Source organism: Alphaproteobacteria bacterium (genome assembly GCA_041396705.1).
Taxonomy (GTDB): Bacteria; Pseudomonadota; Alphaproteobacteria; order CALKHQ01; family CALKHQ01; genus CALKHQ01.
The window spans coordinates 1-86,096 of record JAWKYB010000021.1; the positions used below are offsets into that span (position 1 = coordinate 1).

82 protein-coding genes are annotated in these 86,096 nt (G+C 71.1%); 54 read left to right on the plus strand and 28 right to left on the minus strand.

Annotation, left to right across the window (positions count from 1 at the left end; all coding sequences use genetic code 11):
* Positions 1-651: branched-chain amino acid aminotransferase (locus R3F55_23300; GenBank protein MEZ5670300.1), on the minus strand; the 651-nt coding region annotated here is incomplete at its 3' end.
* A 168-nt stretch (positions 652-819) separates the two neighbouring features.
* On the opposite strand from R3F55_23300, the gene R3F55_23305 reads away from it, so the two are divergent.
* The 6 genes from R3F55_23305 to R3F55_23330 all read left to right on the plus strand — a co-directional run bounded on the left by R3F55_23305 (position 820) and on the right by R3F55_23330 (position 5,240).
* Positions 820-1,581 carry a hypothetical protein gene (locus tag R3F55_23305; GenBank protein MEZ5670301.1) on the plus strand — a complete coding sequence of 254 codons (762 nt, stop codon included), beginning with the start codon at positions 820-822 and terminating at the stop codon, positions 1,579-1,581.
* Positions 1,582-1,611: 30 nt separating this feature from the next.
* Entirely contained in the window at positions 1,612-2,523 is a 912-nt protein-coding gene (locus tag R3F55_23310) for an ROK family protein (protein MEZ5670302.1), read from the plus strand.
* An 83-nt stretch (positions 2,524-2,606) separates the two neighbouring features.
* Positions 2,607-3,005, plus strand: coding sequence for a hypothetical protein (locus R3F55_23315; GenBank protein MEZ5670303.1), 399 nt, complete (start codon positions 2,607-2,609; stop codon positions 3,003-3,005).
* A 279-nt stretch (positions 3,006-3,284) separates the two neighbouring features.
* Complete coding sequence (locus R3F55_23320) at positions 3,285-3,626, plus strand: hypothetical protein (protein ID MEZ5670304.1); 342 nt, start codon at positions 3,285-3,287, stop codon at positions 3,624-3,626.
* Between the two features lie 95 nt (positions 3,627-3,721).
* A complete protein-coding gene (locus R3F55_23325) occupies positions 3,722-4,633 on the plus strand; it encodes an Hsp33 family molecular chaperone HslO (protein ID MEZ5670305.1) in 912 nt (303 codons plus the stop codon).
* 4 nt (positions 4,634-4,637) lie between these two features.
* Positions 4,638-5,240: a hypothetical protein gene (locus tag R3F55_23330; protein MEZ5670306.1), complete on the plus strand. Its 603-nt coding sequence runs from the start codon at positions 4,638-4,640 to the stop codon at positions 5,238-5,240.
* A 39-nt stretch (positions 5,241-5,279) separates the two neighbouring features.
* Here the strand turns inward: R3F55_23330 and R3F55_23335 are convergent, their stop codons facing one another.
* Together R3F55_23335 and R3F55_23340 are read right to left on the minus strand one after the other, a co-directional pair.
* Positions 5,280-6,230: a methylated-DNA--[protein]-cysteine S-methyltransferase gene (locus tag R3F55_23335; protein MEZ5670307.1), complete on the minus strand. Its 951-nt coding sequence runs from the start codon at positions 6,228-6,230 to the stop codon at positions 5,280-5,282.
* 1 nt (position 6,231) lies between these two features.
* On the minus strand, positions 6,232-6,462 hold the full coding sequence (locus R3F55_23340; protein ID MEZ5670308.1) for a DUF1127 domain-containing protein: 231 nt from the start codon (positions 6,460-6,462) through the stop codon (positions 6,232-6,234).
* Between the two features lie 241 nt (positions 6,463-6,703).
* Here R3F55_23340 and R3F55_23345 point away from each other — a divergent pair, with 241 nt between their 5' ends.
* On the plus strand, positions 6,704-8,203 hold the full coding sequence (locus R3F55_23345; protein MEZ5670309.1) for a PLP-dependent aminotransferase family protein: 1,500 nt from the start codon (positions 6,704-6,706) through the stop codon (positions 8,201-8,203).
* A 22-nt stretch (positions 8,204-8,225) separates the two neighbouring features.
* On the opposite strand, the gene R3F55_23350 is transcribed toward R3F55_23345, so the two are convergent.
* Positions 8,226-8,552: an accessory factor UbiK family protein gene (locus R3F55_23350; protein MEZ5670310.1), complete on the minus strand. Its 327-nt coding sequence runs from the start codon at positions 8,550-8,552 to the stop codon at positions 8,226-8,228.
* A 221-nt stretch (positions 8,553-8,773) separates the two neighbouring features.
* On the opposite strand from R3F55_23350, the gene rfaD reads away from it, so the two are divergent.
* The 7 genes from rfaD to R3F55_23385 all read left to right on the plus strand — a co-directional run bounded on the left by rfaD (position 8,774) and on the right by R3F55_23385 (position 16,811).
* On the plus strand, positions 8,774-9,760 hold the full coding sequence (gene rfaD / locus R3F55_23355; GenBank protein MEZ5670311.1) for an ADP-glyceromanno-heptose 6-epimerase: 987 nt from the start codon (positions 8,774-8,776) through the stop codon (positions 9,758-9,760).
* Between the two features lie 33 nt (positions 9,761-9,793).
* Positions 9,794-10,606, plus strand: coding sequence for a prolipoprotein diacylglyceryl transferase (gene lgt, locus R3F55_23360; GenBank protein MEZ5670312.1), 813 nt, complete (start codon positions 9,794-9,796; stop codon positions 10,604-10,606).
* A 12-nt stretch (positions 10,607-10,618) separates the two neighbouring features.
* Positions 10,619-11,707, plus strand: coding sequence for an SAM-dependent methyltransferase (locus R3F55_23365; protein ID MEZ5670313.1), 1,089 nt, complete (start codon positions 10,619-10,621; stop codon positions 11,705-11,707).
* Between the two features lie 13 nt (positions 11,708-11,720).
* The gene (gene pgeF, locus R3F55_23370) at positions 11,721-12,509 is read left to right on the plus strand and encodes a peptidoglycan editing factor PgeF (GenBank protein ID MEZ5670314.1); all 789 of its coding nucleotides are present in this window, start codon (positions 11,721-11,723) and stop codon (positions 12,507-12,509) included.
* A 13-nt stretch (positions 12,510-12,522) separates the two neighbouring features.
* Positions 12,523-13,707 carry a Xaa-Pro peptidase family protein gene (locus tag R3F55_23375; protein ID MEZ5670315.1) on the plus strand — a complete coding sequence of 395 codons (1,185 nt, stop codon included), beginning with the start codon at positions 12,523-12,525 and terminating at the stop codon, positions 13,705-13,707.
* 126 nt (positions 13,708-13,833) lie between these two features.
* The gene (locus tag R3F55_23380; protein MEZ5670316.1) at positions 13,834-15,189 is read left to right on the plus strand and encodes a hypothetical protein; all 1,356 of its coding nucleotides are present in this window, start codon (positions 13,834-13,836) and stop codon (positions 15,187-15,189) included.
* A 116-nt stretch (positions 15,190-15,305) separates the two neighbouring features.
* On the plus strand, positions 15,306-16,811 hold the full coding sequence (locus tag R3F55_23385; protein MEZ5670317.1) for an aldehyde dehydrogenase family protein: 1,506 nt from the start codon (positions 15,306-15,308) through the stop codon (positions 16,809-16,811).
* Between the two features lie 48 nt (positions 16,812-16,859).
* Here R3F55_23385 and R3F55_23390 read toward each other — a convergent pair whose 3' ends face one another.
* Positions 16,860-17,147, minus strand: a complete 288-nt coding sequence (locus R3F55_23390; GenBank protein ID MEZ5670318.1) for a GIY-YIG nuclease family protein — start codon at positions 17,145-17,147, stop codon at positions 16,860-16,862.
* Between the two features lie 98 nt (positions 17,148-17,245).
* Between R3F55_23390 and R3F55_23395 the strand changes: the two genes are divergently transcribed.
* The 15 genes from R3F55_23395 (at position 17,246) to R3F55_23465 (ending at position 34,067) form a co-directional block, all read left to right on the plus strand.
* Positions 17,246-18,259, plus strand: coding sequence for a patatin-like phospholipase family protein (locus R3F55_23395; GenBank protein ID MEZ5670319.1), 1,014 nt, complete (start codon positions 17,246-17,248; stop codon positions 18,257-18,259).
* Positions 18,256-19,161 carry a DMT family transporter gene (locus R3F55_23400; protein MEZ5670320.1) on the plus strand — a complete coding sequence of 302 codons (906 nt, stop codon included), beginning with the start codon at positions 18,256-18,258 and terminating at the stop codon, positions 19,159-19,161. The genes R3F55_23395 and R3F55_23400 overlap by 4 nt, the downstream gene beginning before the upstream one ends.
* Positions 19,162-19,294: 133 nt before the next feature.
* Positions 19,295-19,897 carry an NAD(P)H:quinone oxidoreductase gene (wrbA, locus tag R3F55_23405; GenBank protein ID MEZ5670321.1) on the plus strand — a complete coding sequence of 201 codons (603 nt, stop codon included), beginning with the start codon at positions 19,295-19,297 and terminating at the stop codon, positions 19,895-19,897.
* A gap of 11 nt (positions 19,898-19,908) precedes the next feature.
* Positions 19,909-20,910, plus strand: a complete 1,002-nt coding sequence (locus tag R3F55_23410) for a glutathione S-transferase family protein (GenBank protein MEZ5670322.1) — start codon at positions 19,909-19,911, stop codon at positions 20,908-20,910.
* 42 nt (positions 20,911-20,952) lie between these two features.
* Entirely contained in the window at positions 20,953-21,543 is a 591-nt protein-coding gene (locus R3F55_23415) for a YceI family protein (protein ID MEZ5670323.1), read from the plus strand.
* A 74-nt stretch (positions 21,544-21,617) separates the two neighbouring features.
* Positions 21,618-22,211 carry a cytochrome b gene (locus R3F55_23420; GenBank protein MEZ5670324.1) on the plus strand — a complete coding sequence of 198 codons (594 nt, stop codon included), beginning with the start codon at positions 21,618-21,620 and terminating at the stop codon, positions 22,209-22,211.
* A gap of 31 nt (positions 22,212-22,242) precedes the next feature.
* Positions 22,243-22,812: a YceI family protein gene (locus R3F55_23425; protein MEZ5670325.1), complete on the plus strand. Its 570-nt coding sequence runs from the start codon at positions 22,243-22,245 to the stop codon at positions 22,810-22,812.
* Positions 22,813-23,005: 193 nt separating this feature from the next.
* Positions 23,006-23,911, plus strand: coding sequence for a substrate-binding domain-containing protein (locus R3F55_23430; GenBank protein MEZ5670326.1), 906 nt, complete (start codon positions 23,006-23,008; stop codon positions 23,909-23,911).
* A gap of 79 nt (positions 23,912-23,990) precedes the next feature.
* A complete protein-coding gene (locus tag R3F55_23435; GenBank protein MEZ5670327.1) occupies positions 23,991-25,535 on the plus strand; it encodes a sugar ABC transporter ATP-binding protein in 1,545 nt (514 codons plus the stop codon).
* A 26-nt stretch (positions 25,536-25,561) separates the two neighbouring features.
* Entirely contained in the window at positions 25,562-26,605 is a 1,044-nt protein-coding gene (locus tag R3F55_23440) for an ABC transporter permease (protein MEZ5670328.1), read from the plus strand.
* Positions 26,606-27,100: 495 nt separating this feature from the next.
* On the plus strand, positions 27,101-28,339 hold the full coding sequence (locus R3F55_23445; GenBank protein MEZ5670329.1) for an FAD-dependent oxidoreductase: 1,239 nt from the start codon (positions 27,101-27,103) through the stop codon (positions 28,337-28,339).
* Between the two features lie 13 nt (positions 28,340-28,352).
* Positions 28,353-28,652 (plus strand): sarcosine oxidase subunit delta, encoded by a 300-nt coding sequence (locus tag R3F55_23450; GenBank protein ID MEZ5670330.1) that lies wholly within the window; start codon positions 28,353-28,355, stop codon positions 28,650-28,652.
* Positions 28,652-31,579, plus strand: a complete 2,928-nt coding sequence (locus R3F55_23455) for a 2Fe-2S iron-sulfur cluster-binding protein (protein MEZ5670331.1) — start codon at positions 28,652-28,654, stop codon at positions 31,577-31,579. Before R3F55_23450 ends, R3F55_23455 begins: the two co-directional genes overlap by 1 nt.
* A gap of 63 nt (positions 31,580-31,642) precedes the next feature.
* Positions 31,643-32,350 carry a sarcosine oxidase gene (locus R3F55_23460; protein ID MEZ5670332.1) on the plus strand — a complete coding sequence of 236 codons (708 nt, stop codon included), beginning with the start codon at positions 31,643-31,645 and terminating at the stop codon, positions 32,348-32,350.
* 40 nt (positions 32,351-32,390) lie between these two features.
* Positions 32,391-34,067 (plus strand): formate--tetrahydrofolate ligase, encoded by a 1,677-nt coding sequence (locus tag R3F55_23465; GenBank protein ID MEZ5670333.1) that lies wholly within the window; start codon positions 32,391-32,393, stop codon positions 34,065-34,067.
* Between the two features lie 9 nt (positions 34,068-34,076).
* Here R3F55_23465 and R3F55_23470 read toward each other — a convergent pair whose 3' ends face one another.
* Positions 34,077-36,437, minus strand: coding sequence for a hypothetical protein (locus R3F55_23470; protein MEZ5670334.1), 2,361 nt, complete (start codon positions 36,435-36,437; stop codon positions 34,077-34,079).
* A 128-nt stretch (positions 36,438-36,565) separates the two neighbouring features.
* Between R3F55_23470 and rlmN the strand changes: the two genes are divergently transcribed.
* The 3 genes from rlmN to R3F55_23485 all read left to right on the plus strand — a co-directional run bounded on the left by rlmN (position 36,566) and on the right by R3F55_23485 (position 41,428).
* Positions 36,566-37,714 carry a 23S rRNA (adenine(2503)-C(2))-methyltransferase RlmN gene (gene rlmN / locus R3F55_23475; protein ID MEZ5670335.1) on the plus strand — a complete coding sequence of 383 codons (1,149 nt, stop codon included), beginning with the start codon at positions 36,566-36,568 and terminating at the stop codon, positions 37,712-37,714.
* 215 nt (positions 37,715-37,929) lie between these two features.
* The gene (locus R3F55_23480) at positions 37,930-39,477 is read left to right on the plus strand and encodes a class I SAM-dependent methyltransferase (protein ID MEZ5670336.1); all 1,548 of its coding nucleotides are present in this window, start codon (positions 37,930-37,932) and stop codon (positions 39,475-39,477) included.
* 112 nt (positions 39,478-39,589) lie between these two features.
* Positions 39,590-41,428 (plus strand): hypothetical protein, encoded by a 1,839-nt coding sequence (locus R3F55_23485; GenBank protein ID MEZ5670337.1) that lies wholly within the window; start codon positions 39,590-39,592, stop codon positions 41,426-41,428.
* Between the two features lie 28 nt (positions 41,429-41,456).
* On the opposite strand, the gene R3F55_23490 is transcribed toward R3F55_23485, so the two are convergent.
* From R3F55_23490 to R3F55_23515, 6 genes are all read right to left on the minus strand, one after another.
* The gene (locus R3F55_23490) at positions 41,457-41,894 is read right to left on the minus strand and encodes a GFA family protein (GenBank protein MEZ5670338.1); all 438 of its coding nucleotides are present in this window, start codon (positions 41,892-41,894) and stop codon (positions 41,457-41,459) included.
* 157 nt (positions 41,895-42,051) lie between these two features.
* On the minus strand, positions 42,052-43,017 hold the full coding sequence (glk, locus tag R3F55_23495; GenBank protein ID MEZ5670339.1) for a glucokinase: 966 nt from the start codon (positions 43,015-43,017) through the stop codon (positions 42,052-42,054).
* Positions 43,010-44,386 carry an alpha,alpha-trehalose-phosphate synthase (UDP-forming) gene (gene otsA, locus R3F55_23500; GenBank protein MEZ5670340.1) on the minus strand — a complete coding sequence of 459 codons (1,377 nt, stop codon included), beginning with the start codon at positions 44,384-44,386 and terminating at the stop codon, positions 43,010-43,012. Before otsA ends, glk begins: the two co-directional genes overlap by 8 nt.
* A complete protein-coding gene (locus R3F55_23505; GenBank protein ID MEZ5670341.1) occupies positions 44,383-46,176 on the minus strand; it encodes a glycoside hydrolase family 15 protein in 1,794 nt (597 codons plus the stop codon). Before R3F55_23505 ends, otsA begins: the two co-directional genes overlap by 4 nt.
* A 10-nt stretch (positions 46,177-46,186) precedes the next feature.
* A complete protein-coding gene (gene otsB / locus R3F55_23510) occupies positions 46,187-46,957 on the minus strand; it encodes a trehalose-phosphatase (GenBank protein ID MEZ5670342.1) in 771 nt (256 codons plus the stop codon).
* Positions 46,958-47,081: 124 nt separating this feature from the next.
* Positions 47,082-47,666 (minus strand): MarR family transcriptional regulator, encoded by a 585-nt coding sequence (locus R3F55_23515; protein ID MEZ5670343.1) that lies wholly within the window; start codon positions 47,664-47,666, stop codon positions 47,082-47,084.
* A 184-nt stretch (positions 47,667-47,850) separates the two neighbouring features.
* On the opposite strand from R3F55_23515, the gene R3F55_23520 reads away from it, so the two are divergent.
* Positions 47,851-48,732, plus strand: a complete 882-nt coding sequence (locus R3F55_23520) for an RNA polymerase factor sigma-32 (protein MEZ5670344.1) — start codon at positions 47,851-47,853, stop codon at positions 48,730-48,732.
* On the opposite strand, the gene R3F55_23525 is transcribed toward R3F55_23520, so the two are convergent.
* The gene (locus R3F55_23525) at positions 48,677-49,534 is read right to left on the minus strand and encodes an alpha/beta fold hydrolase (protein ID MEZ5670345.1); all 858 of its coding nucleotides are present in this window, start codon (positions 49,532-49,534) and stop codon (positions 48,677-48,679) included. The genes R3F55_23520 and R3F55_23525 overlap by 56 nt on opposite strands.
* A 285-nt stretch (positions 49,535-49,819) precedes the next feature.
* On the opposite strand from R3F55_23525, the gene ccmA reads away from it, so the two are divergent.
* The 11 genes from ccmA to R3F55_23580 all read left to right on the plus strand — a co-directional run bounded on the left by ccmA (position 49,820) and on the right by R3F55_23580 (position 59,097).
* Positions 49,820-50,452, plus strand: a complete 633-nt coding sequence (ccmA, locus tag R3F55_23530) for a heme ABC exporter ATP-binding protein CcmA (protein ID MEZ5670346.1) — start codon at positions 49,820-49,822, stop codon at positions 50,450-50,452.
* A complete protein-coding gene (gene ccmB / locus R3F55_23535) occupies positions 50,449-51,117 on the plus strand; it encodes a heme exporter protein CcmB (protein MEZ5670347.1) in 669 nt (222 codons plus the stop codon). The genes ccmA and ccmB overlap by 4 nt, the downstream gene beginning before the upstream one ends.
* Positions 51,118-51,235: 118 nt before the next feature.
* Positions 51,236-52,000, plus strand: coding sequence for a heme ABC transporter permease (locus R3F55_23540; protein ID MEZ5670348.1), 765 nt, complete (start codon positions 51,236-51,238; stop codon positions 51,998-52,000).
* A 3-nt stretch (positions 52,001-52,003) separates the two neighbouring features.
* Entirely contained in the window at positions 52,004-52,198 is a 195-nt protein-coding gene (gene ccmD, locus R3F55_23545) for a heme exporter protein CcmD (protein ID MEZ5670349.1), read from the plus strand.
* Positions 52,195-52,629, plus strand: coding sequence for a cytochrome c maturation protein CcmE (gene ccmE / locus R3F55_23550; GenBank protein MEZ5670350.1), 435 nt, complete (start codon positions 52,195-52,197; stop codon positions 52,627-52,629). The genes ccmD and ccmE overlap by 4 nt, the downstream gene beginning before the upstream one ends.
* A 9-nt stretch (positions 52,630-52,638) precedes the next feature.
* Complete coding sequence (locus R3F55_23555) at positions 52,639-54,621, plus strand: heme lyase CcmF/NrfE family subunit (GenBank protein ID MEZ5670351.1); 1,983 nt, start codon at positions 52,639-52,641, stop codon at positions 54,619-54,621.
* Positions 54,622-55,203, plus strand: coding sequence for a DsbE family thiol:disulfide interchange protein (locus R3F55_23560; protein MEZ5670352.1), 582 nt, complete (start codon positions 54,622-54,624; stop codon positions 55,201-55,203).
* The gene (locus tag R3F55_23565) at positions 55,200-55,703 is read left to right on the plus strand and encodes a cytochrome c-type biogenesis protein (GenBank protein ID MEZ5670353.1); all 504 of its coding nucleotides are present in this window, start codon (positions 55,200-55,202) and stop codon (positions 55,701-55,703) included. The genes R3F55_23560 and R3F55_23565 overlap by 4 nt, the downstream gene beginning before the upstream one ends.
* Positions 55,700-57,397, plus strand: a complete 1,698-nt coding sequence (gene ccmI, locus R3F55_23570) for a c-type cytochrome biogenesis protein CcmI (protein MEZ5670354.1) — start codon at positions 55,700-55,702, stop codon at positions 57,395-57,397. The genes R3F55_23565 and ccmI overlap by 4 nt, the downstream gene beginning before the upstream one ends.
* A 29-nt stretch (positions 57,398-57,426) precedes the next feature.
* Entirely contained in the window at positions 57,427-58,077 is a 651-nt protein-coding gene (locus tag R3F55_23575) for a nitroreductase family protein (protein MEZ5670355.1), read from the plus strand.
* A gap of 36 nt (positions 58,078-58,113) precedes the next feature.
* On the plus strand, positions 58,114-59,097 hold the full coding sequence (locus R3F55_23580; GenBank protein MEZ5670356.1) for a DUF4424 family protein: 984 nt from the start codon (positions 58,114-58,116) through the stop codon (positions 59,095-59,097).
* Between the two features lie 24 nt (positions 59,098-59,121).
* On the opposite strand, the gene R3F55_23585 is transcribed toward R3F55_23580, so the two are convergent.
* The 3 genes from R3F55_23585 to R3F55_23595 form a co-directional block, all read right to left on the minus strand.
* Positions 59,122-59,841: a hypothetical protein gene (locus tag R3F55_23585; protein MEZ5670357.1), complete on the minus strand. Its 720-nt coding sequence runs from the start codon at positions 59,839-59,841 to the stop codon at positions 59,122-59,124.
* A 194-nt stretch (positions 59,842-60,035) separates the two neighbouring features.
* Positions 60,036-60,971, minus strand: a complete 936-nt coding sequence (locus tag R3F55_23590; protein MEZ5670358.1) for a glyoxylate/hydroxypyruvate reductase A — start codon at positions 60,969-60,971, stop codon at positions 60,036-60,038.
* Entirely contained in the window at positions 60,971-61,294 is a 324-nt protein-coding gene (locus R3F55_23595; GenBank protein MEZ5670359.1) for a DUF3253 domain-containing protein, read from the minus strand. Before R3F55_23595 ends, R3F55_23590 begins: the two co-directional genes overlap by 1 nt.
* Positions 61,295-61,347: 53 nt before the next feature.
* Here R3F55_23595 and R3F55_23600 point away from each other — a divergent pair, with 53 nt between their 5' ends.
* Positions 61,348-62,085 (plus strand): NnrU family protein, encoded by a 738-nt coding sequence (locus R3F55_23600; protein ID MEZ5670360.1) that lies wholly within the window; start codon positions 61,348-61,350, stop codon positions 62,083-62,085.
* On the opposite strand, the gene R3F55_23605 is transcribed toward R3F55_23600, so the two are convergent.
* Positions 62,034-62,966: a LysR family transcriptional regulator gene (locus R3F55_23605; GenBank protein ID MEZ5670361.1), complete on the minus strand. Its 933-nt coding sequence runs from the start codon at positions 62,964-62,966 to the stop codon at positions 62,034-62,036. The two genes, R3F55_23600 and R3F55_23605, sit on opposite strands and share 52 nt — an antisense overlap.
* Positions 62,967-62,983: 17 nt before the next feature.
* A complete protein-coding gene (locus R3F55_23610; GenBank protein MEZ5670362.1) occupies positions 62,984-63,793 on the minus strand; it encodes an SDR family oxidoreductase in 810 nt (269 codons plus the stop codon).
* 159 nt (positions 63,794-63,952) lie between these two features.
* Between R3F55_23610 and R3F55_23615 the strand changes: the two genes are divergently transcribed.
* Positions 63,953-64,138, plus strand: coding sequence for a hypothetical protein (locus R3F55_23615; GenBank protein ID MEZ5670363.1), 186 nt, complete (start codon positions 63,953-63,955; stop codon positions 64,136-64,138).
* Between the two features lie 16 nt (positions 64,139-64,154).
* On the opposite strand, the gene R3F55_23620 is transcribed toward R3F55_23615, so the two are convergent.
* Positions 64,155-64,889 (minus strand): pyrimidine 5'-nucleotidase, encoded by a 735-nt coding sequence (locus tag R3F55_23620; GenBank protein ID MEZ5670364.1) that lies wholly within the window; start codon positions 64,887-64,889, stop codon positions 64,155-64,157.
* 125 nt (positions 64,890-65,014) lie between these two features.
* On the opposite strand from R3F55_23620, the gene R3F55_23625 reads away from it, so the two are divergent.
* The 4 genes from R3F55_23625 to R3F55_23640 all read left to right on the plus strand — a co-directional run bounded on the left by R3F55_23625 (position 65,015) and on the right by R3F55_23640 (position 70,851).
* Positions 65,015-66,754 carry an EAL domain-containing protein gene (locus R3F55_23625; protein ID MEZ5670365.1) on the plus strand — a complete coding sequence of 580 codons (1,740 nt, stop codon included), beginning with the start codon at positions 65,015-65,017 and terminating at the stop codon, positions 66,752-66,754.
* A gap of 75 nt (positions 66,755-66,829) precedes the next feature.
* Entirely contained in the window at positions 66,830-67,756 is a 927-nt protein-coding gene (locus R3F55_23630; protein ID MEZ5670366.1) for a 2-dehydropantoate 2-reductase, read from the plus strand.
* An 18-nt stretch (positions 67,757-67,774) separates the two neighbouring features.
* A complete protein-coding gene (locus tag R3F55_23635) occupies positions 67,775-68,680 on the plus strand; it encodes a phytanoyl-CoA dioxygenase family protein (protein ID MEZ5670367.1) in 906 nt (301 codons plus the stop codon).
* Between the two features lie 140 nt (positions 68,681-68,820).
* Positions 68,821-70,851, plus strand: coding sequence for an elongation factor G (locus R3F55_23640; GenBank protein MEZ5670368.1), 2,031 nt, complete (start codon positions 68,821-68,823; stop codon positions 70,849-70,851).
* Positions 70,852-70,880: 29 nt separating this feature from the next.
* Here R3F55_23640 and R3F55_23645 read toward each other — a convergent pair whose 3' ends face one another.
* The 4 genes from R3F55_23645 to R3F55_23660 all read right to left on the minus strand — a co-directional run bounded on the left by R3F55_23645 (position 70,881) and on the right by R3F55_23660 (position 74,381).
* Entirely contained in the window at positions 70,881-71,525 is a 645-nt protein-coding gene (locus R3F55_23645; GenBank protein MEZ5670369.1) for a pyridoxamine 5'-phosphate oxidase family protein, read from the minus strand.
* A gap of 124 nt (positions 71,526-71,649) precedes the next feature.
* Positions 71,650-72,207 (minus strand): hypothetical protein, encoded by a 558-nt coding sequence (locus R3F55_23650; GenBank protein ID MEZ5670370.1) that lies wholly within the window; start codon positions 72,205-72,207, stop codon positions 71,650-71,652.
* A gap of 40 nt (positions 72,208-72,247) precedes the next feature.
* Entirely contained in the window at positions 72,248-73,855 is a 1,608-nt protein-coding gene (locus R3F55_23655; GenBank protein ID MEZ5670371.1) for a cisplatin damage response ATP-dependent DNA ligase, read from the minus strand.
* A gap of 22 nt (positions 73,856-73,877) precedes the next feature.
* Positions 73,878-74,381 carry a TlpA disulfide reductase family protein gene (locus R3F55_23660; GenBank protein ID MEZ5670372.1) on the minus strand — a complete coding sequence of 168 codons (504 nt, stop codon included), beginning with the start codon at positions 74,379-74,381 and terminating at the stop codon, positions 73,878-73,880.
* A 50-nt stretch (positions 74,382-74,431) separates the two neighbouring features.
* Between R3F55_23660 and R3F55_23665 the strand changes: the two genes are divergently transcribed.
* On the plus strand, positions 74,432-75,070 hold the full coding sequence (locus tag R3F55_23665; GenBank protein MEZ5670373.1) for an FMN-binding negative transcriptional regulator: 639 nt from the start codon (positions 74,432-74,434) through the stop codon (positions 75,068-75,070).
* 20 nt (positions 75,071-75,090) lie between these two features.
* On the opposite strand, the gene acnA is transcribed toward R3F55_23665, so the two are convergent.
* Positions 75,091-77,814, minus strand: a complete 2,724-nt coding sequence (gene acnA, locus R3F55_23670; protein ID MEZ5670374.1) for an aconitate hydratase AcnA — start codon at positions 77,812-77,814, stop codon at positions 75,091-75,093.
* Between the two features lie 275 nt (positions 77,815-78,089).
* The gene (locus tag R3F55_23675) at positions 78,090-79,253 is read right to left on the minus strand and encodes a hypothetical protein (GenBank protein MEZ5670375.1); all 1,164 of its coding nucleotides are present in this window, start codon (positions 79,251-79,253) and stop codon (positions 78,090-78,092) included.
* 403 nt (positions 79,254-79,656) lie between these two features.
* Here R3F55_23675 and R3F55_23680 point away from each other — a divergent pair, with 403 nt between their 5' ends.
* The 3 genes from R3F55_23680 to R3F55_23690 are packed head-to-tail and all read left to right on the plus strand — an operon-like array spanning position 79,657 to position 83,795.
* Positions 79,657-81,984, plus strand: coding sequence for a peptidase domain-containing ABC transporter (locus tag R3F55_23680; protein ID MEZ5670376.1), 2,328 nt, complete (start codon positions 79,657-79,659; stop codon positions 81,982-81,984).
* Positions 81,981-83,417: an HlyD family type I secretion periplasmic adaptor subunit gene (locus R3F55_23685; GenBank protein MEZ5670377.1), complete on the plus strand. Its 1,437-nt coding sequence runs from the start codon at positions 81,981-81,983 to the stop codon at positions 83,415-83,417. The genes R3F55_23680 and R3F55_23685 overlap by 4 nt, the downstream gene beginning before the upstream one ends.
* 36 nt (positions 83,418-83,453) lie before the next feature.
* Positions 83,454-83,795, plus strand: a complete 342-nt coding sequence (locus R3F55_23690; GenBank protein ID MEZ5670378.1) for a cupin domain-containing protein — start codon at positions 83,454-83,456, stop codon at positions 83,793-83,795.
* Positions 83,796-83,808: 13 nt separating this feature from the next.
* Here R3F55_23690 and R3F55_23695 read toward each other — a convergent pair whose 3' ends face one another.
* From R3F55_23695 to R3F55_23705, 3 genes are all read right to left on the minus strand, one after another.
* Positions 83,809-85,089 carry a TRAP transporter large permease gene (locus R3F55_23695; protein ID MEZ5670379.1) on the minus strand — a complete coding sequence of 427 codons (1,281 nt, stop codon included), beginning with the start codon at positions 85,087-85,089 and terminating at the stop codon, positions 83,809-83,811.
* 2 nt (positions 85,090-85,091) lie between these two features.
* Positions 85,092-85,670: a TRAP transporter small permease gene (locus tag R3F55_23700; protein MEZ5670380.1), complete on the minus strand. Its 579-nt coding sequence runs from the start codon at positions 85,668-85,670 to the stop codon at positions 85,092-85,094.
* A 121-nt stretch (positions 85,671-85,791) separates the two neighbouring features.
* Positions 85,792-86,096: TRAP transporter substrate-binding protein (locus R3F55_23705; protein ID MEZ5670381.1), on the minus strand; the 305-nt coding region annotated here is incomplete at its 5' end.

Below are 86,096 nucleotides of genomic sequence, written 5' to 3' on the forward strand. Positions count from 1 at the left end.
CACGCGGCGGCGGGTGATCCCGGCCAGGAATGTCCCGTTGGCGACCGGCGTGTGCACTTCGCCGTCCTTGCCGAACATCAGGTTGGCCATTGCGAACTCGGCCACATTGCCGATCCCGTCGGTGATCACGCCGGCGTCGTAGCCGCGCGCCTTCGCCGCCCGCATCGCCAGGCCCAGGTTGGGATAGTGGCAGGCGGCCTTCGCCTTGGTCGGGGCCGCCGCGGGCACCGGGCGCTCGAACGGCACCATGCAGGCGCTGAAGCCGGTCGGCTGCGGCAGCGGCGACACCGACAGCACCAGGGCGAAACGCGTGCTGTCCGGGTCCGGCGCGATGAAGCCGTTCTCGGCCCAGAACATCGGCCGGACATAGAGCTGCGCACCGGCGGCAAAGCGCTTGGCGCCGTCGGCCACCAGCCCCAGCATCGCATCGACGCCCACCGTCGGCTCCAGGCCCAGCGTGCGGGCGCTGTCGACCGCCCGCTGGCAGTGAAGGGCCATGTCCGGGGCCATCCCGTCGAAATGACGCGCGCCGTCGAACACGACCGAGCCCAGCCAGGCCGCGTGGGTCGAGGCCGTCATCAGCGGAACCGCGCCCGCGTGCCAGCCACCGTCGAGGAATGTCCAGCGATCCGACGAATCGTGCCCCTTCATCGTCACCTTCCGTCCACCAGCCGCAGGATTGACCGCCTTGGCGCGGTGTCGTTATCACGTGGCCGTCTGGACGACGCAAGGACGCAATTGTCCGCATTGTCCCGGCGACGCCGCACTGCCATGCTGGCCGTCAGGCGCCACCGGCAAACACCCGAAGGAGGACCCCCAATGGACAGTGACGGTGCGGCCGGCGGCGTCGGCGAGGTGGTCTGCTCGCTGTTCTCGGGTGCGGCCTGTGCCACCGCGCCGACTGTCGCCGACGCGCAGGCCTGCGCGGCCGTCGACTTTGCCGAGGTCTACCAGCTGCGCAGCCGCGAGGCCGCCGACATGGTGCGGCTGGAGGTGGCGCTGGCCGTTCTCGAACAGCGCATGCAGTCGCCCGATCTGTGCAGCATCGCTGCGGAACTGGCCGCCGACGGCACCGTTACGCTGCACGTGGTCCGCCTCGGCGAGCCGGGCCTGCCGGCCACGCTGCTCGACCCCGGAGTCGTCGCGTTCTACGAGGTCGACGACACCCGCTCGACCACCGATATCGCGCCCGGCATCGCCGTGCTGCCCGACCGGCGCGGCGAACCGATCGTCGTCAAATGGGAGTCGCTGCTGCCGGCGGAGCCCATCGACGAGGCGATGGCCGAGCAACTCAATGGCGGCTGGACGATCCAGCTGGTGCTGACCTGGGACGCCGCCGAGGCCTTCACCGCGGCGACCACCCGCCTGATCGGCCAGCGCCTGGCTCTGGTGGTCGACGGCGTGGTGATGATGGCACCGACGATCATGGAACCGATCCCTGGCCGGTCCCTGCGCATCAGCGGCAATTTCGACGCGGCGGAAGCCCAGGCCCTGGCGGCCAAGCTGAACGGTGGCCAGCTGCCCGACGGCGTGGTCCTCGAACTGCTCGGCCAGGACTTCGAAGCCCTGCCGGATCGCTGAGGGAAGCCACGCCTTGCCCGCATCGTGTCGATGAACGCCGAGCCGTCCGGCGGCCCCCGCATCGGGATCGACGTCGGCGGCACCAAGATCGCCGGCGTGCTGTTTCGCGGCGACGGCACGGTCCTGGCCGAGGACCGGGTCGACACGCCGCGCAGCTTCGACGGCGTCGTCGCCGCCCTCGCCACCATGGTCGAAGCCTTCGCGCCGGCGGCCGGCGGCGAGCCGCCGGGCCGCGTCGGCATCTGCATGCCCGGCCAGATCGCCCGCGACGGTGCCGTGCTGGCCTGCGTGAACCTGCCGTGGCTGGTCGGCATGCCGGTGGCCGGCGCACTGGCGCAGCGGGTCGGCAAACCGGTGGTGCTGGCCAACGATGCCAACTGCTTTGCCCTGTCCGAGGCCATCGACGGAGCCGGCCGCGGCGCCGCGATGGTGTTCGGCCTGACGCTCGGCACCGGCGTCGGCGGCGGACTGGTGGCCGACGGCCGCATCGTCGTCGGTGCCAATGCGCTGGCCGGCGAATGGGGCCACATGCGCTTTCCGTTCGAGCCGGCCGTCGACCCGGCGCCGTCGACCTGCGGTTGCGGGCGCCAGGGCTGCAACGAAACCGTGCTGCGGGCGCGGGCGCTGGTCGACGACTACCGCCGCCTCGGCGGCGCGGCCGAAACGGCGGAGCAGGTCGCGGCGCGCATCGGCTCTGACCCGCGGGCGCACGACGCGCTGGCGCGCTATTGCGACCGGCTGGCCCGCGCCCTGGTCGACGTCGTCCACCTGCTCGACCCGGACGTGCTGGTGGTCGGCGGCGGTCTGTCCAAGGTGTCGGCGCTGTTCGCGATGATGCCGGCGCTGCTCGCCCGCTACGCGGTCGGCGACATCGGTCGCACGCGCTTGGTCCCCGCCTGTTTCGGCGCGGAAAGTGGGGTGCGCGGCGCCGCGCGGCTGTAGCCGGCGCCTCGAACCTGTCGTTAACCATCGCCGGCTATCATCCGCGGGTTGCCCGCCCTGCGCGGACCCGGCGAGGTGCCGAGATGAACCCAGTCGCGACCCAGCCAATCGACGATGCCGCCGCCAGCGGACGCGACCGGCGTCGCGAACTGCGCGAGCAGCCGCGCAACGCCCATGCCGAGTTCGACGGCCGGACCTACCGGATCGCGGACTGGAGCTCGTCCGGCGTCGGCCTGGCCGACTATGAGGGCCGGGCGCGCGCCGGCGACAGGCTGCAGGCCCGCATCGTGATCCGCTCTGCCGGCGGCGGGCTCGAATTCGGCTGCACGCTCCTGGTTGTCCGTCACCATGCCGGATCCGGCGAGCTGGCCGCGGTCTTCGTCGCGGTTTCGCGGCAGGACCGCATTCGTATCGCCGAGCATTTCGACGCCCTGGAGAATGCCCTGTCGCCGCGCGTGGCGATCCATCCCGGCGCGCTGTGAGCCACCGGGTGCGCGCCCGGCCGGCACCGCGCGCGGCAAGCGACGTTCAAGTGGATGTCCGCATTTTACTCGCGCACTGCGTGGCCGATTCTTTTCCGATACGTTAACGCTGTCGTCGACTATTTTAGGCGCTTTCAGCGTTTCTTAAACAACCTCGGCCACGCTGAAGGTGAAGGCCGGGCAAACGCTGGCCGAACCGGAGAGGAACAGCGCGGATCTGGCAACGACACGGACGCGGCGGTCCGAGTGGCGGATCGCGCGGCCGCGGGAGATTGGACCATGACCGCTGATACCAAGCCGTCCCGGCACGCTGCCGCCCCCTTCTCCACCGCCTGCATGGCCGTCGCCGCGCTGGCCGGCTGCGTCGCAATGAGCGCCGCCGCCCGGGCCGAGATGCTGTGCGGCGAGCGCGAGCACATCGTCGACGAGCTGAAGAAGACCTGGCAGGAGGACCGCACCGCGATCGGCCTGTCGAACAACGGCGGCGTGCTCGAGGTGTTCAGCTCGGAGCAGGGCACCTGGACCCTGCTGCTGACGATGCCTGAGGGCCAGACCTGCATGATCGGCGCCGGCGAGCATTGGGAGCAGACCCAGGTCGCGCTGCTCGGCGAGCCGATCTGAGCCGTCGCGCGCACCCCGTCGCACGGGATGCGCGCCGCAGCATCGGACCCAGGCGGGATTTTGCCCCGCGCAGGCGCGGTGCTATATCCTAGCCCATGAGCACCGACGATCTCGTCCAGCCGTTTCAGATCGACGCGAACGCGTTGCGCGGACGGCTGGTCCGTCTCGGGCCCGTGGTCGACGAGATCCTGGCCCGACACGCCTATCCCGGCCCGGTCGCCGTCCTGCTGGGCGAGACTCTGGCGCTGTGCGCGGCCCTGGCCGCGACGTTGAAATACGACGGCGTCTTCTCGATCCAGGCCAAGGGCGACGGCCCGGTGTCGCTGCTGGTCGCCGACGTCAGCACAAGCGGCGACATCCGCGGCTACGCCCGCTACGAACCCGAACGGCTTTCCGGCATCGACACGACCGACCGAAGCTCGCCCGCGCCGGTCGCCGCCCTGCTCGGCGACGGCTATCTCGCCTTCACGGTCGACCAGGGCAGCAACACCGAGCTCTACCAGGGCATCGTTGCGCTGGAAGGCGATACGCTGGCCGAATGCGTGCACCACTATTTCCGCCAGTCCGAGCAGTTGCCGACGCAGGTGCTGGTCGCCGCCGACCGCGGTGCGTCGGGCGGCTGGCGCGCCGGCGCCATGCTGGTGCAGAAGCTGCCGCCGGAAGGCGGCTTCCCCATTTCCGCCGAAATCGCCGACGAGGATTGGGACCGGGCGACGGCGCTGATGCACACCTGCAGCAACGCCGAGATGCTCGACCCGCACCTGTCGCCGCACACCCTGCTCTACCGGCTGTTCCACGAGGACGGGGTGCGGGTCTACGACACCCGGCCGTTGAAGGCGGGCTGCCGGTGCTCGCGCGACCGGATCGTCGACGTGCTGCGCGGCATCGGCGCCGAGGAACTCGAGGACCTGGAACAGGAAGGCCATGTCGAGGTTGTCTGCGAATTCTGCAACAGGAAGTATGTCTTCGGCCGGGATGACCTCGACCGCATCCACACCACCCACTGACGCGGTGGCCCTTCGGCTGAGCCGGCGCGGCTTTGTGCGCCTCGGCGCAGGGGCCGCGGCGGTCACGCTCGCCGCGTGCCGCACGCCGGCGCCGCGCAGCGGCGTGCCGGACCTCACCTTCGTCCACCTGGCGCCGATCCCGGTACAGGTGGCGCGGCGCGAGTTCGTCGACCTCTACGTGCCGCCGGCCGGGATGCCGACGATCGAGTCGCGCGCGCCGATCGCGCCGTCGGAAGCGGTGCGCCGCTGGGCGGAGCAGCGCATCCGGCCGGCCGGCGCCAACGGCGCGGCCGTGGTGACGGTGCACGACGCCATGCTGGCCGAGATCCCGCTGGCACGGACCACCGGCGTCACCGGCGCGCTGACCGTCGACCAGTCCGAGGAATATCGCATCCGCATCGACGTCGAGATCGTCGCCAGCGGCCTGCCCAACACCACCCAGGTCGGCGCCCGCGCCTTCGCCGAGCGCAGCCGGACGGTGCGCGAGGACGTTACCCTGCAACAGCGCGAGGAGGTCCAGTACCGCCTGGTCGAAGAGGCCATGATCGCGCTGAATGCCGAACTGGAACGTCAGATCCTGGCCAATTTCGGCCCCTATCTGGGATAGCCGACCCCTCGCCCGCCCGCGCGGAAGAGGGGTCGCACGTCAGCCTGCCGTGTCCTCGCCGTCGGCGGCGATGGCGGCGCCTTCGATCGCCAGCATCGCGCGCTTGCGGTAGAGGCACCATCGATAGCCCGCCAACGCCCCGGTCTGCCGCAGCACGCGATGGCAGGGGATCAGCCAGGACACCGGATTTCGCGCCACCGCGCTGGCCACCGCCCGCACCGCGTCGGGCCGGTCGACGGCCCGCGCGATGTCGGTGTAGGTGACGACCGTGCCGGGCGGGATGTGCAGCAGCGCCTCCCAGACCTTCAACTGGAACGGCGTGCCGCGCAGCATCAGCCGCAGGTCGCCGGCGGCCTTGCCGAAGGCGCGGCTGGCATAGGGCGCGGTGAAGTCCGGGTCCTCGCGCGCCTCCGCATCCGGCCAATGGCTGGCGAGGTCGGCCAGCGTGTCGGCCGTGCCCAGGCCGCGCTCGAACCCCAGGCCGCAGACGCCATGGTCGCTGGCCACGATCAGGCAGCGGCCGAACGGGCTGTCATGCCAGCCGTAGCGCAGGCGCAGGCCGGCGCCGTTCGCCTTCCACTGCCCCGGCGTCATCGCCTCGTGGGCGACGAACAGATCGTGCAGCCGGCCCGGCCCGGACAAGCCGGCGTCATAGGCCGCGTCGAGCACGCTCTGGTTGCGGCGCAGCGCCTGCTTGGCGTGGCCCAGCGTCAGGTACTGGATGAACTTCTTCGGGCTGACGCCGACCGCCTCGGTGAAGCGGCGCTGGAAGTGGAACGGGCTCATGCCCACCACCGCCGCCACCGCCTCCAGGCTCGGCTGCTCGGCCCAGCGGTCGCTGAGCCAGGCGATCGCCTGCGCCATCCGCGGGTCGACCTCGGCGTCGGTTTCAGGCAGCGCCAGCGCCGCCGCACCCTCGACGAACTGCTCCGCCTCGCCCGGAATCGGGTCGGGCTGCAGCTCCATCCGCGGCTTGCTTGTGGTGTCCATCCTATCCTCGCCAGAACGGTTTGCGTGACTCGACAAAGACATCGGCGTGGGTCAGCCCGATGTCTTTCAGCATGCGGTCGTCCAGGGATTCCAGGTGTCGTCGTGCGCGCTGGCGCGTCACGATTGTATCGATTGCCATGACCATGGCGCGCACGGCATTGACCACCATGGCGACACCGCGCCCGGCGGGCGCTGCGGCGAGGCGATGATGAATCTGCTGTGTGCTCGACATGGTCCTTCTCCCGACAAAGCGTCGATGGTGGTTGCCTACCGGCAATTCCGCGCGATGCCCACCCGGTTCTTGCGGCCGATGCGAAAAGCCGGGCGACGCGAAGGTCGGACCGGCTGTCGCACGTCCTGATAGTGACAATCGACACAATTGCATCGATTGGCCCGCGAGTGGATCGGCACAATCGACTATTGTGTTGCGCCCTGCGCGAGTCAAAGTCTATATTGTGACCATGACAATTTGGATGCCCGATCTGGCCGGCGCGCGCGGACCGCGCTACCTGGCCATCGCCGATGCCATCGAGCGGGACATCGACGCCGGCGCGCTGAAGGCCGGCGACCGGCTGCCGCCGCAGCGCGACCTGGCCTGGGCGCTGGGCGTCACCGTCGGCACCGTCGGCCGGGCCTATGCCGAGGCGCACCGGCGCGGGCTGGTCGGCGGCCAGGTCGGCCGCGGCACCTATGTCAACGACGCCCGCGCCCGCGGCACCGATGCGATGCCGGCGGCGGAGGCCGGTCCGCGCGCGCCGCTGCGCCTGCCGCCGGCGCAGGACGAGCCCGGCGTCAACTGGTTCGCGGTGCACGGCGACGCCCTGGCCGCGCTCGACATGTCGCCGAACTATCCGAATGCCGACGGGATGGCGGAGATGGTCGCAGCCGGCCTCGCCCGGCTCGGCGACGGCGCGCGGCTGGGCGCGCTGGTCAACTATGCCCACCCGGGCGGCCGGCCGGAGCACCGTGCCGCCGGCGCGCGCTGGCTGCGCCGCCGCGGCGTCGAGGTGAACCCGGACGGGCTGGTGATCTCGCCCGGCGCCCAGGGCGGCATGACCGCCGTGTTCTCCGCCATCACCCGGCCGGGCGATACCATCCTGTGCGAGGCGCTGTCATGGCCCGGACTGATTTCCTTCGCCTGGGTGCGCGGCCTGCGCGCCCGCGGCGTGGCGATGGACCGCGACGGCATGGTGCCGGAGGCATTCGAGGAGGCCTGCGCGCGACACCGCCCGGCCGCGGCCTATCTGATGCCGACCATGCACAACCCGACCACCGCGGTACTGACCGAGGCGCGGCGGGCGCGGATCGCCGAGATCGCGCGGCGCTACGAGGTCTGGCTGGTCGAGGACGACGTCTATGGCTTCCTGGCGCCCGACGCGCCGCCGCCGATGCGCATCTTCGCGCCGGAACGCGCGGTCTATGTCTCCAGCCTGTCGAAGGCGGTGGCGCCGGGCCTGCGCATCGGCTTCGTCGCCGGGCCGGAGCGGCTGATGCCGGCGATCAGCGCGGCGCTGCGCACCACCATGCTGATGGGCGCGCCGCTGCAGAGCGAGCTGGCCATGCATCTGATCGACAGCGGCCTGGCCGAGGAAGCGGCGGAACGCCAGCGCGCCAGCGCCGGCCGCCGCCAGCGGCTGGCCGCGGCCATGCTCGGCGACCTCTACGACCCGCGCGGCGGCGGCAACGGCCGCGCCTTCCACCTGTGGATGCCGCTGCCCGCCTCCTGGCGGCTGCACGACTTCGTCGGCGCGCTCAACGCCCGCGGGGTCAGCGTGACGCCCGGCGACGCCTTCCTGGTCAACCCCGGCGGCCAGGCCGACGGCGCCGCCCACCCCTCGGCCGCGCCGGTGCCGCTGCACGCGGTGCGCGTCTGCCTCAACGGGCTGGCCAATGACGACGACCTGCGCCACGGCCTCGCCATCCTCGCCGCCCTGCTCCGCCACCCGGCGCGCGAGGCGCTGGCGGTGATCTGAGCCGGCGGTCGGGACGCCGCCGCTACGCCATCTTCTTGCCGTGCAGGCTCGACTTCGGCTTGGCCGGGGTGCGCTTCGGGGCCGGCTTGGCGTCGTCCTCCAGCCTGGCCAGCCGGGCCTCCAGCGCGTCGACCCGGGCCTGCAGTTTTTCCTGCTCGGCGCGGGCGTTGGCGGCAAGCTCGAGCGCGGCGGCCACTTCCTCGCGCAGGCTGGCGTCCGGGCTGCCCATGGCGCGGCGGATGCGGTCGCGCACCTCGTCGCGGACCTCGGTGCGCATCTCGTTGAGCGCGCCGACGGCGCCGCTGGCCAGCCGTGACAGGTCGTCGATCAGGCGCGGATCGCCCCGCATCGCCACTCTCCTCGCATTGCTTCCCAGCGCGACCCGTCGGCGCCGAGCCTGACGCACCGCCCGTCGGCGCCGAGCCTGACGCGCCGCCTTGCCGGCGCATGCCGCACAAGCTATCACCGCCGGGCGCGACGCCAAGCCCTTTCGCGCGGGCGGCAGAGGGACAGCGGCCATGCACCGCAGATGCCGACGGCCGCGGGCCCGCCGATGACGCGGGCCGCGCCATGATCCTGGTGACCGGCGGCGCCGGCTTCATCGGCTCCAACCTGCTGGCCGGGCTGGAGGCGCGCGGCCGCACCGCCGTTGCCGTCTGCGACCGCCTCGGCCAGGGCGACAAGTGGCGCAACATCGCCAGGCGCGAGATCGCGCGGTTCGTGCCGCCGGACGAGTTGCCGGCCTTCCTCGACCGCCACGGCGCCGGGCTGGAGCTGGTGTTCCACCTCGGCGCGATCTCGGCGACAACCGAGACCGATGCCGACCTGATCGTGCGGACCAACCTGATGCTGTCGCGCATGCTGTGGGACTGGTGCGCCGCGAACGGCGTGCGGCTGGTCTATGCCTCGTCGGCCGCCACCTACGGCGACGGCGCCCAGGGCTTCGACGACGACGGCACCCCGGAGGGGCTGGCCCGGCTGCGGCCGCTGAACGCCTATGGCTGGAGCAAGCACGCCTTCGACCGCATGGTCGCGCGCATCGTGGCCGAGGACCGGCCGGCGCCGCCGCAGTGGGCCGGGCTGAAGTTCTTCAACGTCTACGGCCCGAACGAATACCACAAGGACGGCATGCTCAGCGTGGTCGAGCGGGTGCACGGCCAGGTCGCCGCCGGCGGGCGCTGCAACCTGTTCCGCTCGCACCGCGCCGACGTCGCCGACGGCGACCAGCGCCGCGACTTCATCTGGGTCGACGACTGCGTCGACGCGATGCTGTGGCTGCTCGACAACCCCGGCGTCAGCGGCCTGTTCAACCTCGGCACCGGCACGGCGCGCAGCTTCGCCGAGCTTGCCGGCGCGGTGTTCGCCGCGCTGGGGCGGACGCCGGCGATCGACTATGTCGACATGCCGGCCGCGATCCGCGACCGGTACCAGTATTTCACCCGGGCGGAAGTGGACAGGCTGCGCAAGGCCGGCTATCAACGCCCGTTCACCACACTCGAGGACGGCGTCCGGGCCTATGTGCAAGGCTATCTCGAGGCCCCGGACCGCTATCGCTGACGCGACGGCACGGCTGAGCGGGGGGCCGCATCCATGAACACCTGCGGCGTCATCGACCCGGTCGCGCTCGACCTCGGTTTCTTCCAGATCACCTGGTACGCGCTGGCCTATGTGGTGGCGCTGATCGTCGGCTGGCGCTTCGTCACCTACCTCGCCCACCGGCCGCCGACCTTCATGACCACGCGCATGGTCGACGACTTCTTCGTCTGGGCCGCGCTGGGCGTCATCCTCGGCGGCCGCCTCGGCTACGTGCTGTTCTACAAGCCGGGCTACTACCTGGAGAATCCCCAGGAAATCCCGATGCTGTGGACCGGCGGCATGTCCTACCACGGCGGCATGCTGGGCGTGATCCTGGCGATCTGGCTGTTCGCGATGAAGCGGCGGATCTCGTTCCTGCGGCTGGGCGACGTCGTCACCTGCGCGGTGCCGATCGGGCTGTTCCTCGGCCGCATCGCCAATTTCATCAACGGCGAGCTGTGGGGCCGGCCCACCGACGTGTCCTGGGGCATGGTGTTCAAGTGCGACCCGGAGCAGCTGGTCCGCCACCCGAGCCAGCTCTACCAGTCGTTCCTGGAGGGCGTGGTGCTGTTCTCCGTGCTGTGGATCGTGCGCACCCGCACCGATGCGTTCCGCCGGCCGGGCACGCTGGCCGGCACCTTCCTCGCCGGCTATGCCGTCGCGCGGATGATCGGCGAGCTGTTCCGCGAGCCGGACGCACACCTCGGCTTCATCATCGGCCAGGCGATCACCATGGGCCAGCTGCTGTCGCTGCCGATGCTGCTGGTCGGCATCGGGCTGATCGTCAACGGGCGCATGCGCCCGAAGCTGCCGCTGGGGCCGGACTAGGAGGGCGGGGCCATGGCGGCGGGCGCACCGCTGGTCGAGCGCATGATCCGACTGATCCGCGAGGACGGCCCGCTCCGGCTCGACGCCTTCATCCGCATGGCGATGACCGACCCGGATCACGGCTACTACGTCGTCGGCACGCCGATCGGGGCGGAGGGCGACTTCATCACCGCGCCGGAGGTCAGCCAGGTGTTCGGCGAGCTGGTCGGGCTGTGGTGCGTCGACCGCTGGCAGGCGATCGGCAGTCCGGCTCCGTTCAACCTGGTCGAGCTGGGGCCGGGCCGCGGCGTGCTGATGGCCGATGCGCTGCGCGCCGGCGCGGCCGCCGATCCGGCCTTCGCCGAGGCCGCGCGGCTGCACCTGGTCGAATGCAACGACCGGCTGCGCGCGGAACAGGCCAAGCGCCTGGACGCGTACCGGCCGACCTGGCACGACCGCTTCGCCGGCGTGCCGCGCGACCCGCTGCTGCTGGTCGCCAACGAATTCTTCGACGCCCTGCCGGTGCGCCAGCTGCGCCGCTTCGGCGAGGGCTGGCAGGAAATGTTCGTGGTGGTCGATGCCGGCCGGCGCCTGTTCGGCCGCTGGCGCGACATCGGCCACGACGCGCGGGCCGAGCTGCACCCGATGTTCCACCGCATGCCGGCGACGATCGTGATCGAATACGCCCCGGAGCGCGAGGCGCAGATGGCGGAGATCGCACGGCGGGTCGCGCGCCAGGGCGGCGCCGCGCTGGTCATCGACTATGCCCACCGCGGCGGCGGCGTCGGCAGCACGCTGCAGTCGGTGCGCGGCCACGATCGCGTCGACGTGTTCCACGCGCCGGGGCAGGCCGACATCACCACCCATGTGGATTTCGGCGCGCTGGCGCGTGCGGCGGCGGGCGCGGACTGCCGCATCGACGGGCCGGTCGACCAGGGCCGCTTCCTGCTCAACCTCGGCCTGGCCGAGCGGCTGCAGGCGCTGATCCAGGCCAATCCCGCGCGTGCCGACGAGCTCAACGCCGCGGCGCACCGGCTGATCGACGACGACGCCATGGGCGGCCTGTTCCGCGTGCTGGCGGTGGCCCAGCCGGATCTCGGGCCGACACCGGGTTTCCAGTAGGCTCTACGACGCCATGGCCGCCACTCCGCTGCACGCCCCCGCCCTGCTCGCCACCGCACATCATGTGCGGCACGGCTTCTTCACCCGCGAGGGCGGCGTCAGCGCCGGCATCTATGCCGGGCTCAACTGCGGCTACGGCTCCGCCGACGACCGCGCCGCGGTGCGCGAGAACCGGGCCCGCGCCGCCGCCGCGCTCGGCCAGGGCGAGCCCGACATCGTCACCGTCCACCAGGTCCACAGCGGCACCGCGGTTGCGGTGGCGACGCCGTGGTCCTGGGACCGGGCACCGCGCGCCGACGGGCTGGCGACGCGCACGCCGGGCATCGTGCTGGGCATCATGACCGCCGACTGCGCGCCGATCCTGTTCGCCGACCTGGAGGCCGGCGTGATCGGCGCGGCCCACGCCGGCTGGCGCGGCGCCAGGGCCGGCATCGCCGAGGCCACGGTCGCGCAGATGGAGGCGCTCGGCGCCGCGCGCGGCAGCATCGCCGCGGCGATCGGGCCGGCCATCGCGCAGTCGTCCTACGAGGTCGACCAGGCCTTCCGCGACGGCTTCCTGGCCGAGGACGCGGCCAACGCGGCCTTCTTCGCCGCCGGCGTCCGGCCCGGCCGCTACCAGTTCGACCTGGTCGGCTATGTCGAATCCCGGCTCGCGCCGCTGGACCTGGCTGCGGTCGACCGGCTGGACCGCGACACCTATGCCGAGCCGGCGCTGTTCTTCAGCTACCGGCGCACCACCCATGCCGGCGAGCCCGACTATGGCCGCCAGCTCTCCGCCATCGTGCTGGCGGAGGAACCGTGAGGCAGCGACTGCGATGACCGACCTGCCGTTCGCGCCCGCCGAATATGCCGCGCGCCAGCAGGCGGCGCGCGCCGCCCTGCAGTCGCGCGGGCTCGATGGCCTGCTCGCCTTCAAGCAGGAGACCATGGCCTGGCTGACCGGCTATGAGAGCTTCGGCTTCTGCTTCTTCCAGTGCCTCTATCTCGGCGTCGACGGCACGCTGACCCTGCTGACCCGCGCGCCCGACCGCCGCCAGGCGCAGATGACCTCGGTGCTGTCCGACATCCGGGTCTGGGCCGACGGCGTCGATGCCGACCCGGTGCTCGACCTGGAGGACATCCTGCTCGAGCACGGCGCCCGCGGCGGCCGGCTCGGCGTCGAGTACGACAGCTATGGCCTGCCCGCCGCGGCCGGCCGCCGGCTCGACGCCGCCATCGGCAACATCGCGCGGCTGGAGGACGCCTCCGACCTGGTCACCCGCCTGCGCGCGGTGAAGAGCCCGGCCGAGCTGGCCCACGTCCGCCGCGCCGCCGCACTGGCCGACGACGCCTGGCGCGCCGCGCTGGCCACCGCCGCGCCCGGCGCGCACGAGAACGCGGTGCTTGCCGCGATGCAGGGCGCGGTGTTCCAAGGCGGCGGCGACTATCCCGGCAACGAGTTCATCATCGGCTCCGGCCCGCGCGCCCGGCTGTGCCGCTATGCCTCCGGCCGCCAGCGGCTGCAGGCGGGCGACCAGCTGACCCTGGAATGGGCCGGCGCCTACCGCCACTACCACGCCGCGCTGATGCGCAGCTTCACCGTCGGGGCCGAGGACGCCGGCGACGGCCGCCTCGGACCCGACCGCGACCCCGACCGCCAGGCGCTCTATGCCGTCGCCCGCGACACGCTGTTCGCCTGCGAGGACGCGCTGCGCCCCGGCCGCACCGCCGGCGACATCTATGCCGCCCACGCCCGCCATCTGGACGAGGCCGGCCTGTCGCGCTGGCGGATGAACGCCTGCGGCTACGGCCTGGGCGCCACCTTCACGCCGACCTGGATGGACTGGCCGATGTTCTATCGCGACAACCCCGCCGCGATCGCGCCCGGCATGGTGTTCTTCATCCACATCATCATCTTCGACGACGACCGCGGGCTGGCCATGACCCTGGGCCGCACCAGCGTCGTCACCCGGACCGGCGCCGAGCCGCTGTCGGACGCGGTGCTGGCCGCCGACCGCTAGACAAGGACGGTCGCGGGCCGCGACGCGGCACAGCGCGTCGCATTGTGCCCCGCCGCAGAAGGTCTACGCTGTCTTGCCGGCATGGCGTCGGGCTGCGACCGACGCCTCCGGGGAGGTGTCGCTGCCATGATTGTCGCGCAGGCACGGAGCGTTGCGCTCGCCGGTCGGGCCGCCGCGATGGTGCTGGCAGGCACGCTGTGGCAGTCCGCCGCCGCCCAGTCGGTCGCGGTGGACGCCTGTGCCGCACCGCCGGCGCCGATCGTCCTCGACCTGCAGCTGCGCCAGACCCCGCAACGCGTCGAGCCGCGCCCGCGCGAGGCCTATGTCGATCCGGCTTTCGGCACCTGCATCGTCAGGGTCACCGACCGCGATGCGGATCTCGCCGACGGCGACGATCCGGCCGGCATCAAGAACGAATATTCGCGCGTGCAGGCGTTCAATGCGGATGGCGGCCGCTTCCTGCTGCGCAGCGTCGGCGGCGGCTGGTACCTCTACGACGCGCGCACGCTACGCCCGCTGGCCGGTCTGCCGCTCGGGATCGACCCGCGCTGGGACGCCGCCGATCCCGCCCGCATCCTGTTCAGCGACGGGACCCGTCTGATGGCCCACCTGACCGACAGCGGCGCGACGCGGATCGTGCGCGACTTCGCCACCGACCTGCCGGGCCGCGACCTGGCCGCGGTGTGGACGCGCTACGAGGGCAGCCCCTCCGCCGACGGCCGCTACTGGGCGATGATGGCGGAGGATGGCGATTGGCTGGCGGCGGCGCTGCTGGTCTACGACGCGCTGAAGGACCGGATCGTCGGCCTGCACCCGCTGGACGGGTGGCCGGCCGAGGCGCGGGAGATCGATTCCGTCACCGTCAGCCCGCTCGGCACCTATGTCCTGGCCTATCTCGACCGCTACTGCGAGCGCGGCACGCTCGGCAGCGACGCCGATCCCTGCGGCCTGATGGTCTACGACCGCAGCCTCGCCCAGGGCCGCGGCCTGCTACGCATCGTCGGCCATTCCGACCTGGCGCTCGATGCCGCCGGGCGCGAGGTGCTGGTGTTCCAGGACATCGACAACGACACCATCGCGATGCTGGACTTGGCATCGGGTGCGGTCACGCCATTGCTGCCGATCGATTTCTCGCACAGCCCGCTCGGCTTCCATTTCTCCGGCCAGGCCTTCGGCCGCCCCGGCTGGGCCGTGGTCTCCACCTACAGCGGCGGCCAGCCGGCCGCCGGCACCTGGATGGACGACCAGGTCTTCCTGCTCGAACTGAAGCCCGGCGGCCGCGTCGTGCGGCTCGCCCACACCCACGCGGTCGTCGACCAGGCGCAGGAACACGACTATTGGGCCGAGCCCCAGGCAACGGCCAACCGCGACCTGACCCGGATCCTGTTCACCAGCAACTGGGGCCGGTCCGGCACCCAGGCTGTCGACACCTACATGATCGTGCTGCCGGACGACTGGAGCGACGCTCTGCCGGCACGGTGACGGGTCATCGTCATCCGGCCGGCACGGCGGCAGCCAGTCCCGCCCGCTTCCCCATTTGCCGCCGATCGTGTAGGCAACGCGGCTGAGCCCGGAGACAGCGAGGGAACCCGCATCCGATGAACATCGCCGCCCTGCTCGAATCGCTCCATGTGCCGGCGGAAGCCGTCGGCGGCGGCGGGCTGGAGGTCCGCACCCCGATCGACGGCAGCGTCATCGGCAGCGTCGCGGTCGACGCGCCCGACGCGGTCGACCGCAAGATCGAGCGGGCCGGCGCGGCCTTCGCGGCATGGCGGCAGGTACCGGCGCCGCGGCGCGGCGAGCTGATCCGGCTGTTCGGCGACGAGCTGCGCGCGCACAAGGCCGAACTCGGTGCGCTGGTCACGGTCGAGGCCGGCAAGATCGCCGAGGAAGGCCGCGGCGAAGTGCAGGAGATGATCGACATCTGCGACTTCGCGGTCGGGCTGTCGCGCCAGCTCTACGGGCTGACCATCGCCAGCGAGCGGCCGGGCCACGCGCTGCGCGAGACCTGGCATCCGCTCGGTCCGATCGCAGTGATCTCCGCCTTCAACTTCCCGGTCGCGGTGTGGTCGTGGAACTTCGCGCTGGCCATCGTCTGCGGCGACCCGGTGATCTGGAAGCCGTCGGAGAAGACGCCGCTGACCGCGCTGGCCTGCCAGACCCTGTTCACCCGCGCCACCGCCCGCTTCGACGGCGCGCCGTCCGGGCTGAGCCAGCTGGCCATCGGCGGCCGCGAGGTCGGCCAGCAGCTGGCCGGCGACGCCCGCCTGCCGCTGGTCAGCGCCACCGGCAGCTGCCGCATGGGCCGCGAGCTCGGCCCCACGGTGGCCGGGCGCTTCGGCCGCGCGCTGCTGGAGCTCGGCGGCAACAACGCCATGATCGTGGCGCCATCGGCCGACCTCGACCTCGCCGTCCGCGCCATCGTGTTCTCGGCCGCCGGCACCGCCGGCCAGCGCTGCACCACGCTGCGCAGGCTGATCGTGCACGACGACGTCTACGACAGCCTGATCGGCCGGCTGAAGGCGGCCTACGGCCAGATCGCGGTCGGCGACCCGCGCGAGGCCGGCACCCTGGTCGGGCCGCTGATCGACGAGGGCGCGCTCGGCCGGATGGAGGATGCGCTCGACCGCGTGCGCGGCGAGGGCGGCACCGTGCACGGCGGCGAGCGGGTCGCGGTCGACGGCATCGCCGACGGCTGCTACGTGCGCCCGGCGCTGGTCGAGATGCCCGGCCAGACCGACACGGTGCGCGAGGAGACCTTCGCGCCGATCCTCTACGCCATGCGCTACCGCGACTTCGCCGAGGCGATCGCGCTGCAGAACGAGGTGCCGCAGGGCCTGTCGTCCTGCGTCTTCACCAACGACGTGCGCGAGGCGGAAACGTTCCTGTCGGCGACCGGCAGCGATTGCGGCATCGCCAACGTCAACGTCGGCCCGTCGGGGGCGGAGATCGGCGGCGCCTTCGGCGGCGAGAAGGACACCGGCGGCGGCCGCGAATCCGGCTCCGACGCCTGGAAGGCCTACATGCGCCGCCAGACCAACACCGTGAACTACTCCCGCGCCCTGCCGCTGGCCCAAGGCATCAACTTCGACATCGGCGGGTAGGATCCCCGCCACTGTCGTCCTCGCCCTTGCGGCGAGGACCACTTGCGCCTACCGCAGAATGGCCGGCCAGAGATCTTCCCAGAACCGGATGTCGCGCTCGATCAACTCGATCTTGCGGTCGCGTCCGTAGCGCCTCAGCCGCTTCTCGCGCGCGATTGCCTGGTTCACATCGTCATGGGGCTCGAAATACACTAGCCGCTTGACCGCATATCGCTTCGTGAATCCAGGGGCCAAGCCTTCCCGATGCTCCCAGACCCGCCGGACAAGGTCGTTGGTCACGCCGATATGCAGCGTGCCGTAGGGCTTGCTCGCCAGCATGTAGACATAATAGGCCATCGACATCCAACTGGGCGGCGCGATGGATCCTCGCCGCAAGGGCGAGCACGACAGTCGAGCGTTGAAGTGCAAGTGCGTATGTCGCAGCGACTTTGCCCATGCCCGTGAAGACCATCAACCTGGCGCTGCAGGGCGGCGGGTCGCACGGGGCGTTCACCTGGGGTGCGCTCGACCGGCTGCTCGAGGACGAGCGTATCGAGATCGAGGCGATCAGCGGCACCAGCGCCGGCGCGATGAACGCCGCGGTGCTGGCCAACGGCATGCGGGTCGGCGGGCGCAAGGCCGCGGCGGCGGCGCTGGAGGCGTTCTGGCGGCGGATGGCGACGATCGGCCGGTTCGGGCCGTTCCCGCGCACGCCGCTCGACCGGCTGACCGCCGGCTGGAACCTGGATTCCTCGCCGGTCTATTTCACCTTCGACCTGCTGTCGCGGCTGTTCTCGCCCTACCAGTTCAACCCGTTCGACTGGAACCCGCTGCGCACCGTGCTGGCCGAGCAGGTGGATTTCGCCGCCCTGCGCGCGCGCTGCCATCCGAAGGTGTTCGTCTGCGCCACCAGCGTGATCAGCGGCAAGATCAAGGTGTTCGGGCCCGACGAGCTGAGCCTCGACGCCTGCATGGCCTCGGCCTGCCTGCCCTTCCTCTACAAGGCGGTCGAGATCGACGGCGACGCCTTCTGGGACGGCGGCTATTCCGGCAATCCCGCGATCTTCCCGCTGATCTACAACGCATCGGCGCGCGACATCATGCTGGTGCAGATCAACCCGATCCGCCGCGCCGAAATCCCGACGACGCCGAACGCCATCGTCGACCGGCTGAACGAGATCACCTTCAACGCCGGGCTGATGAAGGAGATGCGGGCGATCGAGTTCGTCTCGCGGCTGCTGCACGAGAACCGGGTCGACGAAAGCCGCTACAAGCGCCTGCACGTGCACATGGTCGACGGCGCCGACGATCTCTACGACCTCGGCCATACCAGCAAGCTGAACGCCGACTGGGACTTCCTCAGCTATCTGCACGACCTGGGCCACGCCAACGCCGGCCGCTGGCTCGACGCTCATTTCGACGACCTCGGCCGGCGCACCACCATCGACCTGGCCGCGGTGTTCCTTTGACCGCCGCGACCGAGCGGGCCCGCACCGCGCCGCCCTGGGCGCCGTTGGCGCTGCTGCTGGGGCTGGGCACCATCTGGGGCGTCATGCTGGTGATGGGCCGGCAGGCGACCGCCGACGGCGTACCGCCGATGGCCTTCGCCTTCTGGAACTGCGTCGGCGGTGCTACGATCATCGCCGGCGTGGCCCGCCTGCGCCGCGTGCCGCTGACGGTCGACGCGCGCCACCTGCGCTACTACGCCATCGCCGGCCTGATCTCGACCGCCTTCCCCAACACCCTGGCCTTCACCGTGGTCGCGCCGATCGGCACCGGGCTGACCGGGGTGCTCTATGCGCTGTCGCCGCTGTTCACCTACGCCTTCGCCATGGCTGTCCGCATCGACCGGTTCGACCCGCTGCGCAGCGCCGGCCTGGCCATGGGCCTGGCCGGCACCCTGCTGATCCTGCTGCCGCAGTCCAGCCTGCCCAGCCCCGAGGCGCTGCACTGGGTGCTGCTCGGCCTGGTCATGCCGGTGGCGCTCGCCAGCGGCAACGTCTATCGCAACATCGCCTGGCCGCCGGGGGCGCACCCGATCACGCTCGCGGTCGGCATGCTGGTTGCGGCGGCGTTGTGGCTGACGCCGGCGATGCTCGTCACCGACGCCTTCTACTGGCCGCTGCCGCCGGCCGACCTGGGCGACTGGTCGACGGTGGCGATCTTCTTCGTCGGCGGGCTGATCTACATCCTCTATTTCGAACTGCAGCGGCTGGCCGGGCCGGTCTATTTCAGCCAGATCAGCTACGTCATCACCGCGTCCGGCGTGGTGTTCGGCATGGCGGTATTCAGCGAGCGCCACGCCATCTGGGTCTGGCTCGCCATCGCGGTGATCTGTGGCGGCATCCTCTTGGTCAACAGGCGTCGCTGAACGTTTCTGTACGGAAACAAAAAGTTATCGGATGAGCGACTAGTCCGGCGGCACCGCAGCGCCTAAGTCCGGTTGCAGGCGACGACCGGGGCACCCCGCCTCCGCAACGACGGCCTGAGCAAGGGAGCACCCGATGACCCGCATCCTCGTGCTGTACTACAGCAGCTATGGCCACATCGCGGCGATGGCGAAGGCGGCGGCCGAGGGCGCCGCCGGCGTCGACGGCGTCGAGGTCGCGATCCGTCGCGTGCCCGAACTGGTGCCGGCCGACGTAGCCGAGAAGTCCGGCTATCGGATCGAGGCGGACGTGCCGGTCGCCGCCGTGGCCGAACTGGCCGACTACGACGGCATCCTGTTCGGCACGCCGACCCGCTTTGGCAACATGGCGTCGCAGATGCGCAACTTCCTGGACCAGGCCGGCGGGCTGTGGGCGCAGAACAAGCTGGTCGGCAAGCCGGCCGGCGTGTTCACCAGCTCGGCCACCCAGCACGGCGGCCAGGAGAGCACGATCCTCTCGTTCCACACCACGCTGCTGCACCTCGGCATGGTGATCGTCGGCCTGCCCTACACCGCGACCGAGCAGATGACGCTGGACGAGATCACCGGCGGGACGCCCTACGGCGCCTCGACCATCGCCGGCGGCGACGGCAGCCGCCGGCCCAGTGCCCGCGAGCTCGGCCTTGCCCGCTTCCAGGGCGCGCATCTGGCCGCCATCGCCGCCAAGCTGGCGGCCTGAGGAGGCCGGCGATGGGGCTGCTGGTCGACGGCGTCTGGCGCGACCGCTGGTACGAGACCGACAAATCGGGTGGCCGGTTCGAGCGGCCGCAGACCCGGTTCCGCGACTGGGTGACGGCGGACGGCACCGGCGCGCCGGCGGGACGCAAGGCCTATCCGGCGGCGGCCGGGCGCTATCACCTCTACGTCTCGCTGGCCTGTCCGTGGGCGCACCGCACGCTGATCGCCCGCGCCCTGAAGCGGCTGGAGGGCGCGGTCTCGGTCTCGGTGGTGGACCCGTTCATGGGCGCCGACGGCTGGCAGTTCACCGAAGCGCCGGGCGCCGTGCCCGACACGGTCAACGGCGCCTGCTACCTGCGCGAGATCTACCTGATGGCCGACCCGCACTACACCGGCCGGGTGACCGTGCCGGTGCTGTGGGACCGCGAGACCGGCACCGTCGTCAACAACGAGTCGGCCGAGATTCTGCGCATGTTCAACGGCGCGTTCGACGGCGTCGGCGGCGACGCCGGCAACGCGGCGCTCGACCTCTATCCGGCGGACCTGCGCGACGCGATCGATGCCGTCAACGCGCGGGTCTACGAGACGGTCAACAACGGCGTCTACCGCTGCGGCTTCGCCACCACCCAGGCGGCCTATGACGAGGCGGTCGGTCCGCTGTTCGACACCCTGGACTGGCTGGAGCGGCGGCTGTCGGACCGGCGCTATCTGCTCGGCGACCGCATCACCGAGGCCGACTGGCGGCTGTTCACCACGCTGGTCCGCTTCGACCCGGTCTATGTCGGGCACTTCAAGTGCAACCTGCGCCGGCTGGTCGACTACCCCAACCTCTGGGCCTACACCCGCGAGCTCTACCAGTGGCCGGGGGTGGCCGCCACCGTGAATTTCGACCACATCCGCCGTCACTACTACACCAGTCACGAGAGCATCAATCCGCACCGGATCGTGCCGCGCGGGCCCGCCATCGACTTCGCCGCACCGCACGACCGCGGCCGGCTGGCCGCGGCTGTCTGAGCTGCCCACCCTCATCGTCCATCAACCAACGGAGAACCTGCCATGAAGCTCGCCGCTTCCCTTGCCGCGTCGCTCGCCCTCGGCCTGATTGCCCCTGCGGGCGCCGCCGACAGCTTCCAGTTCGACCCCTCGCACACCCAGATCCTGTTCGAGTACGACCATCTCGGCTTCTCGACCACCCAGGGCACGTTCACCGACTGGCAGGGCACGCTGAGCGTCGACGAGGCCGAACCCGCCAACTCGCGGCTTTCGGTGACCATCGTGGCCGACAGCCTGCACACCGGCTGGGCGGACCGCGACGCCCACCTGCGCAGCGCCGACTTCTTCGATGTCGCCACCTACCCCACCGTCACCTTCGCCAGCACCGCGGTGGAACGCACCGGCGACGAGACGCTGACCGTCGCCGGCGAGATGACCATCCGCGGGACGACGCAGCCGGTTGTGTTCGCGGTCGAGGTCAACGGGTTGGCCGACCATCCGATGACCGGAGTGCGCACCCTCGGCTTCACGGCAACGACCCAGGTCAGCCGCTCGGCCTTCGGGCTCGGTCTGTTCGCGCCGGCCGTCGGCGACGCGGTCACCATCCGCGTGTCGGGCGAGGCGACGCTGGCGGAAACCGACCGCGACAGCTAAGCCGGGTGACGCCCGTCACTGCCGCCGCCCCGCCCGCCCGCGAGGATCGCGCGCCGAACCGGATGGAACGCGCCATGCCCCTTCGCAACACGCCGGACCGCTACGGCGCCGTCGCCCAGGCCCTGCACTGGGCGACGGCGGCGCTGATCGTCGCCATGGTCGTCGTCGGCTGGGTGATGGAGGATCTGCCGCTGGCCGAGAAGATGCCGGGCAGCTGGGGCTACGACCTCTACCAGCTGCACAAGTCGTTCGGCTTCGTCGTGCTTGCGCTGGCGGTGCTGCGGCTGGCCTGGCGCGTGGTCAGTCCGGCCCCGCCGGTGCCGGCGCGTCACGGCCGCGCGCTGGTCTGGGCGGCGCACGCCAGCCACATCGCCCTCTATGCGCTGATCTTCGCCATGCCGCTTTCGGGCTGGCTGTTCGTCTCGGCCGACCCGCTGTCGCACACGCTGATCCCGACCCGTTTCTTCGACCTGTTCACGGTGCCCAACCTGCTGGACGCCGATGCCGACGCGCGCGATCGCCTGCGCGGCCTGCACGGACTGCTGTCGAACCTGCTGATCGCGGTCGTCGCATTGCATGCGGCGGCCGCGCTGGCTCACCATGTCTTCTTCCGCGACAACGTGCTGATTCGCATGCTGCCCTTCGCCCGCCTGCGGCCGGAGCGGTAGGCGCCTGCCAGCAGAACAGGGAGTTCATCCGATGCCGAGCCTGATGAAGCCCGCCCTCGCCTGTGCGCTGTTGCTGGCTTCCGCCGCCGGTGCCGGCGCCGCCGACGTCTGGACAGTCGACCCCGCCGACCGCAGCCTGGCCTGGACCGTGTCCTTTTCGGAGAAGCCGCTGGAGGGCCGGTTCGGCGCATTCGAGGCCGAGATCGCCTTCGACCCCGCCGACCTGGCCGGCAGCCGCGTCACGGTGACCGTCCAGATCGCCAGCATCGAGGCCGATACGCCGGAGAAGACCGAAGAGCTGGTCAAGCCGGAATGGTTCGACGCGGCCGCCTTCCCGACTGCAACCTTTGCGGCTGAAACCTTCCGTGCCCTCGGCGGCGACGCCTATGAGGCGGACGGCACGCTGACCATTCGCGACCGCAGCCGACCGGTCACATTGCCCTTTACCTTCGCCATCGACGGCGACAGCGCCCGCATCGCCGGCGGGCTGAGCGTCAACCGCATCGACTACGACGTCGGCCAGGGCGACTGGGCGATCGACGACATCGTCGGCTTCGACGTTGCCATCGCATTCACACTGGCCGCAACCCGCGGCAACTAGGCCGGTTTTTCCTCCCGGCGCGCGCAATCCCGGTTGACTCCCGGGCCGTTGCGCTATGACATCGCGGCCACGCGCAAGAGCGATCATACGACATCGCCGGAGGCCGGTCCCGGCCACGCGTGCGCGCAATCCTCGGGAGGAAACAGACGTGAAGATCACTCGCTTCAGATTCGCCGCTGCCGCCACGACCGCGATGCTGGCGCTGGGCGGCACGACCGCCGCGGCGCAGGACCTGACGATCATGACCTCGGTGCCCAGCCTGGGCTTCCCGTTCTTCGTGCACATGATGAACGCGCTGAAGGCCGAGGGCGAGGCGCTGGGCGTCGCCACCGTCGAATCGGACGGCCAGAACAGCGCGCCGAAGCAGACCGCCGACGTCGAGAACGCGGTAATCCAGGGCGTCGACGGCATCGTCATCAGCCCGATCGACGTCAACGCGATGGCGCCCGCGCTCGAGGCGGCGATCGAGAACGACGTGCCCGTCGTCACCATCGACCGCCGGGTCGAGGGCGTGGCCGGCATCCTGGCCCATGTCGGCGCCGACAACGTCGCGGGCGGCGAGGCCCAGGGCCACTGGATCGTCGAGCACTTCCCGGACGGCGCGCGCATCGTCAACCTGCAGGGCCAGCCCGGCGCCAGCCCGGCGATCGACCGCAATGCCGGCGTCCACAACGTGCTGGACGGCATGAGCGACAAGTACGTGTTCGTCGCCGAGCAGACCGCGAACTTCGCCCGCGACCAGGGCCTGTCGGTCACCGAAAGCCTGATGGCCGGCCTCGACTCCCCGCCGGACGTGATCGTCGCGGCCAATGACGACATGGCGCTGGGCGCGCTGGAGGCGGTGACCGCCCTCGGCATGCAGGACCAGATCGCCATCATCGGCTTCGACGCGCTGCCGGAGGCGCTGGCCAGCGTGCGCGACGGCGGCCTCGCCGGCACGGTCGAGCAGTTCCCCGGCGGCCAGAGCCGCAAGGCGATGCAGGTGATGGTCGAGTTCCTGCGCAACGGCACCCAGCCGGAGCCGGTCACCCTGCTGATCCCGATCGTGATCACCCAGGACAACCTGGCCGACGCGGAGCGCCTCGGCGAGCTGAACTGAGCCCAGCCGAGCGACGACTCCGGGGCGGGCCCGACGGCCCGCCCCGACTCGCTTTCCCCGACAGCCGGACCGAGACCCGATGAGCGACGACGCACTCCTGACCGTGCGCGGGCTGACCAAGCGCTTTCCCGGCGTGGTGGCGCTGGCCGGCGTGTCGCTCAGCGTCGGCCGCGGCGAGGTGCATGCGCTGCTGGGCGAGAACGGCGCCGGCAAGTCGACCCTGTTGAAGATCCTGTCCGGCGCCCAGCAGCAGGACGAGGGCGAGATCCGCTTCGACGGCCAGCCGGTACGCATCGCCAACCCGGTGGCGGCGCAGCAGCTCGGCATCGTCACCATCTACCAGGAATTCAACCTGGTCCCGCACCTGACCATCGCCGAGAACGTCTACATCGGGCGCGAGCCGCGGCGCGGCCCGTTCATCGACTGGCGGCGGATGCAGCGCGACACCGCCGAGATCCTGGCGCGGATCGGCCTGCCGCTGGACCCGGGCCGCACCGTGCGGACGCTCAGCGTCGCCGAGCAGCAGATGGTGGAGATCGCCCGCGCCCTGTCGATGCGCTCGCGCATCATCATCATGGACGAGCCGACCTCGGCGCTGAGCGAGACCGAGGTCTCGCGGCTGATGCAGATCGCGCGCGACCTGCGCGCCGACGGGCTGACCATCATCTTCGTCACCCATCGGCTGGACGAGGTGATGGCGCTGTGCGACCGCTTCACGGTGCTGCGCGACGGCCAGAATGCCGGCGAGGGCCGGGTTGCCGACGTCACCGTCGACGACATCATCCGGCTGATGGTCGGGCGCGACGTCGAGGCGCTGTTCGCCAGGCGCGACGACGGCGGCACCGAACGCAGCGAGGCGCTGCGGATCGAGCATCTCAGCCGCCACGGCGACGGCCGCGACCCGCACGCGGTGGTGCTGGACGACATCTCGCTGACCGCCTATCGCGGCGAAATCCTCGGCATCGCCGGCCTGGTCGGCTCCGGCCGCACCGAGCTCGCCCGCGCCGTGTTCGGCGCCGACCCGATCGACAGCGGCCGCGTCTTCATCGACGGCCGACCGGTGCGCATCCGCTCGCCGCACGACGCCATCCGCCGCGGCATCGGGCTGGCGCCGGAGGACCGCAAGCAGCAGGCGCTGTTCCTGGCGCTGGCGGTGCGCGCCAACATCAGCATGGCGACGCTGGACCGGCTCAGCGTCGGCGGCATCTTCATGAACGAGCGCGCCGAGCTTGCCCAGGTCGAGGAGTTCCGCAAGGCCCTCAACATCCGCATGGCCAGCCCCGAGCAGCGCGTGGTGCTGCTGTCGGGCGGCAACCAGCAGAAGGTGGTGCTGGCGCGCTGGCTGGCGCTGCGGCCCTCGATCCTGATCGTCGACGAACCGACCCGCGGCATCGACGTGGCGGCCAAGGCCGAGGTGCACCAGCTGCTCTACGACATGGCGCGCAGCGGCATTGCGGTGATCGCGATCTCGTCGGAGCTGCCCGAGATCCTGACCATCAGCGACCGCATCGTCACCATGCGCGGCGGGCGCATCACCGGCGAGATCGCGCGCAGCGAGGCGACCGAGGAAAAGCTGATGCGCATGATGACCCTGAGCACGGCGCCGGCGCGGGCGACGGCCTGAACCCAACACCCAAGAGACGGCAGACGATGAGCACAGAGACCGCACCCGCCCCGCAGCGCCGCCAGGCCGACGTGATCGACCTGCTCGGCCGCTTCGCGCCGCTGATCTTCCTGATCGTGCTGATGGTCGCGTTCTGGCTGGCCAACCCGAATTTCGTCAAGCCGCTGAACCTGACCAACATCGTGCTGCAGGTCTCGGTCACCGGCCTGCTCGCGATCGGCATGACCTTCGTCATCCTGACCGCCGGCATCGACCTGTCGGTCGGCTCGCTGCTGGCCTTCGCCGGCCTGGTCGGCGCGGCGGTGGCCAAGGGCGGGCTGGAAGACCGTTTCGCGGTCGGCGCGGCCACCGAGGCGGCGGGATATGGCTGGGGCGCGGCCATGCTGACCGCGATCGCCATCGGCGTCGTCGGCGGCCTGCTGCAGGGCACGGCGATCACCTGGCTGCGGGTGCCGCCCTTCGTCGTCACGCTGGGCGGCATGTCGGTGTTCCGCGGCGCCGCGCTGCTGTTCTCCGGCGGCGGCCCGATCAGCGGCTTCGGCGACGACTACACCATGTGGGGCAAGGAGCGGCTGTTCAAGGAGGAGCTGGGCAATGTCGGCATCCCGGTGCCGGCGCTGATCTTCATCCTGTTCGCGGTGCTGGCCTATATCGTGCTGCGTTACACCCGGTTCGGCCGCCACGTCTACGCCGTCGGCGGCAACCTGGAGGCGGCGCGGCTGTCCGGCCTCAACGTCAAGCTGATCATCACCAGCGTCTATGTGATCATGGGCTTCTTCGCCGGCCTCGGCGCCTTCGTGCTGTCGGCGCGGCTGGACAGCGCCGAGGCGGTGGCCGGCATCGGCTACGAGCTGACCGTGATCGCCTCGGTGGTGATCGGCGGCACCAGCCTGTTCGGCGGCCAGGGCAGCGTGGTCGGCACCGTGATCGGCGCGCTGCTGATCGGCGTGATGCTGAACGGCCTGCAGCTCAACAACGTGTCGAGCTACATCCAACAGATCGTCATCGGCCTGGTCATCGTCCTCGCGGTGGCCTTCGACCTGTTCCTGAAGTCCCGCCGCAAGACCTGAGCCCCGCGCCGGTCGTGCGTCCTTCGAGCCGCCGCCTTGCAGGCGGCTCCTCAGGATGAGGAAAGGCTGGGAGCACGTCGCGCTGCGGCACCGGTGCTGCGTCCTTCGAGACGCCGCCTTCCAGGCGGCTCCTCAGGATGAGGAACGCTGGTGAATCGCACACATGGCGGGGCGCCAGGGCCCCCGCAGGTGCCCCGTGCCGGCTCCCGCCGCCGCCATCCACGATCTTCCTCATCCTGAGGAGGCGCACGCAGTGCGCCGTCTCGAAGGACCCATGGTCGCCATGCCATCCGCCCCATCCTCGCCCCGAGGAAGGGCCGTACAGGACGCAACGCGGCCGGGCGTCGCGGCCCATTGGTCCGGATTGGTCCGCGACCCGCACGCCCCTGCCAACAAAACGATTCCGTCGGCCCCTGTTCTGTGATCAACTGGTCAGGATCGGACCAGAAATTGGTACAATATTGGTCCGCGCACTTGTTGCCCCGGAGAGCTGACGTGGCGTTGGGCTTGCTGAAGTTCGGTTTGCGCCGCTCCTATCCCGCCAAGCGGCATTTCCCCAAGGCGAAGGACCTGAAGCGGTCCTACGACGTGGCGATCATCGGCGGCGGCGGCCACGGTCTGGCGGCGGCCTACTACCTGGCCCGCGACTGGGGCATCACCAATGTCGCGGTACTCGACAAGGGCTACCTCGCCGGCGGCAACACCGCGCGCAACACCACCATCGTGCGCGCCAACTACCTGACGCCGGAGGGCGTGCGCTTCTACGACGAATCGGTGCGGCTGTTCCGCGGCCTGGCCGAGGAGTTCGACTACAACCTGATGTATTCGGAGCGCGGCCATTTCACGCTGGCCCATACCGACGCCGCGCTGCGCACCATGCGCTGGCGCGCCGAGGTCAACAAGCACATGGGCGTGAATTCGGAGCTGGTGCTGCGCGACGAGATCGCGCGCATCGTGCCGCAACTCAACATGTCGGAGGACGTGCGCTACCCGATCCTCGGCGCGCTCTACCATCCGCCCGGCGCCATCGCCCGGCACGACGCCGTCGCCTGGGGCTATGCCCGTGGCGCGGCCGACCGCGGCGTCGAGATTCACCAGCTGACCGAGGTGACCGGGATCGAGGCCAGCGAGGGCGGCATCACGCTGCGCACGACGCGCGGCACCGTCCACGCCGGCAAGGTGCTGCAGGCCACCGCCGGCATGAGTTCGGTGGTGGCCAAGCTGGCCGGCTTCAGGCTGCCGATCCGCACCATCCCGCTGCAGGCCTGCGTGTCGCTGCCGATGAAGCCGTTCCTCGATGCGATCATCGTGTCGGGCAGCCTGCACGTCTACATCTCGCAGAGCGCCCGCGGCGAGCTGGTGATGGGCGGCTCCACCGACCCGGCCCCGCTCTACTCGACGCGCTCGACCCTCGACTTCAAGGAAGGGCTGATGGCCCACATGCTGGAGCTGTTCCCGTTCCTGGCCGAGGTGCGGCTGGTGCGGCAGTGGGCCGGCATGGCCGACATGACGCCCGACTTCAGCCCGGTGATGGGCCTGACCCCGGTGCCGAACTACTTCATCGACGCCGGCTGGGGCACCTACGGCTTCAAGGCGACGCCGGTCTCCGGCAAGCGCATGGCCGAGACGGTGGCCACCGGCACGCCGCCCGACATCCTGCACCCGTTCCGGCTGGACCGCTTCTCGACCTTCGACCTGGTCGGCGAGAAGGGCGCGGCGTCGGTGGGGCATTGACGGAACGCACCCCATGAAGCTGATCGACTGCCCGCTGAACGGGCCGCGCAACGCGCAGGAATTCGTCTGCGGCGGCGAGGTCAAGCCGATGCCCGACCCGCAGGCCGCGTCCGACACCGAATGGGCGGCGTGGCTGTTCCTGGAAAACAACACGGCCGGCGTCGTGCGCGAATGGTGGTGCCACGTGCCGACCGCCTTCTGGTTCATCGCCGAGCGCGACACGGTGACCGACACCTTCCTGCGCACCTATCCGGCTTCCGAGGTGTTCCCGACGCGGGTCGACTTCGCGGCGCCGGCCAAGGGGGCGAAGTGATGGACGCGGCGGCCCGCCTGCCGGCGCCGGACGGCCTGCTGATCGACCGCGAACGGCCGGTCGCCTTTACCTTCGAGGGCCGGCCGGTGCAGGGCTTCGCCGGCGACACCATCGCCAGCGCGCTGCTCGGTGCCGGCGTCAAGGTGCTGTCGCGCTCCTTCAAGTACCACCGGCCGCGCGGTGTGCTGACCATGGCCGGCCAGGACGCCAACACGCTGGTCCAGCTGCCCGGCGAGCCCAACGTGCTGGCCGACCGGCGGCCGATCGCCGAGGGCATGGCCGTCACCGGCCAGAACTACCGGGGCAGCCTCGACGACGACCGGCTGATGATCCTCGACCGGTTCGCCCGCTTCATGCCGGTCGGCTTCTACTACAAGACCTTCTTCAAGCGCGGGCTGTTCGGCGGCGGCTCGTGGGACTATTGGGAGCCGAAGATCCGCGCCATGGCCGGGCTGGGCGTGGTCGACCAGCACCACGAGCACGGCTATTTCGACAAGCAGTACCTGTTCCACGACGTGGTCGTGGTCGGTGGTGGCGCCGCCGGCATGGCCGCGGCCCTGCAGGCGGCCGACGCCGGCGCCGACACGCTGCTGGTCGACGAGAACCCCGCGCTCGGCGGTGCCCTGAGCTATGCCCGGTTCGGCGCCGAGGCCGATGCCGGCCGCAGCCGCATGCGCACACTCGCCGACCGGGTCGCCGCCCACCCGCGCATCGCGGTGATGACCGAGGCGTCGTGCCAGGGGTGGTTCGCCGACAACTGGCTGCCGGTGATCCAGGGCAACCGGATGTTCAAGATCCGGGCGAAGGCGGTGGTGGTCGCCACCGGCTCGATGGACCAGCCGATGGTGTTCCGCCACAACGACCTGCCCGGCGTGATGCTGGGCACGGCGGCGCAGCGGCTGATCCGCCACTACGGCGTGCGGCCCGGCACGCGGGCGGTGGTGGCGGCGGCCAACAGCGACGGCTACGGCGTGGCGCTCGACCTGCTCGAGGCCGGGATCGAGGTCGGCGGCATCGTCGACCTGCGGCCCGAACCGGGCGACGACGAGGTGACGCGGGCCGCGCTCGCGGCCGGCATCGGCGTCGTCACCGGCTACACGCCATGGCAGACCCAGCCCGGCAAGGGTATGCGCTCGATCGTCGGCATCGAGATCGCCCGCATCACCGGCGAGGGCGAGGCCGAGGCCGAGGGCCACAGCATCCCCTGCGACCTGCTGTGCCTGGCCACCGGCTACACCCCGGCGGCGCACCTGCTCTACAACGCGGGCGCCCGGCTGGAATACGACGACGCCACCGCGATGATGGCGATCCGCTCGCTGCCCGACCATGTCTTCGCCTGCGGCTCGGTCAACGGCGTGTTCGACATCGAGGCGGTGGTCGCCGACGGCGCGCGGGCCGGCTGGGAAGCGGCCGGCGATGCCGGCCACGCCGCCGGGGACCGCCCGGCCCAGGCCAACCGCACCGGCGCCGAGGCCCAGACCCACCCCTGGCCGATCTTCAGGCACCCGCGCGGCAAGGACTTCGTCGACTTCGACGAGGACCTGCAGGTCAAGGACATCCTCAACGCCATGGCCGACGGCTACGACCATGTCGAGCTGGTCAAGCGCTATTCGACGGTCGGCATGGGCCCGAGCCAGGGCCGCCACTCCGCGGTCACCACCATGCGCCTGGTCGCCAGGGCGCACGGCGTGCCGGCCGCCGCCATCGGCACCACCACCAGCCGGCCGCCCTACCTGCCGGAGACCTTCGGCCACCTGGCCGGCCGCGGCTTCGAGCCGGTGCGCCACACCGCCATGCACCACCGACATCTCGAGGCCGGCGCGCAGATGATGCCGGCCGGCCTGTGGCTGCGCCCAGCCTATTACGGCCCGAAGCAGGACCGCGACAAGGCGATCGCGGCCGAGGCGCTGGCGGTGCGCCAGAATGTCGGGCTGATCGACGTGTCGACCCTGGGCGGGCTGGAGGTGCGCGGGCCGGACGCGGCCGAGTTCCTCAACCGCATGTACACCTTCGCCTATCTGAAGCAGCCGGTCGGCCGCGCCCGCTATCTGCTGATGACCGACATGACCGGCGTGGTCACCGACGACGGCGTCGCCTGCCGCTTCTCCGACCAGCATTTCTACGTCACCGCCACTACGTCGGGTGTGCAGGGCGTCTACCAGCAGATGCTGCTGATGAACGCGCAGTGGCGGCTGGACGTGGATGTCACCAACGTCACCGCCAGCTATTGCGGCGTCAACATCGCCGGGCCGAAGTCGCGCGACGTGCTTTCGCGGCTGAACACCGACGTCGACCTGTCGGCCGACGCCTTCCCCTATATGGGCGTGCGCGAGGGCACGGTCGCCGGCATCCCCTGCCGGCTGCTGCGGGTCGGCTTCGTCGGCGAGCTCGGTTACGAGATCCATGCACCTGCATCGACCGGCGAGGCGCTGTGGGACGCGCTGATCGAGGCGGGCCGGGCGGACGGCATCCGCCCGTTCGGCGTCGAGGCGCAGCGGCTGCTGCGGCTGGAGAAGGGCCACATCATCATCGGCCAGGACACCGACGGCCTGACCAACCCGGTCGAGGCGGCGATGAGCTGGGCGGTCAGCCGCAACAAGCCGTTCTTCGTCGGCGGCCGCTCGATCGCGATGCAGGAGGCGCGCGGCATCGAGCGGATGCTGGTCGGCTTCGAGCTGCCGGACCGCAACGCGCCGGTGCCGGAGGAATGCCACCTGGTCATTCGCGACGGGCAGATCGCCGGCCGCGTCACCTCGGCGGCGCGCTCGCCGAGCCTGAACAAGGTGGTCGGCCTGGCCTATGTCGCCGCCGACCAGGCCGAGGTCGGCACCGCGTTCCAGGTGCGCATCCACGGCGGCCGCATGATCGAGGCGAAGGTGGTGCCGCTGCCGTTCTACGACCCCGACAACAAGCGGCAGGAGCTGTGAGGTGACGGCAAGGTCCAGCCTGCACGTTGCACCGGCAGGGTGCCCCCAGCTGCGGAGCGTTCGATGACCCTGCGCCCCCAGGACCTCGCCCGGCGCAGCTTCCTGTGGCGCAAGCTGGTCGATGCCGGCGCCCGCTTCGCCGAGGTCAACGGCACCGCCGCAGCGATGGACTTCGGTGCACCGAAACTGGAGCTCGACGTCGCCCGCCGCATGGGTCTGGCCGACCTGTCGCCGTTGCCGCGCACCGGCTACAAGGGCCGCGGCGCGCTGGACTGGCTGCGCGGCCGCGGCGTGACCGTCCCGGACGCCAACAACATGGCGGCGCCCCAGCCCGACGGCAGCCTGGCCTGCCGGCTGGCACCCAGCGAGGCGCTGCTGCTGGACGCGCTCGACGGCGCCCCCGGGCTCAGCGCCGAGCTCGATGCCGCCTGGCCGGGGCCGGACGCCGGCACCGGCGCCTACAAGGTGCCGCGGCCGGAGACCAACCTGTGGGTGATGCTGACCGGGGCAGCGGCCGCCGGCATGTTCGCCAAGATCTGCGGCGTCGACCTGCGGCCGGCCAAGTTCGCAGACCATGCCATCGCCCAGACCCAGGTGGCGCGGCTCAGCGGCATCGTGGTGCGGGCCGATCTGGGCGATACGCTCGCCTATCATTTCCTCACCGACAGCGCCTCGGCCGCCTATGTCTGGGACGTGCTGACCGACGCCATCGCCGAGTTCGACGGCGGCCCGGTCGGGCTGGCGGCGCTGCAGCAACTCGCCCGCGCCTAAGCGCGCGGCCAAGAACCGGAATCGAAGGGGGAGCAGTCCGATGGCGAAATCCGACATCGAGATCGCGCGCGAAGCGACCATGCAGCCGATCATGGACATCGGCCGCGACGTGCTCGGCCTGCCCGCCGAACAGCTCGAGCCCTACGGCCACTACAAGGCCAAGGTCGCACTCGACGCCTACGACCAGCGCCGCGACGCGCCGGACGGCAAGCTGATCCTGGTCACCGCGATCAACCCGACGCCGGCCGGCGAGGGCAAGACCACCACCACCGTCGGACTCGGCGACGCGCTGAATCGAATCGGCAAGAAGGCGATGATCTGCCTGCGCGAGCCGTCGCTCGGCCCCTGCTTCGGCATGAAGGGCGGCGCGGCCGGCGGCGGCTATGCCCAGGTGGTGCCGATGGAGGACATCAACCTCCACTTCACCGGCGACTTCCACGCCATCGGCGCGGCGCACAACCTGCTCAGCGCCATGCTCGACAACCACATCTACTGGGGCAACAAGCTGGACATCGACACCCGCCGCGTCACCTGGCGCCGGGTGGTCGACATGAACGACCGGGCGCTGCGCCAGATCGTCTCCTCCCTCGGCGGGGTCGCCAACGGCTTCGCCCGCGAGGACGGCTACGACATCGTCGTCGCCTCCGAAGTGATGGCGATCCTGTGCCTCGCCTCCGACCTGAACGACCTGAAGCGGCGGCTCGGCGACATCATCGTCGCCCAGACCCGCGACAGGAAGCCGGTGCGCGCCCGCGAGCTCGACGCCCACGGCGCGATGACCGTGCTGCTGAAGGACGCGATCAAGCCGAACCTTGTGCAGACGCTGGAGAACAACCCGGCCTTCATCCACGGCGGGCCTTTCGCCAACATCGCGCATGGCTGCAACACCGTGCTGGCGACGCGGATGGCGCTGAAGCTGCGCGACTATGTCGTCACCGAGGCCGGCTTCGGCGCCGACCTGGGCGCGGAGAAGTTTTTCGACATCAAGTGCCGCAAGGCCGGGCTGAAGCCGGCCGCCGCGGTGGTGGTGGCGACCGTGCGCGCGCTGAAGATGCACGGCGGCGTGGCGAAGGAGGCGCTGGCCACCGAGAATGTCGAGGCGGTGCGCAAGGGCTGCAGCAACCTCGCCCGCCACGTGGAGAACATCAAGGGCTACGGCGTGCCGCCGGTGGTCGGCATCAACCGCTTCGTCACCGACACCGACGCGGAGCTGCAGGCGGTGGTCGAGGCGGCGGCCAAGCTGGGCGTGAAGGCGGTGGTCTGCAACCACTGGGCGGAAGGCGGCGCCGGCGCCGAGGACCTGGCCCGCGAGGTGGTGCGGCTGGCCGATGCCGGCACCGCCCAGTTCCACCCGCTCTATCCCGACGAGATGCCGTTGTGGGACAAGATGAAGACGGTCGCCACCCGCATCTACCGCGCCGACGACATCATCGCCGACAAGAAGGTGCGCCAGCAGTTCGCCGACCTGCAGGCCGAGGGCTTCGGCCATTTGCCGATCTGCGTCGCCAAGACCCAGTACAGCTTCTCGACCGACCCGAACCTGAAGGGAGCGCCGTCGGGCCACGTGGTGCCGATCCGCGAGGTGCGGGTCTCGGCCGGCGCCGAGTTCCTGGTGGTGATCTGCGGCGAGATCATGACCATGCCCGGCCTGCCGCGGGTGCCGGCCGCCAACTCGATCGACATCGACGACGACGGCCGCATCGTCGGTCTGTTCTGAGCGGTTCGCTCAGGCCGCGTCGGCGTTGCTTCCGGCGTCGAGGTCGGCCAGCAGCATCCCCACGGCGCGGCAGCGGCCGAGCGCCCTGCCGGCGTCGCGGAACAGCGCGCCGTGGCGGGCGAAGACGAAGCGTTCGTCGGCGGTGACCACCGGTTCCTCTGCGTCAAGCCGCAGCCGGCTCTTGGCCAGCAGCCAGCGCCGGACCATCAGGCGTCCCAGTCCGGGCCGCCGCAGCAGCGCGGCGATCTCCAGCGCCTCCGGGAAGCGATCGAGCTGCAGGCGCAGCGACAGGCGGCCGGCGCGCAGATAGGCGTACAGCGCGCGCGCCAGGTGCGTCGCGTCGCCGTCCGCCTGCCACGCCAGCACCCCGCCCGACAGCGCGGTTTCCCACACAGCCGCGTCGCCCGGCGCGAGGGCGGCGGCCCGCGCCGCGTGGCCGGCAAAGGCCGCGGCATCGCCGCGGGCGGCATGCAGCGATGCCAGCAGCGCATGCGCCCGGCCGAACAGCCAGGCCCGGACCAGCCCGCGCTCGGCGCCGAACAACGCCGGGGCGTGGCGGGCGAGGTCGTCGCGCATCAGCGCGTCGACCAGCGGCCAGTCCGCGACCTCATAGCCGTCGCCGGCGACCAGGAAGCGCTCTTCCAGCTCCAGCGCCCCGGCCCGCGCGACCAGCGCGTCGAGGACCCGCATCGCTGCCGCAGGCCGGCCGACCGCGGCCAGGTGCCGGCCGATCAGGAACCACGTCGTCAGCGAGCGCGGATGGGCGCGGCGGGCCCGGTTCAGCGTGCGCAGGATGGGCAGGCAGGCCGCCCGGACCCCTTCGTCCTGGCGGCGATAGAGATCGCAGTCCAGCCGGTTGAGCGCCAGGAACGCCTGCGCCGTCACCGCCTGGCCGAGCCGCGGCATCGCCAGCGCCGCCGCCTCGGCGGCCGCCAACGGCGCCAGCAGCTTGCCGCGCAGCGGGCCCGGCAGGCCGAGCCAGCTTTCCTGCTTGGCGGCATAGCAGTCCGACGGCTGCGGCAGCGCGACCGCGGCGCGCACCGGTACGGCGCCCGCGCCGACCACCGACGCCCAGCCCAGCCCGCGGCGGATCATCTGCGACCAGAACACCAGGGTGCGCAGGCTGCGCCGCGCCACCGCCTCCGGCCCCGGCAGCAGCGCGCCGAGCGCGACGGCCAGCCGGGCTGCGCCGGCAACGAAGGCAGTGCGGTTACGGTCGTAGTCCGCGACCATCCGCGCCACATCCGCGGCCACATGGCCGTCGCGATAGCAGTGCACGCCGACCAGGTCGTCTCCCAGCAGCAGGCCCAGCGCCTCGTCCCGCTGGCAGGCGACCATGGTGCCGGCGCACAGCGCATCGATGACCCGTGCGGTGACCGCGCTGCTCGCCCGGTTCGAGGCGAGCACGTATTTCGCCCGGCCGGTCAGCGCACGATAGCGTTCGGCCGGCAGGTAGCGGCCGATCACCCGGATATCGAGCGCCGGGTCGGCCATCGCCAGGTCGGCGAAGCGGTGCTGCTTGTCGGGAAAGAACGGCTTGTCGACGCCGCCGGTGGCGAGCACGTCGATCGGCCGGTCTGCCGCGGCACCGACCCGGGCGGCGCACAGCGGCGCCGGGTCGGCCTGCATCAGCTCGTCCAGCGCGAAGGCGCGCATCAGCGCCGGAGCACCGAAGCGGATGCGGGCCGCGGCGTGGTCCATCGCATTGCCCGGGCAGAGGATCAGGTCGATCCAGCCGAGCTCGCGCGCGCGCTGGGCGTAGAAGAACTCGATGTCGAAGCACTGCGCGATCTTCGGCGCGGCGATGGCGGCCAGCTGCGGCGGCAGCATGATCAGGTTGTCGATCAGCACACAATCGATGCCCTCGCCCACCGCCTGGGCCAGCGCAGCCGCCGGCGTGGCCGGGCCGAAGGCGATGTCGGCCTTGTGCGGGACGTTGCGCAGCACCGTGACCCGCGCCGCGTCGCTGGCCTTCAGCGCGTCCGCCGCGGCCAGGGTGTTGGCGGCGGTGCAGGCATAGACGATGTGCGGCCGGTCGACCGCCATCGCCGCGGCCAGGGCCGCGGCCGGCGCGAAGCCGGTGTGACGCGCCACCAGCGCTCGTGCTTCCGCCCGCGCCGCCGTGTCGTCGCCCTGCAGCCACAGCGCCAGCGCACGCACCAACCCGACGGCCGGCTCGCCGCCGTCGGTACTCTCGAGGCGGGCCAGGCCGCGCCGCTCGTTGCCGAGCATGCACAGCGCGATGCCCTCGACCGCGGGCTCGCCGCCGGCCAGCCGCAGCGCGGTGTAGAAATCTCCGGCGGCGAGCGCGGCCGCGGCGGTGCCGTACAGCGCGCCGAGCCGGTCTGCGGTCATGCGGGGGCGGAACATGGGGGTCCTCGGGCGTGGCGCGCGCGATGCGGGGCGGCAGTATCGGCCGGCATGGTTAACAAACCGGCAGCCCGGCCGGCGCGATGCCGCCATTGAATGCGCGATACATCCGCCGTATCTGAACGGCCATGAGCGTTGCCGCCCACTCCACCGTGTTCGCCCCGCCCGCGCCCGAGATCGACGGGCGCCGCAGCCTGGTCGGCATGACCAAGGCCGAATTGGCCGCCGCGCTGGCCGAGCTGGGCCTGCAGCGCTTCCGGGCGGAGCAGATCTGGCAGTGGGTCTACAACCGCGGCGTCACCGACTTCGCCGCGATGACCAACATCGCCAAGGCGACCCAGGCTCTGCTGGCCGAGCATTTCGCGATCGCCCGGCCGCAGATCTCGTCGGCACAGGTCAGCCAGGACGGCACCCGCAAGTGGCTGCTGCGCCAGGCCGACGGCCGCGAGATCGAGACGGTGTTCATCCCGGAGGAGGATCGCGGCGCCGTCTGCGTCTCGTCCCAGGTCGGCTGCACGCTGACCTGCACCTTCTGCCACACCGGCACACAGCGGCTGGTGCGCAACCTCGGCCCCGGCGAGATCGTCAGCCAGGTCATGGTCGCCCGCGACGCCCTCGACGAATGGCCGTCGCAGAAGGAAGGCCGCATGGTCTCCAACATCGTGATGATGGGGATGGGCGAGCCGCTGTACAATTTCGACAACGTCAAGACCGCGCTGCAGATCGTCACCGACGGCGACGGGCTGGCCATCTCCAAGCGGCGGATCACGCTGTCGACCTCCGGCGTGGTGCCGATGATGCGCCGCTGCGGCGAGGAGATCGGCACCAACCTGGCGGTTTCCCTGCACGCGGTGACCGACGCGATCCGCGACCGGCTGGTGCCGCTGAACCGGAAATACCCGATCGCCGAGCTGATCCAGGCCTGCCGCGACTATCCCGGCGCCAACAACGCGCGCCGGATCACCTTCGAATACGTCATGCTGAAGGGCGTCAACGACAGCCTGGCCGACGCGCACGAACTGGTGCGGCTGATCCGCGGCATTCCGGCCAAGGTCAACCTGATCCCGTTCAACCCGTGGCCGGGCTCGCCCTACGAATGCTCGTCCAACTCCGCCATCGACCGCTTCGCCAAGGTGGTGATGGAGGCCGGCTATGCCTCGCCGGTGCGCACCCCGCGCGGCCGCGACATCCTGGCCGCCTGCGGCCAGTTGAAGAGCGCCAGCGAGCGGGCGCGGCGGTCCGCTGCGACGGTGGAGGCAGGTGCCGGCGCGCCGTAGCGTCGCCGGCTGCCATCTCGAATTCGCTTAGGCTGCGTCGGCGTTTTCCGTGCAGCGTTTGCACCATGATCCATGCTCGTGCCGACACCGCGTCGGCCCGGCTGGTTCCAACCGGATCACCGCTGCGCCCTTGCGCCGACCCGCGGCCGCGCGCATGGTTCCCGGCAGCCGCCCGCCGGCCGACCCGACAGCCGCCACCGCAGCCCGAGACGATCATGCCAAGCTGGACCGGCGGCTATGCCGCCGACATCGCGTACGCCAGCAGCTTCCACCCGCAGATGTCGCCGCACCACATGCACGCGGCGGCATTGCTGAACGGCTGGGCGCCGGCGCCGCTGCCCGACGCCTTCACCTATTGCGAGCTGGGCTGCGGCATGGGCCGCACGCTCGCGGTGCTGGCTGCGGCCAACCCGCAGGCCCGGTTCGTCGGCGTCGACTTCATGCCCGAGCATGTGCTGGCCGGGCGGCAGCTGGCGGCACGGGGCGCGCTGAGCAACATCGAATTCGTCGAGGCCAGCTTCCAGGACCTGGCGGCACGGGCAGACGGCCTGCCGCCAAGCGACGTGATCGCGCTGCACGGGGTGTGGTCCTGGGTCTCCGCGGAAAGCCGCGCCGCCATCGTGCAGCTGATCGGCCGCCACCTGAACACCGGCGGCCTGGTCTATATCGGCTACAACACCCTGCCCGGCCAGTTGCTGGGCCTGCCGATGCAGCGGCTGCTGCGGGCGCTGGCCGCCCAGCACACCGGCCGCAGCGACACGCGCGTGCGCCAGGCGGTCGCGTTCATCGACCGGCTGGCCGAGGCCAAGGCCGAGGCCGTGGTCAACAACCCGATCTACCAGCGTATCCACGACGAGGTCGGGAAGGATCGCCTCGGCTATCTGGTGCACGAGTATCTCAACCAGAGCTGGGATCCGATGTATTTCGCCGACGTCGCCGGCGCGCTGGCCGAGGCCAAGCTGAGCTTCGTCGGGGCCGCCGACCTGGACCGCAGCTTCCCGGCGCTGCGCGTTTCGCCGGAGCAGGAGGCGCTGCTCGACGAGATCGCCGACCCCATTCTGCGCGAGACCGTCGCCGACTTCTGCAACGTCACCGGTTTCCGCCGCGACGTGTTCGCGCGCGGCGCGCAGCGGCTCGGCCGGGCGGAGCACGACCGCATGCTGCGCCGACTCCGGCTGGCGCTGACCGTGCCGCCGGCACGGGTGGGCTACAAGGTGAAGGTGCTCGCCGGCGAGGCGGCGATGAACGAGGCTGCCTACCGGCCGATGGTCGCCGCGTTGTCCGGCGGGCCCACCGACATCGGGACGCTGATGGACCTGCCCGAGGTGCAGGCCCACCCCGCCATGCAGCCCTCGGAGGTGCTGGGGATGCTGGTCTCCTCGACCCAGGCCGCGGTCGTGCCGCCGGGCGCGCCGACCGCGCCGGCCGAGGCGGTGCGCGCCTTCAACCGCGCCGTCGCCGACGCCGCGACGATCCCGGGTCCTGGCGTGGACGATGCCCTGGCCGCGCCCGGGCTCGGCAGCGGGCTGGCCGCCGACCTGCTGGAGCGCCTGATCTTCCGCGCGATCGACATGGGCACACCGGCCGACGCCGACGCCTTGGCCGAAGCCGTTGCCGCCCAGCTGCTCGCGCGCGGCGAGCAGATTCTGCGCGACGGCAAGCCGGTCGACGACCCCGGCGAACGCCACGCCCAGCTGGCGGACCGGATGACCGCCTTCCTGGCCGACTGGCTGCCATTCTGGCGCGGGCTCGGCATCGTCTGAGCGTGCGGAATGCCATTCGCGGCAGGTCGCACATGAGCGATTGAACCGAAGCACGCCGAATCGCTACCCACAGGACAGGGCCGCGCCCAGGCCTGTCCGGGAGTCAGCCGTGATGTCGAGGATCCTCGCCGCCGTCTTCATCCTGTCGCTGTGCGCCATCGGTTCGGCGCGGGCCTCGTTCGGCGACTGCGACGACCCGGACTATCTCGGCGACTTCGGTCCCACCCCCGGAGGCGCGAGCCCGCTCGGTCCGATCCTGCAGCTGAACTGCGTGATCGAGTTCGAATTCGCCTTCGACACCCCGGGCGGCACCCGCCACATCCGCGCCATCCGCGACGCCAGCGCCGACTGGATCGTCGGGCCGGCGGTGCTGGCCGACATCGAGCGCGGCGCGCGCGCATCGGTGACGGCCATGGCCCTGCTCGGCAACTACCGCATCGCCGACGTGACGATCCTGATGCTCGACGATGCCCACGCGACCGCCGACCTGACCGGCAGCGGCCGCTATGTCGGGGCGCTGACCAACGGCTTCGCCGACAGCGCGGAATGCCTGGTCACCTCGTTTCTCCTCGGCCCGGCCGGCGAGGGCGAGCGCGTCGCCTACAACGCGGCACATGAGATCTTCCACTGCATCCAGGCGGCATCGCTGTCGCCCGAACAATACGCAACCGCGGTCGGCGGCGGCGCCTGGTGGGCCGAAGGCTCGGCCGAGTATTTCGCCAGCCTGGCGCTGCCCGAGCTGGGCGACATCCACCGGCGCGCGGACGATTTCAACGACAGCATCGCCAACGAAGAGGCACTGAACGCCCAGAGCTACGGCATGGCCGTGTTCTTCTGGTGGTTCGACGCCAACCGCGGCCCGGGCCAGTTGATGACTTTCCTGTCCGGCATGGCGCCGTCGTCGGATGCCGCTGCACAGCACACGGCGATGCGCGATGCCCTGTCCGACGCCGACTGGCTGCGTTTCGCGCAAGCCTATTCCGACCGCAGCATCACGCTGCCGAACGGCAGCGCCCTTGCCCTGAACCCGCCGGGCGGCGAGGCGCTGATCTTCGACGGCAACGTGACCCGTCGGCTGGCGCTGCGGCCGTTCGTCATGGTGCTCGCCACCGCCGAATATGCGTGCGGGCGCTGGGCCAATACCCGCACCCCGGCCACGGTCGCGCTATCGGCACAGGACATCGCCGGCGGCGCCTGGTCGGACTACCCGGACGAGGTCGACGCCCGGGCGCCCGCAAACGGTCGCTACCGCGTCGCCGCCCTGCCCACCGGCAGCGACCGCGAGGTGCGCATCCGGGCGGAACGGCGGGAGGGCTGCACGCCCTGTGGCGGCTCCACCGCGCTCGACATCTGCCTGGTCGGCAGCTGGGCGCAGACCGGCGGCGGCCCGGTCGAATGGATGCTGGCGCAGGGCATGCCGGCGGAAATGGTCGTCGACATCGGGCCGCAGCTGGTCGTGCTGGAAGGGGACGGCACCTACTGGACCATGCCGTTCACCGGCACGATGGACGCCGTGATCACCACCGCGCGGGACACCTGGACCGTCGACGGCAGCGCCCGTGCCGCCGCCGGCGGCGGCCGCTGGTCGGCGGTCGACGGACAGCTCGCGATCTGCCAGGACAGCGGCGGCGTCGCCGGCCAGGTCACCATCTCGTCGAGCCACGGCTCCGGCACGATGCCGGTGAACGTGCCGGGCGGCGGCGAGCTGCAATACGCCTACAGCTGCAGCGACGCCGCGATGCAGACCGTCCTCGAGTTCGCCGGCATGTCGCCCATGGTCACCGACTACAGCCGGCTGGCCGCCGGCCTGCCGGAAAGCGAGGACCCCGCGCCCGCGGCCGGCGAGACCGATCCGGCGGACGCGGACGGCCGGCCGCGCTGGACGGCCGGCTGCCCGCTGATCGACCCGGATCCGCGGGTCGAGGACGACTGCGACCGCTACCGGCGCTGACCCCGCCGGACGTCGCCGCCCGTTCCCGTCAACTCGGCTGCGGCCAAACGAAATCCGGGCGCAAGCCCTCATGGACCGGGCGGCCGTCGCTCGGCTTCGGCTCTCCCTTCGCCGGGTCGTAGAAGGCGTGGTAGGTCGCCGGTAACGCGGCGGTGTCGTAGCCCATCAGGTTCGGTACGATCACACGGATGCGCGCCTGCTTGTCGTCGAGCATGATCGGCGCGCCGCAGCTTGCGCAGGTGCACAGTTCCAGCGGCCCGTTCGGGTTCTGGTCATTGAACGGCTGGCGCTTCAGCCCGGCCGCGTTGTCGACCGCGAGGTCGCCGTGGCGGAAGAACACGACATGGGTGGTCGGCTGCCCGGTGACGCGCTTGCACACGGAGCAGTGGCAGGTGTGGTTGTCGATCGGCTCGGCATCGGCATGGGTGTGGACGTGTTCGCATCCACCGGCGTATTTGTGCGCCATCGTTTCCCCCTATCGCCCTTGTTCCCGGCCGCTGCCCGGATCGAGCATCCGGCCGCCGCCGATGCTGAGCCGCAACGCGCCGGCTTGCAAGGGGCGGCCGCGCACCGGGCCGGAGCGAAAGATGAATTCCAGGCAATCGAAGCCGACGGCGGCCGGCTCAACCCTCGGCGTCGAGCAGGGAGGCCAGCCCGACCATGGCGGAGAACGGCTGGGCGATCTGCCAGGCGGGAACCGTCTGCAGCAGCGGGCGGAACCGGCCCTTCGCCTCGAACCGCGCGCGGAAGCCGGACGCGACGAAGCGCGGCCCGAGCAGGCGGATGATGCCGCCGGCGAAGTAGACGCCGCCGAGCGCGGCGAAGGTGAGCGCCAGGTTGCCGGCAACGGTGCCGGTCGCCTCGCAGAACATCTCCACCGCCTCGTCGGCCCGCGCCTCGCCGGATTCCGCGCGCCGGGTCACGTCCTCCGGCTGCACCGGGTCGGCGGCCGAGCCGTCGACCTCGTGCAGGGCGCGGTAGAGGTTGACCAGCCCGCCGCCGGACAGCACCCGCTCCGCCGAGCAGTGGCCGTACTGGGCGCGGATGCGGGCGAACACCGCCTCCTCGCGCGCCGATGCCGCCGGCAGGGTGGCATGGCCGCCCTCGCCCGGCAGGGGCAGCCAGCCGCCAGCCATCGGGGTCAGCCCGCACACGCCGAGCCCGGTGCCGGCGCCCATCACCACGATCGGCGCACGTTCGGCCTGCGGTGCGCCGCCGACCTGCACCAGGCTCGCGCGGTCCAGGTGCGGCACCGCCAGCGCCACCGCGGCGAAGTCGTTGACCACATGCAGCCGTTCGAGGTCGAGCGCCCGCCGCGTCGCCTCGATGGAGAATTCCCAGTCGCTGTTGGTCAGCACGAAATGGTCGCCCAGCACCGGCCCGGCGACGCAGACGGCCGCACGGCGGACGACCGGCCGCGCGGCGAAGCCGTCGAGATAGGCGTTGACCGCGTCGGCCAGATTGCGGAAGTCGGCGGTGGGAAGCACGCGGATCGCGTCCGCGCCGCCGCCGGGCCGCTGCAGGGCGAAGCGCGCGTTGGTGCCGCCGATGTCGCCCAGCAGGCGCGGCGCCTCAGCCGGCTCAGCCATGCACGCGCTCCAGTGCCGCGACGAAGCGGTCGCGCCAGGCGGCGATGTCATAGTCCTTCAGGGCCCGCATCATGTCCTGCCAGCGCGCGATCCGTTCCTGCCGCGGCATATCCAGCGCGCGGCGCATCGCCTCGGCAACGCCGTCGGTGTCGAACGGGTTGATGATCAGGGCGGAGTTGAGTTCGGCTGCGGCCCCGGCGAAGCGCGACAGCACCAGCACGCCGGGATCCTCCGGGTCCTGCGCCGCGACGAATTCCTTCGCGACCAGGTTCATGCCGTCGCGCAGCGGCGTCACCAGCGCGACGTTGGCGCTGCGCAGGAAGCCGAGCAGCATCTTGCGCGAGAAACTCTTGTTCAGATAGCGCAGCGGCACCCAGTCGTACTCGGCGAACCGGCCGTTGATGTGGCCGGCCGCCTGTTCCAGCGTCCGGCGGATCTCGATGTATGACGGCACGTCCGAGCGCGACGGCGGCGCGATCTGCAGGAAGGTCAGCTGGCCGCGGATGTCGGCATAGGTTTCCAGCAACCGCTCATAGGCCTCGAACCGGTTGACCAGGCCCTTGCTGTAGTCGAGCCGGTCGACGCCGATGAACAGCGACCGGTCGGCCAGCGAATCGCGCAGGCGCTGGGCCTGGCGCGAACGGCCGGACACCTCGGCCTGGCTCTGCACCGCCTCGACGTCGATGCCGATCGGGAAGGCCGCGACCCTGAGCGTGCGGCCATAGGCGCGGACCGTGCCGTCGGCGCCGACCTCGCCCTTCGCTTCCCACCGGATGTAGTCGCAGAAGGCGCGCACGTCGCCCGGAGTCTGCAGGCCGACCAGGTCGTAGTCGCACATCGCGCGCACGATCTGGGCGTGGTTGGGCAGGGTCAGCAGGATCTCCAGCGCCGGCCACGGAATGTGCAGGAAGAACCCGATCGGCGCCTCGACGCCGGCCTGGCGCAGCTCGCGGCCCAGCGGGATCAGGTGGTAGTCGTGCACCCAGATGCGGTCGTCGTCCCGCAACAGCGGCCGCAGCCGCTTGGCGAACAGGGTGTTGACCCGCTCGTAGCCGGCATAGGCCCGGCGCGAGAACTGGGCCAGGTCGACCCGGTAGTGGCACAGCGGCCACAGCGTGCCGTTGGCATAGCCGGCATAATACTGGTCGTAGTCCTCCTGGGTCAGGTCGACCGTGGCGTAGGTCAGCCGGCCGGTCTGGAACACCGACGGTTCGGCCGATTCCGTGCTCGCAACCTCGCCGCTCCAGCCGAACCAGATGCCGCCGCTCTCGCGCAGCGCCGACAGCACGCCGACGGCGAGCCCGCCGGCCGCGGCCTGGCCCTCGTTGACCGGGGCGACACGGTTGGAAACGACGACGAGACGGCTCAAAAGGCATCCTCCCACGCCTTGGACAGCTTCATTGCCGAGCTGATCAGCCCGACCATCGAATAGGTCTGCGGGAAGTTGCCCCACTGCTCGCCGGTCTCGGTGTCGAGATGCTCGGACAGCAGGCCGAGGCGGTTGCGCTTCGCCAGCATGTTCTCGAACATCGCCCGCGCCTCCTCGCGCCGGCCGAGGGCGGCGAGCGCGTCGATGTACCAGAAGGTACAAATGTTGAAGGCGTGGACCGGTTCCCCGAAGTCGTCGGCGACGCGGTAGCGGAACAGGTAGGGCCCGCGCTTCAGCTCGCGGCCGATGGCGTCGACCGTCGAGGCGAAGCGGGGATCTTCGGCCTTGAGGAAGCCGAGGTCGTTGAGCAGCAGCATCGACGCATCCAGCTCGCGCCCGCCATAGGCCTGGGTGAACGCGCCGACCTCGGCATTCCAGGCCCGCTCCTCGATCACCGCGCGGATCACGTCGGCGCGCTCGGCCCACAGCGCCGCGCGGTCGCCGAGCCCGAGCGCGGCGGCGATGCGGGCCAGCCGGTCGCAGGCGGCCCAGCACATCAGGGCGGAGAAGGTGTGGACCTGGGTCGAGTTGCGCAGCTCCCACGGGCCGGCGTCGGGCTGGTCGTGCACCGCCCAGGCCTGCTCGCCGACATGCTCCAGCCGCTCGAACAGGCCGGCGTCGCCGGGGCGCGACAGCCGCCGGTCGAAGAAGGCCTGCGCCGACGCCAGGATCACCGCGCCATAGACGTCGTACTGGACCTGCGAATAGGCGGCGTTGCCGATGCGCACCGGCCCGTGGCCGCGATAGCCGGCCAGGCTGGTCACGAAGCGCTCGTCGGGCCGCGCGTCGCCGAGGATGGAATAGAGCGGCTGCAGCCGGTAGCCGGTCTTCGGCGCGTTGGTGGCGACCACATTGATCAGGAAGCGCATGTAGTCTTCCATCGTGCGGGTCGCGCCCAGCCGGTTCAGCGCGTGAACGGTGAAATAGCTGTCGCGCAGCCAGCACAGCCGGTAGTCCCAGTTGCGCTCGTCGCCCTCCGCCTCCGGGATCGAAGTGGTCATCGCCGCGACGATGGCGCCGGTCTCCTCATAGGCGCACAGCTTGAGGGTGATGGCGGCGCGTAGCACCGCGTCCTGCCACTCGAACGGGATCGACAGATAGCGCGACCACTCGCGCCAGTAGTCGAGCGTGTGGTCGAAGAACTCGCGCGCCACGTCCTCGACCCGGCTGGCCATCGTCTCGTCGGGGCCGAGGATCAGGTCGACCGGCTCCTCCAGCACGAACTGCAGCTCCTCGGTGACCACGCTGATCGGCGCGTTGGTGGTCAGCCGCACGATCTGCTCCTGCGCGACATAGCGCACGTGGTTGGAGCCGCGGGTGGTCGCCGGCCGTTGCGCGCCGTAGCCGAAGGTCGGGCGCAGGCGGATGCGGACCAGCGGGTGGCCGGCCAGCGGCCGGATGCGGCGGACCAGCGTCAGCGGCCGGAACATCCGGCCGAACATGCGGAAGCGCGGCGCGAAGTCGGTGATCTCCACCGCATTGCCGGCGCCGTCGTAGAGCCGTGTGCGCAGGATCGCCGAGTTGGTCAGATATTCCTGCTCGCTGCGGGCGAGATCGGCCACCTCCAGATCGAAGAAGCCCGCCTCCGGCGTCTCGCCTGGCTGCAGCAGGCTGCAGAACACCGGGTCGCCGTCGAAACGCGGCAGGCACATCCAGACCACGCGGCCGTTCGGGTCGACCAGTGCCCCGAAGCTGCTGTTGCCGATCAGGCCGAGTTCGAGCGTCGTCATCCGGAGTATCTCAACCTCGGTTTGCAGACAGGGCCGCGAGCCAGCGGTGCACCGCCGCGACCGAGGCCAGATGCCAGTGCGCCAGGGTCGGCGCGCCGTCGCCGACCCGGATCGAAATGCCGTCGACGGCATTGACCGCCGCGAACCCGTGCTCGTCGGTCAGATCGTCGCCGACATAGACCGGGCGCCGGCCGCGGAAAGGGGCCTCGCCTAGATGTCGCCTGATCGCATGGCCTTTGTCCACCCCGGCCGGCTTCAGCTCGACCACCATCTTGCCGGGCTGGGCGCACAGCGCCGGCTCGCGTGCGACCAGCGCCGCCGTCGCTTCGCCGACGACGCCGGCCAGTGCGGGCGCCGCGCGGTAGTGCACGGCCAGCGCCACGCCCTTGTCCTCCACCGTCAGGCCGCCATGCGCCGCCTGCAGGGCCGCCAGGCCGGCCCGCGCCCGATCCAGCGCCGCGGCGGTTTCCGGGTCGCCGCCGACCTCGACCGGCCGGTCGCCGCAGGCCCCGTCGCCGCGCCATTCCACGCCATGGACGCCGGCGGCGGGAAGCCTGAGCGGCGCGAACAGGCGGTCGAGCTCGGCAATGGCGCGTCCGCTGACCAGCGCGCAGGCGCCGCCGGCGGCGCGGTGCAGGCCGCGCAGCAGCTCGATCAGGCCGGGCGGCACCACGACCTGTTCCGGCCGCGCCGCGATCTCGATCAGCGTGCCGTCGACATCGAGAAAATAGGCCCAGTCCGGCTGCGCCGGCGGCGGCGCATCGTCGTCATGGTCATGCATCGCGGGCGGTCCGTTGCGTTGGCGCGGCAAGCCGTGGCTGCGGTCGGGAACGATCGGGGATGTCTTGCCGGCGGTCGGCCGCACCGGTCAAGGCCGGCGGGCGCAAGCGGCGCGACGGGCGGGTTCAGCCCGTCGCGCCCTGGTCGCCGCAGGAGAAGTTGGCGCAGAGCTTGCGCGTATCCGAGTCGCCGACCGACTCGCCGGTCAGGCCGCAGCGATAGCCCGGCGCCTGCTGCGCGCCGGCATCGAGCGGCACCAGCCTCTCGCAGCGGGAGCAGACCCCGAAATCCCGGCTTTCGTTACATGAGCGGATGTCGCGCAGCAGGCCGTCGAGCATCGCGTTCATGCTGGCCAGCGCGGCCTCGTCCAGCCGCGCCACGGCCCGCTCCAGGTCGCGCAGCGGATCGCGGCGGACCAGCGCCTGGCCGGCCTCGGTCAGCACCAGGTCGATGCAGCGCCGGTCGCTCTCGCTGCGGATGCGCGCCAGCAGCCCCTTTTCCTCGAGCGCACTCAGGGTCTGCGACACAGTGCCCTTGGTCGCACCCAGGAACTCCGCCAGCGCACCCGGCGTGCGCGAATAGCGGTTGGCCTGGCTGAGATAGCGCAGCGCTTCCCATTGGGCCGGATTGAGACAGTCGGAGAACTGGACGGCGCGCGTCAGCCGTCCCAGACGATCGAGGTTTTCCACGATCTCGCGCGCTTTGCTCATCCAGCCTACCCTGCAGCCGGCGGCGGTTCTGCCCGGCTATCGGCCGATCGCACCGGGCGCCGTCGCTCCGTTCACGTTCACGAAACCGCAACTCGACGGCGCTTGCAATCCTATTCGGCACGACATATTTTCGACTCGAAACTATTGCAGCGCTCTTGCTGCAAATATGAGAGGGCTACGAAGAATGGCAAGCCCATCCAACTATTATGTCGATCCCGGCAGCCGCCGTTATATCGCAGCGGCGATGCGCGCGCCACTGCTGGAGCGCGAGCAGGAGGCCGATCTCGCGCGGCGCTGGCGCGATCGGCAGGACAAGGCGGCGCTGGACGAACTGGTGCAGGCCTATGCCCGCTATGTGGTGCGCATCGCGGCCGGTTTCCGCGGCTACGGGCTGCCGATGGGCGACCTGGTGCAGGAAGGCAACATCGGCCTGATGGAGGCAGCCGCGCGCTTCGACCCGGAGCGGGACGTGCGCTTTTCGACCTATGCGGCCTGGTGGATCCGGGCGTCGATCCAGGACTACATCCTGCGCAACTCGTCGATCGTGCGGATCGCGACCACCGCCTCGCAGAAGACCCTGTTCTTCAACCTGCGCCGGCTGCGCGCCAAGCTGGACGAGACCGGCGACGGCACCATGACCGACGCCGACCGGCGCAAGATCGCCGAGGACCTGAGCGTGCCGGTGGCCGCGGTGGAGCGGATGGAGGCCCATTTCTCGCGTCCCGACCGCTCGCTGAACGCCACCTTCAGCGACGGCGAGACCGACCAGTTCCAGGATTTCGTCGCCGACGACCGGCCGAATCCGGAGGAGAACTACACCAGCGTGCACGACGGCGACGTGCGCCGGCGCCGCCTGCGCGAGGCGCTGGCCAGCCTGACCGAACGCGAGCAGACCATCATCACCCAGCGCTTCCTGCAGGACGACCGCAAGACGCTGGCCGAGATCGGCATCGAGTTCGGCCTGACCAAGGAGCGCATCCGCCAGATCGAGGCGCGCGCGCTGAGCAAGCTCAGGGTGCGGATGGAATCGAACCCGGAGCGGATGACGGAGCTGCTGGAGGCCTGATCGCGGCGGCCGGCGCCTCGCGGGCGAGAAAGCCGGCCGCCAGATCGACGACCAGAGCCTGCGTCTCGCGGTGCGGCGCGTGGCCGACACCGCTGAGCAGCGCGGTGACGACCGGCCCGCGCACCCGCCGGGCGATCGCTTCGAGCTGCCGGCGGGTGCCGTACTGGTCGTCGGCGCCCTGGACCAGCAGCACAGGCGCGCCGATGCGCGCCATCGCGTCGACGATCGACCAGTCGGCGAACTCCCGCGAAAGCCAGGTGCCCGACCAGCCGGCGAGCAACGCGTCGGTCTTGTCGCCGTGATGGCGGGCGAGCCGCGCGCGCAGCCGCGGCGCGGCGAATGCCGCCATCGCCGCGCGGATTCCGGCCCGCGTTTCGTCCTCGACGAACACATGTGGGGCCTCGGCGACCACCGCGGCCACCCGGTCGGGAAAGGCGGCGGCGAACATCAGCGCGATCGTCGCCCCGTCGGAATGGCCGTAGAGCACCGGCCGCGCGATACCGGCCGCCGCAAGCACCGCCGGCAGGACGGTCTCCGCCTCGTGGCGCAGATAGCCGGGCCGCTGCGGGCCGTGCCGTGCCGGCGAGCGGCCGTGGCCGAGGCGGTCGTAGGCCAGCCCGCGCAGTCCCGCCCGCGCGCACAGCGCCGTCGGAAGACCGTGCCAGCCGCCGGCGCAGCCCAGCGCCTCGTGCAGGAACACCACCACCGGGTCCGGTGCCGCGCCCGCCTCGTTCCACGCCTGCGCGAACAGCGTGTCGCAGGCGGCCGCGATGGCAATTTCGCGGCCGGGCGCCGACGCCATGTCCGTTCGTTCACGCATGCGCGAGTGGATACCACGGAATCGCCGCATTTCTGGCGCAATCCCGCCCAGGACGGAACCCACCTGATGAACCATCAGGTTCTCCCCTGATCCCGTCCGCCGCCGACTGCGTGGAGTCCTGAGCGCGGCGGACGGACCGACCGACCTTCCCCTTCGGTCGAGCCTCCTTAAATCTCCGGCCGCTTCGGCGGCCGGCTTTTTTTTTGCGCCGCGGCCAGCCGGCTGGGCTGTGTGCAACCGCCCGCCGCGACGCTATGGTGCCGCGCCATGGACGCCGTCACCGAAGCGCCGCCGACACGCACGCCGCTGCTGCGGGTGGAGGGGCTCGCCTGCATGCGGGGCGGGCGGCGCGTGCTCGACGGCATCGGGCTGACGCTGGCCGCGGGCGAGCTCGCGGTCGTCACCGGGCCGAACGGCAGCGGCAAGACCAGCCTGCTGCGCTGCCTGGCCGGCCTGCTGCCGCTGGCCGCCGGCACGGTGGCCGGCCCCGCCGGCGACGGCCCGGCCGTGCTGTTCGTCGGCCATGCCGACCCGGCCAAGGTACACCTGACCGTGGCGGAGAACCTGCGCTACTGGCTGCGGCTGGGCGGCGCCGAAGGCGACGACATCGGCCCGGCGCTGGCCGCCTTCGACCTCGCCGGCCTGGCCGATACGCCGGTCGGCATCCTCAGCGCCGGCCAGCGCCGGCGGCTGTCGCTGTCGCGGCTGCGTCTGGGCGCTGCCCGGGTCTGGCTGCTGGACGAGCCGACCAATGCGTTGGACCGCGACAACGTCGCCCGGCTGGCCGCGGCCGTCGAGGCCCATTGCGCCGGCGGCGGCGCGGCGCTGGTGGCGACGCACGACGTGGCCGCCTTTCCGCGGGCCCGCGCGATCCCGCTGGCCGTCGCCAAGGCCGCATGACCGGGCCGGCGCTCGCGCTGTTCCGCCGCGACCTGCTGCTGGCCTGGCGCCAGCGCGGCGGCGCCGTGCCGGTGCTGGGCGCCTTCGTCATCATCGTGACCGTGTTCCCGTTGGCGCTGGGCCCGGATCCGGCCCAGCTCGCCCGCATCGCGCCGGGCATCATCTGGGTGGCGGCGCTGCTGGCCACGACGATAACGCTCGATCAAATCTTCGCGCTCGACTTCGCCGACGGCGGCGTCGACCTGATGCTGCAGTCGCCCGCCCCCCTGCCGCTGCTGGTGGTCGCCAAGGCCGCCGCGCACTGGCTGGTCGCCGGCCTGCCGATGGTGGCGCTGTCGCCGCTGCTGGCGCTGATGCTGGACCTGCCGGCCGCGGTCTATGCGCCGCTGCTCGTCTGCCTGGAGCTGGGCACGCCGACGCTGACCCTGATCGGCACGGTCGGCGGGGCCCTGATTCTCGGCGCCCGCCGCGGCGGCCTTTTGCTGGTGCTGCTGGTCGTGCCGCTCTACGTTCCGGTGCTGATCTTCGGCGCCGGTGCCGCCGACGCGGCCGCGAACGGGCTTGACGCGACCGTCGGCCTCATGTTTCTCGGCACGCTGATGCTGGTGGCGCTCGCGGTCTGCCCGCTGGCGGCTGCGGCCGCCCTGCGCGCGGCGATGGCATGAGCGGCGGCATGCCGCGCCTGTTGTCGCGGCCCCTTGCGCCCGGGTCTCGCGCGCATCACCTCGGGGCGAGGACCGCGGCGGCGGCGCGGCCCGGATGGGCCCGGATGGGAACGAGAGCATGAGCAGCGACGTCGAGCTCCAGAAGTTGCGCCGGCCGCGCGCGGTCAGCATGGCCAACCCGGCCCGCTTCTTCCGCATCGCCCAGCGCGTGCTGCCCTGGCTGACCGCCGCGACCATCGTGCTGTTCGCCGTCGGCCTCTACCTCGCCCTGGTCGAATCGCCGCGCGACTACCAGCAGAGCGAGACGGTGCGGATCATGTATGTGCATGTCCCCGCCGCCTGGATGGCCCAGTTCGTCTATGTGCTGATGGCGATCGCCTGCTTCGTCGGCCTGGTCTGGCGCCACGGCCTGGCGATGATGGCGGCGCGCGCCGCCGCGCCGGCCGGCCTGATCTTCACCGTCGTCTGCCTCGCCACCGGCTCGCTGTGGGGCAAGCCGATGTGGGGCGCGTGGTGGGCCTGGGACGCGCGGATGACGTCGGTGCTGGTGCTGATGTTCTTCTATCTGGGCTATATCGCGCTGGTCGACGCCTTCGACGACGCCGCCCGCGGCCAGCAGTCGGCCGCGATCCTCTGCCTGGTCGGCGTGATCAACGTGCCGATCGTCAAGTTCTCGGTCGAATGGTTCAACACCCTGCACCAGCCGGCCAGCCTGTCGCCGGTGACGGGATCGAGCCTGCATCCGTCGATGCTGGTGCCGCTGCTGGTAATGTCGGTCGCCTACACCCTGCTGTTCTTCGTGGTGCTGATCTGGCGCATGCGTGGCCTGCGCGCCCAGGCGCGGCTGGCCGCCGCGGCCGCCGGCGCGGCCCGGGAGGACTGAACGGTGGACCAGACGCAGGCGGCGGCTGAAGCGGCGGGCGGGTATTTCGCCATGGACGGCTATGCGGCCTACATCTGGCCGGCCTACGGCATCGCCGCCGTCGCCATCGTCGGGCTGGTGCTGTGGTCGGTGCTGCGCACCCGCGCGCTGGAGCGCCGCGCCGCATCCCTGCGCCGCGAGGGCCGGGCCCGCCGATGACCACCAAGCGCCAGCGCCTGACCCTGATCCTGGTCGGCCTCGGCCTGCTCGGCGGCGCGGCCGGGCTGGCGCTGTCCGCGCTGAGCAGCACGGTGATCTATTTCCGCAGCCCGACCGAGCTCACCGCCGAGGCGCCCGCGCCCGACCAGCGGTTCCGCGTCGGCGGCCTGGTCAAGCCGGACAGCGTCGACCGGCAGGCGGACGGCAGCATCGCGTTCGTCGTCACCGACGGCAGCACCGAAATCGCGGTCAGCTTCGCCGGCGTGCTGCCGGACCTGTTCCGCGAGGGCCAGGGCGTGGTCGCCGAGGGCTTCCTCGCCGCGCCGGGCCGGTTCACCGCCGATACCATCCTGGCCAAGCACGACGAGACCTACATGCCGCCCGAGGTGGCGGAGGCGCTGCGCGAGCAGGGCCACTGGCAAGGCGAATAGCCCGCCGCCATGATTGCCGAACTCGGACACTACGCGCTGGCCCTGGCCCTGGTGATCGCCGTGCTGCAGTCGGTGGTGCCGATGATCGGCGCCGGCCGCAACGACGACCGGTTGATCGGCTTCGCCTCGCCCTGCGCCCTGATGCAGCTGACCCTGGTCGCCGCCGCCTTCCTGGCGCTGGTCAACGCCTATGTCACCTCGGACTTCTCGCTGCGGGTGGTCGCCGAGAACAGCCACGTCGCCAAGCCGCTGCTCTACAAGATCAGCGGGGTGTGGGGAAACCACGAGGGCTCGATGCTGCTGTGGGCGCTGATCCTCGCCGGCTACGGCGCCGCGGTGGCCTGGTTCGGCGACCGGCTGCCGAAGACGCTGCGCGCCCGGGTGATCGCGGTACAGGGCATGATCGGCGTCGGCTTCCTCGCCTTCATCCTGCTCACCTCGAACCCGTTCGACCGCCTGGACCCGGCCCCGATCGCCGGCATGGGCCTGAACCCGGTGCTGCAGGACCCGGCGCTGGCCGCGCATCCGCCGATGCTCTACCTCGGCTATGTCGGCTTCTCCATCGCCTTCTCCTTCGCCATCGCCGCGCTGATCGAGGGCAAGGTCGACGCCGCCTGGGCGCGCTGGGTGCGGCCATGGACCCTCGCGGCCTGGAGCACGCTGACCCTCGGCATCGCGCTGGGCAGCTGGTGGGCCTATTACGAGCTGGGCTGGGGCGGCTGGTGGTTCTGGGACCCGGTGGAGAATGCCAGCCTGATGCCTTGGCTGGTCGGCACCGCGCTGGTGCACTGCGTGCTGGTTGTCGAGCGCCGCGAGACGCTGAAGGCGTGGACCATGCTGCTGGCGATCCTGGCCTTCGGCTTCAGCCTGCTCGGCACCTTCCTGGTGCGGTCGGGCGTGCTGACCTCGGTCCACGCCTTTGCCGTCGACCCGGACCGCGGCCTGTTCGTCCTGCTGCTGCTCGCGATCGCGGTCGGCGGCGGCCTCGTGCTCTATGCCCTGCGCGCGCCCAGCCTGCGCAGCGGTCCGGGCTTCGCGCTGGTCAGCCGCGAGGGCGGCCTGGTGCTCAACAACCTGCTGCTGTCGGTGGCCGCGGCGACGGTGCTGCTCGGCACCCTCTATCCGCTGTTCGCCGAGGCGGTGACCAGCGAACGCGTGTCGGTCGGTCCACCGTTTTACGCCGCCACATTTGTGCCATTGATGACCCCCATGGTGGCCGCAATGGCGGTCGGACCGATGCTGGCGTGGAAAAAGGGCGATCTTGCCGCTGCGCTGGGCAGGCTGGCGATCGCGTTCATGCTCTGCCTCGCGGTGGTTGCGGGTGCGTGGTACCTCAGCGGCGGCGGGCCGGTGCTGGCCCTGGTCGGGCTCGGGCTGGCGGCGTGGCTGGTGTTCGGCGCGGCCACCGACCTGGCCGAGCGGATCGCACTGTTCCGGCGTCCGCTGCCGGTCAGCCTGCGCCGCGCCGCGGGAGTTCCGCGCGGGGCCTATGGCGGGATGCTCGCCCATGCCGGGCTCGGCGTCCTGATCGCCGGCGCGGTGGCGGCCACCGCCTGGAAGACAGAGCGCATACAGATGATGCGGATCGGCGATGCCGTCGACGTGGCGGGCTTCTCGCTGCGTCTCGACGGCGTCGAACGGCACGACGGCGAGAACTATGTCGCGGAGCGCGCGCGGATGACGGTGCTGCGCGACGGCGCGGAGATCGACGTGCTGACCCCTGAGCGGCGCCTCTACCCGGTGGAGCGCCAGACGACGACGGAAGCCGCCATCCGGGGCGGCGTGGCGGGAGACCTTTACGCGGTGATCGGCGAGCCCGACGGCAATGGCGCCTGGGTGACGCGGCTCTACTACGAGCCGCTGGTCGGCTGGATCTGGTTCGGCGCGGTGATGATGGCCGCCGGCGGGGTCTTGTCGCTCAGCGACCGCCGGGTCAAGATCGGCGCGACGGCGCGCAAGCGCGGCGCCGCCAGCCTGGCCATGGAGGCCTGAATGCAGGAGGTCGGAACCTCGTCCGGCAGCCCGGCCGGCCGGCCGCGCGCCTTGTGGGTGGTGGCGGTGCCGCTGGGCGTGTTCGGCGCCGTGATCGGCTTCCTTGCCTACATGCTGCTGCTCGACGACCGCGACCCCGGCTACATCCCCTCCGCGCTGGTCGGCCAGCCGGCGCCGAGCGTTGCCGGCGCCTCGCTGATCCCCGGCGCCGCGCCGGTCGGCGACGACGTGTTCGGCCACGGCGAGCCGGTGCTGGTCAATTTCTTCGCCTCCTGGTGCGGCCCCTGCCAGGTCGAACACCCGGTGCTGACGGCACTGGCCGAGGAGCACGGGCTGACCGTGATCGGCATCAACTACAAGGACGACCCGGCCGCCGGGTTGGGCTTCCTCGGCGACTACGGCAATCCCTATGCCCAGGTCGCGGTGGACCCGAACGGATCGATCAGCGTCAACTGGGGCGTCACCGGCCTGCCGGAGACCTTCATCGTCGACGGCGACGGCACCGTGGTCTATCGCCATTTCGGGCCGGTGCTGCCGGCGCAGCGCGAGGCCTTCCTGGCCGAGGTGGAGGGCGCGTCGTGACGGGAGCCTCCACGGTGCTGGCCCGCATGGCATTGGCGGCCGCGCTGGGCTGGCCGGCGGCGGCCGGCGCGGTCAACCCCGGCGAGCAGATGGCCGACCCGGCGCTTGAGCTGCGCGCCCGCGCGCTCTATGGCGAGTTGCGCTGCGTGGTCTGCCAGAACCAGTCGATCGACAGTTCCGACGCCGAGATCGCGGCCGACATGCGCGCCCTGGTGCGCGCACGCCTGGAGCAGGGCGACAGCGACCAGGCGGTGCGCGATGCGATGGTGCTGCGCTACGGCACCTATGTGCTGCTCGAGCCGCCGATGCAGCCGCTGACCTACGCGCTGTGGTTCGGCCCGCCCGCCGTGCTGCTTGCCGGCATCGTCGGCATCGCCGTGTGGCGGCGCCGGGGCCGCGTGCCGGCGGGCGCGGCGGAGGACGAACGGCCGCTGACCGACGCCGAGCGGCTGCGACTGGCCGAGTTGATGGACTCCGACGACAGGGAGCAGCGCGCATGACCGACGCCGTGCTGTTCTGGGCCGTCGCGGTGATCGTCACCGGCTTCGTGCTGTTCGCGCTGTTGCCGCCGCTGCTTGGCCGCACCGCCCGTCTCGGCGGCCGCGACGCATCCGCGCAACGGCTCTACCGCAGCCAGCTGAAGCAGATCGACGACGACGTCGCGCGCGGCCAGGTCAGCGCCGGCGAGGCCGAGACCATGCGCAGCGCGATCGCACGCCGGCTGCTGCAGGCGGCCGACGGCGCCGACAGCGCGGAGGCGAAGCCGCAGCGCGCGCGCCGGGCGCGGGGCTGGGCGGCGACGATCGCGCTGGCGGCGCCGGTCGCCGCCGTCGCCGTCTATCTCGGCGTCGGCCAGCCGGGCATGCCCGACCAGCCGATCGCCGGCCGCAAGGACGTGGCCGACATCGAACAGGCGCGCCACACCGCCGAGGCGCTGATCAGCGAGATGACGCTTGCGGTCGAACGCGACCCCGACGACCTGCGGTCCTGGGTGCTGCTCGGCCGTGCCTATGCAGGCCTCGACCGGCTGGACGAGGCCGCCGACGCCTATGCCCATGCGGTGGCGCTGGCGCCGGGCCAGGCCGACCTCAGCGCCGCCTATGGCGAGATCCTGGTGATGCAGGCCGGCGGCCAGGTCACCGAGCCGGCGGTCGCGGCGTTCCGCGCCACGCTCGATCAGGTGCCCGACGACCCGCGTGCCCAGTATTACCTCGCGCTGGCGGACCTGCAGCGCGGAGACGCGGCCGCCGCCCTGGCCGGATGGCAGCGGTTGGCCTCGGAATCGCTGCCGGATGCGCCATGGATGGAGGCGGTCAACGCCCGTATCGCGGAGGCCGAGCAGGTGCTGGGTGCCGACGCCACCCGACTGGCCCTCGGCGACACCCGCGACGAAGAGGCCTCCGGCGAGGCTGCCGATGCCGATGCCGCTGCGGACAGCGACGGTATCGGCGAGACCCGCATGGCGGACGCGGAGCCGGCGACCACCGAGGCGGCCCAGGCCGAACTTGCGGCGGAGGCGCAGGAGCCGCCTGCCCCGCCGCCCGCCCCGCCGGCTGCCGTCGCGGCGGCGCCGATGCCGGCCGAGCGGTCGTCGGTCCAGGGCACCGGTGCCACCGTGGCGCCGGGACCCTCGCAGCAGCAGATCGACGACATGATGGCGCTGTCGGCGGAGGAGCAGAGCCGCCGCATCGGCGAGATGGTCGCCGGGCTGGCCGCGCGTCTGCAGGACGACCCGCAGGACGTCGACGGCTGGATGATGCTGGCCCGCTCCTATGTCAACCTGGGCCAGATCGGCGAGGCGGAGAACGCGCTGGCGAACGCGAGCCGCTATGGTCCGACCCGCGTCGATGCGCAGATCGCCTATGTGCGGATGCTGCTGCAGGACCGGCCGGTCGACGCGCCGGTGCCGACCGAGGCGGTGGCCGCCCTGACCCATGTGATCGAGCAGGATCCGACCCATCCCGACGCGCTGTGGCTGCTCGGCCTCGCCGCCGCGCAGCAGCGCGACTTCCCCGGCGCGCGCCAGTATTGGCAGCGGCTGCTCGACACGCTGGAGGTCGGCAGCGAGGCCTATGTCGACGTCCAGTCCTACATCGCCGCGCTGGCGGACGGCAGCTCCCTGCCGGACGGCACCGACGGCACGGAGAGCCCGGTGGACAGCACCAACGCCGTCGGCGGCATGCCGTCGCAATAGCCGTGGCGGACCCGCATCCGGCACCGCGCATGGTGCCGCTGGCCCTTGCACGGCTGGAACCGGCCGACGCCGTCGCCGCGGCGCGCGATTTCGCGACGGCGATGGCGACCCGGCGCACCGTTCGCGACTTCGATCCGACGCCGCCGCCGCGGGAAGCGATCGAGGCGGCGCTTGCAGCGGCGGCCTCGGCGCCGTCCGGCGCCAATATGCAGCCCTGGCACTTCGTGGCGGTGAGCGATCCGGCCGTCAAGGCGCGCATCCGCACGGCGGCGGAGGAGGAGGAGCGCGCGTTTTATGAAGAGCGTGCGCCGCAGGAGTGGCTCGATGCACTCGCCCCGCTCGGCACCGACTGGCGCAAGCCGTTCCTCGAAGTCGCCCCGTACCTGATCGCCATCTTCGCCGAACGCTACGGCCGATTGCCCGACGGGCGGCGGGTGAAGCACTATTACGTCAGCGAGTCGGTCGGGATCGCCACGGGCCTTCTGATCGCCGCGCTGCACCGGGCGGGGCTGGCGACCCTGACCCACACGCCGAGTCCGATGAGCTTCCTCAATGCGATCCTCGGACGGCCGGACAACGAGCGGCCCTATCTGCTGCTGGTCGCCGGCTACCCGGCGGAAGGCGCGACGGTGCCCGACATCGCGCGCAAACCGCTCGCCAGCGTGGTGGATTGGCTCTGACCCGTCCGGGTCGGACTTCTGGAGGTCTGGAACCCGATGCCTCGCGTCTCTGTCGTCGCTTTCGGCAGTGCGTTGATCGCTGCCGCCCTGCCCGCACGGGCGAACGATTCCTCGGCGTCGATCGGCGCCGGCGGCCTGCAGCTGGTGCCGAACAGCGCGGTCAGCCTCGAACGCGAGGACCTGACCATCGCACCCGACCGGGTCACGGTCCGCTATGTGTTCCACAACCAGACCGCGGCCGACTTCGACACGCTGGTCGCCTTCCCGCTGCCGCCGATCGACCTCTCGCAGATGTACGAGACCGACTTCGGCATGCTGGGCACCGAATCCGACAACTACATCGGCTTTTCCGTCAGCGTGGACGGGCAGCCGGTCGAGCCGATGTCGGAGTCGCGGGCGACGGTGATCGGCCACGACGTCACCGCACGCCTGGCCGAATTCGACCTGCCGACCACGGGCTTCGACGTCGCCATGCTCGACCGCCTGGCGGCGCTGCCGCCGGCCGACCGGGCGACGCTGCAGGCCGAAGGCATCGCCCAGTTCGACGACTATGGCGGCACCGTCACCGCCTTCCCGACCTGGACCTTCCAGACCATCTACTACTGGCCGCAGCACTTCCCCGCGAACAGCGATGTCGTGATCGAGCACAGCTATCGGCCGATCGCCGGCGGTGCCCTGTTCGGCGCGGTCGATGCCGAGACGATCATGAAGGGCGACGACGAGGCCTGGGACCGCTTTTGCCTGGATGCGAACCTGCTGCAGCAGGCGGCCGCGCGGGCCGGCACCGGCTATCTGCGTGCCTGGACGGTGGACTACATCGTCACCACGGCGAACAACTGGGCAGGGCCGATCGGCAGCTTCCACCTGACCATCGACAAGGGCGCGGCGGACTGGATGGCCGCGGCCTGCGTCGCCGGCCTGGCCGAGACCGGCCCGACCACGCTGGAGGCGACCATCGCCGACTTCACCCCGCGGGGCGAACTGGCGGTGCTTTTCCTCGAAGGGGCGCCGCTGGAATAGGCCGGCGGCGCGCCGGCCGGCGCCTCATCCGATCCGCACCGCGTTGGTGACGACGGGGAACACCCCGACGATCGAGGTGACGCCGCTGCTGGTTCGCAGCGACTGGAAGGCGAAGTTCCACTCGTTGCCGCAGCGATAGCCGACCGTGGTCGCGTTGCAAACGCCGCCGCCGCGATAGGCCCCCGGGTCGAGAAAGCCGACGGAACCCTGGAATCCGAGCGACGCATAGGCGCCGGTCAGCATCGAGACCTGGTGCGCCGACTGGAGCTCGCTTCGCTCGACCTGGCTGATGCCGCGTCCGACGCGCTTTTCGAACGCGTCGACCGCGCCGGAGAACTGGCCCTTGGCATTGGCATGCGCAACCAGCACGGTCCCGTCGGGCGCCTTCGATCCGATCCCGAAGGTGCAGCCGTTCATCGTGCAGGTGAAGCAGAAGCCGGCGCCCTTGCCCAAGGCCACGAACCTGGCGGCCCCTTCCGAATATTCGCAGACATAGCTGAGCAGCGCCTTGTTCGGATCGGAATGCGCGGAGCGGCCCAGCGCCAGCACCCGGCAGTCGGTCGCCGAAGCTGTGCCACCCATCCGGCCCTTCGGAAAGTCGACCTCGCGGAACTCCAGATACTCCGGCTGGCCGGGATTCCGCGCGACGTTGATTTCCGCGGTCGGCATCACGACGTTGTCTTCGAGGAACTTGACGATCATCGCAGGCGTGGCATTCAACCCCGAATAGTCGATGTGCAGCATTTCGCCCCCTGGCTTCGCGCGCACGCAGGAAAACCCGACCGCCAACAAAGTGATGCCGATCACAGTTTCATAAGCACCCGGTGCTTCGTCTGTTTATTGAGAGTCGTTTATGACTATTCGGAAATAAGCGCTGCAGACTCTTCTGCTATACACTTCCGAGACACGATGGCGTGACCGCACGCCGCGCCGGCGGATCAGTAGCCGCGCCGTGGATCGACGCGATAGCGCGGCTCCCGGCCGGCCCACACCCGGCGAATGTTCTCGACCAGCAGCGAGGCCGCACTGTCCGGGTTGGCCATGCTGGCCATGTGCGGCGTGATCACGAGGTCGCCGCGCGTCCAGAACGGGTGGCCGGCCGGCAGCGGTTCCTGGCGGAACACGTCGAGCGACGCGCCCGAAAGCCGGCCGTCGTCCAGCGCGGCGAGCAGGTCGGCCTCGACCAGGTGACGACCGCGGGCGCAGTTGATCAGCGCGGCGCCGCGCGGCAGCCGGTCGAACAGGCGCCGGTCGAGGATGTCCTCGGTTTCCGGCGTCAGCGGCAGCAGGCAGACCAGGATCGCGCATTGCGGCAGCATCGCGGCCAAGCCGTCCGGCCCGTGGAAGCCGGCGACGCCGTCGATCGCGTGCGGGCTGCGGCTCCAGCCGAGCACGCGGAAGCCGAGGCCGACCAGTCCTTTCGCCGCCGCGGTGCCGAGTTCGCCCAGGCCCATCAGCCCAACGGAGCGCTCCTGCGCCGGCGGGGCGATCTCCTCGCGCCAGATGCCGGCCGCCTGCTGGCGGGCGAACATCGGCATCAGCCGATGGTGATAGAGCACGTGCAGCGCGACATATTCGGTCATGCACTGGGTCAGCAGGCCGTCGACCAGGCGTGCCACCGGCACGTGATCCGGCAGCCGCGGGTCCGACAGCAGCCCGTCGACGCCAGCGCCGAGCGACTGGATCAGGCGCAGGTTTGGCAGCGAGGCGAGCAGACCCGGCGGCGGGTTCCACACCAGCGCGCAATCGATGGCGGCGGGATCGTCGACGTCGTCCGGCCAGACGCGCAGGCGGATGTCCGGCGCCATCCGCGCCAGCTTTTCGCGCCAGGGCCCGGCCGCGTCGATCGCCGAATGGAACAGCAGCTCGGGCATCAGCCGTCCGCGCGGTCGCCCGCAGCGCCGGCCGGCGACGGCGCGGCCAGGCGCAGGCGATAGACACCCTTGAACGCCTCGGGATCGGCCGGTCGGCCCTTGCGCAGGATCTCGATCCGCCCGGCCTTGGCCAGCCGGACCGCGGCGAGGCGGACGCGGCCCATCAGCGCCTGCCATTGCTCCGGCGCCAGCGCGCGCGCAGCGTCGTTGGGCGCGATCGAGCCGCCGGCCGCGCAGGCACCGGCAAGGGCGAGGATTTCGGCCTCGATCGCCGCGTCGGACACGTTGCGGCGCTTCGGCGGCTGCTGGTCTGGCCTGGACATCGGCCAGCCTTAGCTTAGGGTCTGGGTCGGCGCAACAGGCCGGCGGCGAGACCATGGACGATCCGCACATTCTGCTTCTGCTGGCGGCGGTGGCCGCCTTCGTCGGGCTGCATCTCGTCCTGGCGCTGCCGGCGATTCGCGCGCGCCTTGTCGCCCGTCTCGGCACCGGACCGTTCCGCGGACTCTATGCGCTGCAATCGACCGTGACGCTGGTGCTGACGGCCCTCGCCTATCGCGACGCACCCTATGTGCCGCTGTGGACCGTGCCCGCGCTCGCCTGGCTGCCGGTCGTGCTGATGCCGGTCGCGCTGTGGCTGGTGGTCGGCGCGCTGTCGACCCGCAACCCGACCGCGATCGGCGGCGCGGCCGCGGCAATCCCGGCCGGCGACGCCCTGCCGCTGACCACCGCGGTCACCCGCCACCCGATGCTGTGGGGCGTGACGCTGTGGGCGCTCGGCCATCTGGCCGCCAACGGCGACCTGGCCTCGCTGTTCCTGTTCGGCGGCATGGCGGTGCTGTCGCTCGCCGGCATGGCGGGCATCGATGCCAAGAAGCGGGCGGACCCCGCCTTCGATTTCGCGGCGTTGGCCGAACGCACCTCGCTGCTGCCGCTGGCGGCGACCCTGGCCGGCCGCAACCGGCTGCGCGCCGGCTGGGCCGATGCGCTGCGGCTCGCCGTCGCGGTGCTGCTCTACGTCGGCATCCTGCACGGCCATGCCTCGGTGTTCGGCGTCTCCCCCTACCCGCCCGGGCATGACCTGCCGGCCTCCGGCGTCACCTCCTCCCAATAGGGCCGTTCGCCGAAACGCGCGGCCAGGAAGTCGATGAACGCCCGCACCTTGGCGGACAGGTGCCGGCTGTGCGGGTAGATCGCATAGATGCCGAGCGGGTCCTCGCAATAGGCCTCCAGCGCCGGCACCAGCCGCCCTTCGTGCAGGTCGCGCCAGACGATGAAGCTGGGCAGCAGCGCGACCCCGTGGCCGGCCAGCGCGGCCTGCCGCAACACGTCGCCGTTGTTGGCCTGCAGCCGGCCGGCGATGCGCACAGCCTGGTCGCCGAACCGCCACAGCGGTCCACGGCGCAGATAGGTGTAGACGAGGCACTCGTGGGCGGAGAGGTCGGCCGGTACCCGCGGCACTCCGTGTCTGGCCCAATAGGCCGGCGACGCCACCAGCTTCGGCCGCGTGATTGCCAGCCGGCGCGCGATCAGGCTGGAATCGTCGAGCTCGCCGATGCGGATGGCGAGGTCGTAGCCGTCGGCGACCAGGTCTGCATAGCGGTCGTCCAGCGTCACCTGCACGTTGACCCGCGGATAGGCGCCCATGAAGCCGCACAGGCTCGGCACCACATGCAGGCTGCCGAAGCTGAACGGCATGTTGACCCGCAGCATGCCGCTCGGCTCCGCGCTCATCCGGGTGACCGCGAGCTCGGCCTCCTCGGCCTCGGCCACCAGCCGGGTGCAGCGCTCGTAGAACGCCTCGCCGATCTCGGTCAGTGCCAGCCGGCGCGTGGTCCGGTTCAGCAGCCGGGCGCCCAGCCTGTCCTCCAGCCGGCTGACGTGCTTGCTGACGGCCGACTTCGACAGGCCGAGGTCGCGGGCGGCCGCGCTGAAGCCGTTGGCTTCCACCACCTTGGCGAAGACCGCCATCGCGGCGAGGTTGTCCATCGACATCGCGCGGCCGCGCCCGCTCACATGCCCGGGTTCTCGTCGGCGGTGCCGATCACAGTCTGGTCGTATTCGATGATCGCCCCGGTCATCAGGCCGGACTCGTCGGACACCATGAAGGCGAGCGCGCGGGCGACGTCGTCCGGCTCGATCAGCCGGCCGAACGGCTGCACCTTCGCCGCCTCCTCCAGCCAGTTCTCGCCGCGGTTGTGCACCGTGGTCTGCACCACATGCTCCCACGGGGTATTGGTCCAGCCGATGTTGAGCATGTTCACCCGGATGCGGTCGCGCTTCAGGCTGTTGGCCAGGTTGCGGGTCAGCGTCATCAGCGCGCCTTTGGTGGTGGCATAGGGCGTCAGGAACGGCGGGCCGCCATAGGCGACGATCGAGCCGACGGTGGCGATCGCCCCCGCGATCTTGTGCTTGCGCATCACGCCGACCGCGCGCTGGGCGAGGAAGAACGGCGCCCGCACGTTGACGGCGAACAGGCTGTCCCAGACCTCCGGCGTCGTGTTCTCCACCGAGCCGCGGGTCGACAGGCCGGCGACGTTGACCAGCGCGTCCAGACGCCCGAAGCGCCGCTCGGTCTCGTCGATCACGTGGAAACAGGCGTCGACATCGGCCAGTTCCGCCTGCACGAACAGCGCGGGACAGCCGCCGGCGCCGATGTCGGCGGCCACCGCCTCGCCGCGTGCCGCGTCGCGGCCGCAGATCGTCACGCCAGCCGCGCCGCGCGCCGCGATCAGCCGCGCCGTCGCCTCGCCGGACCCGCTGGTGCCGCCCGTCACCACCGCGACCTTGCCGGCGAATTCGCCGGACCGTTCTTCGCTCATCGTCGTCTCCTCCCCTGATCGGTGCCCGCCTCCGGTCGTTGCCGCCGGCCGGCCCGGCGCCGATAGCGCATCGGAACGTCGGGGCGCAATCGGGAAATCGGCAAGCCGCTGGCGCCGCGCCTTAATGATTTGGCAATCGACGTCGGCTCATCTGGCATCATGCACGATGCCCCCAACATCTTCGCGGCGCCGGCAAACCGATGGAGCGACCGCACCGCCGCAACGCAGGGCCCGCCCGCGCAGCCCGCACGCCAGCGGGCCGGCTGGCTGGCCGCGGCGGCGGTCTTCATCGCCTGGGGCGCACTGGCCGCGGTGGCCGCCGCGATCTGGCTGCTCGCCGACTGAACCCGACCGGCGTGCCTCAGGCCGGCAGCGCCCTCGCCCCGCCGCCCATCCCATCGACCAGCGCGTGCAGCCACTCGGCCAGGTCGTCGACCTCGAAATGGATGTGCGCGCGATCGCCGTCGTCGAGACCCGGCTCGTCGTTGCCGCGGACCAGCACCGTCGCCATGCCGCGCGCGGCGGCCGGCTGCAGGTTGCGGCCGATATCCTCGAAAAAGGCCGCGCGGCGCGGATCGACCCCGTGGGCGGCGACCATCCGGTCGAACGCCGCCTGATCCGGCTTCGGTTCGAAATCGGCGGCGACGATGTCGAACACCGCGTCGAACAGGTCGAAGATGCCCAGCCGCTCCGCCACCCGCTTCGCGTGCATGGTGCTGGCGTTGGTATAGATCAGCCGACGCCCGGGCAGGCGCGCCAGGGCGGCCCGCAGTCCGGTCGCCGGCGCAAGCCCGTCGAGGTCGATGTCGTGGACGAAGCCCAGAAACTCCGCCGGGTCGACTCCGTCGTTGCTCATCAGGCCGCGCAGCGTCGTGCCGTGCTCGAGATAGTAACGCCGCTGCAATGCGCGGGCCTCGTCGAACGCCAGCCCGAACCGCGCCCCGATGTAGTGGGTCATCCGGTCGCGCACCTGGGTGAACAGGTCGGTCGTCGCGGGATAGAGCGTGTTGTCGAGATCGAAGATCCAGGTGTCGATCGCCGTAAAGCGCGGGAACGGCAGCGGGGTCGGCGGCGTGTCGTTTGGCATGCGCCACATATAGGTCATCGGCGAAGCGAACGCGATACTCGGCGTTAACGGGCGCAAACCGGGCGTTGATCATTCGTTAGTATGTTGTGGCGATAGTCATTTCGCAGTTCAGCCAACAGGTAACACCCATTACCTTGAGCGCGACCTCACCAGCCGTGATTCCGCAGGCGCGCGACGGCGCCAGCCCGGAGCTGGCGCCGCTGCGGCGCGAGCGCGACCGGTTTGCGGCCTTTTCCTTCTGCGTCGCCGACATCCTGCTGGAGCTGGACGACGCGCAGACGATCGTATTCGCCACCGGCGCGGTGAAGGCCCTTTTGCACCAGGCGCCCGATGCGCTGGCCGGCCGGCGGCTGGTCGAGATCGCCAGCCGGGAATATGCCGGGCTGGTCAATGCGGTGCTGTCCAGCGCCCGGGAGCAGAACCGCATGAGCCCGGTCTCGATCCGGCTCGGCGGTCAGAACGGGCCGACCCCGCCGCTGCAGACGACCGGCTATTACCTGCCCAACCTGCCCGGGCTGGGCGGCCGCTACTATCTCGCGCTGCGGCTCGACACGGCCCAGCTCGGCCCGCCGCGGCAGCGCAACCCCGAGACCGGATTGCTCGACACCAACGGCTTCGCCGATTCCGTCGCGCGCCGGCTGTCGCGCGACAGCGATGCGGACCTGAAGGTGACGCTGGTCCAGGTCGGCAACCTGGAAACGCTGCGTCGCAAGCTGGACGAGGAAAGCCGCAAGGCGCTGATGGTGACGATCGGCGCCTATCTGCGCGCCAGTTCGCTGGACGGCGACAGCGCCGGCCAGTTCGATTCCGATCATTTCGGCCTGCTGCGCAGCGGCGAGGCGAGCATCGCGCCGGTCTGCCGGCAGCTGCGCGAATTCTCCCGCTCGATCGATCCCGACGGCGTAGGCCTCGACATCGCCGACGCCGATTTCTCGCCGGAGGCGATCGGCCTGGATCCGTCCGCCCTGTCGCGGCGCGACATCGCCCGGGTGCTGGTCCACGCCATCAACGCCTTCGACGCCGACGACGAGGACCTGAACATCGACGACATGGCCCGCTCGCTCGGCACGGTCGCCCGCGCCACGGTCGGCCGGATCGCGCGGTTCCGGACCACGGTCGCCGAGGGCGCGTTCTCGCCGGCCTTCCAGCCCATCGTCGACATCGCGACCGGCCGCCCGCACCATTTCGAGGCACTGGCGCGGTTCTCGCACGACAGCGAGGCTTCGCCCGGCACCGACATCCGCTTCGCCGAGGATCTGGGCCTGATCACCGAGTTCGACCTCAAGATGACGGGCAAGGTGATCGACTGGCTGCGCACCAGCAACAAGCTGGGCATGCGCTATCACATCGCGGTCAACCTCTCCGGACGCTCGCTGAGCTCGCGCGCCTTCGTCGAGCGCCTGCTGGTCCTGCTCGACGAAGCCGGCGACGTGCGCGAGCAGGTGCTGTTCGAGGTGACCGAGACCGCCCGGATCGAGGCGGTGACCAAGGTGTCGGCCGTGCTCGGGCGGCTGCGCGAGCTCGGCCACCGCATCTGCCTGGACGACTTCGGCGCCGGGGCGGCCACGTTCCAGTATCTGCGCGCGTTCGACGTCGACATCGTCAAGCTCGACGGCGCCCTGGTGCACGAGGCGGCGACCAGCCACAAGGGCAAGGCGTTCCTCGGCGCCATCGTCGGCATGTGCGAGGAGCTGGGCATCGCCACGGTGGCGGAGATGGTGGAATCCGAGCAGATGATGCGCGTGGTGCGCGATGCGGGCGTGCCGCTGGCGCAGGGATTCTTCCTCGGCCGGCCGGCGGCCGACGTCAGTGCCTATGAGGCGCCGCGGCCGACCTGCTTCGAGGATCGCAAGAACAGCCGTCTGGCCTCCTGACGCCACCGGCCCGGTGGCCGTCGGCGCGGCGGCCGTCTATGCTCGCCCGCATCGGCAGCGGCAAGCGGCGGGCTCATGAAGATCGGCATCATCGGCGCGGGCGGCGTCGGCGGATACTACGGCGGCAGGATCGCCGCGGCCGGACGCGCCACCGTGTGGTTCCTCGCCCGCGGCGCGCACCTGGCGGCGATGCGCAGCGCCGGGCTGCGCATCCTCAGCCCGCTCGGCGACGCGCACGTCCCGCATCCGAACGCCAGCGACGACGCTGCCGCCATCGGCCATTGCGACGCGGTGCTGATCTGCACCAAGCTGTGGTCGCTGGCCGAGGCGATCGAGGCGGCGGCGCCGATGGTCGGGCCCGATACCGTGGTGATCTCGATGCAGAACGGGGTCGACGGCGAACCGGCGGTGCTGGCCCGCTACGGGGCCGCGCGTACCGGCGGCGGCACCGTCTGGATCCCGGCCGAGATCGCCGAGCCGGGCGTTGTGCGCCAGAACAACCCGATGACGCGCTTCATCGTCGGCCCGCTCGACCGGCGGCCGGACCCGCGCATCGCCGCGCTGTTCCACGCCGCCGACCTGCCGGAGGTGCAGGCCGAGCTGTCGCCCGATATCGAGGTCGATATCTGGCGCAAGTTCGTCATGCTGGCCTGCCACAGCGGCGCCACCACCGCCATGCGCATGCCGATCGGCGGGGTGCTGGACCGCGACCGTCCGCGCTTCGAGGCCGCACTGCGGGAGGCCATCGCGGTGGGGCGCGCCGTGTGCCCGCGCCTGCCGGCCGACCTGTTCGAGACCACCATGGCCGGCGTCGCCGCGATGCCGTACCAGATGAAATCGTCGATGCTGCAGGACCTGGAGCGCGGCGGCCGCATCGAGCTCGACTGGCTGTCAGGCGCCATCGTCCGGCTGGGCCAGGCGCACGGTATCGCCACCCCGACCCATGAGGCGCTGGTGGCGGATGTACGCCGCGAGGCGGCGAAGACCGGTTCCATGGTCTGAAACGGAGGAGCCGCCGCCATGGCTGACAAAGACTTCGCCGCCCTCGGGCTGGCCTTGCGCAACGACGGATTCTGCGTCGCCCGCGGGCTGCTGCCGGCCGACCTGATTGCGGCGCTGCGTGCGCATGCCGCCCGCATCGTGCCGACCATCGACGACGCCCACCGCGCGCGCAACCGCTCGCAGGGCAGCCTGGTCCAGCTGGCCGAGCACCCCGAATTCGCCGAGGTGATCGGCGCACCGGCGCTGCTTGCCGCCTTCGCCGGCTTCGGCTTCGCCGACACGCGCTACAGCGGCGGCTACCTGATCAGCAAGCCGCCGCACAGCCCGGCTTTGTTCTGGCATCAGGACTGGTGGGGCTGGGACGATCCGATCTCCTACACCGCCGCCATCGCCCAGGTCTTCGTCATGATCTATCTGACCGACACGTCGCCCGCGAATGGCTGCCTGCGGGTGATTCCCGGCAGCCACCGCCGGCGCCACCCGCTGCATGCCGCCCTGCAGGCGCACGACGAGCGGCTGTCGCGGGTCGAAGATCCCGGCGATCCGCTCTACCAGCCGCGCGACGACGCCGTTCCCGTGCCGGTCGCCGCCGGCGACGTCGTGTTCGGCGACGCGCGTCTGTTGCACGCGACCCATCCCAACGACAGCGACGCGGAACGCAGCCTGCTGACGCTGTGGTTCCATCCGAACCACGGCACGCTGCCGGCGGCGATGCGCATGACCATCCGCCAGGTCTATGAGCGCCGCACCGGCGACACCGACCCGGCCGGCCCGGAACCGATGACCATCGACGACTGGCCGGAGGCCGCGCGGCGCCGGATCGCGCCGGTGCAGCTGCCGCCGATCAGCGGCGTCGCGCCGCACCCGTGGAACCGGATCCCGCACTGGCTGGGCGCCGAGGGCATGCAACCGGCCGGCGGCTGAGCCGCTTTCCTCTTGCCCTGCCGTCCGCTGTCATGGAACCATCGTCGCCATGGGAGGAACGGCGTGCGATCCACGGCGCCGGCACAGACCCGGCGCACCGCGCGACCGCCTCGACAACCCCCAACGAGAGGGAGGCGGCGATGACAAGAGAGGGCTCTGCCGCGCCGAGATGCGCGGCCCTGGTCGGTCCCTATCTGTCCGGCAAGACGACACTGCTCGAGGCGATGCTGCATGCCTGCGGCGCGATCCAGCGCAAGGGCAAGACGGCCGACGGCAATACGGTGGGCGACTCCAGCGCCGAGGCGCGGGCCCGCTCGATGTCGACCGAGGTCAGCGTCGCCGACGCCAGGTTCCTGGACGACCGCTGGTCGTTCATCGACTGCCCGGGATCGTTCGAGTTCACCCAGGAAACGCGCAACGCGCTGCTGGTGGCGGACGTGGCGGTGGTGGTCTGCGAGCCGGCGATCGAGCGCGTCTCCGCTCTCGCCCCACTGTTCCACTATCTCGACGAGTATGACATCCCGCACATGCTGTTCATCAACAAGATGGACAGCGCCAACGTGCGCGTGCGCGACATGATGGAGGCGCTGCAGGCGGTCTCGAAGCAGCCGCTGGTCCTGCGCCAGGTGCCGATCCGCGAGAGCGACAAGGTCACCGGCTATGTCGACCTGGTCAGCGAGCGGGCCTACCAGTACCGCCACGGCGAGGCGTCGGCGCTGATCGAGCTGCCGCCGGCGGTGCAGGACCGCGAGCACGAGGCGCGGCAGGAGCTGCTGGAGACGGTCGCCGACTTCGACGACAGCCTGCTCGAGCAGTTGCTGGAGGATATCGAGCCGGACAAGTCGGCGGTCTACAAGAACCTGGCCGCCAACCTGCGCGAGGACCGGCTGGTTCCGGTGTTCCTCGGCTCGGCGGAGCACGACGGCGGGGTGCGCCGGCTGCTGAAGGCGCTGCGCCACGAGACGCCGGGGGTCGAGCACACCCGCGCCCGCTACGGCATCGAGGACGGCGGCGAGCTGCTGGCCCAGGTGTTCAAGACCATCTACGCCGGCCACACCGGCAAGCTGTCCTATGCCCGCATCTGGCGCGGCGCGCTGAAGGACGGCACCACGCTGGGCGACGAGCGGGCCAGCGGCCTGTTCAGCCTGTTCGGCGGCAAGCACGACAAGATCGGCGAGGCGCCCGAGGGCGCAGTCGTCGCGATCGGCCGCATGGACAAGGTGCAGACCGGCGCGGCGCTGAGCCCGTCGGGCAAGGCGGCCGGCGTCGAGTGGCCGGCGGCGATCCCGCCGGTGTTCGCCAGCGCCATCGTCACCGAGAACCGCGGCGACGAGGTCAAGCTCAGCGGCGCGATCCACAAGCTGATCGAGGAGGACCCGGCGCTGCAGGTCGAGCACAATGCCGGGACCCACGAGATGGTGCTGTGGGGCCAGGGCGACGTGCATCTGGCGGTCGCCGCCGACCGCCTCGCCCACCGCTTCAATGTCGCCGTCTCCCGCTCGCGGCCGCAGGTCGCCTATCAGGAGACCATCCGCAAGGCGGTGCAGCAGCATGCCCGGCACAAGAAGCAGAGCGGCGGCCACGGCCAGTTCGGCGACGTGCACATCGAGGTCAAGCCGGTGGCGCGCGGCGAAGGCTTCCAGTTCCTCGACGAGATCACCGGCGGCGCCATCCCGCGCCAGTTCATCCCGTCGGTCGAACACGGGGTGAAGGAGTATCTCTCGCGCGGGCCGCTCGGCTTCCCGGTGGTCGACATCGCGGTGCGGCTCTACGACGGCCAGTTCCACACGGTCGACAGCTCCGACCAGGCCTTCCGCGCCGCCGGCCAGCTGGCGATGCGCGAGGCGATGCCGAACGCCAGCCCGGTGCTGCTGGAGCCGATCTACAAGGTCTCGATCGACGTGCCGTCGGACCACACCAGCAAGATCAACAACCTGATCACCGGCAAGCGCGGCCAGATCCTGGGCTTCGACGCCAAGCAGGGCTGGGCTGGCTGGGACACGGTCGAGTGCATGATGCCGCAGGCCGAACTGCGCGACCTGATCATCGAGCTCCGGTCGGTGACCCAGGGTTCCGGCACCTTCCGCTTCAGCTTCGATCACATGGCCGAACTGACCGGTCGGCTGGCCGACCAGGTGGTCGACGAGCGCACGGCGATCGCGGCGCAGTAGGCCGGGCGGGGCGCCTGCGGCGCCCCGCCTCAGTAGAGTTCGCTGCGGTACTCCTGGTCGATGTAGCGCTCGATCTCCGGCACCGGCGGCGCCAGCTTGGCGTGGTCGCGCACCGCCTCGGCCAGGCTGGACAGGTGGTCGACCGCCGGCCATTGCGGCTGCTGCCACAGGCTGGAGCGGATCATGCACTTGCCGCAGTGGTAGAGCACACGCTCGACCGCGACCACGATGGCCAGCTTCGGCGCCTTGCCGTTCATCGCCATCGACTGGCACAGCGCCTCGTCGCGCACGATCCGCGCCCGGCCGCTGACCCGCAGCGTCTCCGTGCGCTGCGGCACCAGGAAGATCAGCCCGATCTGCGGATCGTCGATCAGGTTGTGCAGGGTGTCGTGACGGTTGTTGCCGAGCCGGTCGGGGATCGCCAGCGTGTGCGGGTCCAGCAGCCGGACGAAGCCGGCCGGGTCGCCCTTCGGCGACACGTCGACCCAGCCGTTGCGGCCGCGCGTGCCGATGACGACGAACGGCGCAGCGCCGATGAACTTCGCGCAGTGCACGTCGAGGTGGTCGATCACCTTGTTCGCCGCCGCGTCGCTGACCGGTTTCGATCCCGCACGCAACGCCTCGTGCGTTGTCACCACCTCCTGGAAGCGCCGTTCCAGCTGCTCGTAGCCCATGCCGTTCTCCTTCCGCTCCGGCCCGGATTGAGCCAGATGCGACGACGGCAGGCAACCGGCACGAACGCACCGGCCATCGCGCGCGGTCCGGCCGGCGCGCCGCGGGCCCGCGCGGGCGAAGGCGCTATATGGCGGCCGGAACCGCCCGGAACCGCGCCTCGGCGTCGCGGAACACCGCGCGCGCGTGATCGATGTCCCACGGCCGCTCGACCAGCGTCTCGTGGTCCCATTCGCTGCGCGGGACCGGCGGCGCGAAGAAGTCGCCGCCATAGACGTGCAGCGCGGTGGTCATCTTGCCGATCGGGTTGGTCACCGAGTGGATGATATTGTGGCCCAGCGTCGCGATGTCGCCCGTGCCCAGGGAATCCGCGCCCGCCGCCTCGATCCCGCCGGCGGTGCGGCGCCAGAACACGTTGTCCTCGCGGCCATGATAGATGCCGATCAGCGCGAACATGTGGTGGTTATGCGGCATCAGCGACATGTAGGGCGCCCAGGCGAAGTTGATGATGGTCAGGTCGTCGGCCCGACACAGCGGCACGATGCCTGCGTTCTTCGGCTCGCCCAGCGACCGGGCGACGGCAGCGGGATCGGACAGGGCCTCGGCCAGGACCTCGCGGACCGCGGCCTGGCCGTCGCCAACGGCCGCCTTGCACGACTCGATGAAACGGTCGGGGTCGAACATCGCATCCCCCCATCAGCAGCCAGGTCGGGTCAGAATAGGGTCATGTCCGCAGGGCGAGCAAGGCGTCGACCCAGTCCGCCTCGGCGGCCGGCTTGTCCCAGCGGATGCGATGGACGCGCGGGAAGCGCATGGCCAGGCCGGACTTGTGGCGCGGCGAGGCGTGGACGCTGTCGAACGCCACCTCCAGCACCAGGCCCGGCGCGACCTCGCGCACCGGCCCGAAGCGGGCGGTGGTGTGGTCGCGCACCCATTTGTCGAGCAGCCGCAGCTCGTCGTCGGTGAAGCCGAAATAGGCCTTGCCGACCGGCACCAGTTCCGGCGCGCCGTCTTCGCCGGTGCGCCAGCAGCCGAAGGTGTAGTCGGAATAGAAGGACGAGCGCTTGCCGTGGCCGCGCTGCGCATACATCAGCACCGTGTCGGCCGTCAGCGCGTCGCGTTTCCACTTGAACCAGGGTCCCTTCGGCCGGCCGGCGACATAGGGCGCGTCGTGCCGCTTCAGCATCAGCCCCTCGATGCCGTTGTCGCGGGCGCCGGCGCGGATGGCGGCAAGCTCGTCCCAGCTGGCGAACGGGATCAGCGGCGACAGGTCGAAGCGCGGGCGGATGGCGCGGCCGTGCCATGCCTCCAGCCGGCCGCGGCGCTGCGCCAGCGGCGCGCCGCGCAGGTCGCTGGCACCGTCGGCCAGCATGTCGTAGAGCCGCACGAAGGCCGGCGCCTCGCGCAGCAGCTTCGGGCCGACCTGCTTGCGGTTCAGCCGCTGCTGCAGGGCGTTGAACGAGCCGACCGCCCAGCCGCCGGCCGCCGGCGTGCCGACCAGCAGCTCGCCGTCGAGCACCGCGTCCTCCTCCAGGGCGGCCACCACGTCGGGAAAGGCGGCGGCGATGTCGTCGCCGGTGCGCGAATACAGCCGGGTCTCGCCGCCGCGGCGGACGAGCTGCACCCGGATGCCGTCCCACTTCCACTCCGCCCAGTAGTCGGCCGGATCCAGCCTCGCCAGGTCGGCGGCCTCGTCGAGCGGGTTGGCCAGCATCATCGGGCGGAACGCCGCCGTCGCCGAGACGTCCGGTTGCGGCCGCTCGCCGGCCAGCCAGGCGAAGACCGGCGCGTAGGGCGGCCTGTGCGCGTGCCACAGCTCCTCGATCGCCTCCACCGGCCGGTCGTGGGCGGCGGCCAGCGCGGTCTTGGCCAGCCGGGCGGAGACGCCGACCCTGAGCCCGCCGGTGATCAGCTTCAGCAGCGCCCAGCGCCCGGTCGCATCCATGGCGTCGAGCCAGCCGGCGACCAGCGCCGGCAGCCGTGCCTTCGGCGTCGTTTCGAGCGCCGCGATCACCGCGGCCAGGCGTGGCGGCGCCTGGGCGGTCGCGGCCGACGGCCAGATCAGCGCCACCGTCTCGGCCAAGTCGCCGACATAGTCGTAGGACCAGCCGAACAGGACCGGGTCGGTCCGCTCGGCGACGAGGGCGCGGATCATCGCCGGCTTGGCCGCGGACAGCCTGAGGTCGCCGGTCAGCGCCGCCATCGCCCAGCCGCGGTCGAGCCGGTCGTCCGCATCGTCGATCGCCGCCAGGTAGGACGACAGCAGCCGCAGCTTGCCGTTGCGCGACGGCATGAAGCTGAGCGAGTCGAGCAGGCGGGCGAAGGCGCGCATCGGGTGGCGCGGGGCGCGCCGGTCAGCCCCGGGCCAGCGCCATCACGGCCATCTTCGCGACCGTCGAGTTCCAGTCGTACGGGCGGGCATAGGTCCCGGCGACGACGCCGCGGCTGTTGATCAGGTAGCTGGTCGGATAGGCGGTGACGCCGAAGGCCTCGGCCAGCGCGCCCTGGTGGTCGTGGTAACGGCCGAGGTGGCTCAGCTCGTACTGGGCATAGAACTGCTCGATGATCGCCATGCCGCCCTGGTCGACCGAGACCGGCACCACGAAGGCCGCCTCGCCCACGCTGGCCTGCAGGGCATCGAGGCTCGGCATCTCGCTGCGGCACGGCACGCACCACGTCGCCCAGAAGTTGAGCACGATCGGCCTGCCGATGAAGTCGGCCAGGCTGACCTCGCGGCCGTCGCCCGCCATGAAGGGCACCGTCGCCCAGTTGACCGCGCGCGCGGCCGACAGCGGCAGCGCCGCCGCAGCCAGCCCGGCCGCGCCGGTCGCCAGGAAATGCCGTCGACTGTGAGTCATGATCGGCGATACTACACCGGTCCGCCGCCACGCCAAAGGACCGTCCGCCGATGCACCAGCCGCCGCTGTTCCGCGAGGAACGGGTCGAGATATTGCACGACCTGATCGCGCGCCACCCCTTCGCGACGCTGGTTGCCGCCGGCGACGGCGGCATCGAGGCCTCGCACCTGCCGATGCTGCTGTCGCCCGAACCGGCGCCACTGGGCAGCCTGATCGGGCATCTGGCCCGCGCCAACCCGATGCTGGCCGATGGGCGCGACAGCCTGCACGCCCTGGCCGTCTTCCAGGGCCCGCAGGCCTATGTGTCGCCGTCGTGGTACCCGTCGAAGCGGGCGCACGGCCGGGTAGTGCCGACCTGGAACTACGTCGCGGTTCACGCCCACGGCACGCTGGCCCGCATCGACGACCCGGCCCGTCTGCGCGACATCGTCGAACGGCTGACCGCTGCCCGCGAGCGGCGCTTCGCCGCGCCGTGGTCGGTCGACGACGCGCCGGCCGACTTCGTCGCCGGCATGCTGAAGGGCATCGTCGGGCTGGAGCTGCGGATCGAGCGGCTGGACGGCAACTGGAAGCTGAGCCAGAACCGCGCGCCGGACGACCGCCGCGGCGTCATCGCGGCGCTGGAGGCGAGCGACGACCCGGCGGACCGGGCCGTCGCCGCGGCGATGGTGGCGCGCGACGGCGATTGACCGGCCGCCGCCGCGCCGGCCTAGGCGGCCTCGCCGGCGATCAGCCGGCGCAGCACATAGTGCAGGATGCCGCCGGCCTTGTAGTACTCGACCTCGTCCAGCGTATCGATCCGGCACAGCAGGTCGACGGTCTGGCTGCGGCCGTCGGCGTAGCGAACGGTGCAGGCGACGTTCATCCGCGGCGCGATGCCGGCGGCCAGCCCGGTCAGATCGAAGGTCTCGCTGCCATCGAGGCCGAGCGAGCTGCGCGAGACGCCGTCCTTGAACTGCAGCGGCAGCACGCCCATGCCGACCAGGTTGGAGCGGTGGATGCGCTCGAAGCTCTCCACGATCACCGCCTTGACGCCCAGCAGCATGGTGCCCTTGGCCGCCCAGTCGCGCGACGAGCCGGTGCCGTACTCCTTGCCGGCCACCACCACCAGCGGCACGCCCTCGTCGGCATAGCGCATCGCCGCGTCGTAGATCGACATGGCGTCGCCGCTGGGCATGTGGCGGGTGACTCCGCCGACCGTGCCCGGCGCCATCTCGTTGCGGATGCGGATGTTCGCGAAGGTGCCGCGCATCATCACTTCGTGATTGCCGCGGCGCGACCCGTAGGAGTTGAAATCGGCCGGACGGACCTGGTGGCCGATCAGATATTCGCCGGCCGGGCTGTCCTTCTTGATCGAGCCGGCCGGCGATATGTGATCGGTGGTCACGCTGTCGGCCAGCAGCGCCAGCGGACGCGCGCCGACGATGTCGCCCACCGGCGCCGGGCCGCTGGCGATGTCGGCGAAGAACGGCGGATAGCGGACGTAGGTCGAGCCGTCGTCCCACTCGTAGGTCAGCCCGCCGGAGGTCTTGATGCCCTGCCAATGGGCGTCGCCCTCGAAGACGTCGGCATAGCGGTTGCGGAACATCGCCGGCGTCAGCACCCGGTCGATGGTATCGCGGATTTCCTTGTTCGACGGCCAGATGTCGCGCAGGTAGACCGGCTTGGCGTCGAGGTCCTCGCCGATCGGATCCTTGCTCAGGTCGACCTTCAGCGACCCGGCCAGCGCATAGGCCACCACCAGCGGCGGCGACGCCAAGTAGTTCAGCTTGGTCAGCGGGTGCACGCGGCCCTCGAAATTGCGGTTGCCCGAGAGCACCGCGCCGACCGACAGGTCGCCGGCCTCGATCGCCTGATGGATCGGCTCCGGCAGCGGCCCGGAATTGCCGATGCAGGTGGTGCAGCCATAGCCGACCAGGTCGAAGCCGAGCTGGTCGAGATATTCCTGCAGGCCGGCCGCCTGCAGGTAGTCGGTGACCACCTGGCTGCCCGGCGCCAGCGAGGTCTTCACCCAGGGCTTGCGCTTCAGCCCACGCTCGACCGCGTTCTTCGCCAGCAGGCCGGCCGCGACCAGCACCGACGGGTTCGAGGTGTTGGTGCAGCTGGTGATCGCGGCGATCACCACGTCGCCGTCGCTGAGCATGTAGTCGGCGCCGGCGACCGCGTGGCTCTTGTGGCGGGTGCCGGCCAACGGCCCGCCCTCCTCCACCATGTCCGACTTGGCGCCGCCGCCGGCGCCGGCATGCGACTCCAGGATCGCGGCGTCGGCCGAGGCGACCATCGACGACAGCAGCACCCGGTCCTGCGGCCGCTTCGGGCCGGCCAGCGACGGCTCGACCGCGGCGAGGTCGATGTCCAGCACGGTGGTGAACACCGGCTCCGGATCGCCGGGCTCGCGCCACATGCCCTGGGCCTTGGCATAGGCCTCGACCAAGGCGACGCGGTCGTCGGCGCGGCCGGTGAAGCGTAGGTAGCGGATCGTCTCCGCATCGATCGGGAAGATGCCGCAGGTGGCGCCGTATTCCGGCGCCATGTTGGCCAGCGTCGCCCGGTCGGCGAGGCCGAGACCGTCCAGGCCGGGACCGAAATACTCGACGAACTTGTTGACCACGCCCAGTTTGCGCAGCGCCTCGGTCACCGTCAGCACCAGGTCGGTGGCGGTCGCACCCTCCTTCAGCCGTCCGTTCAGGCGCACGCCGACCACCTCCGGGATCAGCATCGAGATCGGCTGGCCCAGCATCGCCGCCTCGGCCTCGATGCCGCCGACGCCCCAGCCCAGCACCGCCAGGCCGTTGACCATGGTGGTGTGGCTGTCGGTGCCGACCAGCGTGTCGGGATAGGCGATGGTCACGCCGCCCTCGTCGCCGGTCCACACCGTCTGCGCCAGGCATTCCAGGTTGACCTGGTGGCAGATGCCGGTGCCGGGCGGCACGACGCGGAAGTTGGAGAAGGCGGTCTGGCCCCAGCGCAGGAAGGCATAGCGCTCGCCGTTGCGCTCGTACTCCAGCGCGACATTCTTTCCGAACGCGTCCGGCCCGCCGAACGCATCCACCATCACCGAGTGGTCGATGACCAGGTCGACCGGCGCCAGCGGGTTGATGACCCGGGGATCGGCGCCCGCCTCGTCCACCGCCTGCCGCATCGCGGCCAGGTCGACCACCGCCGGCACGCCGGTGAAGTCCTGCATCAGCACCCGGGCCGGGCGATAGGCGATCTCGCGGTCGGAGCGGCGGTCCTGCAGCCAGGCGCCGACGGCCTTGACGTCGTCGGGGGTGACCGTGCGGCCGTCCTCGAAGCGCAGCAGGTTCTCCAGCAACACCTTCATCGAGAACGGAAGGCGTGCGATGTCGGCGCCGATCGCGCCGGCGGACTCCGGCAGGCTGAAATAGTCGTAGCGCTTGCCGGCGACCGTCAGCGTGCGCCGCGTCCGCAAAGAATCATGACCGATCAAAGGATGTCTCCCGTGCTGCGCGGTGGGACGACCGGCCGCCGGCAGGACCCTGCGCCCGCACGGCTTTCAGCTTGCTGAACGTCGCGCGGAACGGCCCGTCCGGCGCGCCGGACGCGCGCCATCTGAATCAGACGGCCTCTTATAGTGGCAACGCGCGCCGGATTCACCTGCCATCGGGTCACAGCTTGCGGCGCCGCCAAAAGAAAACGCCCTTCCGCGGGGAAGGGCGTTCTCGGTCGGGCCGGCTCGGCCGCGATTCAGCGAACCAGGCAGTCCGGGTTGTTCGGGCTGGGGCCGTCGCAGTCGGTCGGCGTGCCCGCCGCGGGGGTCACGCCCTGCAGCAAGTCGGCGACCAGCACGTCCAGGAACAAACACTGTTCCGGCGGCAGCAGCTGGGTGTTCGCCTCCTCGGTCGCGCCGAGATCGGTCGGGGCATTCACGTCCTCGACCACCAGCGCGGTCAGGTAGGACTGCCAGTCGTCATTCGCGTGGAAGCCCATGACGATGTCGAGGTTGCCGTCAGGCGCATCGACCCGGATCTGCAGCGCGCCGCCGGTGTGCGAGATCGCGGTGTTGCGATCGCCGAACCAGGCGATGAACGGCCACAGCGACGGTTCCGACGGCGGCACGTTGTAGTCGTAGCCGTTGGCGTAGATCACCTCGCCGAACGGCGCACGCTCGAGATTGCGGGTGCCGTTGGAGTCGGTCACGAAAATGACCCGGTACTCGCCCGGCGGAACATCCAGGTGCATCTCCTGCACACCGGAAATACCGTCGTGCATCAGCGGGTGGCCGCCGGGACGCTGCACCTCGTGCATGTCGCGGCCCATGATCCGCGGGTCGTTCATGCTCACGCGCTCGAACCCGGGAACCAGCGGCGTGCCGGGCCCGCCGAAATCATAGCCGACGGCACCGGGCGGCAGCTGGTAGTCGCTGCGAACCTCGATGCAGACGATCTGGGCCGGACAGACCAGACGGCCGGCGACGTCCATCACCGTGTCGGCGGCGGCCAGCAGCTGGGCGGGCGGCACCACTTCCGAATAGGAGCGCAGCTCGTAGATCACCGCCACGGCACGGTCCGCCGCGGTGGCGCCGGTCGCGGCCGCGTCGCCGGCGCCGGTGCGCACATAGTTGTCCAGCACGGTCGCCGCGCCGGGCGTGTTCAGGATCAGCGCCTCGATCACGTCGACCGGCACCGGCGGCAGGTCGGCCGCATCCGGCAGGCCGGGCAACACGGGGTCGGCCAGCACCGACGCGGGCAGCGCCTCGCTCGGCACCGCGCCGGGCGGCAGGCCCAGGGCGGACGGATCCGGCACGTAGATCGGGCTTTCGGCGCCGTCCGGCCCCGTCTCCGCGACCGCGCCGGTCGCAGCGACGAGCAGGCTTGCAGCGGCCCCACCCAACAGTAGCTTGCGCAGCATCGTGTGTTGTGCCTCTTGCTGTTACATGCGCGCCGGACGCGCGCCGCGTTCAGGATACCTACAGGCTATATACGGGGTTATCAATACGAAATCAAAGAAAATCGTAGCGACTTCACCGCCTGCGCGTTAACCAAACCCTATCCGGCTCTTTGAATCGTTGCAATGCTGATCGCAGCCGGCCAGCGAAGTCAAAGCAGAACCAAAATAGTTAACCAAGTAAATATCAGATTACAAAAAATTTCGAATCAGGTGAACCGCCGGCCGCCGCACGACGACGCAAACCGGTGGCGCCCGCGGCGCAGCGCGGTGGCGGCATGTCCCGGCACATGTCTCGGCTCTTGATCTCGATGGCCAACACAGCGCAGGAAAGGGGCGGGCTGGACATGGGCTGGGCAATCCTGCGGTGACGAGCGAGGCAAGCACCAACGATTCGTCCGCGACCGCGGCGCGACCGTCCGACGCCGATGCGCGGGCCGACGGCGGCGCACAGGCCGACGCCGGGGCGCGGGCGCAGGCGCGGCCCGCGGAGGCGCCGCCGGGCGACGCCCTGCTGCATTGCCTGATCAAGGTCACGCACTACTACGGCCGCCCGGTGACCGAAGCCGACCTGCGCGCTGCGACCCCGGTGCCGGCCGGCGGCATGAGCCTGCCGTCGTTCGAACGGGCCGCCCAGCGGCTTGGCTACAAGGTCGGCCGCCAGAAGGTGGACGCCGGCAAGCTGGCGCACCTGCCGACGCCGTTCGTCACCATCCCGCGCAAGGGCCGCCTCGCCCGGCTGGTGATCGAGCGCGACCAGGACGACCTGGTGCTGCTCGACCCGTTCACCAACGAGCGCTCGCTGGTCCGCCCGGGCGCGCTGGCCGACGAGGTGGCGGAGGCGTTCCTGGTCAAGCCGGACAGCGGCGTCGGCGACCGCGGCCGGCGGCATCACCCGTCGGCCGGCTGGCGCGGCCTGATTTCCAGCCGTCTGCGCGGCGTGCTGTGGGAGCTGGCGCTGGCCTCGCTGGTGATCAACCTGTTCGCGCTGATCGCGCCGCTGTTCACGATGACGGTGTACAACAAGGTCATCGGCCAGGCCGCGCTTGACACGCTGACCGTGCTCAGCATCGGCATGATCACGATCTACGGCTTCGAATTCATCCTGCGGGTGGTGCGCGGCTATGTCTCCAGCCATACCGGCGCCCGGCTCGACGCGCTGATCGGCGGCGAGGTGGTGCACCGGCTGCTGCACCAGCCGTTCAGCTATTTCGAGGGCGCGGCCAGCGGTCAGATCTCCGAGCGGCTGCGTCAGCTCGACACCATCCGCAACTTCTTCACCGGCCAGATGCCGATGACCGTGGTCGACCTGGCGTTCGTGTCGATCTTCCTGATCGCGCTGTTTTTCATCAGCCCGATCTTCGCCGCGCTGGCGCTGGGCGCGATCCCGCTGTTCGTGCTGCTGTCGCTGATGTTTCACAAGAAACAGAAGGCGCTGATCGAGCACAGCTTCGCCGCGCTGGCCGCCAAGTCGTCGGCGCTGAACGAGACCGTCAACAACGCCGTCACCATCAAGTCGCTGGGCCTGGAATCCGACGTGGAGCGGCGCTGGGAGGGGCGGCTGGCCGCCACCGCCTGGCACGGCTTCAAGGCGCACAATCTGTCGAACTGGCTGACCTCGCTGACCACCACGCTGCAGCAGGTGATCGGGCTGGCGGTGATCTTCATCGGCGCCCGGCTGGTGATCGAGCGCGAGCTGACCATCGGCGCGCTGATCGCGGCGTCGATCCTGGTCACCCGCGCGATCGCGCCGATGCGCCAGGTGGTCAGCGCCTGGTACCAGGTGCAGGAGGTCAAGGCCGCGTTCAACCGGCTGTCGGAAATCATGGAGGCGAAGCCGGAGGAGGAGCCCGGCGACGTCGCGCCGCAGCCGCCGTTGCGCGGCGACATCAAGGTCGACGCCGTCACCTACAGCTTCGACCGCAACCAGCCGCCGGTGCTGCGCAACGTGACCGTCGAGTTCGCCAGCGGCGAGGTGGTGGCGATCATCGGCCCTTCGGGCTCGGGCAAGTCGACGCTGGCCAAGATCCTGCAGGGCCTGTACCCGCCGGACAGCGGCCGGGTGCTGATCGACGGCACCGACATCCACCACATCTCGCGCGCCTCGCTGCGCGCCCAGCTCGGCGTCGTGCCGCAGGAGACCCAGCTGTTCGCCGGCACGGTGCGCGAGAACATCATGATGGGCCAGCCGCTGGACGCGCCGGAACGCGCGGTCGCGGCCGCCAAGTTCGTCGGCGCCCACGACTTCATCCAGCGGCTGCCGCGCGGCTACGACACGCCGATCGGCGAGCGCGGCGTCGGCATCTCCGCCGGCCAGCGCCAGCTTCTGTGCGTCGCTCGTGCGCTGATCCGCAACCCGCGCATCCTGATCCTCGACGAGGCGACCAGCGCGCTCGATCCGGCGGCGGAGGAAGCGCTGCTGGTCAACCTGCGCCGCCAGGCGCGCGGGCGCACCATCATCCTGATCACCCACCGCATGGCGCCGCTGTCGATCGCCGACAAGGCGGTGCTGCTGATCAACGGCCAGGTCGACAAGGTCGGCCCGCCGAAGGAGGTGGTCGCCTATGCCCGCGAGCGCATGGCGCCGCAGCGGACCGCCGAGACCGAGACCGAGCCTGGCGGCGACGGCCAGCCCGACGGCGCCCCGCCGGACCCGCGGCGCGCCGTGCCGCCGCCGGTGAGCGCGGCATCATGAGCGAGGCCGCTTCCGCCGCGCCCGGCGGCGACGGGTCGCCCCGCGGCCGCGCCGTCGCCAACCGAGCCGGCCCGCCGGCCGCGGCCGCCGGCGTGCCGGCCAAGCGCCCGGCGACGCCGCCGCGCTATGTCGAGTTCCTGCCGGATGTGGAGGCGGTCGCCCACCGCCGCCACTCGCCCTATGCCCGCTGGCTGCTGCTGACCATCGCGGTGATGTTCGCCGCCATCGTCGCCTGGGCGGCGCTGACCGAGGTCGAGCAATACGCGAGCGCCAACGGCCAGGTGCGGCCCGACGGCCGGGTCAAGATCGTCAACCACCCGTTCGGCGGCACCATCACCGAGGTGCTGGTCGACGAGGGCGATCTGGTCGATGCCGGCCAGGTGCTGTTCCGCCTGGATCCGGAGTTCGTCGAGGGCGAGATCACCGGCATCCGCGGCCAGTGGCTGACCGCGCTGGCCGCGCTGAGCCGGCTGCAGGCGGAGGCCGACGGCGCCGACGAGCTGGTTTTCCCCGACTCCGTGCTGGACGAGGCGCCCGACGCCGCGGCCAACCAGTACGCCCTGTTCGACGCCCGCCGCGACGCGCTGATCACCGAGCGCAACCGCGCCGACCAGGTCGTCGCCCAACGGCGCGAGGCGATCACCCAGCTGGAGAGCGAGATCGCCAAGCTGCAGGCCAGCCTGGCGATCGTTTCCGAGCAGGAGCGCTCGGTCCGCGCCCTGGTCGAGCAGGACTATTTCCCCGAGCTGCGCTGGCTGAGCCTGAAGCGCGAGGTCGAGGAGCTGACCGCGGACGTCGCCTCCGCCGAGGCCCGGCGCGCGTCGGCCGAGGCGGCGCTGAACCAGGCGCAGGCGGAGCGCACGGCGATCGACGAGGCGCGCCGTTCCGAGATCCTGGCCGAACTGGCCGAGACCCGCTCACGGGCCGAGACGCTGGCGGCGCAGCTGGCGGTGAGCCAGACCGAGCAGGCGCGCCTGACCATCACCGCGCCGGAGCGCGGTATCGTCCAGAACCTCGCCGTCACCAACATCGGCCAGTCGATCGCGCCGAACGAGCCGCTGCTGAATATCGTGCCGGTCGGCGACACGCTGATCGTGGAGGCCAGCGTCGGCAACGCCGACATCGGCTTTATCGAGGTCGGCATGCCGGCCGACGTGAAGGTGGTGACCTACGACTTCGCCCGCTATGGCTCGCTGGCCGGGGTGGTGACCGAGATCGCCCCCGATGCGACCGTCGATCCGAATACCGGCGTGCCCTACTTCAAGGTCTGGGTGCGCACCGAGCGCACCTATCTCGGCGAGCAGCCGGGCCAATATCCGGTGCTGCCGGGCATGCAGACCATCGTCGACCTGGAGATCGGGCGCCGCACCGTGCTGGAGTTCCTGACCGAGCGCATCACGCGCACCACCAGCGAGGCCTTCACCGAGCGCTGAGCGCCGGCCGGCACCAACGAGACGGGAGAGTCCAAGGTGGAAGAGCGACGCTTCGTCGACGACCCGGGCAGCGGCTGGGAGCAGGTCGATGCCGGCGTGCGCCGGCGCATCCTTGCCCACCGGCCCGAGCTGATGATGGTCGAGGTCGCGTTCGAGGCCGGCGCGGTCGGCACGCCGCACGCCCATCCGCATGTGCAGTCGTGCTATGTCGCCGCCGGGCGCTTCCGGGTCACCGTCGACGGCGAGGTGCGCGAGCTCGGCGCCGGCTGCAGCTTCGTGGTGCCGCCCGACACCCTGCACGGCGTCGTCGCGCTGGAGCCGGGCCGGCTGATCGATGCCTTCACCCCGCAGCGGGCCGACTTCCTGCCGGCAGGCTGAACCGGCCGGCGGCTCAGCCGAGCCAGTTCGGCAGGGTCATCGAGATCGCCGGCACGAAGGTGATCAGCATCAGCGCCACCAGGATCGCAAGGTAGAACGGCCAGATCGTCCGCAAGACGCTCTCGATCCTGACGCCGCCGACCGCGCAGCCGACGAACAGGCAGGCGCCGACCGGCGGCGTGCACAGGCCGAGCCCAAGGTTCATCATCAGCAGCATCCCGAACTGGATCGGGTGCATGCCGGTCTCGACGGCGACGGGCAGGAAGATCGGCGTGCAGATCAGGATCAGCGCCGCCATGTCCATGATCATGCCCAGCACCAGCAGCACGGCGTTGAGCAGCAGCAGAATCACGATCGGCTCGCTGGACAGCCCGGTCAGCAGCGCGGTCAGCTCGGCGGGCACCCGGTAGAAGGCGAGCATGTAGGCGAAGGCGCTGGCGCAGCCGACCAGGATCATCACGATCGACGTCGTCCGCACCGCACGCCGCACCGACAGCAGGAAACCCTGCCAGCTCAGCGACCGGTAGGCGAGGATGGTGACCAGCACCGCCCAGATCACGCCGATGGCACCGGACTCGGTGACGGTGAAATAGCCGGACAGCACGCCGCCGACGATGATCACCGCGGTGAGAAGGCCCGGGAAGGCGACGACCAGGGCAATTAGCAGGGCATTCACGCCCGGAAAGCGCTCGGCGGCATAGCCGCGGCGCACGGCGACCAGATAGGCCGCGACGGCCAGGCACAGGCACATCAGGATGCCGGGGACGACGCCGGCCAGGAACAGCTGCGAGACCGAGATGCCGCCGCCCGCCGCGATCGCGAACAGAATCATGTTGTGGCTGGGCGGAATCAGGATGCCGGCGATCGACGAGGTCACCGTGACGTTGACCGCATAGTCCGGGTCGTAGCCCTTCTCCTTCATCACCGGGATCAGGATCGAGCCGAGCGCGGAGACGTCGGCCACCGCCGAGCCGGAGATGCCGCCGAACAGCATCGAGGAGAACACGTTGACCTGGCCCAGGCCGCCGCGGACGCTGCCGACCGCGGCCGAGGCCAGTCGCACCAGCCGGCTGGCGATGCCGCCGTGCAGCATCAGCTCGCCGGCAAAGATGAAGAACGGGATCGCCAGCAGCGAGAACACCGAAATGCCGGAGACGATGCGGCGCAGCTCGACCAGCAGCGGCAGCCCCTCGTAGGCGAAGGTGGCGAGCGCGGCGACGCCGAGGGCGAAGGCGACCGGCACGCCGATGGCGACGCACAGGGCGAAGCTGCCCAGCAGCAGGGCAAGACCCATGCTCAGGCGTCCCGCTCGGCGGGCGACGCGAGCGCGTCGGCCACCTCGGGGTCGACGTCGCGGTCCTCGCCGATGGGCACGCCGGCCAGCCGCCGCAGCACCCGCACGCCGGCGAAGATGAAGATCAGCACCCCGGCAACCGCGATCGGCAGCGCCCGCACGCCTTCGGGCAGGTCGATCAGCGGGATCAAGGTGGTCCAGCCGAACGCGGCCAGCCCGACCGCCTGGAACGTCAGGATGCCGCCGAACACGGTCATCACCAGGTCGGCCAGCAGGCGGAGCCCGCGCTGGCCGCGCGGCGGCAGGGCGGTCACCAGCGCGGTCACCGACAGGTGGCTGTTCTCGCGCACGCCGACCGCGCCGGACAGGAAGGCGATCACCACGATCAGCAGCATCGCGACCTGCTCGACCCAGGTCGGCGTCTCGTTCACCACGTAGCGGCCGTAGACCAGCCAGCCGAAGATCGCGATCAGCACGACCAGCGAGACCCCTGAGACCAGGGTCGCGGCCTGCGCCGCGCGGTCGAGCAACGGGTCGGTCAGGCGCGCGATGGCATCGGTTCGATGGCGACGGTCTGGCACGTCGGCAGGCTTTCGGGTGCGGCGTTGCGGGAAGGAGCCGGTGACAGCCTGCGGCCGGACCGGGGCCGGGGCAGCAGAAAGGGCGACGCCACCAAGCGCCGCCCCTCCGGGGGAGAGCCGGCTACTTGACGGCGCGGATGCGTTCGACCAGGTCGCGCAGGTCCGGATACTGCTGGTAGAACTGCTCGTAGACCGGGCCCATCGCCTCCTGGAACGGCCCCTTGTCCGCGATCTCGTTCACCACCACGCCGGCGGCCTCGACCGCGACACGGCTGGCTTCCTCGCGCTCGGCCCACAGCTCGCGCTGCAACGCGGCGCTTTCGCGCGCCGCCGCACGCACGATCTCCTGGTCTTCCGCCGGCAACGCGTTCCACAGGTCGGCGTTGATGCAGACGCATTCCGGAATGATCAGGTGCTCGGACAGCG

Bases quoted from the DNA above. Each gene is read 5' to 3' on its own strand.
- pgeF (MEZ5670314.1), top strand. From the start codon at position 11,721: ATGGCCGCCACTCCGCTGCACGCCCCCGCCCTGCTCGCCACCGCACAT.
- R3F55_23310 (MEZ5670302.1), top strand. From the start codon at position 1,612: ATGAACGCCGAGCCGTCCGGCGGCCCCCGCATCGGGATCGACGTCGGC.
- R3F55_23610 (MEZ5670362.1), bottom strand. From the start codon at position 63,793: ATGAGCGAAGAACGGTCCGGCGAATTCGCCGGCAAGGTCGCGGTGGTG.
- ccmE (MEZ5670350.1), top strand. From the start codon at position 52,195: ATGACCACCAAGCGCCAGCGCCTGACCCTGATCCTGGTCGGCCTCGGC.
- R3F55_23450 (MEZ5670330.1), top strand. From the start codon at position 28,353: ATGAAGCTGATCGACTGCCCGCTGAACGGGCCGCGCAACGCGCAGGAA.
- R3F55_23600 (MEZ5670360.1), top strand. From the start codon at position 61,348: ATGGACGATCCGCACATTCTGCTTCTGCTGGCGGCGGTGGCCGCCTTC.
- R3F55_23640 (MEZ5670368.1), top strand. From the start codon at position 68,821: ATGACAAGAGAGGGCTCTGCCGCGCCGAGATGCGCGGCCCTGGTCGGT.
- R3F55_23525 (MEZ5670345.1), bottom strand. From the start codon at position 49,534: ATGGCGTCGGCGCCCGGCCGCGAAATTGCCATCGCGGCCGCCTGCGAC.
- R3F55_23430 (MEZ5670326.1), top strand. From the start codon at position 23,006: ATGCTGGCGCTGGGCGGCACGACCGCCGCGGCGCAGGACCTGACGATC.
- R3F55_23315 (MEZ5670303.1), top strand. From the start codon at position 2,607: ATGAACCCAGTCGCGACCCAGCCAATCGACGATGCCGCCGCCAGCGGA.
- R3F55_23465 (MEZ5670333.1), top strand. From the start codon at position 32,391: ATGGCGAAATCCGACATCGAGATCGCGCGCGAAGCGACCATGCAGCCG.
- R3F55_23650 (MEZ5670370.1), bottom strand. From the start codon at position 72,207: ATGTTCGACCCCGACCGTTTCATCGAGTCGTGCAAGGCGGCCGTTGGC.
- R3F55_23685 (MEZ5670377.1), top strand. From the start codon at position 81,981: ATGAGCGAGGCCGCTTCCGCCGCGCCCGGCGGCGACGGGTCGCCCCGC.
- R3F55_23595 (MEZ5670359.1), bottom strand. From the start codon at position 61,294: ATGTCCAGGCCAGACCAGCAGCCGCCGAAGCGCCGCAACGTGTCCGAC.
- R3F55_23560 (MEZ5670352.1), top strand. From the start codon at position 54,622: ATGCAGGAGGTCGGAACCTCGTCCGGCAGCCCGGCCGGCCGGCCGCGC.
- otsB (MEZ5670342.1), bottom strand. From the start codon at position 46,957: ATGCATGACCATGACGACGATGCGCCGCCGCCGGCGCAGCCGGACTGG.
- R3F55_23410 (MEZ5670322.1), top strand. From the start codon at position 19,909: ATGGGGCTGCTGGTCGACGGCGTCTGGCGCGACCGCTGGTACGAGACC.
- R3F55_23695 (MEZ5670379.1), bottom strand. From the start codon at position 85,089: ATGGGTCTTGCCCTGCTGCTGGGCAGCTTCGCCCTGTGCGTCGCCATC.
- R3F55_23350 (MEZ5670310.1), bottom strand. From the start codon at position 8,552: ATGCGGGGCGATCCGCGCCTGATCGACGACCTGTCACGGCTGGCCAGC.
- R3F55_23585 (MEZ5670357.1), bottom strand. From the start codon at position 59,841: ATGCTGCACATCGACTATTCGGGGTTGAATGCCACGCCTGCGATGATC.
- R3F55_23390 (MEZ5670318.1), bottom strand. From the start codon at position 17,147: ATGGCCTATTATGTCTACATGCTGGCGAGCAAGCCCTACGGCACGCTG.
- R3F55_23415 (MEZ5670323.1), top strand. From the start codon at position 20,953: ATGAAGCTCGCCGCTTCCCTTGCCGCGTCGCTCGCCCTCGGCCTGATT.
- R3F55_23395 (MEZ5670319.1), top strand. From the start codon at position 17,246: ATGCCCGTGAAGACCATCAACCTGGCGCTGCAGGGCGGCGGGTCGCAC.
- lgt (MEZ5670312.1), top strand. From the start codon at position 9,794: ATGAACACCTGCGGCGTCATCGACCCGGTCGCGCTCGACCTCGGTTTC.
- R3F55_23540 (MEZ5670348.1), top strand. From the start codon at position 51,236: ATGAGCAGCGACGTCGAGCTCCAGAAGTTGCGCCGGCCGCGCGCGGTC.
- R3F55_23305 (MEZ5670301.1), top strand. From the start codon at position 820: ATGGACAGTGACGGTGCGGCCGGCGGCGTCGGCGAGGTGGTCTGCTCG.
- R3F55_23645 (MEZ5670369.1), bottom strand. From the start codon at position 71,525: ATGGGCTACGAGCAGCTGGAACGGCGCTTCCAGGAGGTGGTGACAACG.
- R3F55_23340 (MEZ5670308.1), bottom strand. From the start codon at position 6,462: ATGTCGAGCACACAGCAGATTCATCATCGCCTCGCCGCAGCGCCCGCC.
- R3F55_23375 (MEZ5670315.1), top strand. From the start codon at position 12,523: ATGACCGACCTGCCGTTCGCGCCCGCCGAATATGCCGCGCGCCAGCAG.
- glk (MEZ5670339.1), bottom strand. From the start codon at position 43,017: ATGGCTGAGCCGGCTGAGGCGCCGCGCCTGCTGGGCGACATCGGCGGC.
- R3F55_23615 (MEZ5670363.1), top strand. From the start codon at position 63,953: ATGCACGATGCCCCCAACATCTTCGCGGCGCCGGCAAACCGATGGAGC.
- R3F55_23345 (MEZ5670309.1), top strand. From the start codon at position 6,704: ATGCCCGATCTGGCCGGCGCGCGCGGACCGCGCTACCTGGCCATCGCC.
- R3F55_23580 (MEZ5670356.1), top strand. From the start codon at position 58,114: ATGCCTCGCGTCTCTGTCGTCGCTTTCGGCAGTGCGTTGATCGCTGCC.
- R3F55_23675 (MEZ5670375.1), bottom strand. From the start codon at position 79,253: ATGCTGCGCAAGCTACTGTTGGGTGGGGCCGCTGCAAGCCTGCTCGTC.
- wrbA (MEZ5670321.1), top strand. From the start codon at position 19,295: ATGACCCGCATCCTCGTGCTGTACTACAGCAGCTATGGCCACATCGCG.
- R3F55_23635 (MEZ5670367.1), top strand. From the start codon at position 67,775: ATGGCTGACAAAGACTTCGCCGCCCTCGGGCTGGCCTTGCGCAACGAC.
- R3F55_23365 (MEZ5670313.1), top strand. From the start codon at position 10,619: ATGGCGGCGGGCGCACCGCTGGTCGAGCGCATGATCCGACTGATCCGC.
- R3F55_23335 (MEZ5670307.1), bottom strand. From the start codon at position 6,230: ATGGACACCACAAGCAAGCCGCGGATGGAGCTGCAGCCCGACCCGATT.
- R3F55_23575 (MEZ5670355.1), top strand. From the start codon at position 57,427: ATGGTGCCGCTGGCCCTTGCACGGCTGGAACCGGCCGACGCCGTCGCC.
- R3F55_23440 (MEZ5670328.1), top strand. From the start codon at position 25,562: ATGAGCACAGAGACCGCACCCGCCCCGCAGCGCCGCCAGGCCGACGTG.
- R3F55_23320 (MEZ5670304.1), top strand. From the start codon at position 3,285: ATGACCGCTGATACCAAGCCGTCCCGGCACGCTGCCGCCCCCTTCTCC.
- rlmN (MEZ5670335.1), top strand. From the start codon at position 36,566: ATGAGCGTTGCCGCCCACTCCACCGTGTTCGCCCCGCCCGCGCCCGAG.
- R3F55_23660 (MEZ5670372.1), bottom strand. From the start codon at position 74,381: ATGACTCACAGTCGACGGCATTTCCTGGCGACCGGCGCGGCCGGGCTG.
- R3F55_23490 (MEZ5670338.1), bottom strand. From the start codon at position 41,894: ATGGCGCACAAATACGCCGGTGGATGCGAACACGTCCACACCCATGCC.
- R3F55_23480 (MEZ5670336.1), top strand. From the start codon at position 37,930: ATGCCAAGCTGGACCGGCGGCTATGCCGCCGACATCGCGTACGCCAGC.
- R3F55_23515 (MEZ5670343.1), bottom strand. From the start codon at position 47,666: ATGAGCAAAGCGCGCGAGATCGTGGAAAACCTCGATCGTCTGGGACGG.
- R3F55_23470 (MEZ5670334.1), bottom strand. From the start codon at position 36,437: ATGTTCCGCCCCCGCATGACCGCAGACCGGCTCGGCGCGCTGTACGGC.
- R3F55_23620 (MEZ5670364.1), bottom strand. From the start codon at position 64,889: ATGTGGCGCATGCCAAACGACACGCCGCCGACCCCGCTGCCGTTCCCG.
- R3F55_23460 (MEZ5670332.1), top strand. From the start codon at position 31,643: ATGACCCTGCGCCCCCAGGACCTCGCCCGGCGCAGCTTCCTGTGGCGC.
- R3F55_23420 (MEZ5670324.1), top strand. From the start codon at position 21,618: ATGCCCCTTCGCAACACGCCGGACCGCTACGGCGCCGTCGCCCAGGCC.
- R3F55_23590 (MEZ5670358.1), bottom strand. From the start codon at position 60,971: ATGCCCGAGCTGCTGTTCCATTCGGCGATCGACGCGGCCGGGCCCTGG.
- ccmA (MEZ5670346.1), top strand. From the start codon at position 49,820: ATGGACGCCGTCACCGAAGCGCCGCCGACACGCACGCCGCTGCTGCGG.
- R3F55_23665 (MEZ5670373.1), top strand. From the start codon at position 74,432: ATGCACCAGCCGCCGCTGTTCCGCGAGGAACGGGTCGAGATATTGCAC.
- R3F55_23380 (MEZ5670316.1), top strand. From the start codon at position 13,834: ATGATTGTCGCGCAGGCACGGAGCGTTGCGCTCGCCGGTCGGGCCGCC.
- R3F55_23455 (MEZ5670331.1), top strand. From the start codon at position 28,652: ATGGACGCGGCGGCCCGCCTGCCGGCGCCGGACGGCCTGCTGATCGAC.
- R3F55_23655 (MEZ5670371.1), bottom strand. From the start codon at position 73,855: ATGCGCGCCTTCGCCCGCCTGCTCGACTCGCTCAGCTTCATGCCGTCG.
- R3F55_23385 (MEZ5670317.1), top strand. From the start codon at position 15,306: ATGAACATCGCCGCCCTGCTCGAATCGCTCCATGTGCCGGCGGAAGCC.
- rfaD (MEZ5670311.1), top strand. From the start codon at position 8,774: ATGATCCTGGTGACCGGCGGCGCCGGCTTCATCGGCTCCAACCTGCTG.
- R3F55_23425 (MEZ5670325.1), top strand. From the start codon at position 22,243: ATGCCGAGCCTGATGAAGCCCGCCCTCGCCTGTGCGCTGTTGCTGGCT.
- R3F55_23520 (MEZ5670344.1), top strand. From the start codon at position 47,851: ATGGCAAGCCCATCCAACTATTATGTCGATCCCGGCAGCCGCCGTTAT.
- R3F55_23605 (MEZ5670361.1), bottom strand. From the start codon at position 62,966: ATGTCGATGGACAACCTCGCCGCGATGGCGGTCTTCGCCAAGGTGGTG.
- R3F55_23325 (MEZ5670305.1), top strand. From the start codon at position 3,722: ATGAGCACCGACGATCTCGTCCAGCCGTTTCAGATCGACGCGAACGCG.
- ccmB (MEZ5670347.1), top strand. From the start codon at position 50,449: ATGACCGGGCCGGCGCTCGCGCTGTTCCGCCGCGACCTGCTGCTGGCC.
- R3F55_23435 (MEZ5670327.1), top strand. From the start codon at position 23,991: ATGAGCGACGACGCACTCCTGACCGTGCGCGGGCTGACCAAGCGCTTT.
- ccmI (MEZ5670354.1), top strand. From the start codon at position 55,700: ATGACCGACGCCGTGCTGTTCTGGGCCGTCGCGGTGATCGTCACCGGC.
- R3F55_23505 (MEZ5670341.1), bottom strand. From the start codon at position 46,176: ATGACGACGCTCGAACTCGGCCTGATCGGCAACAGCAGCTTCGGGGCA.
- R3F55_23630 (MEZ5670366.1), top strand. From the start codon at position 66,830: ATGAAGATCGGCATCATCGGCGCGGGCGGCGTCGGCGGATACTACGGC.
- R3F55_23555 (MEZ5670351.1), top strand. From the start codon at position 52,639: ATGATTGCCGAACTCGGACACTACGCGCTGGCCCTGGCCCTGGTGATC.
- R3F55_23485 (MEZ5670337.1), top strand. From the start codon at position 39,590: ATGTCGAGGATCCTCGCCGCCGTCTTCATCCTGTCGCTGTGCGCCATC.